General features: G+C 61.2%; 84 protein-coding genes and 9 pseudogenes (2 of these 93 cut by a window edge). 50 read left to right on the top strand and 43 right to left on the bottom strand.

From position 1 onward, the window contains the following. On the bottom strand, nt 1-2075 hold the 5' portion of the coding sequence (locus NED97_RS20470) for a family 16 glycoside hydrolase (RefSeq protein ID WP_256493433.1). It extends 223 nt beyond the left edge of the window; the window shows 2075 of its 2298 coding nt (coding positions 1-2075); the start codon lies at nt 2073-2075; its stop codon lies beyond the left edge, outside the window. A gap of 302 nt (nt 2076-2377) precedes the next feature. Between NED97_RS20470 and NED97_RS20465 the strand changes: the two genes are divergently transcribed. The 3 genes and pseudogenes from NED97_RS20465 (at nt 2378) to NED97_RS20455 (ending at nt 4292) form a co-directional block, all read left to right on the top strand. Next, nucleotides 2378-2968 (top strand): YqaA family protein, encoded by a 591-nt coding sequence (locus tag NED97_RS20465; protein ID WP_252490926.1) that lies wholly within the window; start codon nt 2378-2380, stop codon nt 2966-2968. A gap of 12 nt (nt 2969-2980) precedes the next feature. Continuing rightward, nucleotides 2981-3597 (top strand): annotated as a pseudogene (gene ureE / locus NED97_RS20460) (urease accessory protein UreE). Continuing rightward, nucleotides 3581-4292, top strand: a pseudogene (locus NED97_RS20455) (urease accessory protein UreF). Before ureE ends, NED97_RS20455 begins: the two co-directional pseudogenes overlap by 17 nt. A gap of 263 nt (nt 4293-4555) precedes the next feature. Here NED97_RS20455 and NED97_RS20450 read toward each other — a convergent pair. From NED97_RS20450 to NED97_RS20440, 3 genes and pseudogenes are all read right to left on the bottom strand, one after another. After that, on the bottom strand, nt 4556-7081 hold the full coding sequence (locus NED97_RS20450; RefSeq protein WP_252490925.1) for a PQQ-dependent sugar dehydrogenase: 2526 nt from the start codon (nt 7079-7081) through the stop codon (nt 4556-4558). A 244-nt stretch (nt 7082-7325) separates the two neighbouring features. Continuing rightward, a pseudogene (locus NED97_RS23495) lies at nt 7326-7813 on the bottom strand (IS6 family transposase); the annotation flags it as partial. 525 nt (nt 7814-8338) lie between these two features. Then, entirely contained in the window at nt 8339-8773 is a 435-nt protein-coding gene (locus NED97_RS20440) for a universal stress protein (RefSeq protein WP_252490923.1), read from the bottom strand. A 345-nt stretch (nt 8774-9118) separates the two neighbouring features. On the opposite strand from NED97_RS20440, the gene NED97_RS20435 reads away from it, so the two are divergent. From NED97_RS20435 to NED97_RS20425, 3 genes are all read left to right on the top strand, one after another. Beyond that, a complete protein-coding gene (locus NED97_RS20435; RefSeq protein ID WP_252490922.1) occupies nt 9119-9730 on the top strand; it encodes a hypothetical protein in 612 nt (203 codons plus the stop codon). 177 nt (nt 9731-9907) lie between these two features. Then, nucleotides 9908-10375: a DUF6789 family protein gene (locus NED97_RS20430; protein ID WP_345781250.1), complete on the top strand. Its 468-nt coding sequence runs from the start codon at nt 9908-9910 to the stop codon at nt 10373-10375. Between the two features lie 56 nt (nt 10376-10431). After that, entirely contained in the window at nt 10432-11508 is a 1077-nt protein-coding gene (locus NED97_RS20425) for a lysylphosphatidylglycerol synthase transmembrane domain-containing protein (protein WP_252490920.1), read from the top strand. Here NED97_RS20425 and NED97_RS20420 read toward each other — a convergent pair. Next, nucleotides 11468-11905: an ArsR family transcriptional regulator gene (locus NED97_RS20420; protein WP_252490919.1), complete on the bottom strand. Its 438-nt coding sequence runs from the start codon at nt 11903-11905 to the stop codon at nt 11468-11470. The genes NED97_RS20425 and NED97_RS20420 overlap by 41 nt on opposite strands. Before the next feature lie 126 nt (nt 11906-12031). Between NED97_RS20420 and NED97_RS20415 the strand changes: the two genes are divergently transcribed. Further along, nucleotides 12032-12631, top strand: a complete 600-nt coding sequence (locus NED97_RS20415; RefSeq protein WP_252490918.1) for an aminopeptidase — start codon at nt 12032-12034, stop codon at nt 12629-12631. A 114-nt stretch (nt 12632-12745) separates the two neighbouring features. Here the strand turns inward: NED97_RS20415 and NED97_RS20410 are convergent, their stop codons facing one another. Further along, complete coding sequence (locus tag NED97_RS20410) at nt 12746-12958, bottom strand: hypothetical protein (RefSeq protein ID WP_252490917.1); 213 nt, start codon at nt 12956-12958, stop codon at nt 12746-12748. A 741-nt stretch (nt 12959-13699) separates the two neighbouring features. Between NED97_RS20410 and NED97_RS20405 the strand changes: the two genes are divergently transcribed. Next, nucleotides 13700-14470 carry a CHRD domain-containing protein gene (locus tag NED97_RS20405; protein ID WP_252490916.1) on the top strand — a complete coding sequence of 257 codons (771 nt, stop codon included), beginning with the start codon at nt 13700-13702 and terminating at the stop codon, nt 14468-14470. Nucleotides 14471-14615: 145 nt separating this feature from the next. On the opposite strand, the gene NED97_RS20400 is transcribed toward NED97_RS20405, so the two are convergent. Then, nucleotides 14616-15482, bottom strand: coding sequence for a DMT family transporter (locus tag NED97_RS20400; RefSeq protein WP_252490915.1), 867 nt, complete (start codon nt 15480-15482; stop codon nt 14616-14618). 190 nt (nt 15483-15672) lie between these two features. Here NED97_RS20400 and pdhA point away from each other — a divergent pair, with 190 nt between their 5' ends. Both pdhA and NED97_RS20390 read left to right on the top strand, forming a co-directional pair. Further along, nucleotides 15673-16746: a pyruvate dehydrogenase (acetyl-transferring) E1 component subunit alpha gene (gene pdhA / locus NED97_RS20395; RefSeq protein ID WP_252490914.1), complete on the top strand. Its 1074-nt coding sequence runs from the start codon at nt 15673-15675 to the stop codon at nt 16744-16746. Then, the gene (locus NED97_RS20390; RefSeq protein WP_252490913.1) at nt 16739-17707 is read left to right on the top strand and encodes an alpha-ketoacid dehydrogenase subunit beta; all 969 of its coding nucleotides are present in this window, start codon (nt 16739-16741) and stop codon (nt 17705-17707) included. Before pdhA ends, NED97_RS20390 begins: the two co-directional genes overlap by 8 nt. A 177-nt stretch (nt 17708-17884) precedes the next feature. Here the strand turns inward: NED97_RS20390 and NED97_RS20385 are convergent. Next, nucleotides 17885-18205: pseudogene (locus tag NED97_RS20385) on the bottom strand (PD-(D/E)XK nuclease family protein); the annotation flags it as partial. Nucleotides 18206-18776: 571 nt separating this feature from the next. Between NED97_RS20385 and NED97_RS20380 the strand changes: the two are divergent. Beyond that, entirely contained in the window at nt 18777-19247 is a 471-nt protein-coding gene (locus tag NED97_RS20380) for a nucleoside deaminase (protein WP_252490912.1), read from the top strand. 172 nt (nt 19248-19419) lie between these two features. On the opposite strand, the gene NED97_RS20375 is transcribed toward NED97_RS20380, so the two are convergent. Continuing rightward, nucleotides 19420-20199, bottom strand: coding sequence for an HpcH/HpaI aldolase family protein (locus tag NED97_RS20375; RefSeq protein ID WP_252490911.1), 780 nt, complete (start codon nt 20197-20199; stop codon nt 19420-19422). Between the two features lie 117 nt (nt 20200-20316). On the opposite strand from NED97_RS20375, the gene NED97_RS20370 reads away from it, so the two are divergent. Both NED97_RS20370 and NED97_RS20365 read left to right on the top strand, forming a co-directional pair. Continuing rightward, nucleotides 20317-20658 (top strand): hypothetical protein, encoded by a 342-nt coding sequence (locus tag NED97_RS20370; protein WP_252490910.1) that lies wholly within the window; start codon nt 20317-20319, stop codon nt 20656-20658. A gap of 867 nt (nt 20659-21525) precedes the next feature. Then, nucleotides 21526-22526, top strand: a protein-coding gene (locus tag NED97_RS20365; protein WP_252490909.1) for an IS630 family transposase whose coding sequence is annotated in 2 segments (ribosomal slippage) — nt 21526-22015 and nt 22015-22526 — 1002 coding nt in all. Because the reading frame shifts where the segments join, the coding sequence is not laid out codon by codon here. A gap of 8 nt (nt 22527-22534) precedes the next feature. Here the strand turns inward: NED97_RS20365 and NED97_RS20360 are convergent. Both NED97_RS20360 and NED97_RS20355 read right to left on the bottom strand, forming a co-directional pair. Further along, nucleotides 22535-22660: pseudogene (locus NED97_RS20360) on the bottom strand (IS1595 family transposase); the annotation flags it as partial. Between the two features lie 289 nt (nt 22661-22949). Next, a complete protein-coding gene (locus NED97_RS20355; protein ID WP_252490908.1) occupies nt 22950-26150 on the bottom strand; it encodes a hypothetical protein in 3201 nt (1066 codons plus the stop codon). A 698-nt stretch (nt 26151-26848) separates the two neighbouring features. Here NED97_RS20355 and NED97_RS20350 point away from each other — a divergent pair. Continuing rightward, complete coding sequence (locus NED97_RS20350) at nt 26849-27622, top strand: hypothetical protein (RefSeq protein ID WP_252490907.1); 774 nt, start codon at nt 26849-26851, stop codon at nt 27620-27622. A 380-nt stretch (nt 27623-28002) separates the two neighbouring features. Continuing rightward, the gene (locus NED97_RS20345) at nt 28003-29247 is read left to right on the top strand and encodes an outer membrane protein assembly factor BamB family protein (protein ID WP_252490906.1); all 1245 of its coding nucleotides are present in this window, start codon (nt 28003-28005) and stop codon (nt 29245-29247) included. Nucleotides 29248-29467: 220 nt separating this feature from the next. Here the strand turns inward: NED97_RS20345 and NED97_RS23370 are convergent. After that, a pseudogene (locus NED97_RS23370) lies at nt 29468-29904 on the bottom strand (IS6 family transposase); the annotation flags it as partial. Between the two features lie 140 nt (nt 29905-30044). Between NED97_RS23370 and NED97_RS20340 the strand changes: the two are divergent. Then, the gene (locus NED97_RS20340) at nt 30045-31211 is read left to right on the top strand and encodes a PQQ-dependent sugar dehydrogenase (RefSeq protein WP_252490905.1); all 1167 of its coding nucleotides are present in this window, start codon (nt 30045-30047) and stop codon (nt 31209-31211) included. A gap of 15 nt (nt 31212-31226) precedes the next feature. On the opposite strand, the gene NED97_RS20335 is transcribed toward NED97_RS20340, so the two are convergent. Both NED97_RS20335 and NED97_RS20330 read right to left on the bottom strand, forming a co-directional pair. Next, nucleotides 31227-31886 carry a helix-turn-helix domain-containing protein gene (locus tag NED97_RS20335; RefSeq protein WP_252490904.1) on the bottom strand — a complete coding sequence of 220 codons (660 nt, stop codon included), beginning with the start codon at nt 31884-31886 and terminating at the stop codon, nt 31227-31229. Nucleotides 31887-32116: 230 nt separating this feature from the next. Then, nucleotides 32117-32719: an ABC transporter permease gene (locus tag NED97_RS20330; protein WP_382207790.1), complete on the bottom strand. Its 603-nt coding sequence runs from the start codon at nt 32717-32719 to the stop codon at nt 32117-32119. Between the two features lie 189 nt (nt 32720-32908). Between NED97_RS20330 and NED97_RS20325 the strand changes: the two genes are divergently transcribed. The 3 genes and pseudogenes from NED97_RS20325 (at nt 32909) to NED97_RS20315 (ending at nt 35209) form a co-directional block, all read left to right on the top strand. After that, complete coding sequence (locus NED97_RS20325) at nt 32909-34138, top strand: glycosyltransferase (RefSeq protein WP_252490903.1); 1230 nt, start codon at nt 32909-32911, stop codon at nt 34136-34138. A gap of 47 nt (nt 34139-34185) precedes the next feature. Continuing rightward, nucleotides 34186-34865: pseudogene (locus tag NED97_RS20320) on the top strand (IS1595 family transposase). A gap of 44 nt (nt 34866-34909) precedes the next feature. Further along, nucleotides 34910-35209, top strand: coding sequence for a hypothetical protein (locus NED97_RS20315; protein ID WP_252490902.1), 300 nt, complete (start codon nt 34910-34912; stop codon nt 35207-35209). Nucleotides 35210-35788: 579 nt separating this feature from the next. Here the strand turns inward: NED97_RS20315 and NED97_RS20310 are convergent. From NED97_RS20310 to NED97_RS20295, 4 genes are all read right to left on the bottom strand, one after another. After that, on the bottom strand, nt 35789-36490 hold the full coding sequence (locus NED97_RS20310; protein ID WP_252490901.1) for a class I SAM-dependent methyltransferase: 702 nt from the start codon (nt 36488-36490) through the stop codon (nt 35789-35791). Nucleotides 36491-36679: 189 nt separating this feature from the next. Beyond that, nucleotides 36680-37189: a metal-dependent hydrolase gene (locus NED97_RS20305; RefSeq protein WP_252490900.1), complete on the bottom strand. Its 510-nt coding sequence runs from the start codon at nt 37187-37189 to the stop codon at nt 36680-36682. After that, complete coding sequence (locus tag NED97_RS20300) at nt 37182-37529, bottom strand: hypothetical protein (RefSeq protein WP_252490899.1); 348 nt, start codon at nt 37527-37529, stop codon at nt 37182-37184. The genes NED97_RS20305 and NED97_RS20300 overlap by 8 nt, the downstream gene beginning before the upstream one ends. Nucleotides 37530-37541: 12 nt before the next feature. After that, nucleotides 37542-38513 (bottom strand): NAD-dependent epimerase/dehydratase family protein, encoded by a 972-nt coding sequence (locus NED97_RS20295; RefSeq protein WP_252490944.1) that lies wholly within the window; start codon nt 38511-38513, stop codon nt 37542-37544. A 251-nt stretch (nt 38514-38764) separates the two neighbouring features. Between NED97_RS20295 and NED97_RS20290 the strand changes: the two genes are divergently transcribed. Beyond that, entirely contained in the window at nt 38765-39694 is a 930-nt protein-coding gene (locus tag NED97_RS20290) for a polysaccharide deacetylase family protein (protein WP_252490898.1), read from the top strand. A 10-nt stretch (nt 39695-39704) separates the two neighbouring features. Here the strand turns inward: NED97_RS20290 and NED97_RS20285 are convergent, their stop codons facing one another. Then, nucleotides 39705-41120 carry an oligosaccharide flippase family protein gene (locus NED97_RS20285; protein ID WP_252490897.1) on the bottom strand — a complete coding sequence of 472 codons (1416 nt, stop codon included), beginning with the start codon at nt 41118-41120 and terminating at the stop codon, nt 39705-39707. A 109-nt stretch (nt 41121-41229) separates the two neighbouring features. Here NED97_RS20285 and NED97_RS20280 point away from each other — a divergent pair, with 109 nt between their 5' ends. Together NED97_RS20280 and NED97_RS20275 are read left to right on the top strand one after the other, a co-directional pair. Beyond that, nucleotides 41230-43110: an asparagine synthase-related protein gene (locus tag NED97_RS20280; RefSeq protein WP_252490896.1), complete on the top strand. Its 1881-nt coding sequence runs from the start codon at nt 41230-41232 to the stop codon at nt 43108-43110. A 45-nt stretch (nt 43111-43155) separates the two neighbouring features. Next, a complete protein-coding gene (locus NED97_RS20275; RefSeq protein WP_252490895.1) occupies nt 43156-44241 on the top strand; it encodes a Gfo/Idh/MocA family protein in 1086 nt (361 codons plus the stop codon). A gap of 14 nt (nt 44242-44255) precedes the next feature. On the opposite strand, the gene NED97_RS20270 is transcribed toward NED97_RS20275, so the two are convergent. The 3 genes from NED97_RS20270 to NED97_RS20260 all read right to left on the bottom strand — a co-directional run bounded on the left by NED97_RS20270 (nt 44256) and on the right by NED97_RS20260 (nt 48969). Then, nucleotides 44256-45092 (bottom strand): formyltransferase family protein, encoded by an 837-nt coding sequence (locus tag NED97_RS20270; protein ID WP_252490894.1) that lies wholly within the window; start codon nt 45090-45092, stop codon nt 44256-44258. Nucleotides 45093-45253: 161 nt separating this feature from the next. Then, nucleotides 45254-46753 carry a right-handed parallel beta-helix repeat-containing protein gene (locus NED97_RS20265; RefSeq protein WP_252490893.1) on the bottom strand — a complete coding sequence of 500 codons (1500 nt, stop codon included), beginning with the start codon at nt 46751-46753 and terminating at the stop codon, nt 45254-45256. A gap of 512 nt (nt 46754-47265) precedes the next feature. Further along, nucleotides 47266-48969, bottom strand: a complete 1704-nt coding sequence (locus tag NED97_RS20260; RefSeq protein WP_252490892.1) for a DUF2206 domain-containing protein — start codon at nt 48967-48969, stop codon at nt 47266-47268. 750 nt (nt 48970-49719) lie between these two features. Between NED97_RS20260 and NED97_RS20255 the strand changes: the two genes are divergently transcribed. Beyond that, complete coding sequence (locus tag NED97_RS20255) at nt 49720-50760, top strand: lipid II:glycine glycyltransferase FemX (protein WP_252490891.1); 1041 nt, start codon at nt 49720-49722, stop codon at nt 50758-50760. 311 nt (nt 50761-51071) lie between these two features. Here the strand turns inward: NED97_RS20255 and NED97_RS20250 are convergent, their stop codons facing one another. Further along, nucleotides 51072-51896 (bottom strand): glycosyltransferase family 2 protein, encoded by an 825-nt coding sequence (locus tag NED97_RS20250; RefSeq protein ID WP_252490890.1) that lies wholly within the window; start codon nt 51894-51896, stop codon nt 51072-51074. A gap of 359 nt (nt 51897-52255) precedes the next feature. Here NED97_RS20250 and NED97_RS20245 point away from each other — a divergent pair, with 359 nt between their 5' ends. Together NED97_RS20245 and NED97_RS20240 are read left to right on the top strand one after the other, a co-directional pair. Beyond that, nucleotides 52256-53047, top strand: a complete 792-nt coding sequence (locus NED97_RS20245; RefSeq protein ID WP_252490889.1) for a polysaccharide deacetylase family protein — start codon at nt 52256-52258, stop codon at nt 53045-53047. A gap of 339 nt (nt 53048-53386) precedes the next feature. Next, nucleotides 53387-54292: a glycosyltransferase family 2 protein gene (locus NED97_RS20240; protein WP_252490888.1), complete on the top strand. Its 906-nt coding sequence runs from the start codon at nt 53387-53389 to the stop codon at nt 54290-54292. Between the two features lie 252 nt (nt 54293-54544). Here NED97_RS20240 and NED97_RS20235 read toward each other — a convergent pair whose 3' ends face one another. From NED97_RS20235 to NED97_RS20205, 7 genes and pseudogenes are all read right to left on the bottom strand, one after another. Next, nucleotides 54545-55870 (bottom strand): glycosyltransferase family 2 protein, encoded by a 1326-nt coding sequence (locus NED97_RS20235; protein WP_252490887.1) that lies wholly within the window; start codon nt 55868-55870, stop codon nt 54545-54547. A 316-nt stretch (nt 55871-56186) separates the two neighbouring features. Then, nucleotides 56187-56925, bottom strand: a pseudogene (locus NED97_RS20230) (NAD-dependent epimerase/dehydratase family protein). 299 nt (nt 56926-57224) lie between these two features. Further along, complete coding sequence (locus NED97_RS20225; RefSeq protein WP_252490886.1) at nt 57225-57698, bottom strand: hypothetical protein; 474 nt, start codon at nt 57696-57698, stop codon at nt 57225-57227. Beyond that, nucleotides 57695-58582 (bottom strand): ParA family protein, encoded by an 888-nt coding sequence (locus tag NED97_RS20220; RefSeq protein WP_252490885.1) that lies wholly within the window; start codon nt 58580-58582, stop codon nt 57695-57697. Before NED97_RS20220 ends, NED97_RS20225 begins: the two co-directional genes overlap by 4 nt. A gap of 474 nt (nt 58583-59056) precedes the next feature. Next, nucleotides 59057-59461: a S8 family serine peptidase gene (locus NED97_RS20215; protein WP_455429879.1), complete on the bottom strand. Its 405-nt coding sequence runs from the start codon at nt 59459-59461 to the stop codon at nt 59057-59059. 135 nt (nt 59462-59596) lie between these two features. After that, entirely contained in the window at nt 59597-60154 is a 558-nt protein-coding gene (locus tag NED97_RS20210) for a S8 family serine peptidase (RefSeq protein WP_252490884.1), read from the bottom strand. A gap of 640 nt (nt 60155-60794) precedes the next feature. Further along, a complete protein-coding gene (locus NED97_RS20205; RefSeq protein ID WP_252490883.1) occupies nt 60795-62009 on the bottom strand; it encodes a Cdc6/Cdc18 family protein in 1215 nt (404 codons plus the stop codon). Between the two features lie 1076 nt (nt 62010-63085). Here NED97_RS20205 and NED97_RS20200 point away from each other — a divergent pair. Then, nucleotides 63086-63784, top strand: coding sequence for a PIG-L deacetylase family protein (locus NED97_RS20200; protein ID WP_252490882.1), 699 nt, complete (start codon nt 63086-63088; stop codon nt 63782-63784). Between the two features lie 63 nt (nt 63785-63847). Here NED97_RS20200 and NED97_RS20195 read toward each other — a convergent pair whose 3' ends face one another. Together NED97_RS20195 and NED97_RS20190 are read right to left on the bottom strand one after the other, a co-directional pair. Then, nucleotides 63848-64609, bottom strand: coding sequence for an IclR family transcriptional regulator (locus NED97_RS20195; protein WP_252490881.1), 762 nt, complete (start codon nt 64607-64609; stop codon nt 63848-63850). A 257-nt stretch (nt 64610-64866) separates the two neighbouring features. Further along, nucleotides 64867-66312 (bottom strand): enolase-like domain-containing protein, encoded by a 1446-nt coding sequence (locus NED97_RS20190; RefSeq protein ID WP_252490880.1) that lies wholly within the window; start codon nt 66310-66312, stop codon nt 64867-64869. Nucleotides 66313-66437: 125 nt separating this feature from the next. On the opposite strand from NED97_RS20190, the pseudogene ilvA reads away from it, so the two are divergent. The 6 genes and pseudogenes from ilvA to NED97_RS20160 all read left to right on the top strand — a co-directional run bounded on the left by ilvA (nt 66438) and on the right by NED97_RS20160 (nt 72126). Next, nucleotides 66438-67656 (top strand): annotated as a pseudogene (gene ilvA, locus NED97_RS20185) (threonine ammonia-lyase). A 130-nt stretch (nt 67657-67786) separates the two neighbouring features. Beyond that, nucleotides 67787-68749, top strand: a complete 963-nt coding sequence (locus NED97_RS20180; protein ID WP_252490879.1) for a Gfo/Idh/MocA family protein — start codon at nt 67787-67789, stop codon at nt 68747-68749. Continuing rightward, nucleotides 68746-69759 carry a Gfo/Idh/MocA family protein gene (locus NED97_RS20175; RefSeq protein WP_252490878.1) on the top strand — a complete coding sequence of 338 codons (1014 nt, stop codon included), beginning with the start codon at nt 68746-68748 and terminating at the stop codon, nt 69757-69759. The genes NED97_RS20180 and NED97_RS20175 overlap by 4 nt, the downstream gene beginning before the upstream one ends. Further along, nucleotides 69756-70769: a Gfo/Idh/MocA family protein gene (locus tag NED97_RS20170; protein WP_252490877.1), complete on the top strand. Its 1014-nt coding sequence runs from the start codon at nt 69756-69758 to the stop codon at nt 70767-70769. Before NED97_RS20175 ends, NED97_RS20170 begins: the two co-directional genes overlap by 4 nt. 49 nt (nt 70770-70818) lie before the next feature. After that, the gene (locus tag NED97_RS20165) at nt 70819-71298 is read left to right on the top strand and encodes an S-layer protein (RefSeq protein WP_252490876.1); all 480 of its coding nucleotides are present in this window, start codon (nt 70819-70821) and stop codon (nt 71296-71298) included. Nucleotides 71299-71391: 93 nt separating this feature from the next. Further along, nucleotides 71392-72126, top strand: coding sequence for a fumarylacetoacetate hydrolase family protein (locus NED97_RS20160; protein ID WP_252490875.1), 735 nt, complete (start codon nt 71392-71394; stop codon nt 72124-72126). A gap of 406 nt (nt 72127-72532) precedes the next feature. Here the strand turns inward: NED97_RS20160 and NED97_RS20155 are convergent, their stop codons facing one another. Further along, nucleotides 72533-73639 (bottom strand): Gfo/Idh/MocA family protein, encoded by a 1107-nt coding sequence (locus NED97_RS20155; protein WP_252490874.1) that lies wholly within the window; start codon nt 73637-73639, stop codon nt 72533-72535. A 2-nt stretch (nt 73640-73641) separates the two neighbouring features. After that, nucleotides 73642-74622 (bottom strand): LLM class flavin-dependent oxidoreductase, encoded by a 981-nt coding sequence (locus NED97_RS20150; RefSeq protein WP_252490873.1) that lies wholly within the window; start codon nt 74620-74622, stop codon nt 73642-73644. A 323-nt stretch (nt 74623-74945) separates the two neighbouring features. Here NED97_RS20150 and NED97_RS20145 point away from each other — a divergent pair, with 323 nt between their 5' ends. Further along, entirely contained in the window at nt 74946-76196 is a 1251-nt protein-coding gene (locus NED97_RS20145) for an Nramp family divalent metal transporter (RefSeq protein WP_252490872.1), read from the top strand. 82 nt (nt 76197-76278) lie between these two features. Here NED97_RS20145 and NED97_RS20140 read toward each other — a convergent pair whose 3' ends face one another. Beyond that, the gene (locus NED97_RS20140; protein WP_252490871.1) at nt 76279-76653 is read right to left on the bottom strand and encodes a RidA family protein; all 375 of its coding nucleotides are present in this window, start codon (nt 76651-76653) and stop codon (nt 76279-76281) included. Nucleotides 76654-76789: 136 nt separating this feature from the next. On the opposite strand from NED97_RS20140, the gene NED97_RS20135 reads away from it, so the two are divergent. From NED97_RS20135 to NED97_RS20120, 4 genes are all read left to right on the top strand, one after another. Beyond that, nucleotides 76790-77809 carry a zinc-dependent alcohol dehydrogenase gene (locus NED97_RS20135; RefSeq protein WP_252490870.1) on the top strand — a complete coding sequence of 340 codons (1020 nt, stop codon included), beginning with the start codon at nt 76790-76792 and terminating at the stop codon, nt 77807-77809. A gap of 90 nt (nt 77810-77899) precedes the next feature. After that, on the top strand, nt 77900-79129 hold the full coding sequence (locus NED97_RS20130) for a DegT/DnrJ/EryC1/StrS family aminotransferase (protein ID WP_252490869.1): 1230 nt from the start codon (nt 77900-77902) through the stop codon (nt 79127-79129). Further along, nucleotides 79126-80433 (top strand): hypothetical protein, encoded by a 1308-nt coding sequence (locus NED97_RS20125; RefSeq protein ID WP_252490868.1) that lies wholly within the window; start codon nt 79126-79128, stop codon nt 80431-80433. The genes NED97_RS20130 and NED97_RS20125 overlap by 4 nt, the downstream gene beginning before the upstream one ends. Before the next feature lie 54 nt (nt 80434-80487). Then, complete coding sequence (locus NED97_RS20120; RefSeq protein WP_252490867.1) at nt 80488-81351, top strand: sugar phosphate isomerase/epimerase family protein; 864 nt, start codon at nt 80488-80490, stop codon at nt 81349-81351. Between the two features lie 18 nt (nt 81352-81369). Here the strand turns inward: NED97_RS20120 and NED97_RS20115 are convergent, their stop codons facing one another. Next, nucleotides 81370-82848 (bottom strand): sulfatase family protein, encoded by a 1479-nt coding sequence (locus NED97_RS20115; RefSeq protein ID WP_252490866.1) that lies wholly within the window; start codon nt 82846-82848, stop codon nt 81370-81372. Between the two features lie 155 nt (nt 82849-83003). Here NED97_RS20115 and NED97_RS20110 point away from each other — a divergent pair, with 155 nt between their 5' ends. The 3 genes from NED97_RS20110 (at nt 83004) to NED97_RS20100 (ending at nt 87178) form a co-directional block, all read left to right on the top strand. Continuing rightward, nucleotides 83004-84152 carry a GNAT family N-acetyltransferase gene (locus tag NED97_RS20110; RefSeq protein WP_252490865.1) on the top strand — a complete coding sequence of 383 codons (1149 nt, stop codon included), beginning with the start codon at nt 83004-83006 and terminating at the stop codon, nt 84150-84152. A gap of 149 nt (nt 84153-84301) precedes the next feature. Continuing rightward, on the top strand, nt 84302-86185 hold the full coding sequence (gene ggt / locus NED97_RS20105; RefSeq protein WP_252490864.1) for a gamma-glutamyltransferase: 1884 nt from the start codon (nt 84302-84304) through the stop codon (nt 86183-86185). Between the two features lie 102 nt (nt 86186-86287). Beyond that, nucleotides 86288-87178, top strand: coding sequence for a Gfo/Idh/MocA family protein (locus NED97_RS20100; protein ID WP_252490863.1), 891 nt, complete (start codon nt 86288-86290; stop codon nt 87176-87178). A gap of 49 nt (nt 87179-87227) precedes the next feature. Here NED97_RS20100 and NED97_RS20095 read toward each other — a convergent pair whose 3' ends face one another. After that, complete coding sequence (locus tag NED97_RS20095) at nt 87228-88244, bottom strand: Gfo/Idh/MocA family protein (protein ID WP_252490862.1); 1017 nt, start codon at nt 88242-88244, stop codon at nt 87228-87230. A gap of 196 nt (nt 88245-88440) precedes the next feature. On the opposite strand from NED97_RS20095, the gene NED97_RS20090 reads away from it, so the two are divergent. The 5 genes from NED97_RS20090 (at nt 88441) to NED97_RS20070 (ending at nt 96190) form a co-directional block, all read left to right on the top strand. Continuing rightward, nucleotides 88441-89604 carry a HEAT repeat domain-containing protein gene (locus NED97_RS20090; RefSeq protein WP_252490861.1) on the top strand — a complete coding sequence of 388 codons (1164 nt, stop codon included), beginning with the start codon at nt 88441-88443 and terminating at the stop codon, nt 89602-89604. A gap of 20 nt (nt 89605-89624) precedes the next feature. Then, nucleotides 89625-91487, top strand: coding sequence for a BNR-4 repeat-containing protein (locus NED97_RS20085; protein ID WP_252490860.1), 1863 nt, complete (start codon nt 89625-89627; stop codon nt 91485-91487). Nucleotides 91488-91587: 100 nt separating this feature from the next. Further along, the gene (locus NED97_RS20080) at nt 91588-93300 is read left to right on the top strand and encodes a family 20 glycosylhydrolase (RefSeq protein WP_252490859.1); all 1713 of its coding nucleotides are present in this window, start codon (nt 91588-91590) and stop codon (nt 93298-93300) included. A gap of 46 nt (nt 93301-93346) precedes the next feature. Next, entirely contained in the window at nt 93347-95371 is a 2025-nt protein-coding gene (locus NED97_RS20075) for an alpha/beta hydrolase family protein (protein WP_252490858.1), read from the top strand. Nucleotides 95372-95425: 54 nt separating this feature from the next. Then, entirely contained in the window at nt 95426-96190 is a 765-nt protein-coding gene (locus NED97_RS20070; protein WP_252490857.1) for a sugar phosphate isomerase/epimerase family protein, read from the top strand. A 222-nt stretch (nt 96191-96412) separates the two neighbouring features. Here the strand turns inward: NED97_RS20070 and NED97_RS20065 are convergent, their stop codons facing one another. Both NED97_RS20065 and NED97_RS20060 read right to left on the bottom strand, forming a co-directional pair. Then, entirely contained in the window at nt 96413-100105 is a 3693-nt protein-coding gene (locus tag NED97_RS20065) for a heparinase II/III domain-containing protein (RefSeq protein ID WP_252490856.1), read from the bottom strand. Nucleotides 100106-100313: 208 nt separating this feature from the next. Further along, nucleotides 100314-104021 carry a heparinase II/III domain-containing protein gene (locus tag NED97_RS20060; protein WP_252490855.1) on the bottom strand — a complete coding sequence of 1236 codons (3708 nt, stop codon included), beginning with the start codon at nt 104019-104021 and terminating at the stop codon, nt 100314-100316. 225 nt (nt 104022-104246) lie between these two features. Between NED97_RS20060 and NED97_RS20055 the strand changes: the two genes are divergently transcribed. After that, complete coding sequence (locus NED97_RS20055) at nt 104247-105458, top strand: aminotransferase class V-fold PLP-dependent enzyme (RefSeq protein WP_252490854.1); 1212 nt, start codon at nt 104247-104249, stop codon at nt 105456-105458. 396 nt (nt 105459-105854) lie between these two features. Here NED97_RS20055 and NED97_RS20050 read toward each other — a convergent pair whose 3' ends face one another. The 4 genes from NED97_RS20050 to NED97_RS20035 form a co-directional block, all read right to left on the bottom strand. Then, nucleotides 105855-106970, bottom strand: coding sequence for an ABC transporter permease (locus NED97_RS20050; protein ID WP_252490853.1), 1116 nt, complete (start codon nt 106968-106970; stop codon nt 105855-105857). Next, nucleotides 106957-107979 (bottom strand): ABC transporter permease, encoded by a 1023-nt coding sequence (locus NED97_RS20045; RefSeq protein WP_252490852.1) that lies wholly within the window; start codon nt 107977-107979, stop codon nt 106957-106959. Before NED97_RS20045 ends, NED97_RS20050 begins: the two co-directional genes overlap by 14 nt. A 70-nt stretch (nt 107980-108049) precedes the next feature. Next, nucleotides 108050-108274 carry a hypothetical protein gene (locus NED97_RS20040; protein ID WP_252490851.1) on the bottom strand — a complete coding sequence of 75 codons (225 nt, stop codon included), beginning with the start codon at nt 108272-108274 and terminating at the stop codon, nt 108050-108052. Between the two features lie 45 nt (nt 108275-108319). Continuing rightward, nucleotides 108320-110506, bottom strand: a complete 2187-nt coding sequence (locus tag NED97_RS20035) for a dipeptide ABC transporter ATP-binding protein (protein WP_252490850.1) — start codon at nt 110504-110506, stop codon at nt 108320-108322. A gap of 195 nt (nt 110507-110701) precedes the next feature. Between NED97_RS20035 and NED97_RS20030 the strand changes: the two genes are divergently transcribed. The 4 genes from NED97_RS20030 to NED97_RS20015 form a co-directional block, all read left to right on the top strand. Beyond that, nucleotides 110702-110962 carry a hypothetical protein gene (locus NED97_RS20030; protein ID WP_252490849.1) on the top strand — a complete coding sequence of 87 codons (261 nt, stop codon included), beginning with the start codon at nt 110702-110704 and terminating at the stop codon, nt 110960-110962. A gap of 110 nt (nt 110963-111072) precedes the next feature. Beyond that, nucleotides 111073-112860, top strand: coding sequence for an ABC transporter substrate-binding protein (locus NED97_RS20025; protein WP_252490848.1), 1788 nt, complete (start codon nt 111073-111075; stop codon nt 112858-112860). Nucleotides 112861-112932: 72 nt separating this feature from the next. Next, entirely contained in the window at nt 112933-114780 is a 1848-nt protein-coding gene (locus NED97_RS20020) for an ABC transporter substrate-binding protein (RefSeq protein ID WP_252490847.1), read from the top strand. Nucleotides 114781-114970: 190 nt separating this feature from the next. Next, nucleotides 114971-115343, top strand: the 5' end (the start) of a protein-coding gene (locus NED97_RS20015; RefSeq protein WP_252490846.1) for a Gfo/Idh/MocA family protein. It continues 587 nt past the right edge of the window; the window shows 373 of its 960 coding nt (coding positions 1-373); it begins with the start codon at nt 114971-114973; its stop codon lies beyond the right edge, outside the window.

Genomic DNA, 115343 nt, shown 5'->3' with positions numbered 1-115343 from the left:
ATGTCGAGTTGTTGCCACTCGCCGGGTTCGCGGACGGCGTCGTGGTGGGGTTCGGCTTGGTCCGTGTAGGCGCCGGCCCACTCGTCGGCGTCGACGTCGTTGTAATAGGTATCGACGATCTGGATTTCGTACTCGCCCATCATCAAGACGCCGCTGTTGCCCCGATCTACGCCGCACTCCTCGACGTCTTCGGGGACACGGTACTCGACGTGGAACTGCGCGTCGCCGTACTCGTCGTCGCTCTCCCAGTCGCCGTCGCCCGGTTCGAGCGTTAGCTCGTTATCGATCAACACGTCGGCGTCTTCGGGTGCGTCGCCGGTCGTTCCCGCTCCACCGGGCTCGATCTGCTCGGGCTCCTCGTAGGCGCCGCCCGAACTGTCGTACTGAGGCATCGCATCGGGCTCGTCTATCTCGACGGGATCTTCGGGCAGGTCGCGGTACCAGATATTCCGGAAGTGGACCTCGTCCTGGTCGCCGCCGTGGTCCTGCAGGTTGAAGGGGACCCGCTCGAGGAATCGTCCGTCGTCGTCCCGCGGATGGCCGAACTCCTCGTGATCGAAGTCGTACAGCGTGTCCCACCAGACGGGGCCCGGGACGTCGAAGTGAGTTTGGACGGCCACACCGTTGAAAAAGAGCGTCGCCTGGGGGTAACGCACGAGTTCGCCGTCCTCGAAGCGCGGACCGCGCCAGATGAGGTCGTACTCCTGCCACTCGCCCGGCGGTCGGATCGGGAGGACTAGCGGCGCGCTGCCACCTCCCTCCTGGAACTTGTAGAACGATCCGGCGTAACCGCTCGGGTACGTGGGGTTGTCGTAACTCTGGAGGATCTGGAACTCGTAGGTCTCCATCATGAAGACGCCGCTGTTCCCGGGGCCTTGACCTTCTCCCTCTAAGCCTTCGGGGACTCGCCACTCGAGGTGGAGGTGACAGTCACCCATCGACTCCTCGGGTTGGATATCGCCGGTTCCGAGATTGACTTCGAAGTAATCGTCGTGCTCGATCCACTCAGCGTCACCTCCATCGGGATAGTGTTGCCAGCCGTCGAGGGTGGCCTCCTCACCGTCCCACAGGATCGTCGCGTCCGACGGCGGGTCTGCGCTGAGCCCTTCGGCACCGGGCACTACGCGGGGCGGCCACTCTTCGGAGGGGGCTCCGCTTCGATGTTGCGGTCCGTTCCATCTTTCGAGGTATTGGGCGCCGGTGTAGAGGGATTCGATGGGGTTCGGCGCCGCGTCGTACTCGTAGACGAGATAATCTACATCCCCGGCCTCTCGAGCGACGTTCGCGATCGCCTCCATATCGACGTCGCCCTCGCCGATCTCCGTAAACTCTCCATCGGTAGTCATATCCTTCATGTGGAGTGACTTGATGGATTCGCTGTGCCTGTTGAGGACCGAGACCGGATTCGCTCCACCGACGAGGGCCCATCCAACGTCGAGTTGGAGGTGGACGTTCTCGTTGATGTGCTCGGCGAAGATATCGAACGCGTACGTCCCGTCGATCTCTACGAACTCGTGAGCGTGGTTGTGATAGCCGAACTCGAGTCCCTCGTCGGCGACGCGATCCGCCATCTCGTTGACTCGCTCAGCCCACGCGATAACGGACTCCTCGCTCTCCCACGTCCCGCCGCCCTCGTAGGCGTGGATAAGCGCGTCAGCGCCGAACTCCGAGTAGGTCTCGACCGTCTCTTCGAAGTCCGCTTCGAGCTCATCGATGCCGACGTGTGCAGTGGACAGTTCCAGGCCCGTCTCCTCGAGTGCGGCAGCGATCTCCTCCTCATCGTCCAGCATGAAGGGTTCGACCGCGTCGTACCCGGCGTTGGCACTCTCCCGGATGAGTTCCGCGACCGAAAAATCCGAATTCTCGGCGTACGAGTAGAATTGGGTGGAAATCGGAATTTCGTTCGCCCCGCGCTCGGAGTGCCCTTTACCGGATCTGTTCCCCGTCGCCTGTCCGACTCCGACGAACGAACTTCCGAGGCCGATGGTACCGAGCCCTTGGAGAACTTTCCGACGGTTCGTCGAGCGGCCACTAGCACTGGATCCTCCCGTATCTGCCTGATTTGAATCGCTCATGTATTATCTCTAGCTCTCGATAGCACTCCGTCTCGCTGACGAGTGCCATTTGGTGTCATTTACCATTTCAGTAATAAATGTTTCTATGATGCTGCCCATAATATTTGTCGCTACGCGCGGACCATCAGTTACGCAGTGTGCAATGATCTATGTTAGTCTGTACTGCTCAACTAGTACAATAATCTAGTTGATAGAACGGTACTAGAGACATAAATACGATTAGCAGTAATCGAGAACTATCGAGGCCGATCCGTGTACTGACGACCAGCAGTGATCAGGCGAGTACTGTGTGATTCAGTAGTATGTTCCAATCCAAACTTGCAGAACCCTTCGAGCTATCCCGCGAGTTCTTCGTGTCGCTGGGAGTACCGGGACTGTTTGCCGTCGCATTCTTGGAATTCTTTCTCCTTCCCGTACCCCCGGATCTCGTACTCATTCCTCTTGCGGTTGCTACCCCGGAACTCGCTTTGGTCTACGCTGCGGTAATGACCGGAGGATCGGTCAGCGCTGGTCTCGTCGGATATACTATCGGCCGAAAAGGGGGTCGTCCCGCCGTCGAATCGCGGTTCGCCGGTAAATGGGTCAAACGCACAGAAACCTACTTCGAGAAATACGGCTCGGTGACCCTGGCCGTTGGAGCGTTTGCCCCGATCCCCGAAGGATACGAACTGCTCTCGATCAGCTCGGGCGCGTTGGGGGTTGATCTCCGGTCGTACCTCATCGCATCACTAATCGGTCGCGGGGGGAGGTATTTCTTAGAAGCGTTGCTGGTGCTGGCGCTCGGCGAGGCTGTCCAGACGCTGTCTGAGGTCCAGCTCTACGCGCTCCTCGGGGCGGTTGCGGTCACTGTAATTACGGCGTATCTCACCCGACGATGGTGGTACCCGAAATAATAGACTGTAATACTGACAGAGCGCATCGACGGCGTCGGCAACGTCCACGCCGACGACGAGCTCGCGGCGCTGCGGGACGAACACGCCGCGAACGGAACGCTCGAGCGGATCGTGATCGACGCCGACAACCGACGTCGGTCGCGGTTCCGGGCGACGACCGACGCGGGGACTGACGTCGGTGTCGTCCTGGATCGGCCCGCGGTTTCGGCGGGCGATGTCCTACTCGCCGACGAAGAGCGGCTGATCGTCGTCGCCTTCGAGCCCCGCGAGGCGCTGGCGGTCGAGCTCCCCGAGGCGGATCCCGTGGCGCTCGATGCGGCGGTCGAGCTCGGCCACCGGATCGGCAACCAGCACTGGGACCCGGCCGTCGAAGACGGCATCGTCTACGCCCCCCTCTCGAGGCCGACCGTCACATCGTCGAACGGGTAGTCGCGGACGTCGTTCCGGGCTCGGCGATTCGGCAGACAACCGTCGAAGCCGACCTGTTCGTCACGGAACTCGAGGACGGGCCGGACCACGAGCACGCTCACGGTAGCGATCACGGTCACGGACACACCCGCGGAGACGGTCACGACCACAGTGGCGATCACGACCATCTGCACGGACGCCACCATGCCCACGACCGCTGACGCCGTCGCCTTCCTCTCGGCGCTGCGGCTCTCGGACTCGTTTCTCCCGGTCGGGAGCTACACCGCCTCCTACGGTCTCGAGCAGTACATAAACGAGGATCGGATCGCGGACGGTGACGATCTCCGGGAGCTGATCGCGGCGTACCTCCGGCAGCTCGTCGGTCCCCGCGAGACCGTCGCGGTCGCGAACGCCCACGCCGCGAGCGCCGGCGTCGATCGCGAGCAGTTGTTCGCGGTCGACGAGCAGCTCCACGCGGTGACGATGCCCGCGGAGTTCCGCGAGAGCTCGACCAAGGCGGGCGCGAAGCTCTGCGAGCTGCTGCTGGCGGGAGACGAGGAAACGGACGGCGAGGGAGTTGCAGCGACCGTCGCCGACGTAATAGAGAACGGCTCGACCCCGGTCACTACCCCGTCGTCTTCGGCGTCGTCGCTCAGCGTCACGGCCTCTCGCGGCCCGAGGCCTGCCTCGCGCATGCGTACTCGTTCGTTGCTGGGTTACCGGCGCGGCACAGCGGCTCGGTCGATTCGGCCACACTGAGATTCAGTCGGTGCTGGAGCAGCTAAAACCGGTGATCGCCGCGGTTTGTGAACGCCACGTTGATGACAGTATCACGGTGATGGCCTCGTTCGCACTACTGGCCGAAATCATGGGAATGCGCCACGAACGTGCTGACAGACGGTCGTTCATGAGCTGATCTCGGCGTCTGAACTCGACGGAGACACTTCTCGAGATTTCGTACCGACGAAACATTGGCTCGCGAAGTCCGCAATATGCCTTCTCAATCGGTCTGACGACGATCGAGAAGATCGGCCGCCAGCGACTCGAGACGCACTCTGATCTGGGTTAGTAAATATATCAATAGATTGGGGGGATTGTATAGGTATCCGTCTTCGAATACACTGAAGGACGGATCTTCCTTCAGAGCTTTCTACCCAAATAGATACAAGATATCATATATTATGGATTTATGTTTGTCTGGCCTCGGACTGGCGTTCCGTCTGCTGTCTCAGCGACGAGCTTCATTGTTTCACTGTCTCTCGTGACTCCCGTTTCCTGCGTTCTGAAGTGGAGCATAACGGAGCCATCTGCGGACGTATGTCCGCCGTGCGCTGGCGATGCTCCCCCGCCCGTTTCAACTTCATCTGGCGTTCCGAATCGGATAATCTCGGTATCTATCTCGGTCGGGTCAAATTCCGATTCACCAGCGATCTCGACGGGGATCACACCTCTGCTCTTCGGATTGATCTTATTCTTCACATCGATCGAAACCGTGTAGACCTCCTCGTCCGCATCATCTTCGGTCTCACCGCCCGTGATTTTGTAGATGCCTGAGTGTTCGGTCCCTTCGGTCTCGTATCCGAGACCCCACTCGAGGAGATACAGTGCCCCCTCTGGTCCGATCATCATATCCATCGGAGACAGGAACGTCTCGTTTGGCATAAACGGCTCAATATCAACTACGTCACCGTTTTCATCGTAAGAGACGCACCGTATCCAGTCTTCACCCCATTCTGCGATGAATTGTTTGTTATCGAAGTACTCGGGCAGCGCTTGATCCCCCGAGTAGTTATCGGAGTGATACACCGGCCCTCCCATCGGGGCCCCACCTTCCAGTTGCGGGAACGGTGGTTCGTCGGGAAGATATTCCGTCGCGTAGTCTGGCGGGGAACTCGAGAGGGCATCCCACAAATACGTGTACCAGAGATTCGATTCTTTGGGCGTCGGAAGCTGCGTAAGTCCATCGTTGTTCGGAGAGTCGTTAACCAAATTCTGCGGATCGAACGGCTCACCCGACGACTCAAAGGTGTGACCTCGTGCGTTATCTGCATCGACGAACTCTCCGTCAACGTACGGGATATTCGGCCCGACGACGTACGGCCATCCGTAGTAACCGGGTTCACCGGTCCGGTTGAACTCTACGATCCCGGGTGGCCCACGCTGGACGTCCCACTGACGTGCGTCGGGACCGTAGTCAGCCCAGTACAGGATACCGGTCTCGTGATCGACGCTCATCCGGAAGGGATTGCGACAGCCCATCACGTAGATCTCTTCGCGGACCGTTCCGTCGGCGAGTTCCTCACCGTAGCCCCGAGTTTCGGTGAACAAATTGTCGTCAGGCACCGTGTATGAGCCGTCGTCCTGTGGCGTAATCCGGAGGATACTTCCGCGGAGATCTGCCGTATTGGCCGACGTACGCTGAGCGTCGAACAGCACTCGTCCGTCGCGCTCGTCGATCGGCGTATACCCGCTCGATTCGAACGGACTGGTATCATCACCGACCGAGATGTAGAGGTTCCCTTCTGGACCGAACTCGAGGTCGCCACCGACGTGACAGCACGGGTCGGGCGCGGCCGGCACTCGGAGAATATTGACTTCGGAAGCGGGGTCGATCGTGTCTCCGTCGACCGTGAATCGCGACAACTTCTTGTGAGGATCCTCGCCGGTTCCGGTGGTCGAGACGGAGTAATACAGATAGACCCAGCCGTTTTGCTCGAAGTCCGGGTCGAGAACGATACCCTGCAGTCCGTCTTCTCCACTGAGGTAGACCTCGAGTTCGAGGGCCGTCGTAATCTCGGAGGTTTCGGGGTCGATCACGCGGACCCTCCCCGTTCCAACGTTCTCATCGTCCTCGACAGGGGGACCGCGAGTGGTGAAGAAGACGCGTCCGTCGGAGGCGACATCGATCGCCATCGGTCGTTCTAGGCCGGACGCTAGTTCCGTCTTCGTGTACGTACTCCAGTCGGGGCCAGGGGCAGTCGGATCGCCGTCCCCGATGGGTGAATTCGGGTCGAGTTCCTTCAGCTCGATCGAGCGGAACTCGGTCGGGTGACTTTCGGATTGGATGGAGATCGTACCAGCTTCGAGCGGAGTACCGTCTTCCAGTTGCGGCTCCGTATAACTCATGACGACTCCGTCGTCCTCGACTATGTGACGGATTGCTTGATCGCCACGAACGACGACGGTTACGGTCACCCACTGGTCGCCCCGGTAGGTGTCAGAACTCGAGTTGGTACAATGTTGTTCGTGCAAGTCTCCGTCCATGACAATGTGAGTACCCGGAGTACAGACGTTTGCAGTCGGGCGTTCAGTGTCGGTGTCGTCTGCCTCGCCGAGCAATTGGACCTCGATGGAATCGGGATAGTCCTGACTAACATCCATTTCCTCCGGCGTTTGGCCGTGGAGCATCAGCCCGTTGTTTCTGTAAGCCCAATCGGGAGCACCGGGTACTTGTTTCCCGACGAAACGATACTCCGCCCGTAGAACGTAATGGGAGAACTCGTCGTCGTAGATGAGGTGGCCGAAGGTGCCATCCCACTCATCGTATTCGTCGTACTTGACCTTAAGCAGCCTATCTTCGACGACGAACGTATTCTTGTGCCCTTCTCCAGCGGACTTCCCCGTGAATTTAGGAGTCCAGTTATCCAGATCTTCTCTGTTGAAGAGCTGAATCCACTCGTCTTGATCACCCTCGGCGTTCCCCATCACAGAATTAGCGGCTAAGCCCGTTACACCGAAGCCGCCTATTGCCTGTAGAACCTGCCGTCTGTTTATTCGATCAGGTAGTGAATTACTACTTTTCTTTGAATTCTGCATGTACACCAACTCACGTTTATCTGTATATATAAATACATTATTGGTTATATATTTATATAAAATAAGTTCTATTAAATTATCACCAGATATCTGATCGTGGGTGAGAGGAAACTCAATAGATTACTCGGCACTGCTAGATTGAGCCCTCCAGTTCGAGTGCTTTGGGAGGCGTCTGATTCTCCAGTGCTTGGTGGCTGCGGTGGTGGTTGTAGTAGGCGGTGTAGGCAGTCAGCCAGCGCTCGGCGCTGGCTGACTGCCGTTCCAGGTTTCGTGAAACCGTTCGATCCGCATGGTGTACGTCTGGAACAGCTTCTCGACGATGTTGCGCTCAGAATAATCAAGGTGGTCGGTGAGATCGGTCCGAGTGAGGGCCGTGAGATATCCCATGCCATCGACGAGAAACTCCGCGTGAGAGACGCGGTGTTTCTCTTTGAGTTCCTCTAAGAGCGTTTCAGCGGGATCTCGTCCACGATGCTCAGAAAGTCGTGCGTGGAGCACGACTTTCGAGTCAACATCGATCGCTGCGTACAACCGTACCGTCCGTTTTTCTCCGAACTGAATCTGTTTCTCGTCGACAGCGACTCGATCAGGGTCGGCGGTGAACTCTTGATCGTAGTCTGGGTGATATTTGCGTGGGGGTAGCTATAGTAGCCACTGAAAGTCAGTGCACACCCGATCGCACGACGGATGCGCGGTTCGGAGCGAGCGAAGCGAGCGAGAACCGCGGACAGTGCGATCGGTGTGTAAATCGTTTCAGTTGGTACTATAGTAAGTGGCGGCTTCCGTGGGAGAGACCCGTGTTCAGTGTACATGCACACTGAACACTCCAACCGATTATCTTTGATGTGCCTGACTTCTACTAACCAAGTATTTCAACCGATAGACTGTGTAAATAGGTCGTGCACAGATTTTGACGTTCGGAGGTTCTGAGGCAGGTTGTATACACCACAACGCCATTTATGTCGGATGACTCTCGCTGAATCGGCCAGTATAGAAACTTCGAGCCGATCGCTGAAATTGCACCATGTACCGGTGATGTTCACAGAGACGAGACAGAGCCCTTGCTACACCGCAAATAGCAGCACGTACGATCGCATTCTGGATTGTCGTCAGACGGCAACTACCTGCACAACGGTGTGCTGATTGCTACGGAACGATCGTCACGGGAACGGACGATCGTTTCACAACATCCTTCGCCACACTACCGAGTAATTTTTCCTCGAGACCGGATCTGCCACGACTACCCATCACGATGTGATCCACGCCCCTGTCCTCGGTATACTCGAGGATTCTTTCCGCAGGATTTCCCGCCTCGATGACCGTTTTGATTTCGCGGTCACGTGCTGCATCCTTGCTGCGGTACCCATCAAAGATCTGTTCGACGGCTTCGCGTCGCTCCCGCTCTTTTTGTTGAGACTTCTCGTAGTCGAATCCCTCAGCGCGCACGTAGTTGAACACGGTGAGTGGATTGATTACGTGCAAGAGGGTTATTGTCGGCCGTGGAATCTCTTCCAAGACGTATTCGAAGGCGCTCTCGGAACTGGACGAGGTGTCCACCGGAACGAGGATATGCTGTTCCATATCCGCTATTCGCTCCGAACAGTCACCAATCTTCCCCACGAGTACTTTTATATAAACGAGATTCGCGCGGTATGAATACGGTCGTGGATTTTGGTACGGATTACTGTGCAAGATACGCAGTTCAAGCGAGACCAGAGAACAGTACGTTTCCTGTACTGACCGATCCTACCACCGGTTTGATCGGACGATGGTGCGCGCTGTATACGCGGCTCGTATGGACCACCGACAAGTGAAAGCGTGGTTGTCGCGTAGTAATAACGAGGAACGCAGTGCCGCGACGGGAAGGGACGAACTGGAAGGAAGATCCCCCCAGCGCGAGAGACAGCGCCTCTGTAGGGACGACAAATGGCTGAAGACAAATACAACCGGACTACGGTAACGCAAGACATCGAGGGAGTCGAAGCTATCGTCAACACGGAACCCGGAGAGATCTACATCGATATTCCGGCGACCAACCCGCGTTACATCCACGTCAGGGAGGGAGATCTCGTCGTAGAGGGGGACATTCGGAGTCGAACGCGAGAAGAACTAGAATCGGCGGCGCTCACCAAGTGGCGCATCGAGTCGATTTCGGAGGATACCGTGACGGGAAGCGATATCGATACCGGAGAAATCGACGAGTGGAATCGCGAGTGGTTAGTCAAACACCTCAGCATCGGCGAGTACAGCGTCGACTTACGAGACTTCGGGCGCGTGAGCGTGGTTGCAACCGGAGGTTGGGAGAATGCGGACAGCGACGAACAGGACGACGAAGCCGATCCGGGAGTGATCGTTATGGCCTACGCGAATAACGGCCAGCGCTTTCGGCGGGAGTACACCGCCGACCGGGCAGGTGACTGGGAGTCGTTGACACCCGGGAATCACGATCCCCGCATCGACAAGTTCGGCGAGGAATTGCGCGAGCGGTTCGACGAAGCCGTCGCCACCGCGCTCGAAATCGAGCAGCGGTACTCCTGACCGCCCACGATGTAGACGAACAGCGGCTAACACGATCAGCACAGCTCCTGAGATGCTGACCGAAACACTGTGAGAGTTCCAGCACTATGGCTAACTTCTCCGCCGCGGAAACAGAGAGTAATGGCATCCTCCGATCGTATCGAACATCGAGTCCTCACTCGGGGACGGGCACAACGAATCCCTCGCGCTCCGATATTATATCGTGCTGTGATTCGCGGTGTGAAAGGAGGATTCATCGCGACGGCCGTCATGACGCTGTATCGGTTGCCGATTTTCCGCGCGCTTCCACCGACTGCCGAGTTTTGGGCGCGATTCGTTGGCGATGAGGAAGCCGAACAGTATCCGCTTCACGGGTTGGTCCTCCACTTTCTTTACGGGGCCGGTGCCGGAGGAGTTTTCGGCCCCGTCTTCGCTGTTATCGACCGGCAAACGAGCCTCGACCGAGAGCGGTTAGGACTCATCACCGGGCTCGCGTACGGATTTGTCCTTTCGGTTTTCGGCCATCGTGTCATCTTCGTGTACGTCCTCGATCGAGAGTTAGAGGAGGACGAAGCGCTTGTCTTTCACGTTGGGCATGCGATTTACGGATTGACTCTCGGAACGTGGTTTGGGTCACACGAGCGGTTCGGCGAGGTTTACAATTGATGTCGAACTCACGACGGGTACAAACTAACTGAACTGTTCAACCAGTCTTGCAACTGATGACTTCCGCTCGTCGTCTGCAAGCAGCCAGCGGTTGGCTGATTATCACTAGGCACCCACATACTCGTTTCACGCGTACCGCTACCCGCCGAAATCGCGTTGAATACAACGCACCGATCCAGAGGAGATCTATTAGCCGTCATGGAAACCTGCTGTTTGGAGACCTGCTCTTCGCGAACAGCGTCGCTCCATCGACGTATCTCGGTGGCGAACCGCTCGCAGCGTACTTACTGACACGCCACACCGGAAGCGACTACGAAACGAGTTTCGCGACGGTCTCGAGCGTCGACCTGCTCAACTACGCCCCGATGTTGCCGCTGGCGGGGGTCGGGCTGGTGTACTTCGCGGTGACGGCCACCCTCGGTCGACCGACCGAACTCGTACTGCTGGCCGTGCTCGCCGTCTTCGGAGCGCTCGTGGTGAGCGTCTTTCACGGGTGGCGATACCGGCGGCAACTCGTGGACGGTGCGGCCGGGGTCCTCGGCGGCATCTCGGTGCGGATAAGCGCCATCGTACCCGGAGTTCGTGCGGTTTCACCGATAACGTTACACCGTCGCTTCGAACTGTTCGTCGACGAGGTCGAACGAGTAACCGAGGATCAACGCAACCTGAGACGCGCACTACTCTACTCGACGAGCGGCTGGCTGTGTCTCTCGCTCGCGCTCTGGCTCGCCGCGTACGCCGTCGGCTACGGGATTCCGCCGGAAGCCGCCCTGTTCATCGTTCCACTCGGTGCGATAACGAATATTCTGCCGCTTCCGGGAGGGCTGGGAAACGTCGAATCCGTATTCATCCTGTTGCTCATCGCGACGGCGGGCGTTCCCGCCGTCGAGGCGACGGCCGTAACCCTTCTCTACCGCGCGGCGACCTACTGGCTCCCGTTGCTGTTCGGCGCCGGATCGGCCACGGTTTCGCACTTCGCTCGAGGAGACCGTCGACGCCGTCCGAACTTTCGAGCAAGAGAGTGGCCATCGAGTTCCTGCGAGAGGGCCGTCAGAAGGGGAAACGAGAGTGGAGGGAAAGTCTTCGAGAAACTCAGTCGGCAGTCGGGCGGGGCATCTCCTCGACGTCCTTGATTTCGCCGGTCCGCTGGACGCGGGCGTACTGACGCCGCCACGCCTCCCGGGGGAACAGGTCGTTCCGATCGAACAACTCGCGGGCTGCATCGCTCAGCCGATAGAACTTGTACGGGTAGCCTCGAATCCGATTCCCTGTCTCTACCACGAGTTCCTCGACGACGGCGACCTCCCGCAGGATGGTGAGGTGACGGCGGATCGCGTCCGCCTCGAGGCTCGGATTCATGTAGTCCAGTTCCGTCACGCTGGGCGCGCCTTTCGGGTGACCCACGATGTCGGCGATCAGGTTCGCTCGAGTCCTGTCGGTCGACTTCTGGAGCGCCGTCCACGAATCGAACGCGTCGGGGTCACCCTGCCCCCCGCCGCCGGCGTTCGTCGACTGCGTCTTCGGGTGCATACGAGGGGATACGCGGGCAATCACCATAAACACTCGGTCGATAGAATCAATCGATGGCACGACTATTTCGTTGAATGATTCCACAATCAATACCTCTATTAGTGGTGGGACTTATCAGATACGGGTATGAAAGGCGGCGACGACGGAGTCGACGAAGGGTCGTATATCGACGGTGTCGATCCGGAACGGTTGAACGAGGAGGAGCGGCTCAATCCGACTCCCGAACAGCACGAGCGGCTGAAGAACGGGCTACACGGCGAGCTATTTACTGATATTCGGCGGGCTGATCGGCGGTACCTGGTCATCGGCCGCGGCTCGGGTGCGCCGGGGGAACGGCGTCAGAAGGTCTGTGATCTCCTCGACGAGCGCAGGGCGGCGATCGCGTTTCGACTCGAGGATTTCGGCTTCACCGGCGACGAACTGGATCTGTGGGCCCCCGCGTTCGACATCCTCTCCGAGATGTCGTCGTCCATCGTGGGCGTCCTCGAGGACTACGACGGCGGCCACGTCTGGGAACTCGGCTATCTCTACCACTACCAGACGGCCGTTCGGAACGCGTTCTGGATGCTGAAGCGCATCTACGAGAGCGACGAAGAGATGCGCGAGCGCTACGACAACGGGATGGCAGCCTCTCACCTGGCTGCGCTCGAGGCGGCGGTCAGCGAACGGGTCATCACGTGGAAACAGCCCGACGATCTCCCGGAAGCGGTGGAGTCGGTCCCGTGAAGAATCCCTTTCGTCAAACGGAACGCGTTGTTCGATCGTGGTTCTAGATCCGAGTGGACAATTCGATACGTAGAGATACAAACGTAACGCCGTCACGTTTATCAGCTATCGACATCACTCGGGGGGCTGGAGCCAATCGGTTGCGGGGGCCCATAAAACGACGACATTGATGGCCATCGGAATCACCTTCGTGGCTCCGAAAAATCCCGCCATCAAGACGAGCGACAGGATGACCCCGCCCCCAGCCAGTATCCTCCACCAGCCGAACGGAACCCAGATCTCTACTACCGCGAGGGCAGCACAGAAAAAGAGGGTTGCCGCGATCATTGCGAGAAATAATCCGATAAACGGCAAGTCTGACGACACCGTAAGCTGGCCCAACAGCCCACTGTCGCCATCGCTCCAGGGCCAGACCCACCTCAAGAGGCCGCCAAACTCTTGTTGGGCTTCTCTGTCCAGCGGAACAAGATACGAAGCCGCAAAGTGAGCCTGTAGTATTAGAAGAGCTGAAAACAACCATTTCGCTATCGTCGTAACGTCTGTAGGCCATTCTCCGATAAAATCCTACCTGCGCGGTACAGCAGTATCGCCGTATAAACAGATCACACAACCCCTGGTTCACGTTGATGAAGAAATGACAGCGTTAGGTTCGCAGGTTTCCCAAATACTCGCTTAGCATGGGTCACCCGGAACGAACGAAGTCAGGCTGCTGCACTCATCCTCTGTATTCAGCGGGCCACTTTGGACAGTAGTTCTATAATTCAATCGAGATATGCTGAATAGAAGGCGCGGACGCAGCACGGTCTGTCCTCCCACCGAAAACGCGCCAGACCGTTCAGTGCAGGATATACAAACGATGGTTTCCAGCTGTCAGCGATCAGGGTGGCCGATTCAGAACGACACGGATCGAGAATCATAATCAATACTGATTGTTGGGTTGGTGTTCGCCAACTTATTGCTATTCGCGACTGGTCATGATACGTTATTGTTCCACGATCCTCCTACGAAGACTAACCCGTTCTCCGGCCAAATACGGGTAGAACACGGATCACCGTGTTCTGATTAACGATGAAACGACGTGAGTTACTCCAATTGGGGGCGGGCGCGCTGGCGCTCACACAAGTACCGGTAGCGTTCGCACAGGACGACGAGAATTTCGACGCAGCCGCGCTGTTCAGCGCAGGCGCGATGACCGGTGACCAACAGGAACCGCCGCTCGAAAGTGACGGTGTCGGCACCGCTGTTTTCAGCCTTTCACAGGACGAAACCAAACTTCACTACGTACTGCTCGTTACGGAACTCGAGGAGATTACCCAGGCCCACATCCACGCCGGTAAACGTGAAGGGTCCGGCGATGTCGTCGCGTTTCTGTTTGGGCAGCGAGACGAGAGCGGAGAATTCACTGGGGAAATCGAAGGTGGAGTTACCTTCAACGGAGTTCTCGCGAACGGCACGATCACAGAAGATGCCCTTCTCGGCCCGTTCAAGGATGAATCGTTCCAGACACTCGTGGACGCCATTCGAGACGAGGAGACGTACGCGAACGTACACACTGTCGAACATCCTGATGGCGAAATCCGGGGCCAACTGCTCGAAGTCCAAGATATCGAAGTCCAGTTCGACGGGATGGGTGATGTCTGGCATGAGGATGGACAGCTTCACACGAGACCCGACTCCGGTCTGATGATCCGCGAGAACGACGAGATTATTCACCACCACTATCCAGGAATCGACGAGAACGATGATCGTGGTCGTGGACCGAATGATGCACGGGGGCGTGGACGAGACGATCACCACAGACGCCGAAGAAGCGACGACAGTGCTGATGAAGAAGAGTAAGACGAGGGAACCATCCGCGTGGTGAGAATCCGTGCGAAAGCATATCGAGGAGTGCGTCCAGGTCGCCTGGGACGACGAAGTGATCGATCGGGAATGGGAGAGTTGCTACGTCGACTCCTCGTAGACGAGCGTCAGAAAGCGCCCGTCAGGCGTCTTCACGCTGAATGAGGATAACACCAGTGACGACGAGGGTGCCGCCGACGATCGTCACGATCGTAACCGGCTCTCCGAGTACGAGCGCGCCCAGTGCGACCGTGACACCGGGTTCGGCGGTGCTGATGATGCTCGCTCGACTCGCCCCGATCTTCGCGATGCCGGCGAAAAAGGTGAGCACCGGGACCACCGTCGCGAAAATCGCGATGGCGAGCGCGACCCCCCAGGCGGTTGCACTGCCGGGCATCGCGAGCGCGTTCGTTCCGGCGCCGAACCCGACGAAGGTCACGGCCGCAGCGGGCAGCACGAACGCCGTCAGTATCTCGGCGTCGACCGTCGTGAGCGCCCGCTGGCTCACGACGATGTACAGCGAGTAGGCGAGTGCCGCACCGAGAACGATCGCAACGCCTCGAGGGTCGACACCCGCCGGATCCGCGCCGGTGATGAGCGCGACGCCGCCGATCGACAGGCCGAGCGCGAGCAACACGACCGTCGTCACCCGGTCCGGGTTCGTGATCGCGACGATGCAGACGACGAACGCCGGATAGGTGTAGAGGACGATCGCAACCATTCCGGCGGTCATGAACTCGAGTCCCAGGAAGTAGAGGCCGCTCTGCGTGGCGTAGCCGATCCCGCCGAGCGCGAGTGCGATCGCGAGCGGCCGGCCGAGGAGAACGCGAAACCGTCCTCGCAGCCAGAGGAACGTCCAGACGACGACCGTCGCGAGGCTGAATCGCAGCGCGAGAACCGTCGGGATCGAGAGTCCCTCCTCGGCGGCGAGAATGCCGAAGATACCGAGCGTGCCGAACCCGATCGCGGAGGTCAGCACGAGCGCGATCCCGACCGTTTCGTCGTCCATAGTGTGTGGCTGTCACAAACCCTGAAAAGTTCTCTGTCTCGACGTACCGGCTGCACCGAACGTATCAGTCACGGTGTCCGGGCTGCTCGATCGGCGGGAGGTCGCCGGAACAGTCGCGTTCACAGCGGTGGCGTGTATCACCGTCGCATACTGGGCGACGCATTAAGCCTCCTCGACAAGTACCAACGGTATGCCCGAAGAGGAGCGCGCTCAGTTCACTATCAGATCGGTACAGGTACTATCCGAGGACGAGTCGGTCGACGAGGAGTTGGTCCCCTCGCTGAGCGACGAGCAGTTACTGGAACTGTACGAGCAGATGAAGCGGTCGCGCCGACTCGACGAACGCGCCGTTTCGCTGCAGCGTCGCGGTGAACTCGGGACGTACGCACCCGCGATCGGTCAGGAGGCGGCACAGATCGGAAGCGCGTTCGCCATGGCCGAGGACGACTGGATCGTCCCCTCGTTCCGCGAACAGCCCGCGCTCCTGACCCGCGGGACGCCGCCCCACAGGATTCTCCAGTACGCGTTGGGAATGGAGGAGGGGGCCGAGATTCCGGGCGGCGAGGGGGCGCTGCCGCCGGCGATTCCCGTCGGGAGCCAGCCGTTGCACGCCGTCGGCGTCGGCTGGGGTGAAGCGCTGCAGGGCCGATCGAACGTCGCGGTCACCTACTTCGGCGACGGTGCGACTAGCGAGGGGGACGTATACGAGGCGCTCAACATCGCCGGCGTCTACGACGCCCAGACGGTGTTCGTCTGTCAGAACAACCGGTACGCCATCTCCACGCGACTCGAGAAACAGACCGACGCCGAGACCCTCGCCCAGAAGGCAATCGCAGCGGGTATCGAGGGGATTCAGGTTGACGGCAACGACGTACTGGGCGTCTACCGGGTCGTCCAAGACGCCATCGAGAGCGCTCGGAACGGGAACCCGGTGATGGTCGAGGCGCTCACCTACCGGCGCTCGATGCACACGACCTCCGACGACCCCTCCGTCTACCGCGAGTCCGAGGAAGAAACGGAGTGGGAGGCCCGCGATCCGATCGTCCGCTTCCAGGTGTACCTCGAGAATCGGGGACTCCTCGACGAGGAGACGAAGGCGACTATCGATGATCGAGTCGAATCCGAGATCGCCGAGGCGATCGACCTGGCGAAGGAGGGCCGCGAGGAGATCGATCCGGCGGACATGTTCCGGCACGTGTACGCGGAGATGCCGCCCGAACTCGAGCGCCAGTACGAGGCCTTCGGAGGTGAGGTCGATGGGTGAACGCCTCCGAATGATCGAGGCCGTTCGGGAGACGCTCCGCGAGGAACTCGAGCGCGACGACGGCGTCGTCGTCTACGGAGAGGACGTCGCCCGCGCCGGCGGGGTGTTCCGGGCGACCGAGGGGCTGGCCGACGACTATCCGGACCGAGTGTTCGACGCGCCCGTCGCGGAAGCGGGCATCGTCGGCGTCGGCGTCGGACTCGCGGCCACCGGAATGCGACCCGTCCCGGAGATCCAGTTCCAGAGCTTCCTCTACCAGGGGTTCCACCAGCTCGCCCAGCACGTCGCGCGGATCCGGAGTCGCACTCGAGGAACGATCAGCTGTCCCATGACGATCCGAATGCCGTACGGCGGCGGCATCCACGCCCTGGAGCTTCACTCCGAGAGCTTCGAGGCCGGGTTCGCGCACATTCCCGGCCTGCAGGTCGTCTTCCCCTCCTCGCCGGCCGAGACGAAGGGGCTGCTCACGTCGGCCATCCGCAGCCCGGATCCGGTCGTCTTCATGGAGCCGACGCGGCTGTACCGCTCGTTCCGCGAGGAGGTTCCCGACGACCACGAGATCCCGCTCGGCGAGGCGCGCGTGGCCGAAGCCGGCGACGACGTCACGGTGATCGCCTGGGGGTCGATGCTCCGCGAGACGCTCGACGCCGTCGAGGAGATCGACGCGAGCGTCGAGGTGGTCGATCCGCGAACGCTCTACCCGCTAGATACGGAGACGATCACCGACTCGGTGAAGAAGACGGGTCGGTGCGTCGTCGTCCACGAGGCGCCCCAAACCGGCGGCATGGCCGGCGAGATCACGTCTCGAGTCAACGAGGAAGCGTTCCTCTACCTCGAGGCCCCCGTCGAGCGGGTGACCGGCTACGACGTGCCCGTTCCGCTGTTCGCCCGCGAGGACGCCTACGTGCCCGACGCGGACCGCATCGAAACGGGGATTCGCAACGCCCTCGAGTTCAGCTGAGCCCGCCCTCTCCGATCTCGATTCGATCGATGATCACTCGAGTGCTGTGAGCATCGACCGGAGTTCGGCTTCGATCTCACTGATCCGTTCAGCACTCCACTCGACGGACTCTTCGACGACGGCGGCGGTAAACCGGAGCGACGCGCGGACGCCACGACCGGAATCGTGCCGCAGGAGGGCACGCGCGTTCTCGTTGTTTTCTGTCGTCTCATCGAGAGCGTATTCTGCGAGTCGCCGATTCACTGTTCCAGGGAGTGATTCTACCGGGCCAGCAAGCTTCTCGTACCACTCTCGAACAACGGCATCGAGCGTCTCGGCGCGGAATCGAAGTGGCTCGTTCGATTCAGCCTACGCGTTTGCAACGTGGCTGCGCCGACCGTCGTTACGCGTCAGGTAGAGAACGCTTCCGATGGAATCCTCGGCGATCCGATCGGCCGTCTGGAAGGCCCGCGTTTCCAAGCGTTGATGTCGAGGACCAATGAGAAGCGTCGTGTCCATCGAACATTCGCTACAATGAGAGGGACGTTACTTCAGTTTAGTCACTGGCAGGGCGTAGGCGAGCTCGGGTTTGGGTTGGTGTGCAACCGTAGAACGAAGCGAAAGTGTGCGGAAGTTCGTACCCCCGCATCGTTCGGGTCCGTTGCACGTGAGAGTAGCTACTGGCTCAGCGGTCCGTCGGTGGGATCCGAATCGAGTTCGTCCACTATCTCAACGATAGTAGCCACCGACAGTCAGTGCACACTCGATCGCACTGTCCGCGGTTCTCGCTTGCTTCGCTCGCTCCGACCCGCGCTCCCGTCTGCGATCGGTGTGGAAACCGTTCCAGTTGTTACTATAGCCCGTGGGTGTCTACGGACACCTACGATCGGCAGTGCCGGTGCAATTTCTTCTAACAGACAGTCATAGCGGAAAACAGCCCGCTGGGCTGACGTCGCTGCTCGTCCGACGAACCGAAGCAATCGAGACTCGAAAAGCGTTCGCGACTCGGACGAACCGCGATCCGTAACTCGCTGAGAATCCACCGGGGCAACTTATCTCGCTTCTCGCCGCTCGTACAGACACGATCAACATGAATCCCGACGATTTCGATCACGATTCGCACATGCGAAGGGCCTTCGAACTCGCTCGCGAGGCCGCTGACCGGGGTGATCGACCGTTCGGCAGCGTGCTCGTTCGCGACGACGCAGTCGTTCTGGCTGACTCGAACCGCGTCGTCACGGAGAACGATATCCGTCGACACCCAGAACTCCACCTCGCGTACCGTGCGTGTCGAAAACTCGATCCCGACGACCGTTCGGAAACGATCATGTACACGAGTACGGAGCCGTGTCCGATGTGTGCTGGCGGTATGGTACGGGCCGGATTCGACCGGGTCGTGTACAGCGTCGGCGGAGACGAGATTACAGAGTTCACGGGTAGTGGCCCGTCCGTCCGATCAGCGACGATCCTCGATGGGATTACCGCTGTCGTCGGCCCCGTCCTGAACGAGGAAGGACGGCGGATCCACGAAGAGTTTGACTGGTCAGGTACTCCCGATTGAGCTGATCGCCGTTCTGTTTCACGTCGATCCGCGCCGGTAAACTTCCGGGTGCCGTCGCTGTACCGGATACGCTCGCCCTCGAGTTCTGGGAGGTGTGCCTCGACCATGCAAGAACGACGCCGTCGGCGACTGTAGTCGTTCGATGGCTCCGTTGCACTCCTAACACCGCGGTTCAGCTTGAATCGGAGCTCCCTGTCAGTTCCTCGAACTCCGTTCGTGCGGCATCGCTGCCGTCGGCGAGGTAGAACATGTCCGCACCGACGATCACGAAATCGACGCCGGCGTCGACCCAGCGCCGAATTCCCTCACGGTCGGTTGCGAGCATTCCGACGGGCTTGCCAGCACCACGAGCCGATTCCAGCACCGACTGCAGTGTCGACCGGAATCGCTCGTGTTCCCACTCGCCGAAGACGTCCATCGACGCCGAGAGATCTCCGTGGCCGACGATGATCGCGTCCACGCCGTCGACGGAGACGATCTCCTCGGCGTTCTCGGCGCCGCGTTCGGTCTCTATCTGTACGACGGTCGTTAGCTCCTCGTTCGCGCGATCGAAGTACTCGTCGAACGTCCGCCCGTAGTCGGAGGCTCGGGCCGGAGCGGCTCCGCGGACACCTTCGGGCGGGTATCGCATCGCTTCGACGGCCCGCTCTGCCTGTTCGGGGGTTTCGATCATCGGAATCATCAGCCCCGCTACCCCCAGATCGAGAACGCGCTTTATCCGAGTGCGGTCGTTCCAGGGGACACGAACGAGCGGTGCAACGTCCTCGTCGAGCGCGTCGACCGCTCGAAGGACGTTTTCCAGAGACTCGAGACCCGTGGCCGTGTGTTCGGTGTCGATGATCACGAAATCGAACCCACGAGCGCAGATCTCCGCGACTGTCGGGTGCCCGATAGAGATCCAGTTACCGACCGCGTGTTCTCCCGGTTTCAGTTGCCGTAGTCCGTCTTCCATACCTCACACTCGCACGTTTCGCATATCAACCTTGAGCGTCTCCGCGGAGATTCGACCGCACCGTCAGCGAGCGGACCGGGCAGTACAGCCAAGTCACCGGCCCGTCAACCTCCGGGTATGCCCCCGGATTCAAACCGTTCCGAGGAACCCGACCTGATCGAGACGAATCCGACGGACACGCTCGACCTCGAGTATCCGGAGGAGATCCAGTTCGGCGTCACGCGCGGCGAGAGCGATCTCGAGATCGGCCCGCCGCGGGACTATCCCGATAGAGCGGACGTTTCGGTCCGCCCAGCGGACGAGCGCGTGGTGCTGAGCGTCGACGCGATGGCGGGTGACCACGGGACGGGCCACGTCGATGCGACGCTGACGCCCGAAGAGGCCCGCCAGCTGTCGGAGCGGCTCGCCGAGACAGCCCGCTGGATGACCGAGATCGGCACCGAGGAGGACACCGGCTGACGCCAGTCCGGTCCGAAAACCACGGCTGATTCGCCGGCAGCCAACACGCCGCGGCTCGGTACACCCGCCGACCGCGATCGTCGACGACGAAACAGCAAGCCCAACATCTACGCAGAAAACTCGCATGTATATGGTATGGTTAGAATTTCCACAGTCGTTATCGTTCTCGCTGTAATCCTTGCAATCGGTCTCATACCTATCCCGATTGTCCCAGGTATTGGGCTGCTCGTTGGTATCACGGGCATCGTAATCGGGATCGTCCTCCGATTGCTCGGTCTGTAGACCCCCTTCAACGAACGAGAAGCGAGTAGCCAAGGCGTGTTTCGGGCGGCGCCCACCACGACTCGAGGCCGTGTTCGTGCAGTGGGGCGCTGGATAGCGACAGGGTAACCGGAACTCGAGATGCGAACTGGTGTTGTTCCCACTCCAGATGAGACGTTCTGTCTCCGAGGAGAGATTCTGGCCACTTAATTCTCGAACGACTCTGTTCCCGTCTCGAGACGCTAGCTGCGATCGTTGACGAGACACTCGAGTTCGCCGTTGGCCCGATTTAGAGGAGTCGTGACTACGACGCGTCTAAGAACATCGGAAGCGACTCTCAGCTTTACCAGCGGGCAAACGTCCCGCTGGGTCGGACGACGGTCATCTCGTCCTGGAGAACGGGACCCTGAACCGGAACGACGATTACCTCTACGAGGCACTGTCTAGTTTAGCACCTCCTCAGCTGGCGTCTTTCCGTCGAGCGATTGATGCGGTCTCTGACGGTTGTAGTAATCGGCCCTGTCGGAAGGTGCGTCCACAATCCTTACAGCGAGACTCGTATAGTAACCGTTAGAACTTTCTACTCAGGTATTGTTGTTGAACGCAGTGGACCATCTCGACGAAATATCTGTCGAGGAATTACAAGATGCCCTCGGCAACGTGGAAGGAAAAAAGCCCACACAACGGCTCTTAGCTGCAATAGCGTACAAAAACGGCGTCACGCAGACTGAACTAGCCGAGTGGTACGGCGTTCAGCGACGGACGATCTATAGTTGGCTCAAGCGACTCGACACCGACGAGTCGCTTGAGCAGGCCGTTACTGATGCTCATCGGTCCGGAAGAAAGCGAAAGCTCTCAGAAAAGGAGCAACAAGAGTTCGAAGAAACTGTCCACGAATCTCCTGAGAAAGTTGGGGTTGACGCGCCGGCGTGGACGACGGCGCTCGTCCAGCGGTATCTTGACGAGACATACGATGTCGAATACTCGGTCCCGAGTTGCCGGCGGTTGTTGAAAGAAGCGGGATTGAGCTATCAAAAGCCACGCCGTACAGCCGCCGAGTCTGATGCTGACGAGCGAGAAACGTTCCGCGAGGAACCCAAAAAAAGCGGCGGGAAATGGACGCCACAATAGTGTGTGTCGATCAAACCAAGAAATCCGTGCAAGTCGAGCCGCGTGCCGCGTGGTTTCCTCGCGGCACGCGCCCATCTGTCGACTTATCCGGGCAACGCGACCGGACGTGTCTGTTGGGCGCGATCACCGAGGACGGTGATCGCACTTTCGCTCGGTTCGAAGAGTACGTTACCGCCGATCACGCCAAGCAATTCGTTCTATCATTATGTAGTAAATTCGAAGAGGACTTGATCGTGATTCCGGACGGAGCGCCGTACTTTCAGGCGTCGGCCGTCACGGATCTAGCGGCCCGTGACGACCTTGAGTTCATCACGTTACCAGCAAATTCTCCAGAACTGAATCCGGTCGAAGAGTGCTGGAGACAGCTTCGAACGGCTCTTAACAACCGGTTCTTCGACTCACTTGCCGAGTTAACAACGGCGATCGATACCGCTCTTGAACAACTCTCAGTTCCAAAAGTGAGCAATTATTTCTAGCATCCACTATAGCTGCCGGACTTGGTCACTGATTCAGACCGGCAGCGCGGGCACTGGAGGCCATCGCGCCAGCGAACCTGCCCCGGCAGGTTCGCGGCGCTCGTCTCTGAGCGAAACACTTCGAATGGGAATATAGTCGGGTGACGCTCATGCGACACCCTGCCCGCTACGCTTACAGCGACAGCTCTCCCTGACCATCAATCTACTTCCGAAAGGCGAAACTCGACAAATCCAGTCGCTACAACCGGCGAGACGGTCGATTTTTGGCATAGGCCAAAGCGTCTTGCAAAATTCACGTCGTAGCTCGAACCAGCTGAAACTATCGTCAGCCGGACGCAAAACGAAGCAATTCGAGACGAAAGCATCCGCAGTGCATCGGGTAGCCACCTGAAGAAAGAAACAGCGCAGTAGAGCTACTCGTGCCTATTGGAAGTTGACGTCCTCGAGCACTGGCTCTTCGGTACCGCCTAACGCCGGGCGATTCTCGACGGAGATCACGCCGGACCGGAGCGTTACATCCGGTCGTCGCACAACAACGCTCGGACCGATGCTGGCCGTAGTGATATCGTCGATTACGAAGTCTTCGATTAGAAGACCTTGGAGATCTGTGAAAGATGCCCGTGTACATCGCACCGTGGTGGCGGCAGCAGTAGGACCACAAAATACGCTGAGGTTCCTAATGTGGCCTCCATCGGCTTCGCTATTGACCCTCACCAGGTCGTTTTGAGCATCAGTCCCGTCGATCTCGATTCGCTCGGCTACTGGCTGGCCGCCGTTGAACCAAAGTCCGCATCCAGCATATTTCCGGTTCGACATGTCATCGAAGATTATTTTACAATCGCGAGCCTCGTCTGCCACTCCGAGCCGGATGCCGCTGCTTCCATTGTTGATCGCTGTCGACCGATCCAAAATGTTTTCGCCGGGACTGTTTTTCAGGTAGTACGCGCTAACGACGAAATCTTCGACGTGGCACTGTTGCCAGACGTTAATCCCCTCGTGTGGTGGATCGGCGCTGAATCCGATCGTGTGGTTCCCGAGCATTGGTACATTGGGATTCTCGATCTCGCCGTCTGTGGCGGTTACGTTGCGAATCACCGAGGTCGCATTTTCGTCCCGAGTATTGATCAAGAACGTATATCGGTTGCCGGAATACGGTCCGTGGAGAGTGCGCTGACCGACGAGATTGACGTTGTCTATCAGACAGCGACCGGCGTGAACAATCATCAGCCCGGCGTCCCGCTCGAGCTCGTCGCTGATATCGACGTCGAGATTCTGGATGACGACGTGCTGGGGCGGAGTGTTACTCCCCCACCTGCCGAACTGAAACGCGAGGCTCACGTCGTGATTCCGAATCTCGAGCGTCGCCCGTGGATCGCCCCTGATTGCGAGGAATTCGATCGGATCAGTGAGTACGAAGTTTGTATTCCATTTGTACGACCCTCTCGGGAGGACGATCTCGTGGTTGACCTCCTCCTGGCTCTCGAGGTAGTCGAGCAACTCCGCAGACAGGTCTCCGTTCTCGTCGATCGATGGATGTTCAGCGACGTCGACGGTGGTGACATCGAGCGAACGATTCCTGAGTGACGCCAGTAATCCACGGTTCGTAGAAGCCGTCCTGATACGGTCGATACAGTAGCGGTAGTTACTGGACTGGAGGTCTCCGCCGTAAATACCGTGAGTGGCCTCCAAGGAATCACCTTCGAGCGGATAGTCGACCGCGGCTCGACCCCGAGTGTAGCTCTGCTCGTCCGCATCACAGAGAACCCGGTAGACCTCGCCGCCCTCGAGTGCGATATCGAACTCGAACGTCTCGCCGGCCTCGACGGAATCGATCGCCTGCTGGTCGAGGACGGTTCCCGAGTCGTCGGTTAGATACGCCATCGTGACCCCGTCGGTCATTGCAGAGAGACGGCATTCTATATCGGTTATATCTTCGGTCGCACGAATGCGGATGCCGGATCGACCGGTCAGTCCGCTCCAGGATTGGGCTAACTCGTCGCTCTCGAGATCGAGTGTACCGACCCTGCTTTCCACGTTGTTAGCGGGTCTCATCCGATCGAAACAGTACCGGTAGCTGCTCGACTGACTATCATCACTGTAGACGCCGTGGGTAGCCACCAGGGAGTCGCTCTCGAGCGGGTAGTCGACCGCGGCTCGACCACGGACGTAATCGCGACCGCGGGCATCGCACAGAACCCGGTAGGCGGTGTCGGCTTCGAGCTCGCTTTCGAACGCGAACGTCTCGCCGGCTTCGAGCGCTGCGATCGTTTGGCGTTCTATGACGACTCCCGCATCGGTGGTCAGATAGGCCGTTGCGACTCTTTCCGTCTGCGCCGAGAGGCGACACTCAAGGCCGTCAACGTCCTCAGTCGTCTCGATTCGAACCCCGGATTGACCGGTCAGCCCGGCCCAGGATTGGCCCTGGTCGTCGGTCCCGAGCACGAGCGTCGTGCCGATCTCGAGAGTCGCGTCGGCCGGCTGAATCCGATCGATACAGTACCGGTAGTCGTTTGACCGTGCCCCGCTGCCAGTGTAGATGCCGTGAGTGGCTACCAAAACGTCGCTCTCGATCGGGTAGTCGACCGCGGCTCGGCCCCGCCTGTAACTTTGGCCATCGGCGTCACACAGGACCCAGTACGTCTCGTCAGCTTCGAGTGCAGTGTCGAACGTGAACGTCTGGCCAGATTCGAGACCGCCGATCGCCTGTTGCTCGAGGACGGATCCCGAGTCGTCGGTCAGGTGTGCCGTCGTGACTCCGTCGGTCTCCGCCGAGAGGCGGCACTCCAGGCCAGTGATCTCGTCGGTTGCCTGGATCCGAACTCCAGATCGATTTCGCTGACCGAACTGCGCCTGGTCGTCGTTCTCGAGATCGAGCGAGACACCGATCTCGTTTCGTATACCGCCCGGCGTGATTTGATCGATGCAGTACCGGTAGCTGTTCGATCGCGCACCATTGCCAGTGTAGATGCCGCGGGTCGCCACCAGCGACTCCCCTTCGATCGGGTAGTCGACCGCAGCTCGTCCCCGGGTGTACGTACGCCCGCTGGCATCACAGAGAATCCAGTAGGCGGTGTCGGCTTCGAGCTCGCTTTCGAACGCGAACCTCTCGCCGGGTGCGAGCGTTGCGGTCGTTTGGCGTTCCAAAACCGTTCCCGCATCGGTGACCAGATACGCCGTTATAATACCGACTGTCTCTCTCGAAATACGACATGCCAGGCCGTCGATAGTCTCGGTCGTCTCGATACGAATTCCGGAGCGATTCCGCTGGCCAGGCTGAGCGAGGTCGTCATCCCCAAGATCGAGCGTACCACCAATTTCACTGCGCGTGCCGACTGGTGTGATACGATCGATACAGTACCGGTAGCTGTTCGATCGCGTACCATTGCCGGTGTAGACGCCGTGGGTGGCGATTAGGGAGTCGCCCTCGATCGGGTAGTCGACCGCGGCTCGTCCCCGGGTGTAGCTTTGGCCATCGGCATCGCACAAGACCAGGTAGGTTTCGTTGGCACTGAGCTCGGTGTCAAACGAGAACGTCTGGCCAGATTCGAGACCGCCGATCGCCTGTTGCTCGAGGACGGTTCCCGAATCGTCGGTCAGGTGTGCCGTCGTGACCCCGTCGGTCATTGCAGAGAGACGGCACTTCAGGCCAGCAACGTCGGTGGTTACCCGGATGCGAATCCCGGACCGATTCCGCTGATTGAGTTGAGCCTGGTCATCGCTCCCGAGATCGAGCGTCTCTTCGCGTGGACTGTTCAAATTGAGTATTCTATTCGCCGTACTGTCGTTGGTCCCGAAGACCCTCGTTTCTGGGCTAGGCGTCATGGTTGTGAGTGTATTGCTGGATTACCGCCGGATCGGATGGTATGACCGCGCGGCTGCCAGTTTGACACGTTAATTTCAATGTATAATGGCAGTATTTCATTAGTATTGATATACTAGAACATAATAGGGTGTAATTGAATGAATTTAGAAGTCGTCCCATTATTGTCATCGATCAAATTTTCCGTTGAAGCTAAGAAATTGTGTAGTAGGCACCCTTTATTTGGCGAGATCCCGTTCCCGGAGGCAGGATTCTGGCTCGACTTTCGTATCACCGACACCGGACAAAAACGGATCCTCGCTCGGGCGGGTAATCGGTATTCGATCGATCAGAGTCTATATCTTCTCAATATCCACCAGTGAACGCGTTTCCGCCACCTCAGATTCCGATGAGTCAATCCGTTAGAACAGATCCGATCACAGATGAATCCCCAATCGACGATTGTCTATGGCCGTTGGTGATATTGTATAAGTTTATTAATAGAGGTAGCTTACTGTGAGTAATGAATAGAAGATATTTCACGAAATTAACTGGTTCCTCGCTGATCGCTATCTTTGTAGGATGTACTTCGTTCGGCACCGACTCTGATAGCCAAGATTCAGAGACGAGTGACGAAGACAACGAGGACTCTCTCACCGATGGAGAGACGACAGACGAGGACGAAACCGACGACGAGGAGGCGAACAACGAATCCGACGACTGGGACGATCCAGACGAAGAGGAGGCGGACAACGAATCCGGAAACGAGACGGACGACGCTGAGGAGACGAGTGATGAGCCTAACGAAGGAGCCGCGGATGACGAGGAGGCCGGTGATGAGACTGACGACGAAGAGACGGACAACGACGAGACGAGAGATGACACCGACGACTCGGCCGACGCGGACCAAGAGGAAGAGGACGGCGAAACCGACGATGAGGACCAGGATGAGCACGAAAACAATGAGGCTAACGACCCACCGGAGAACGACGAGATGGAGGCAACGGTTACTATGGACGATGAGCTAGAAGGAGTGCTCGAAATCATCGATCACGAGTTCATCTGGGAGTCCTATCCCGGCTCGCACCTCTGTAACATTCGGGTCGAGTTGCGGAACACGTCGGATACTGAGATCTGGTTTGAGGGAATCGGAATGACAACCGACGACGATGGGAATTCCCTCGGTGGCGACATCGCCCAGTTCGGACTCGACCCGGAAGAGACGATGTCCTACATCTTCTCCATGGACAGGTGCGCCGACGCGACCGGCTACCAACTCGAGTTCGAGGCGCACTAGCCTTCCGAGGCGTCTTGAATCTCTACGTGACGGTGACTCCCGAGTGGGCCCGTCCGAACGTCCTTCGATCGTCCGCGACCGTAGAATCGACATTTTCGAGACCACCGTCGCAATGCCCGCAGTTCGACGATTTCTCGCCGATCGTCCCCTTCTGATTTCCCCAGGTACGGAGTCCGACGGCCGTTTTTCTGTCCACCACCGGCGATCAGCCTATACGGAACCCTCCCGAAACGTTTTCTTGGCTGAAAATGACGGAATGTCAACTATAGTTAGTCATATCAATTTTGATTTTTATATTTCCTCTACATCAATTGTTCTAAGAATGTAACTATTACGTTAGATGCTGAATGAATATATGTGATTCGATCCTCGAAGGGAGTATGGCAGATTGGCAACGGCGGTCGGTACTGAGAACAGGTACAGCGCTTCTGGCTGGTGGATTGCTTTCGTCGAGCGGAACTGCAGACGACTTGATCAACGAGGATCAGGCATCGCTCGAAGAACCCACCGGCTGGTCATCGTACGGAGGAAACGCAGGAAACACACGATACGTTCCGTCCGCGGACGATCTTGAGGAACCGGAGACGATCGCCTGGCAGTACGACGAGACCGGAGCAGCCGCGGTCGTCGACGGAACGGTGTACCTCCAGACGGACGGCGAGATCCTCCAGAATGACGGCGAGATCCACGCCCTCGATGCAGACGATGGATGCTTGCTGTGGACGACTGGCAATATTCAGGGCCTGACGACGCCAGCGGTTGCCGATGAGGCGGTCTTTGTGACCGGCGATCAACTGACGGCGATCGAGGCTGACAGCGGTGACATCCGTTGGTGCAACACGTTCGGTGACAACGCGGTGAGTTCGGCACCAGTCGTCGCTTTTGAGACCGTCTACGTCGTCGTCAACGGGACGCTCTACGCGTTCGATACCGCCGACGGTTCGTGCTGCTGGAAGCGCGACTCGGTCAGCGTAACGTACGAACTACCTCATAATGACAGTCCGAGTCAGACCTCCTACATTTTCAACACGCGATATGACTCGATCGCTGCGACGGATGGAGCGGTCTGGGCGCTGCTCGATGATCGAGCAAGTGAAGGGTCCATCAACACGGACGCGGTAGCCGCGTTCGATCCGAGAACCGGTGAGACGCAGTGGTCGGCTCACCTGAAGCCGGGGTACTACGCTAGAGGGCTGACCGTAACCGAAGACACGCTGTTCATCGAAAACGAGACCGAAAGGGGGGTGATGATTTTCGACCGTGCCGAAGAGGAACACGGCGACTTCATTCCGGATGCGTTGGCGACCGCCACCGCCAACGGACGGACGGTAACCCGCGGACGGGATGGCCTCGCGATGTACAACTCTCGTTCCAGCTGGTCGAAAGACGGGATGCATCGGTATGGACGGCCGACGATCGCTGACGAGACCGTTGTCGTCGCTCACAGCGTAAACGGATCGCGGGTCACCGACGAAATTATCGGATTCGACCTCGAGAGTGGATCCGAGCGATGGCGGTTTACGTTCGACGATGCGCAATGGAGCGACGGGTTCAGCGTTGATTGTTTCGTTGCTGGCGAGACGGTGTACATCAACAGGAACGACGGTCTGACTGCTCTCCGGTGAGGGGTGCCTGTCTTGACGAGCGAGCCCAAGCCGAGCAAGCAGGGCGAGGTAATTCACTCACCCATCCGTCTTTAGATAAGCGAAGAACCGTATGGATCTGCTCGTCCGTCGAACGGCACGCCGGGTCTGACTTTTCGGGAGCCATTCGTCTGCTAATTCAGCGATATCCATTCGCCGTTCGAATGCGCGGTATTTCTCTTACAACTGATTCTCCAAATGGTCTGAAATGGAGCCCAGTTCGGTGCAGTACAGCCGTTAGATACTGTCCATGATCGACGAGGATACGGTGTCTCCGATGTCATTTCTCATAAATCTCCCGGAGAAACGTCTGTATCAATGCTATTGTAGTCGTCGAGAGCAGCAGGATATGCGGCAGTGTGTTTGTTTCGGGATCGATCGCATCCTACAGTCACTACTGCTGGTCGTCGATCCGAATCACGGTCTCGTCGAGCGCAGCGTGATGCGACGAAGCCCCGTCGGCGGGCTGTAGATCGTATTTGTGAACTCAACCGTGGACTGCTTTTCGTGAGCGTTCGATACCGAAATTCTATATTTTTCGAACGGTATTCGAAAGCGATAGTCCAGCAAGAGGAAGTCGAATACCGAGCTCCACCAGCCGACGTGGTGTCCGCTCGCGCTCCACAAATTCAAGTCGATCCAGCCGCTTCAACCACTGAAGGAGTCAATTTCTGCTATAGGCAACCAGAAATCGTGCCGTCCCGCTTTTCGCGCTTAACTAAACACGACCGATTAGTGTCGGAGAAAGCTTTTACTCGTGTATATCCCCATATCGTTCCGTGAAGCGACGCACGGTTCTCTCGAGTTCCGGGGGTATCCTCTCGACAGTCGTCGCCGGCTGCACCGGTGTCCTCGACGGAAGAGCGAGTCCCGACGGTTTCGAAATCGAAACGGTAATCGAGGGTCTCGAGCACCCCTGGGGGATGGCGTTTCTCCCGGACGACGGTCGGCTGCTCGTCACCGAGCGTGCGGGTCAGCTTCGCCTCATCGACCCGAACGACGGGACCGACGAAGAACTCGAGGGGGCGCCGGACGTGTACGCGGAAGGCCAGGGTGGCCTGCTCGACGTCGCGCTCCATCCCGACTTCCCGGACGAGCCGTGGCTCTACCTGACGTACTCGACGGCGAACGGTGACGGGGAGTCGACCACGGTTCTCGGCCGGGGCCGATTCGATACCGAGGAGGCACGGCTCGAAGACGTCGAAGCGCTGTACGCGGCCGAACCGTTCGTCGACTCGGACGCCCACTACGGTTCCCGAGTCGTCTTCGGAGACGACGGCATGGTCTACGTCACCGTCGGCGACCGTGCGTCCAAGGATTTCGGCCCCGACCACGTCTCTCAGGACGTGACCAACGATCTCGGCACGACGCTGCGGCTCGAGCCGGACGGCTCGATCCCCGCGGACAACCCGTTCGTCGACGAGGACGATGCGAGGGACGCTATCTTCAGCTACGGCCACCGGAACGTCCAGAGCGTGACGGTCCACCCCGAAACGGGCGAGCTCTGGCAGGGCGAACACGGCGAGGAGGACGGCGACGAGATCAACGTCGTCGAGTCGGGCGGTAACTACGGCTGGCCCGTCGCGGGCTACGGCTGCGAGTACGGAACGGACGAGCCGATCGGCGACGAACCGCACGAACGCGAGGACGTCGTCGATCCGGTCTACCACTGGGAGTGCAACTCCGGCGGCTTTCCGCCCGCCGGGGCGACCTTCTACGACGGCGACGCCGTTCCGGAGTGGGAGGGCGACCTGTTCGTCGGTACCCTGGCCGGAGAGTACCTCGGCCGATTCACCGTCGACGGAACTGACGTCGAGGAAGCCGACTCGCTGCTGGACGACCGGGGATGGCGAATCCGCGACGTCGAGGTCGAACCCGAGACAGGGAATCTGTACGTCGTCGTGGACGACGAAGACGCCCCCGTCGTCCGTCTGACACCCGAGTGAACACCGCCGATACAATCAGTTTTCGAACAGTGATTCCGCCTGGACGGTAGCGAGGCCGTCGACGAACTGTTTGACGATCACCTCTTCCGCGCGGTGAAGCGTCTCGCTACACGTCGACTTCGCGATACCGAGGTGGTCCGCGAGTTCGGTCAACGAACACCGCCGCGGCGTGTCGTAGTACCCCTGGTCGACGGCGGCAACGACGAGTTCCTGCTGGCGCTTGGAGAGGAGTTGATTATCGTGAAGCCGTTCCCGCAGGGACTCGATACGGTACTGGAGTCCGAACTGGGAGAGCTGTTCGACGAACTGGGAGAGGTGTTTACGAGAGCCCGTCGCCTCGATCGTCGCCTCCCCGTCCCGGATTTCGACCGGGTGTTCGATCGGCGTGCTCGAGTCTCGCGACGAAAAGAGCAGCAGCGGCATCGTCGTCTCGAAGTGGACCGTCGCCTCCTCGTCGCTTCGCTGAACGAGCGACAGGTCGACGATCTGTGAGTGATCGTCCATCTCCTCGAGGACGGCCGAGACGTCCGGATCGGTGATGCGAACCAGCGCGAATCCGGACTCGGTGCCGGGAACGGCGGCGATGACGTGAAACGTCGCCTCGGGATGAGCGGTCGATACCTGTTGGATCCACACGTCCTCGGGAAGCGCGACCGCGAGCGTTGCCTGCGCCATACGAACACGTTCGCCCGGAACGCATTAACTGATCAGCTCGAGCGCTCCCCGATAGGAATCAGCGAAAGCGTTTCAACGATTGAGAGCACCGCTCGGGTTTCCTCGGTAGTTCCGGGCCGCTATACTGGAGAAAGGAGGGTGGGAGCGCAACTCCTGAGTGCTTCGCCTTCGAACGGATCAACGACGGTGTAGCCGAGGAACGCTCGAAAGAGAGGTATTTCGCGGTCGGATCACGTCTCGATCGCGTCGAGGACGCCATCGTCCAACCGCTTCGCGCCGGTAAACACGCGGCGACTGATCAGGATCGTGTTCACTACGACCGTCAGCCCGCCGGCGGCGAAGATCATCAGCATGATCACGAACTGATACTGGGCCGCGTAGATCGGATTCGCTCCGGCGATGATCATCCCCGCCATCAGTCCGGGAATCTGGACGATACCCGGACTCTTGATGCTGTCGCGGACGCGGGCGCCGAGCGCGACGTTTCCTGCGACTGTGCCGCGACTGAGAGCGGCGTCCTGCGGGATCGGTCCGATCCGCCGGCGCAGGTTCTGCGGATCGATCTCCCGATAATCGGTGCCGTCGAGGAACACGGTGCCGTCGGCGGGTTCGTCCAGCCGATTGAGGTGTCGGAGGAACGCGGACTTCCCCGCACCTGACGGGCCGATGACGGCGACGACGTCGGACGTCCGGACGCGCAGAGAGACCGAATCGACGATCGACTCGCCGTCGACGACTCGGGTAAGAGAATCCGTCGATTTTCGATTCCATTCTGTCGTAGGTATGTCGTCGCGCGGCGAAGAGCGGTCGTGTTCGATCGGGGACCGAGCCAACTACCGACGGTAATCGTGACGCTGCGATGCTCGGAAACGAGTAGTGTAAAGTCATCGAAGGATGAAGATTCGGGAATCAGATTACTCGATTCGTGATTCCGCCCCGGGTGTTTATCTCCTTGAGTGTTCCAACATGGACGTAGGCGTACTCACTTCCGTCCCGTCACTGGAGATGGATTCGCCACCACTATGCGCTCACCAGTTCTCGAAGACCGATCGATAGCGGCGTACGACTCCGCAACGAGTCCCGGTCAGACTCAGCAACTCCGCACGCTCGCAGACGGCCTTGCGGACAGTCGAATACTCCACGTGAACTCGACGGCGACCGGCGGCGGTGTCGCCGAACTCCTCCAGTCGATCGTTCCGCTGTGTTCCGACCTCGGCGTCGACACTGATTGGCTCGTCATGGACGCCAACGAGGGCTTCTTCGAGATAACCAAGTCCCTTCACAACGGCCTCCAGGGGAAGGAGACGCCGCTGACGGACGAAATGAAGGCTACCTATCGCGACGTCGTCGAACGGAACGCGGGCGCGATCGACGACCAGTACGACGTCGTCGTATTGCACGATCCCCAAGCTCTCGGGATGGTCGAGACGCTCGCGGAAACGATGCCGAACGCTGCCGTCGTCTGGCGCTGTCACATCGACCTGAGCGACCCGTCTCACGAGCATCTCGCGTTCGTCTCCGACTACACCGAGCGCGTCGATCACGCGGTATTCAGCCGCTCGGCCTACGAGAGCGAGGTTTCCGTTCGCGATTCGAGCGTCGTCTATCCGTCGATCGATCCGCTCGCTCCGAAGAACCGCGACCTCGACGACGAGACGATCACGGCCGAGTGCGAGCAACTGCCGATCTCGTTCGACGCACCGCTCGTGGCCCACGTGTCCCGGTTCGATCCGTGGAAGGACCAGTTCGGCACGCTCGAGGCCTACCGACGGATCTCCGAGCGGATACCGGACCTCCAGCTAGCGCTGGTCGGCGGCATGGCCGCCGACGATCCGGAAGGGAGAGAGATCTACGACCGAGTCGCAGTCGAGGCGGCCGACGATCCGGACGTACACCTCCTGGCGGATCTCCCGAATACCACGATGAACGTTCTGCAGCGTCGATCGGACGTCGTCGTCCAGAAGTCGCTGCGAGAGGGGTTCGGCCTCGTCGTCGCCGAGGCGCTCTGGAAGCGGACGCCGGTCGTCGGTTCGAACGTCGGCGGCATTCCACTGCAGATCGTCGACGGAGAGAACGGCTACCTCGTGGAACCGGACAGCATCGAAGCGCTGGCGGAACGAACCGAAGCGCTGCTCGAGGACGAAGAACAACGGAAGTCGTTCGGCCAAAACGGGCGGGAACACGTTCGCGAGGGATTTCTACTTCCTCGGCAGGTTGCGGACTGGCTCGAGGTCTTCGTCGAGTTCGCCTGACTCGAGAGTCCATCGAATCGGGGTCCAAATCGGCGACACGCTCGTCGATGAGCGCGGTATACAACGGTGGCAATAAGTCAGCCCAGATCTTTCTCCCTCCGCGTAGGCGATGCTTCGAGCGTCTCCATCTCGCCGAAGCGGGCGGGACGGTAACGTGTTGTGTCCACTACGAGAGTGACGACGTGGAACCGTGGAGCGACCGACAAAGGTTCCCAGCAGTACGTGCTATAGCAACGGGACGTGAGCGGCAATATCGACGAATGCGACCGCTACGACGTGTGAAGCCGACGAGGTCTACGTCACGGCTGGTGAGAAAGGCGAGGGAAAGAGGATGAGGGTTCGGGCCCGCGCGGACTCAAAAAGGCGAGAAAGTAGAGACGGAGACAAACCGCCAGTCCTGTCGCTCATCCGTCGGGATGGCGGACGAGTTCGATTTCTTGTGTGAGATGACCTTGAAGACGCCGCCGAGGATATCGTTGCGTACGGCGACGGGAGTGTCAGCCTCGGTACCCCCGAATACACCATCGACGACGGAAGCGACCGAGAGAGGTGGCGGCCATCCGCCGTCACCCGTTCCGACACCGACGTGACCGATGACGCTCTCGTGAACACCTGCGAGAACCGCCACAGATTCCTTCGTCAGTGATCGGTGGCGTCCCGTGGCATCTCGAAGCACACGGCATATCCGAACTACCTCGTTCTGAAGCTCAACTCACCGCAAGATTGATTCGAGGAACTCCTTCGTCACAGCTTACCAGGATGCGACTCTGTTTGTACTTCGACGGCTCCTCGCCGTTCATTTGGTGCCAGATTGATATGGATGTACTCATCCTCACCGATTTTGACCGTCAGCAGATCGGGATCGTCCCCGGAGAGCACGTAGATGTCGTTGATTATCCCTCTCCTGTAATCGAGTTCGTACGAGGCAGACGAACGATCGACGCACGGGACCACGACGCGCTCACCGAGAAGGTCGTGGTCATCGTCGCGTTGAGCGGCTCGGTATCGGAGTGGAGACGTCGTCGAGGAGAGGGCAATGCGCCCCATGCAAAGGAAACAACAGTCGGTTAACCGTCCATGATAACAGCCATTCCGGTATGCCGGGGCATGGAGTTTCCCTTGAGGGCCGCGTTCGAATACCATGGCAAATTTACAGCACAAGGACGTATAAATATATTTCCCCCGTACAGTATCAACCAATCTAGAAAATATCTATGTATTATAGGGCGTTTCGGAGTCATGTTTGCGCGCTTACTAAAAGAGATATTTTCAGACATAACGCGTATCGAGGATTCCAGTAGAGGTGATTGACCGGATTTTGCTACCCGAATTTTCAGAATTATAGCGCAGTATCCCCTCTAAACCAACGAGTTCAGATAGCTAACCCACCGTTTCTGCTGGGTGTGAATTTATACAATTTGAATAAACAATATGGGGTGTGTAAACGGTACTAGAGGACTCTTACCACCGACAAACGATCTCGACCGGATCGTGATGGTCGCTGTCCATTTCCGTTTACCATCCGGGTGTTTCTCGGTTCGGTCCGACTATTCAACTGTTGGTACTCGTTCGAAGAGAGGTCCGAAAATAGCCCGTTCGGGTCACCGGAGTCCGCATATATAGCCCGTACGGGTTTTCTATCTTACCGTCTCAGTACGTTAATTCGTCGTCTATTTTCTCACAAACTAGTATGTTTCGATAACTTACTGGAGGATACCGAGCACAAAGGTTGTCGAAGAGTTGTTTAGGGAACGACAGGTTGGTATCCACCCCACACCCGACAACACGGCGGACTGCAAAGCCGTGTCTCCTCACAGTCTCTTGCAACAGTCCGTGGGTAAGTACGTTCACTCGTTCCGCCGTCGTTTCGGATCCCAATCCGTGCTCGGAATAGCAACAATCGAACTGGGGTCGTAACGGGAATGGCATCTCCCCTACCAATAATGCGAGTCGGTTGTGGAGCGATGCCAGGTTCGGAATGGAAATAATAAATATTCCGCCGGGTTTCAAGACGCGGTGGATTTCTCGAAAGTAACTACTATCGTTTTTGATGTAATCGAACACCTCTCCGGAGTGAACGCCGTCGAAGGTCTCGTTCTCGAACGGTAACCCCTCGCGATCGACGTCGAGTAGTACTGCGTTCACACCCCGGTTTTGCGCCGATTTTACGTCGGTTCTGGAGATATCGATCCCGAAGACATCGGCAACGTTACACGCTTCTCCGATTCGCATCGTGAGTTCTCCGTCTCCGCACCCGACGTCCAAGATACGGTCAAAGGTATAGTCGGAACACACAGCAAGAAGTTTGGATTCACGAGTCGTTTGGTTCGGATATTTAAACGTATTGCTCATGGCTAACGCGCTTCACACGATCTATACCCTGACCTCTTCCTTAAATATGTATCCAATGTAGCCACTTTCCTTCCAATCCGATGTGAATTATAGTAAAATTCAGCCGTATACAAAACATTCGAATAAATTTGGAATGTGAACTACTGAATGCGTCGTTGGCAAGTGCGATAAATAACTATCCGCGCGTACTCAACGGGTCCGTGTGGGGTCGAGTGCGTTCCGACGTCGCGTCTCGAGCGTCACGACACCGGCGGCGACGAGTGCGATTACGGCCGGCCACTGATCGGTGCTTCGATACAGTCCGACCGTCGGCGGCCGATACTCAGTCAGTGGCCACAGGACTGCATAGGACTGAGAGGTTGGCTGAATCAACAGGAGGTCGAGCGTGAGGTGTGAGAGAACACCGAGGAGAGACAGGACGGCTACCCGACGGCGGTGTGCAGCAGGGACGAGGAGTACCCCGATCAGCACGACGAGCAGTGAACCGCCAAAGGTGTGGAACGCGTTCCAGTCGAACGGTAGCCCGAACGCCGCTTCGAACGTCGCCCCGGGAACGAGGAGTTCGGTGCGGTTGAGGTCGGGAACGATTGCACCCGCCATCGCCACCGTGACGTACGGCGGAGTGAGCCACTCCAGCCGCCAGGAGAGGACAGTTCCCAGGATGTACGCCGCGAGAACGTGAGTGAGGAGGTCAGCCATCGTCTTCACCCGTCGGTCCCGATCGATCTCCGGTCGTGGTCCGGTCGAATCGACTGCGCGGGACCAGCGCGAGGCGGCGACGGTCGAGTCGCCAGTGAACGAGTGCGCGGCCGATCACCCACACTGCGGCGAGAGCGGAGACCGCGTACATGTACGTAACCTCCCAGCCGGCAGGCTCGTCGTCCAGAACGTCGTGGGAGTCTGGGGGTGATTGCTGAGGGTCGATTCCGAGGCCCGTCGTTCCGTACCAGACGAACAGTCCGAACAGGGCGGCGAGTACGATTGCGAGCAGGACGATCCGAACGAGAACGTCACGAACGAGTGAACGGCGAGCAGTCACGGTTTGTGATCGTCAACGACCGGAGAAATCGTCCATTTCTTGCTGGATAGCGATCCGACCGCGAGGCCGGTTGATCGTTTGTTCGAGCCCCTGCCGGAGTGAGACGGTCGGTTCGTAGCCGATCTCCGTTCGACTCTTCTCGAGGTCCGCCTCGCTGTGACGAACGTCGCCCCGTCGCGCGTCGGTGAAGGTAAGATCGGAGTCCGCATCGGCCACCGAGATGGCCGTCTCGGCGAGTTCTCGAATCGCGACGCTCCGGCCGCTGCCGACGTTGTAGGCCTCCCCGACGCGGTCCGTATCGGCGGCAAGCAGGTTCGCACGGACGACGTCGTCGACGAAGACGAAATCTCGAGTCTGTGTTCCGCCGCCGTGGATCGTGAGCGGGTCGTCGTTCGCAGCCTGTTCGATGAACGTCGAGACGGCGCCACTGTAATCGCTCGCAGCCTGTCGGGGACCGTAGACGTTGAAGTATCGAAGCGCAACCGTCTCGAGGCCGTACAGTTCGTGATACTGGCGCGCGTAGTGGTCGATCGTGAGTTTCTCGAGTCCGTACGGTGAACGAGGCTCTTTCGGGTCGTCCTCGGTGATCGGGACCTCTTCTGGATGGCCGTAGATTGCCGCACTCGAGGCGAGAACGATCCGAACGTCGAGTTCGCGGGCGCGCTCGAGGAGTGCCAGCGTCGCATGGACGTTAATTTCGTGGCTCCGCGACGGTTCCTCGATCGATCGCTGGACGCTTACGAGTCCCGCCTGGTGGTAGATAAGGTCGACTCCGTCGGTCGCCCGCTCGAGTATCCCTTCGTTGCGGATGTCGCCGCGGATACAGTTCGCCTCGTCGGGGACGTTCGACGTCTCGCCAGTTGTGAACGAATCGAGCACTCTGACGTCGTTGTTCTCGACGAGGCTGTCTGCGAGGTGACTCCCGATAAAGCCCGCTCCACCCGTTACCAGTATCCTTTGATCGACCGGTCCGTACGCCCCCATGTCGGAGAAGAACGCTACGTCGCTCTTGGTCAATCTACCGTCTGTTACGGCCGAATTGAAGACCTTACTCGTTGAAACGTCGGGGAATATCGGGATTAGTTCTCGAGCACTCGGTACGCTGGTCCGGCCTTTTCGAGCTGGATGTGTGGTACCTGCAGGATCTGTCGTCTCACGAGCACGGTAATCCGCAGTGTCAGACTGCTACGGTAAAGCTAACAAAGCACGCTCCTGGCGCGTCTCCGGCGAGTGTCATGACCAACCACGAGAGTCTGAGCGCGGACGCGCGATCGTCACCAGGGGCGAACGCCGGCAGAACTGCGTCGAACGACCCGTCGCTCATCACCAACATCCTCTCGTTCGATCTGGAACACTGGTATACCGCGACTCTGGTTCGAGACGAGGTCAGCGCACCGACGGATCGACTCGAGGAATCCGTCCGCGCGGTTCGCGAGCTGCTGTCCGCTCACGACACACGGGCGACCTTTTTCGTCGTTGGCGAGGTTGCGGCCGAATATCCGGAGGTCGTTCAGGCACTCGCCGACGACGGTCACGAAATCGCGACGCACGGTCACACTCACACTCCGCTGTTCGACCTCACACCCGGCGAGTTCGAATCCGAACTCGTCGACAGTGCTGACGCAATTGCCGATGCGATTGGGACCCGCCCAGTAGGATTTCGTGCTCCGAACTTCTCGATCACGCCGAAGACCCAGTGGGCGTTCGACGTTCTCGCGGAGTCGGAGCTCCGGTACGACTCGAGCGTCTTTCCGGTTCGAACGCCGATGTACGGCGTCTCGAGCGCGCCTGTTCAACCGTACCGCGTCGATATCGACGAGCCGTTTTCGACGGGGAGACACGGCGGGTCCGAGCTGCTCGAGTTTCCCCTGGCGACGTTTCACCCGACACTTCGACTTCCGACAGCGGGCGGGTTTTATGCGCGTCTCCAGCCGACGTGGCTGCTGAAACGTGGAATCCGGAACCTCAACCGACGGGGGGTCCCGTCGACGCTGTACTTTCATCCGTGGGAGTTCAACCCGGCCGTCGCGACGCCCGAAGTTCCCGCTCACAAGCGGTTCGTCAGCTTTTACGGGATCGAGACGTTAGAACGAAAACTCGAGGCGTTGTTGGCGGCACTCGAGTTCGGTACGGTCGAACAGTCGTTGGATAGTCACGGATGGTGAGACGACTCGCTTACGAAATAACGGCTCGAGTCTGTCGAACGATCTGGGTGCGAAGCGGTTTGTAGACCACGAGCAATGCGCAGTACAGGACTGCACCGAACCCGATGGCTGCCAGCAGCCCCGGCAGCGTTTCGATCTCGACGATCGTTCGGAGCCCGAAGAGCACGAGGAACATGATAACCGAGCACAGAAGACACCAGCCGAGGTCGCGATACGGAATACGGAGGGTGAAAAAGCGCGAGAGATAGTGAGCGCGAAGGACGGTTCCGATCGTGAGTGCGAGCGTCGTTCCGATAGCCGCGCCCACGAGACCGAACTGCGTGATGAGTACGATATTGAACGCGAGATTCAACACGATATCGAGGGACGCAGCACGGGTAACGAGATCCGGGCGGTCGATGCCGAGAAGGGCCTTACCGATGACTGACTGAACGGCTTCAGGTGCTTTTCCCGCGAGCAGTATGACGAGTGCTCCGGACGCGATAGTAAACTCGAGACCGAAGATGAATCCCAGGATCTCCGGTGCGAACAGCAGTCCGCCAAAGAAGGCGGGGAATACGAGTGCGAGCGCGGGCGTGAGTGCTGCTGGAATCACGTTTTCGATCGACGCGGTTGATTCATCGGCGTTCCAGGCGCTTATCTGGGGAAATATCGCGAGCGAGATCGCCCCCGTCGTCAAGAGTACGGGCATCGAGATGCGCCAGGCTACTTCGTACGCGCCAACCGCGGCCTGCGTCAGTAGATAGCCGATAATCAGGACGTCCATCCAGCTGTGAATTTCTCCGTCGATCTCGGGAATGATGCTATATTTCGCGTACTCGACGATCGATTGCGCACACGATAGACTCGGTCGATGAAATGGCGTCTCGCGCTTGAGGAAGCCGTAGCCGAACTGAACGGCGTACCCTGCAATGACCGCATAAACCAGTCCGACGACGCCAAAGCCGATGGACGTGAGGACAACGCCGACTCCCACCCAGACGACGATGTACGAGAGTTCGATCACGGCAGTCTCGCCGACGCGCAACTCTCCTCTGACGACGTTGTTCATCGTCATCGCAGCTTCTTGAAGCGGTATCGCGATCGCCAGATAGATCGCCAGTTCCATACCCAGGTACCCGTCGATGGCGTCGCTGAGAGCGAGGACGACGAGGACAACGGGAACGAGCAGACCGAACTTGAGGAACGCTCCGGTCGTGAGCATCTGGCCCGGTCGATCGGCTTCGCTGATTCGCTTCTCGAGTGCGATTCGCGTTCCCAGATTAGCGGGCAGAACGAGCACGCTCAGCAGCGCCTGAAACAAAAAGAAGACGCCGATCTGTGCGGCGCCGAGTTCGCGAGCAAAGTACATGATCCCCAGAAATGTGAGTACGACGAATCCTACGTGTCCGCCGAACAGCTTGACAGTCGAACGTGTCAGGTCCATTTATATTATCCAACCACAAATACATCGGCTCGCGTATAACCCGCGTACGGGACGTCTGTGAATCCGTTCGCCTGGAAAGTATATACTTGTTGGCGTGGTATGAGGTTCGATGGTTGGACTCGGTGGTCACCTCGGCGCTGCCCGTCTCGACACGAAGCCACTGACCGACGAACTGTGCTGGAACGGACACGAGCAGTTGCGCGGGTACAGTGACGACGACGTTGCCGTCAGTGCTGCGTTTCACGACGAACACGACCAGCCTGCGGTGGCGGCAGACGGTGAGGTCTTACTCTGGGCCTGGGGTGAACTCTACGGCTTCGAAGGACCGAATGGCTATCTTCCACGGTCGGAGACGATGCCGAATAGCTCGGACGCCGAGTACTGCGCCGCCCTGTACGATCAGTACGGCCTCGAGTTCGTCCACGGGTTGAACGGCGAGTTCGCGGGCGTCGTCTACGAGAGGACCGAGCGTACCGTCTCGCTGTTTACCGATCGCCTCAGCTCGCGTCCGCTGTCTTACGCGCGATCCGACGACGGATCGTTGGTTTTCTCCACCTTCGTTCAGTCGATCGTCGATCATCCGGCCGTCGAAACGGACCTCGACCTCGAGTACCTCTGCGAGTTTTTCGGATTCGAGCGAGTGCTGGGCGTCAAGACGCCGTTCGAGGGGATCGAGAACGTCCATCCCGGCTCGATTCTCACGTACGATCTTTCCGATCAGGAAGTTACCAGCGAGGTCTACTGGCGGCCGAAATACGAACCGAACGAGAGACCGTATTCTCGAGCGGTCGACGAACTCGTCGACCTCTTCCGGCAGGTGATGGCCGAGCGAGTCGACGCCGACGAGAAGTGCGGGCTGCTGTTGAGCGGCGGCAGCGATTCGCGGCTGATGCTTGCCGCGCTCGATCACGACGTCGTTGCCTACCACATGAACGAGTACATGAACGCGGAGGCGACGATCGCTCGCCGCGTTGCCGACATCGCCGGTGTCGACTTCGAGTTTCTCGAGCGCGACGCGGAGTATCAAGAACGGATACTCGAGCAGGGTCCGTCACGATGGAACTTCGCCAGCTGGTTCGATCAGGCGCACACGGCCGGCTTCTCGGATCGACTCCGCGACGAGCAAGATATCGTCTTTACCGGCCTCTACGCGGACACGTTTCTCAGCGGGTTTTTCTACCCGCAACGGTCGATCCGCGTTCCGATTCTCGACTGGACGATGGACCTACCGTACACCGCCGACAAGCGTACCGTTCGCGAACTCGCCGAGTTGTTCACCGCGTTTGAGCGGGGAGAAGGAGTGCCGGAGTTCGTAACGGCGAAGACGACGCTCGAAGACTGCGTGAGAAATAACGTCGATACCGACGGCGAGTTCGTCACCTTTCACGGCGTCGAGTATCCCTCGCTGACCGAGATGGTGTGCTACCAGAACTACCCGCTCTCGAGCGACGGTTCGTTCCTGATGTACGAGACGCTCTACCAGACGCTGCCGACGCGCGACCCGTTTCTCGACAACCGACTCGTCGATTTCTCGCTTCGACTCCCTGTCAGGTATCTCATCCGCCGGGATATCGTGGACGATGCGCTGACGAAATTGGATCCGGACCTCGCAGCGGTTCCGCACCCCGAAACGGGGATCGGACTCCAGTACCCCTGGACGTTGCAGTATCTCTTGACCTACGCCAAAGCCGTGAAAGACGAACTGTTTGCGTCAGAAGCTCATCCGGGTCCGTGGACGGACCGAGCCGTGGCGATCAGAGAGACGGATTTCGTCATCGAGACGATTCGGCGCCACGAGTCGACCATCCGCGAGTGTCCGTTCCTGGATTACGACGCCGTCCTCGAGTGTTACCGGGACCACCTCGCGGGCGCCGACAGGATGCCGGATCTGTACCCGCTGCTGACGATCCTCGAGGCGCCGGCGTCCAGACGGCTGCTCGCACGTTCGTCTGGTACCGACGTGTCACGCGAGCCCCACCTAAATAACTGATCGGTACCCCCTCGATTTTATACTCGGTCCTGTGGTTCGTGCTCTATGCCCGTTAGAACGGCTGTTATCGGCTGTGGTATCGCGGGGGAGATCCACGTAGATCTTCTCGACCTCCATCCGTCGGTCGATCTCGTCGCGCTCTGTGATACGGACGTCGACCGAGTGCGATCGATCGAAGTCGATTCCCCGGTCACGAGGTACGCGGACCTCGAGCGGATGCTCGAGGATGAGACGCTCGACTCGGTCCACGTCTGTACTCCGGCCCAAACTCACGCCCCGATAGCGACCCAAACGCTCGACGAGGGTATCGCGACGCTCGTCGAAAAGCCAGCAGCACCGAGCACGGAAGCGGTCGAAGAGATGGTCGACGCCGCAAAGCGTAACGAGACGCCGGTCTCCGTCGTTCACGATCGGAAGTTCTCTCCGGAGATACAAAACGCCCGACGGAAGGTCGAGCGAGGCGATATCGGGGACGTCGTCTCGGTCACGATGCTGTACTCCGAACCGCTAGATCTCTACGAACCGACCCGCGGTGATTGGGTGTTCGATCTTCCCGGCGCGGAGATCGGCGAGGGACTCGTCCACCAGGTGTACCTGCCGCTGGCGTTCGTCGATGGTCTCGGCGACATCGCCTGCGTCTCAAAGCAGAACTTCGTCGGATACGACGAGCCGATCGATTTCGACGGCGTCGCCATCGAGATGACGGACTCTACCGGCGATCGTCTCGTAACGACGAAAATTAGCACGAACGCCGTTCCGAAACACACGCTGGAGATCCACGGGACGAACGGAGAGCTGGTCGTCGACTTCCGTCGGTACGGCGTCTTCGTCAACAGAGACCATCCGTTCGATCCGACACCCAGTACGGTGCTCCTCGGGAACGTGGACCTGGCCGCTCAGCTCCTCGGAAACGTCGTGCGAAACGTCCTCACGTACGGAAATCTGCTTCGACTTCGTCGGAAGGGAGACGTTAGAGGGTGGGCCAACACCGGTCACTACCACCAGCTCGACGCCTACGTCAGGGCACTCGAGGCCGGCGTGCAACCGCCAGTCCCCCTGCAGGATGCCCGTGATACGATACGGGTGCTCGAGGCCGTCGAGTCACAGACCGGACGTCCGCTCAACGTGTAGTGTCGGATGTCAGCTCAGCCGCCGAGGATCTGTCTCGCGATCAACGTCGCTCGGCCGACGTTGTTTTTGTACTGGTACCGGACGTATTCCCGCCAGTCGGGGGCGGTGTAGATCGGGCCGAGCGGATCGATCGGTTCCGGTTCGAACGACTCGTTTTGCAGTCGTTCGACCGCGGTCGTCAGGAATCCGATCGAGTGGATACAGAGCCGCCGGTGCACCTCGCGCCACGTTTTCGCGTCGCTCACGTCGATCTCGTCGTAGACGACGATCCGTCCCCCGTCCAGATCCTCGGTCAACTGTTGTAACATCAGCCCGGCCGTCTCCCGCCCGTGCATGTACTCCCAGAACCCCGGAGGACCACCGCGATACTCGGTCGGATCGTCGTGGTGGTAGCTCAGCACGCCGTACTTCGTCGCAGTGAGAACGTCACCCTTGATGATTCCGAACCCGCGCCGGAAGACGAGATCGGACTGCTCGCCGATCCGCTCGACGACGTCGTCCGGCAACGTGACGCCGAACGCGTCGACCGGTTCAGGGACGCAGTAGATCCGAGGAACGTTTTCCAGTCCTTCGATCTCGTCTATCGGTCGGTCGCGTCGGTACGCCGGCGCTCCCAGGACTGCGTCGAGGACCGCGCGTCCGCCGATAATGCGAGCCCAGTGTGGCTTCTCGGGAACGCGTCGAAGGAGGTCGATCGCTGAACTGTCGGACCGGTCGTCGACGACCGCGAGCACGATTTCCGCGTTCGTCTCGGCGACCATTCGCTCGATAGCCCGGGCAGCCCACTCGGTCGTCGTCTCGCCGTCGAACAGGACACAAACGCGTACCGGATCTTCCGTGTCGAGCGTCATGGTTTCGGTGCCTGGTACGTGTTTAGCGTTCGGACGTCGATCTCGTCGTTTTGGCCGGCTTCCCCGACGGGATACAATTACACCCCGCTGCCCGACCGTCTCGTTTCGTCACGGTATCCGCCTCGACGGCCAGATACCCATCTGTCGTATTATGGTCGCGTTCATCCGAGTTCGTGGACGGTTCCGTTGGGATCTTTGTACTCGACCTGTTCGTCTGTCTCGTCGAAGTACAGCGTGTCGTCCGGGGCCTCGCCGTCGTCGGCGTACTTTGCGAGGTTCCTGAGATCGGTCCCCTCGAGATCGGTCCGTCCCTCGCCAATCGTCAGGGCGGGGTTCTCGCTCGCATCGAAAAACCGAATGGGACCTCCAGTTCGAACGACAAATCGTTCGCGATCCTCGAAGTCGACGTGGGCGATCTCGGTCTCGTTATCGTGTCGAACTGACTGTCCCTCGGCGAACGGGAGCTCCACGTCGCTCGTCAGCGTCTCGATCGCGTTTTGACCCCAATCGAGTCGCTCACCGTTGACGATCCGGACGTCGTCGCCGCCGAAGTCCTGAATCGTGTTGCCTTCGAATCGAACGTTTACACCGTTACTGATGTGAAGCCCGTCCTCTGAACCGCCGGCGCCCCGAAGCCAACACGCGGCGATGACGCCGCCGTCGTATTGCAGTCCTTCGGATTGATCACCGAGTTCGAACCCGTGGCTGCGTGCGTTTTCGACGCCACAGTTGAGTACCAGGTTATTGAACCCGTCTCGAATGCGAAACGCTGCGTCGGCCGTTTCGTCGGCGGTACAGTTGATGAGCGTCGAGAGGTGGAGCGCGTCAGCATCGAGAACGCCGTCCCCGCGTTCGTCGTCGACCCCGGTGACGCGACAGTTCATCATCGTTCCCCACGACGGGTTGATATTCCCCGTCTGCTCGATGCGAACGAGATAGCCGCCGAGATCCCGCGCTGTGAGGTGAAACAACCGAAAGTTGTGGATCATGTCACCGGTGATTACGTGTCCGTCGACGTCTTGACAGGAGACATTCTCGAATCGAGCGTACGGCGCGTAGGTGCCGAGATCGAACACGTTCCCGCCGTCCGTTTCGTCACCGTTCCCGTCGACGTGGAAGTCGAGGAACGCGACGCTTTTGACGGCAGAACCGGTGAGGGCGACGACGGCGTCGTCGATCTCTCGGCGGATAGTCGTCCCCGGCTCTTCGACAGCTCCGGTCAGCGCTTCGGGCGATTTGTGTCCGCCCCCCCGAATCGTCACGTTGTCGTACGGAATCTCGAGTTGCTCGTTCGCCTCGTAGACGCCGTGGCGGAGGTGAACTGTGACTCCCGGTTCGTCGATCGCATCGTTGATCCCCGCGACACCATCTTCCGGCGCTGGCGTCCGTACCGTGTTGACCTCGTTACTTTCGAGTGACGAGAACCTCGGTTCGTGTCCCGACGTAGACGCGGGACGCCACCGGGTCTCGTTCCCGAAAAACACGTTCTCCGTGTCAGTCGCGAAAAATTTCGAACCGGGCTTCGGCTCGTACTCCTCGAGGTTCGCTTCGGTATCACGAATTTCAACGTCAGTGTCGATCGTACGGAAGTTGTCGTTTAACAACGTATGCCAGTCGATCGTTCCCTTGTCGGGAGTATAGTAGTCGTGATTATCGGTCATAGAATTTCGTCGTTGTTAGCGTCAGTTTCATTCGCGGCTGACAACTGCTCTGTTCACGAGAGTACACGGAATCAATACCCCCGATACTTCAAGGGGGTCAATGGGCCGTTTCCGGCCGACGGCCGATTACTACCGATCGCTGCCCCGTTCGATCTTCGTTCCACCGTACCCGTACTCGCCGTAGTTCTGTACGCGATCACGCTCCCCAGAATCCGGCAGTGTGGATCCCGAATCGGTCGTGATCAATTTACCGCCGTACCCGAACCGAATCAGTTCGTGGCGTTTCAAAGCGGTCAGGTCGCCAGCACCGATCAGGATCGTAAGCGATGCACCGCCACGCAGAACCGATCTGCGAGAAACCGTCTCTGACGAAGGGCAGTCTTCGTTCGACTCTCGATCGAACATACCCGAGTCACGCCGACCAGTGGCTTGCCGCTTTGGGTGGTGTGGCGCCGCTTCGGTCGTCGTCGCCACCGTTTTCACCCGAAGAACACCGAAATTTGCCATCAGGATCACCTATCTGGTGGCGGGTCGGACCGATACTCGTAGATCTGCATCTCTCCGTTGTCGAAGACCTTCTCCGTCGACTCGTCCTCTGCAATCCGTTCCCGCTCTCGCTCAGTGAGTTCTCCGATAGTGCCGTCGTCGTTGACCGCGCGTTCTCTGATGACGATGTATCCGTCGTCGAGCGAGTGGTCGGAGTTAGTCGAGGTCGGGAGCGGGTGTATCTCTATCTCGTAATAATCAGGCGGAACGACCGCCCTGAACAGCTGATTTGTGCGTGTGTCGGTGTAGACGTCGATTGAGTCGTCTCCCGCTCCATCGGTCCGATCGATCGATTCTCGCTGTTCGAGCCACTCGATTCCTTCAATCTCGTCGTCCGTGTACGCGAAGTCGGAAACCTCGTCGTCGAACGTGAAATCGGTGGGTTCTCCGACGAGTTGTGGAGCGGCTCCGACGTTAATGACGAATACGGTTAGCAGCAGTGCCACGAGCGGCAACCATTCGACGGTTTGTTGGATTCCACTGGTCCTCGAGTAGAGATCCCTGTATCCGATGACGGCGAAAGGAGCCAAAGCGAGCATCGTGATCTGGAGCACCCGATCGGCGTCCAGATCGTGGATTGCGACGGCCGAGATTCCGAGGATACCGTACAGGGGGATTGCAAGACCGACGAGCGAACTGGCCGCAACCGAGGACGATTCGGCCCACAACTCCGCATAGGCTCGAGTCGCCAGTCCGACTCCGGCAAGAGCGACTATGCTGGCATAGAGGTACGTCATCAGTCGCTGGAGGGTGGTCTGTTGCTGTTGAACCATGCCAGCGCCGGTGCCCCCGGAGAGATATTCGAACTCGAGCGCGATGAGATGCGAGAGTTGTTCAGCCATCGATCCCGGTAGCATTGCCAGCGTATCTATCAGTGCAGGGGAGATAACCCAGTACCACCCGATCGTGATCGCGAACAGCGTCCCCACGAACGGGAGGGTGATCGTCCTGCCGACCGCACGATGATCGATGCCCGGTGCCAGTCGAATCAGTACCGCACAGCTGGCCAATGCGACGATGAAAATAAATGACGTCGCATAGTGTGACATGACCATCCCGAGGCCGAACAGGAGCGCGAAAAGCGTCGCTCGAGGCCCCGAACGATCGCTCAGTAGCGCGAGTAGCATGAGAACGACGAACAGTTCGGAGACGTGCTCCTTGCCGGGAGTGAAATAAAACGTACCGTGATAAAACAGAAAGAAGAGACTGCCGAAGTACGCCGGGGCCGCTCCGAGGGGGTCGCGGACGAGATAGTAGATCGCCACGGGTAGCAACGCGACGAAGAACGAATAGACGACCGTGAACGCAAACGTGAGGTCGACCCCCATGACGGTCGAAAAGACAGCCGGCGCCACGGTGACGAGCGGGACCGACGCGTTCTCTCTCGCCAGTTCGATGTTCCAGTAGCCCGTCTCATGATAATTCGCTGCGAGATAATAGTGTAACTGGACGTCGGCCCCGACCAGCGACGAGGAGGCCAGATTTCGGTGAAGAAACGTCGAGAGGGCGATCGATCCGATTACGAGAGGATAGCGGCGACGCGGAAGGAACCGGTAAGAAACGACGGTAATCCCGATCGCGATCACGAGCACGTACATGAGCACGTTCCGCTGATAGACGGTCCACACGTGAGCGGCGACGACGGCAAGTGTCGGGAGTGTGCCGAGCAAAACGGCGGTCGAGATAGCCCCACGGGTAACGGGTATACGCGGGAGACGAACCGATCGACGACCGCGAGTCGACAAGACGGTCAGTACGATCACCGATACGGTCACTGCGACCGGTAAGACGGGCGCAGACAGTGGTCGAACGAACTGACCAACCGTCCACTGGAGAATCACGATCAGGACGGAGACGAACACGAGACCGAGCCCGATCGAATACAGAACGAACTCGCCGAATCTATCAGTCCGGTTGAACAGTCCGTAGAGCAATGTGCCGGGTACGACTGTCAGAAGTATTCCACCAGTGATCTCCTGTACGACGGGGATGTGTACGTCGAAGGCCGTTCCTAGAACGCTCGCCCAGTAAACGATCAACAGGGCGAAAACCGCGGTTGTGACGGTTTGCCGCGTGAGTACGGTCGCTTCATCGGACCCGATGTCGTCGACGACACGGATCGCTCGTGACGCAAACGCTCTCGAGTCGTCAGTTTCGGTACCGTCCGTCATGGGTGAATCGGACTCCAGAACGCTCGCTCTCTCATTTCTACGTCCTATCGATTGCCCCCGTGATGAATCTGATTTCACCGAGAACGGTACTACAGCTTACCGTGAACGATCCGCTCTCCCGAATACCGTACCAACTAACGATTTACTAGATACCGTCAAATCGTGCAATCTGACTGGCGTCGAATTGGCCGCGTTTACTCGATAAACTACCTGCCGTCTATATCACCGGTACTGTCGGAAACCATCGCCATGAAGGTCGAACACATCGAACAGCCGGATCGGTGGAACCAATTTGTTACCCGTCACTCGGGCCCGGTATTCGATCTGTGGGAGTGGGGCCAGTTATGTGAGCACTACGGTCACGAAACCGCGTATCTCGGTGCGACTGAGAGTAGCGAACTCTTCGGTGTAATTCCACTCGTCTACATGAAAAGTCAAATATTTGGAGATAAACTCGTCTCGATGCCGTACAGCGAGTACGGATCAATTGTACTGGCCGCTGAGGCGCCAGCGGAGACGACGACCCACTTGCTCGAAAGTGTGCGGGAGATGTCGGATGAATTGAGCGTGGAGTTCGTCAGTCTCCGTGGCCGAGATCTAGATACTGCTACTACGCCCGAATTCACACGAAAGCACCGGTTCGTCACGTTTGAAATCCCGCTCGAAGACGATGATCCCGACAGTGCTTGGAGTGCACTGGACAGTTCTCGTCGAGGACATATCCGGACCGCAAGGGAGAACGACCTTACCGTACGTACAGCGACGTCGGTCGACGATCTACGTCGGTACTACGACCTCTATCTGGACAATATGCAGCAGTTCGGAACGCCGCCGCACTCGTTCGGCTTTTTTGAGCGGCTGTGGGAGGATTTGGGAGACACTATCGACGTTGATCTCGTCGAATACAACGGGTCGCTCATCAACGGGCAGATCGTGCTCTTTTCCGAAGATACCTGTTTCCACTGGAGTTCTGTTTCCGATCACGAGTTCCGTGATCTCCAGGGAGGGAGCCTACTCCTGTGGAATTCGATCGAGCAGGCCACTCTTGAGGGATACTCGAGCTATTCACTCGGTCGAACACGAGAGGGGACCGGGGTTTATTCTTTCAAGAAAAGTTGGGGGGGTGAGAAGGTCTGGTTTGACGATTACCACTACTTCCCAAACGGTACGGTTACTCTGCCGAATCCAGACGACGAGAAGTACGATTATCTCTCGAACGCGTGGCAGAGACTGCCAAAACGAGCAACGAAATGGGTTGGTCCGTCAATTCGGAAGAATATTAGTCTCTAGGCGTCTCTTGGGACTCGCTCGTATACGACCAGCCGGCCCTCCGGAAACGTACTGTTCGCGGTCTCGATAACTATCCCACTTCTTCCGTAGAAGATTGTTGGTAACAAGAGTACAGTCCCTCCTGGATCAATCAAACACCGGTCTCAACTGAGGACACCAGTCTCGTCGTTCTCCGTTAGTCACCTCAGCGTAACCACGAGATCGCCAGCGGACCTTCCATCAACGAAGTGAGAAGAGTGAACAAGCGAAGTCGCCAATCAAATAGTAGGGAACTAAGATAATCAAGGAACATATAACTCACTTGGATTGAATCACCTACGGTGTCGAATCTGCGTAATGGGCTCCCTGAGTACGTTAGATACGACTGACCCCAGTAGAAACATCGTACTTCCGACCAACCCGACTATTGGATACGGAGAGATCCCGATCTGGAGCGATCGCCAAAAGTACGTGATCGCCCTGCGGTAATCACCACGCTGGTGATGATAAAACCCTGTAAGAAAGTACATGTGTTTATAAAATATGTACAGAAACGGTTTCGCTTCAGGGATACGCTCGAAGACGAAAGAAACATAGAGCTTTCCGTTTCGAAGATAAGCAGACGGATCGTTATTTCTCGTGGACAGACTAGTATCGTGGTATCTCACTCTAAACGTATCCTGCGTGAAACAGACTCCGGCAGACGACGCCTCAAGCGCGAAGAGGTGATCTTCCCACCGATCGAGTCGTTCTTCGAACCTCGTATCGACTTGTTCGGTGTCGATAACAACGGAGGACATAATCTCGTTGAGTCCGCCGACGAAGAGTTCGTAGACGAAATCGTCCCGCGTCATCTGGGGGGCGTCGAGACAGAGTCCTGCGCCGGTTGCTTGCATCCGGGTTAACTGGCGCGACAACTTGTCTTCGGCCCAGAGATCGTCCGCGTCGAGAAACGCAACGTACCGGTTTTTCGTTCGCTCGAGTCCGATGTTTCGGGCTGCTCCGGGACCCTGCTGTTCTCGATCGTTCACCACGATAATCTCTGTCGAAACTGACTGATTGGATGCGGATCGTTTTGCGTCTGCTAACATCTCGGTCGGCGTATATTCTGGACTGAACGGGATAACGACGGAGACCGCTGGTTCCGAGTAACTCATTGATATGAAACTGCTCCCTAGATACTGTTGCCACTATTTCGTTAATCTGCTTGATATCCGTTCATAACCGGACATATATGATACAGCAGGTAAATCAACACTCCATTCCCAAATTCTTCTTCCTCGTGCTCTTCTCGCTGATCTCGGTCGAGTATCGAAATTCAGTACTGAGTACTGCTATCAGATGGCGCACTCGAATCTACGGCTTCACGTAGTCGTTGAGTATCGTCACGACGTACTCTCCGGCCCTCGTTCGTCGGTCGCCGTTAATATTTGTTAATTTATATAGTGATTGCGGTCGACCGGAGGTGCCAAATGGAGTCGATTAACTAAGAGACGTAGGACAGAACCCTAGATGGATGAAACGAGTCGAGGAGCACCGTATCGCTATTCGAGAGGGGGGTCGCAGGGTACTCGACCGTATATTTCGCTGGACGGGTCTGAAACGCCAGTACCGTCCAGCGGGGGTACGCTGTCCGATCGTACTGTATCACGGCGTCAGTGAAGATCCCAGACCGTGGGACGTCACTCCGACTCAGTTTCGTCGTCACGTCGAATGGCTGTCCCAAACGTTCGATTTACTCTCGGTTTCGCAGGCAATAGAGCGCTGGAGAAACGGTACCCTTCCACCACGGCCCGCCGTTATCACCTTTGATGATGGGCTCTTGTCGACGGTCGAATACGCGCTTCCGGTGCTAGAGGATTACGAAGTGACCGCAACCCATTATATCATACCGGGATTACTCGGTGAGCACTTCGAGGGTGAGCACGTTATGACAAGAGATGATGTCGTCGACCTTCAGAGGCGAGACCAGGAAATCGGCGCCCACTCGATGACTCACCCCGATTTGACGACCGTCTCACATTCGCGGGCCCGGACAGAACTCGACGAGTCACGTAGAATCCTCGCAGAGATCACCGGTGACCCACCACACAGTTTTGCGTACCCTTCTGGCGCCTTCGACCGTAATCTCACAACCGTTGCGGCTAGAGCGGGATTCGAGACGGCGACTACAGTCGTCGCCTCAGATATTGTTAATTTCAGACAACCATTTTCGATACCGCGGATATCGATCATGCGCACACACGATCTCAAGGCGCTCAAATCGTTAGTTGACGGGGACAGACGATGGCAAAAAGTATTGACGTAGTTCACTTCTCGGATCGTTATCTGGATACGTGACCGTTGATAAGCGACCCAGAAAATTGTACAAATCTATCTGGTACTACGATCGAACGACTCACCAGTCGTCTACTATACAGTCAGTAGCCGACGGGGAGCCCTGAAGTCGTTTTACTACGATCTATCGTATTTCTCTAATTCGTACTGGTCATGTGATGATAAACTCCTTTCATTAGCCTTCCAGTTGAGAGGTGGTCCTATGGCTTGTCGAAGAATCCAAAATCGAACTGTTCGGTCAAAGTACCGACCGGAGCATTCCGCTGAATTCCGTTCGGGAAGATAGTACCACACTGAAGATAATCGAGCCATGAAAGACGCTCATAAATACGTATTAGACTACCTCTCAGATGAACTCTCAAAGAAAGCGAGACCGGCTCCGTCGTTCACAACCCTCCAGAATATAGAACCGTTGCCGATCTCCGTCTGTATTACGACAAAAAACAACGCAGAAACGATTCGGCGATGTGTAGAAAGTGTTCACGAGTGGACAGACGAGATTATTGTCATCGATAGCAACAGCCAGGATGGGACAAGAGACATCTGCGAAGAGTACGGAGCAACCGTCTATCAACGGGAGTTTCAGAGCTTTGCGCAGATCAAGATGGAGGCAGTGTCCAGTGCCACGAACGACTGGGTGTTCATTCTCGACGCTGATGAGGAAGTTCCTCCCGAGCTCAGAGACGAGATCATCGATTCGTTCGGAACGCCGGGCGTAGTCGCATTTTATATGGAAAAACAGGAGTACATGCTGGGTGCTCGAACTCATCAGTATCACGTCAAGCGACCGTATCTCGCGAGGAAAGGCGTGTTGTATTACAAACAGGAATATATTTGGGAACGGCTATCGGTTAAAAACGACTACGCGGATCAAACGAGAGTGCTTCGAAATCGTATCGATCACTACCGGTTTGAGCGGGCGTCCGAGATGGAAGAGAAAATTCAACAGTACAGCGCTCTCGAGGCGCTTCAGACCGTAGAAAACGGAACGCGTAACGGGTTCGGTTGGTTCTTCGTGCGAGGGATCGCAGTCGCCATGGACCGGCTTGTTCTCAGTAAGGCCGCTCTCGACGGATATCGGGGGTTCTTCATTGCATTTTTAGAGTTTTACCAATTGATAGTAGCGTATGTGAAAATGAAGGATATTTATCGACTCCAAGAGCAGTATCCCGATCGATGGAAAGAAATTTGGACGATAGAAGAGTGTCAACGGTAGCACGTATTATGCAGATTTAATTTCCTTATTTGAAACGTGAAGCGTAGGTGTGTAGCGCACGGCGAATCCGTCGTCGGGAAGTAAAGGCCCCACTCTGTTAGCGGGCCTTTTCAATTCGGGGGATAATATCGGGGGATGGTCGGTACTGAATGAGTTACCGAGTAGTCACTACCCGAGGGATATTATCGAAGTCGTTTCGTTAGTTCATTCACTCGATGGACGGATCGCACCAGATATGCGGTCTCTCGAGATTCATTCTACCGGATCACCGTGTATCTTGAGCACGACGATGAGCGCGGCCGTGAGAGCGGCAACAAGACCGAACCAACTACAGACCGCCGCGAAAAGCAGCACCGTCGTCCACGTCGTCTCCATCTCGAGATAATTCGATACGAGCAAGATCCCGAACCAGAGTCCGACCAGCACACTCACGAACCCCGGTGCACCGAGGCTAAGAAGTGGGTGCTGGTACATCGCCGTTTTCGCAATGTTCGCGACGAGTGTCGTGCCGTGGGTAAACGCGTTCTGGCTGCTCGGGTTCTCCACATTGTAGGAGATAGTGGTGGCGACCTCTTCGATATCGTAGCCGAACTTCCGTGCGTGATAAAGAATATCGGTACTCGCGCCCATCTGGGTCTCGAGGTTATGATCCTCACTGAGCGAACGGATCGCTCGGCCGCTGTAAGCTCGAAATCCGCTCTGTGTGTCCGTGATGCGATCGCGCGGTCGAACGTAGCCGAGACTCACGTTCGTCAAGAGGTTAACCGCCCAGACACCGAACCGACGAACCAGTGAGATGTCCGTGTTCGCTCCATAGACAAACCGACTACCGATTACGACGTCTACGTTACGGGTTTCAAGTACCTCCCGCAACGCCGGAATATCCGACGGATCGTGCTGTCCGTCGCCGTCGATCGTAACGAGAGAGGTCGCTCCGCGACGAGCCGCCTCGCCGAATGCCGTCTTGATCGCTGCCCCGTATCCCTGGTTGTAATCGTGTTCGATGACCGTTGCGCCGACCTCGCGTGCTCGAGACGCCGTTTCGTCGTCGCTTCCGTCGTCGATCACGAGTACACGGTCGGCGTAGGCGCTTGCCTCTTCGACGACTGTTGCGATCTCTCCTGCTTCGTTGTAAGCAGGGATGGCGATGATTTCTTCCGACGACTCCTCAACCGATCGGTTTTGTTCGATCGTCGTGGCGTTCGGCAAGGTAATCGCGTCGGTACAATCGATCGACTCGCTGAGCGTGCCATCGTAATCGGGAAATACGATTTGTGAGTATCCTTTCTGTCCGGCAACGAACGCGAGCAACTCCCGGAGCGCGTCATCGGCGAGTCGAATATCGCAATCCAGGTCGACCACCTGTGCACCGATAGTTCGAGCGACTCTCGCCAGTTCTGGAGATCGATCGATCGAGAGCGCGACGAGAACGTCGTATCCCTGCCCTTTCGCGCGGTGTATACGATTGATCTCTTCGAGCGACTCGTCCGTTGCCGTCATGACGACACCAGCTACCGTCTCGCCGTGGCGTTCATGTCGGCGTTCCGTTTTCCACGCGTTCCGGCGTTGGTCACTCATGGTATTTCCCCGAGATCGCCCGTTGTCGGTTCGACTGCCGAGTTCCGCTGCTCTGTTACCGTGAACGTCCGCGCCCAGTCTGAGTGGGAGTCAGCATATTTAGGCCTAACACCGACCCAGACGACGGTAGCCCCTAAAAGAGATAATATCGTTCCAATCGCCTACGCGACCGTTATATCAGGTAAAATACGTTATACCCTATACTACAACATTTCAATTAGTGTGTGTATACCGAATCGTTCCTCGTGGAGAACCCGTATCGACGACCAATTTTCCTGCACCGGTTAACAATCAAACCAGGCGTTAAACGGAAACGTCAGTCGATGTACGGCGCACAAACCCGTCGTATCCCGTCGCGGATCTCGATTTCGGGTTCCCAGTCCGTCGCCTCTCGAATCCTCGAGGTGTCCGCACAGGCGTCCTCGACGCAGACGTCTTCCGAAATCGAATTCGCGGCAGGTTGTAGATGCCGCCGAAACCGTAGTCCGCGGTCATCTCGAAGCCGCGAACGATATCCGTGACGCGGGTGAAGTCGCGCGTCTGTGTGCCGTCGCCAGACAGTTCCGGAGATCGATCACGATCCCTCGACGAACTGTGAAACGATGTTCGCGTACTCACCGTAGCGTTCACGTGCGAGTTCCGACGCTTCGTCCCCGTCTTCACCTCCACGGGCATCTCTTCCGACGGCGGTTCGGTCTCACCCCCGGAAGTCGAGGAGGTCGATGGCCCACACGACTGTATCGCAGTCGCTGTTTCGGACCGTCTCGACGACGTTAGCCAATCCCTCGACGTTGACCCGCACGCCCCGCCGTACATTCGCTTCGTGCGTAGCGTACAACGAAAGCGCGGCAATGTGGAAGACAACGTCAACGTCCGATGGAAAATCCGAATCGAGCACGCTGGATTCGACGAATTCGCCGGCCGACGAGAGGCGCTCTGGGGTACCTAGATAGCAGTTGTCGACCGTAAACCTGATTGCCGTTTACCAGTTCGTTTGGAAGATTTGAACCGATGAATCCAGCACCGCCTATCACGAGGACGCGTTGATTGTGCATACGCTCCCGTTTCCCAGTCACGTCTAACGTGGCCACCCCTGTTGCATATGGTAATCGGCATATGATACCGGTTTACAGGAGCTTTCCTCCGTAAACGATCCGGTCACCCCTCTCACAAAAGCCGGATAGCTGTCTCGGCTCCTTCGTACGGCTCTGTCGTGCTGTTCGCGAGCGAGAACGTCCGTGAAAGTGCGGTCTGCGAACCGCACAGTTTGCCCAACTGTTCGCTCGATCGAATTTCCTTCGGGTTACGACAAAGAGTCGCGTGCCGTAACGAGAGTTATCGCAGCCCCGTCGAATCACTCCGGCTGACGGCGAGCCTCGAGCACCAGTTCCGCAACTCGTTCCGGTTCGGAGGCTGCGAGTCGAAGCACTGCGTCGTGTATCTCGCGGGTTTCCTCGTCGACGACATCCTCTTCGGCCAGCGTCGGAGTGATCGACGTTCGAAGCGTTTTTTCGAAATCGTCCCACGTTTCGGAACGGGCGTACAGCGGGCGCTGACGCACCGTCGAGTACTCGAAGGCCGGACCAGAATCCGCCGGCGGCGTCGACTCGCGCGACTCCTGTTCGACAGCGGCCCCCGATTTCGACTTCGAATCCGGGCTCGAGGTCGGCGCTTCCTGCGTTACGTCGGGTTCGAGCGCATCCGAACTGGAACTGGGCTCCGCTTCGTCGGTCTCGGCCTCGACCCCGACCGTTCTATCCTCTCCGTCTACCTCACCCTCTCCGTCCTCGCCGCTCTCGGCTTTCAGGTCGTCGAACGGATTGCTCATCGTTCGACTCCTCCGTTCGCGACGATCGCCGCGAGTTCCTCGTAGTACTCGATCTGATCGCACTCCGGATCGTAGTCCTGGAGTGGCTGTTCTGCGCTGAGCGACCGAGAGAGCGCTGCACGGTGCCGAATGCCGGGCTTCGGCGGTCTGATTTCACCCTCGTCGATCTGCTCGAACTCCTCGGCCGTAATGCGAGCGAACGCCGGTACGACCTCGGGAAGCGGTTGGCCGGGGTTCACCTCGTAACTCGCCGTGTTCAGGTTCTCGAGCAGTTCCCGATCTTCGGTCCGTTGATCGATTCGATCCTCGAGTTTGTTGGGTACGATGGCGAGGACGTCGACGTCGATGTACTCACGGGCCGGTTCGATCAACCGCTCCATCGTTCGCTTGTACCCACCGATCGCGCTCGACCCGGGTTCGATCGGGATCATCACGTTGCCCGTCGCGACCAGGGCGTTGTTGTTGAGCATCCCTGGATAGGCCGGGCAGTCGAAGACCATGTACTCGTACGCGGAGCCGAGCAGCGGGTCGACGATGTTGGACTTGACGCGGGCCGATCCCTGCATCGCGCCGGCGAGGTCCTTTTCGACGTCCTCGAGCGTGTTCGACGACGGCAGCAGATCGAAGCCGTACTCGGTCTGCCGAATGATGTCCTTCGGTGTCGCGTTTCCGTCGAGGATGACGTCACCGAGATTCGTCTCACTCCGGTATGCGTCCGTGAATCCGAGGCCGTTCGTCGCGTGACCGTTCGGATCCAGGTCCGCGAACAGCGTCGGACCACGCTCGGCGAGCTGGCGCGCGAGATTCATCGAGGTCGTTGACTTGCCGACACCACCTTTCAGGATGACCACGCTCACGGCGCGGGGCTCGTCTGTTGTTGTCATGTTGTGTGACTCCACCCGCTTCAAATTTCGATAGGTACCTATTGTACCACGAACGTCTGTTTCAGCGGACAGTACACACATCCAACGAGAGGCATATAATTCTACCGCAGGCAGCTACAGTAGCTGGTATAGCTCCGAAAGGTGCAATAGGGATAATAGGTGCAATAGGGATAATATATTGGATAGATAGGGTAGACGGATTAGGCGAGGTAACTATTGCACCTATTGTAGGTTACGAACACACCTCACCGAGACGTTCCACTCTGAGTAACCCAGATAGTAGACGAACTGTCCGATAGGTAGCTTCGGCGCGTAGCGCAGTCACTCGAGGCAGGGAGAAATCAAAGCGAACTTACTGGGGTTACAAGTACCGAGTGAGAAGCCGGTTCGTGTCGACGCTCGAAGTCGCGACGTCGGTGACGAAACGACGACCGGCAGCGGCGGCGAGCAATTAGTAGGTTCCTCGAGAAGGAGCTAATCGAGGGATTCGACAACATCCAGCGCGTTCGTGCGCCCCGCGCCGAGTTCGTCGTCGCTCTGTCCATCTCCCCCCTCCGCCCCCCGTTTAATCGCGTTCTCAACGTACCGGGCGCTGAAATCCGGCTCGAGTTCCCGGACGAGTGCAGCGAGACCCGCTACCTGCGGGGCCGCCATCGAGGTACCCATCAGCCACCCGTACGCGTCCCCATCGATCGTCGTATTCACGTAGGGGTCGGAGAGAGAATCTTCCCCGGGAACGGTCGAGAAAATCGCGTTGAGCGGCCAGGGACGTGCGACTTCGTCGAAGTCCTCGGTGAACGTCTTCTCCTGTGTTTCGTAGTCGCCGCCAGGCGCACCAACATCGATGTCGCTGGTACCGTAGTTGGAGTAGTAGGACAGTTCGCCCCGTGCGTCAGAGCACTTACGCCCATTACGCCGTCGAGACCGTTCCAGAGACGCAGCCAGCCGCCATTGAGATCGGTTTCGTCGTTGCCACCCGATCCAACCAGTACCGTTCCGTCGCGCGCTACGCTGTTAGCAACTGGTTCGAACAGTCGGCGGTACGCCCCAACGTCGGCATCCCGTGGCAATTGCATGTACGTGCGTCCCGTGATATCCGGAATCGCCGATGTGCTCGTCCGGTTGACCGTCGATGATCGTCGTGCTGCGTTCGATATCGACATCGATATCGGGGTGCGTGTCGTCGACACCGGTGTCGATAACGGCGACCGTCTGTCCCGCACCGGTCGCGTACTCGTGGGCCTCACGGCCCTGCTGGACCTGTTCGTTCCGGAGATACCCGTCGTATACCCCGTCATCGACGACATCGTCGATTTCGGTGTCGACAGCTTTCGAGGAGACGTTCGGGCCCTCGAGTTCGACCACAAAGTCGGAAACTACCGTAGATACGCCGCGCACGTTGCTGAGTTCGTCGGCCGCACCCTCGGGTCCCTTCACGAGAACGACAGTACCATCGACGACCGGTGAGAGGATCTCGAATCCGGCTGATTCGATCTCGCTGCTCGCGCCTCCGTCCGTTTCTGCGATATAGTGTGTCTGTCCGTCGCTATAATACCAACTAACGGTTTCCACACCGACCGCACGACAGGAGCGCGGTTCGGAGCGAGCCAAGCAAGCGAGAACCGCGGACAGTGCGATCGGGTGTGCACTGACTGTCAGTGGCTACTATTTACGATTGCCACGTAATCACTGCTCACGAATCCGAGCGCTCATTTCCCCGACCCCAATTCCGCGAGTATTGTCGCTCGTCTGGCGGTTACGTGAAGAAGTACGATCGCCTGTTCACACACCGAGTTTCCGGTGAATATGAGTCTCATGCCAACGTTTATTGTTAATGGATAACAAGATTCAGAGATCCCGTTTCACCGGAAACCCGGTGTCTCCAGTTCTTCTGATTACTGTCATCCACACCGGGTTTCCGGTGAACAGCAGGATTGCAACCGCCGTCTGAAGCCGGCACAATAGGCCGACAAGCTTTCCGAACCGGATCAAACCAGGGACAAACGGATGGAGAGACGATCGGAGAGCGAGAATGAAAATTTCCGACTAACAGTTCCCGTCGTCATGGCTGCCCTTCCCCGATAGCGAACACACCGGGTTTCCGGTGAAATAAGAGTCTGTTGCGAGCACACTGGGTTTCCGGTGAAAGGGAAAGCGGTATTACAAAACACACTACGTTTCCGGTGAATTCGAGACGCCGCAGGGATAGAAATTACTCGACCGTATCTTCGAGCACGTCTTTGACAACTTCAGGGTTCTCGAGGAGCGTGTGTTCGGTATAGCTCCCTTCGGCACTCCCGCCACTGTGGCGTGTCTGTTCGAGAATGTCGAGAAAGGCGTGTTCCTTTAGCAGATCCCGAACGCGGCGGAGTGAGAGTGCATCGGTTCCTTCCTGCCGACAGATCTGTTCGTAGACGTCGTAGATTCGGGTCGTTCGGAACCCGTGGTGCTCTACGGAACCACCGTCGCGCTGGTGATCGAGAGAGAGCACGGTCAACGCCTGCAGGACGTACCGGGAGTGGGGCGTCGAACCGCGGATAAGTTCACGGAATCGGTCGACCTCCGCACGTTCGCGGGCCTGGACGACAAACTTCTCCCGGACGATGTCAACGTCCTTCGCTTGCGCGATCTCGCCGGCATACCGGAGAATATCGATCGCTTTACGGGCATCACCGTGCTCGCGAGCGGCAAGCGCTGCCGCCCGCGGAATGACTGCGTCCTCGAGAACGCCGTCCCGAAACGCGTCACTCCGTGCGACCATAATTTCGTTGAGTTGGCTCGCATTGTACGGCGGAAAGACGAACTCCCGTTCGCACAGACTGGACTTGACCCGTTCGTCCATCCGGTCTTTGTACTTGATCTTGTTACTGATCCCCATAACCCCGATCTTGCAATCCGTTACTTTCCCCGCCTCGCCAGCACGAGAGAGTTGCATCAGGATCGCGTCGTCCTCGAGTTTGTCGATCTCGTCGAGGATGATCAGTGCAACATCATACTCCTGGTTGAGCAGCCGCCAGAGTCGTTTGTAGTAGGTCGCCGTACTAATACCCTTGTCGGGAATGTAGATATCCGTCGAATCGATATTGACGGAGCTCGCGATCGTCTGGACGGCCTGCGTTTCGGTGGTATCCTGAGCGCAGTCGACGTAGGCGAAGACGGCTGTGATCCCTTCTTCTTCGGCAGTCTCGACGAGTCGTCTGGAAACGTACTTCGCGCAGAGAGATTTTCCAGTCCCGGTTTTTCCGTAAATGAGCACGTTGCTCGGACTCTGTCCGAAGATTGCGGGATTGACTGCGTTAGCAAGTTGGCTAATCTCTTCGTCTCGACCAACAATCCGCCCCTCGTCCGGGAGATGGCTGATCTCGAGAAGCTCCTTGTTGATGAAAATCGGATCCTCTCGAATAAAGAGATCGTCGGATGTGGGCATTTACTCAGGCACCGTGTTTCCGGTGAATTGACTTGAGAGTTTCGGCGGCACACACACACACACCGGATTTCCGGTGAAATAGGATGTGAGGGCGATTGTGCTGCAGGAGAAACGGGGGTTCGAAAGCGGGGAGGTGCCTGTCAATGATCGTGTTAGTGCAGTGCGCGCCCGACACAAACGAGTTCTAAAATAGAGAGACGAGAGATCTCGGGTGCGAATCACCTGGAAACACGAAAGTACTAACGTGACATTTCGTCACTCTCTAATATATGTGATTAACTCAATGGACTTTACTCTCTGGAGGGTAATAAAACTACCTATATATTTATGGGAACCGTCTATGGAGCTACTACCTATAGATCTTGGAGCTCTATGGACTCGGCCCCTATCTGTAGTGATGTCTGCTTCTGGATTCTTACTGTGATTCTTTCTATGGGTATGGGTAGGAAGCGGATAGAAAGAACGATCTTTCACCGGAAATCCGGTGTGAGTTTGATAGTGTTCGTTTCCTACGGGGCTCGTGAGATGGTGACTTGTTCTCCCGGCGGTCGGTCGTCTCGAGATCGATCGAGAACACCAGATGAACATCGACGAACCCCTCGTCCGCCCTCTACTCGTTCCGTTTCACCGGAAACCCGGTGTGTGTGTCTCATCTCAAAATTCCTTCCCCTCGAAATCAATTTGAAATCGAGTCTCTCCGGGCGAGCTCACAGTAACTCTGAAAACATCGATTTCTCACGCCTTGAACGCTTCTCGAGTCGAGAGGTCTTCGTATTGACCAATATCTGACCATTGATTGTGGTGGTTACCGATCGGGTGTGTAACACGGATCGGAGATCATTCCTCATCACATATGGTGTAATGACACTTTAGTCGATATTCAAGGATAGTAGACGGGATAACGTTCGTGTCACTGATAAAATTACGAACGTACTACCGTAATTCTTCCCACAATCGATCTTTCGACTGTTACACTGTGGTATTCGTTACCCGTTCTCGTTTTATATTATTAAATCCTTCTCTCAGGCACTACGGTCGCCGAAAGTATTTTATTAACGTAGTGATTCGCCTTCCTCATGTCCATCGTAGCGATAGTTGCACATCCGGACGACGCCGACATCTTTTGTGGTGGAACGCTCGCCAAGCACGCCGATCGTGGTGACGACGTCACGATCGTTCACATGACTCGTGGCGAACTCGGGACGGCGAACGGTGCCGAAGCGGAAATCGCTGCTGTCCGAGAGGAGGAAGCACGCCGATCGGCCGAAGAGCTCGGCGCCGCAGTCGAGTTCCTCGACTTTCGCGACGGGCGAGTCGCGTACTCGATGGAGAATCGGCTGGAACTGGTCGAGACGATTCGCAGACACGCTCCCGAACTGATTCTAACTCACTATCGGGATGACATGCACCCGGACCACCGCGCTACGTCGAGGTTGGTGACGGACGCGTACTACATGACGTCGTTGCCGCTCGTCGAAACGTCCTCGTCGCCGTGTGATCCGTCGAACGTCTACTACTTCGGCAAGCCGACATCGTCGTTCGAACCGGAGACGTTCGTGGACGTGTCCGAGCAGATCAAACGGAAACTGCGGGCTGTCGCGAAACACGAGTCGCAGGTAGCGTGGCTGGACAACCACGGCGGAATCGACGGCGAATTCGACGACCTTCTCGAGAACGTGCGCGCCAGGGCACGATCACTCGGCCAACGATCCGGAACCCCGTTCGCGGAAGGATTTACGCCGCTCCATACGACGTCGGTGGCGTATCTCGAGTGAGCGATCGAGCCACGGCGAGACGAGCCGTGGCAAAATAGACTACAGAGAGCTCCGATGAATCGACTACAGCGAGGTGATGTTCACCTCGATGATATTGACCGCTCGGCGGATCAGTTCCGGTAACTCTTCCGTGAGTCGTTCGTCCTCCATCCGACTCACCGGACCGATGAGCGAAACGGCTCCGTAGAGCGTCCCGTCCTGATCTCGAATCGGCGCGCCGATGCCGACGAGTCCCTGAATCGTCTCCTCGTGGTTGTACGCGATACCGCGCTCGCGAATTTCGGCCAGTTCCTCCCGGAGTTCGTCCGGATCCGTGATCGTGTTCGGCGTGATCTGCTCGAGGTCGGTTTGTTGAATGATCTCTTCCCGACGCTCCTCGGGCATAAACGCGAGGAGCGCTTTCCCGACGGCGGTGTGATACAGTCCGTTTCGGTAGCCCACGTACAGCTCCGTCTGGACGGCGTCTTCGCCTTCGGCCTTGTAGAGACAGACACCTTCTCCGTGTTCTTCGACGGTGAACAGCGACATCTCGCCCGATTCGGCTGCGAGGGTATCGACCTCCGCTCGCGTAATATCGTAGATGTCGACGCGGTTTTTCGCGTGGTGGGCGAGATCGATAAATCGGAGTCCGAGCGCGTATCGCTGCCCGTTTTTGACGACGTACCCGTTCTGTTCGAGCGTCGCCAGGTGGCAGTGAATCGTTCCCTTCGAGAGGCCCAGTTCGTCGGCGATATCGGTCACTCGAGCCTCCCGCTGGTCTCTGAGCACGCCGACGATCTCGAGCGTCCGTTGGACCGCTTGTATGGGATTTTTTGCTGCGTTCATTCGTTATCCAGGTATGATAAGACACACCAGATTAAGCGTTTGGGTATACCAAACAGCCAACCAGTCAGCATCTCGTCACCTCGATAGCGATCCGTCTCGCTCGGACAAACGAAGTTCGGTATCTGTCGCTCGTCGGAACCTCGTCTCCGCCTCTTCCTGTAATTTAATCTCTGTCTCTGGTCAGAAAGGCGGTCATCCACGCGAGCGCTCGCAACGAAGGCGCTGTTTTCTCCTCTAAAACAGTACCGTCTCGCGAGTCAGGGGTCCGACGGCGTGAATTCCCACTCGGATCGCGGCGCGAACTGCTCGAGGTCGAGATCGACGGCGTAGCCGAACGGTGCGTCGACGACCGTCTCGAGCGAAATCCAGCCGTCGTCGACGTCGAGCGTGGGGAATCCCCGCTGGTGCTGGCGGTACAGGTCGCCGTGAGTCGCGAGGAGTTCGTCCTGGAGCTCGTCGGGGAGCATCGCCACGCCACGGAAGTAGTGGTGGCCGTTCCGTTCGACGTGTCGGTTCCCCATCGTCGCCATCACGGCGAGGTCCTGCAACAGCGAAACCGGACCGACGGTCGAGAGATCCTCGCCGCTAATGACGTACTCGCCGCCCGGATCCTCGCGCCGGCGGTGTTCGATCAGACACGCGTTCGCGATGCCCTTGAACGCGCCCTTGCAGTTCTTGTGGCTCGTTCCGACGTAACCACACTCGAGCGCCCGCGCGAGACTCCGGAGTTCGCCGTCCGACTCGTCGATGATCATCGGCGGGCGAGCGTCCCACTCTGTAAACGTCTCCCGAGTGGCGTCGGTGAGGGCGTCGCCGCGGGCGAGCGGCTGTTCGACGTAGCGTAACCGATCGAGCAGCGCATCGGTCGCCGACGAGTCCGTCAACCGATTCCAGTCCGCTCTGAACGATTCGGCGTCACCGTACTGTTCGTTCGCGTCGAGCGTCACGGCGTACTCGTCCGTTATCTCCTCGAGTTCGTCGGCCAGTCGCGCCAACCGGTTCGCGTCGCGCTCGACGTCGCCGCTGAGTTTGATCTTGAGGAAGGAGACGCCCTGCTCCGCGACGTACTCGTCGAGCGTCTGGGGCAGTCCGTCGTCGAGCCGGCTCTCGGCGTCGAGGTCGGCCTCGGTCACGGGATCGGTGAAGCCGACGGTATGCCGAATCGCCGTCGTGCGCCGGGGTTCGGCCGGCAGGTAGTCCGCGGGTTCGGTACCCGATAACTCCGGATAGATCTCGCCGAGATCGATTCCGAAGGCGTTCCGGCGGACCGCCCGATCGAACGTCGTCCCTCTGGCTCGACAGAACGCGTCGATCACCGCGCGCTCGACGAGGCTCACGCCGAACGACCAGAGCAGCGGCGGATGTTCCGTCCCGGCGGCCCACTCGCGCTGTCGTTCGTAGAGCGTCTGCCAGAAGTCGAACACCGTGTCGGCGTCGATCTCCTCGGCGCGCGCGGTCGCCTCGTCGATGACCTCGAGCATCCGGTCGAGACCGTCCGCGAACGTGACGCCCGGCTCCTTGAGGAACCACAGCGGCGAGAGCCCTTCGGCCGCGACACCCTCCTGTCCCGCCAGCTCCCCGCCACACTCGACACGGATGAACAGGTGTGGGAGCTCGGTGAGGGTCGTATTCCCGAAGTGAAACGGCATTCGCAACTCCATGTCTAGGACGTACTGATCGACGGATCGGACGCTGATTGTCATACACGCGCACACTCTTCGACCGCTCTTAATTTCTGCGGAAATTGTAATAACCTTGATTGGAACGATGAGAGTCCGAGCGACACACCATACATTAATACTCTCTGGCGGACGTGTACTGCGAACGGATGCCGCGGATCACAGGGAGCGATATCGACGAAGCCGCCCGCCAGTTCGACGATCCGGATATCGTGCAGCAAACCCGGTCGAGTACAGCCGGACGCTCAGCGAGATGACCGGCGGACAGATTCATCTCAAGATGGAACACCTGCAACGCACCGGTTCGTTCAAAACGCGGGGTGCGTATCGAAAACTGCTCGCACTCTCCGAACGCGACGACATCAACGAGTTCGTCGCCGCGAGTGCGGGGAATCACGCGCAAGGGGTTGCTCTGGCCGCGATGAAAACGGGAATTCCGGCGACGATCGTCATGCCGACGACCGCGCCGCAGTCGAAGATCGAGGCGACCGATGGATTCGGCGCGAACGTCGTGCTCGAGGGATTAGACTTCGGTGCGGCGGTCGACCACGCGCGAACGCTCGCGGATCGCGATGGAACTGCGTTCATCCACGCGTTCGACGATCCCGATATTATCGCCGGGCAGGGGACCGTCGCGCTCGAGATCGTCGAAGACGTTTCCGACGTCGATACGATCGTCGTCCCGATCGGCGGCGGTGGACTCGTCGGCGGCATCGGTGCCGCCCTCGCGGAGCACGCGCCGGGGATCCGAATCGTCGGCGTACAGGCGGAATCCGCCGCAACGGTTCCGGAGAGTCTGGACAAGGGCGAACCGCTCGTCCTCGACGAACCGAACACGATCGCCGACGGGATCGCGACCGGGGCAACGTCGTCGCTCACGCTCGAGCTCATCGAAGCGCACGTCGACGAGGTCGTCACCGTTTCGGACGCGGAAATCGCCAGCGGCGTCGTGATCCTTCTCGAGCGCGCGAAGCAGCTCGTCGAGGGTGCCGGCGCGGCGCCGGTCGCCGGGCTACTGAGCGATCGTCTCGACGTGACGGGCGAAACCGTAGTTCCGGTCCTGTCGGGTGGAAACCTGGATATGTCGATGTTACAGACGCTGTTGACCCACGAGCTCACCTCACGAAGCCAGCTCATTCGTCTACGCGTTCGCATCGACGACGAACCCGGAAGATGGCCCACCTCTCGACCTGTATCGGCGAGCGCGGAGCGAACATCAGGACCGTCCACCACTACCGAGCGGACGATTCGTTGTCCGTCGGCGAAGCCGATCTCGTCTTTCTCGTCGAGACGAGCGGCGCCAGTCACGCGAGCGGTATCATCGAGACGATCGAAGACGAGGGATACGAGGTCGAACGCGTGAACTGAGCGGAACTCGTCCGCTCCGTAAGCGCGCTCCGTGTTCCCCTCGTCGATCGCGGACCGAAGCTGTACGGTTCGCTCGAGAGCCACCGTGGACCAAACGATTATCCGTCCCGTGGTAGTCATTTACAGCAACATGCGTGTCGGAATCGCGGGCGCGGGCTTCACGGCGCGGACGCACATCGAGGCGTACAGAGAGACGGACGTCGAGATCGCGGCACTCTCGTCTCCGAGCGGTCCCGACGAGACGATCGCGGAGTTCGATCTCGACGCCGAGGCGTACACCGACGTCGACGCGATGTGTGACCGCGCGGACCTCGACTTCGTCGACGTCTGCACGCCGACGCACACGCACCTTCCGATCGTCCGAACCGCAGTCGACTCGGGACTCGACGTCTTTCTCGAGAAACCGATCGCGGAATCGCTCGACAGCGCTCGCGAACTGGCCGCGGTCGTCGACGACGCTGACGTAACCTGCATGGTCGGCCACGTCGTTCGATTCGTGCCGGCGTACCGACGGGCGAGCGAACTGGATATCGGTTCGCCCGGCGTTGCGCGAGCGCGTCGGCTCTCCCCGTTCCCGGACTGGGGTTCGAACGAGTGGTTCGCCGATCCGGAGAAGAGCGGCGGCATCTTCGTCGACCTGGCGATTCACGATCTCGATTACCTCCGCTGGTGCTGGGGACCGGTCGACCGCGTCTTCGCCAGAACCAGCGGTAAGTCGACTTCCGCACACGGCTTCGCCACGCTCCGCTTCGAGAACGGGGCGGTGGGATACGTGGAAGCCTCGTGGGCACAACCCTCGGAAAGACCGCTGACGTACGAACTCGAACTCGCGGGTGACGACGGACTCGTCGAGTTCTCGAGCGCAACCGACGAGCCGTACGTTCGCTGGAACGAGGAGGGATCGACGGTCGAACGGCCGCTCTCGGAGGACGGATACCGCCGCGAACTCGAGCACTTCGTCTCGTCTCTCGAGTCCGATTCGAAGCCGGCGGTCGGTCCCGAGGACGCGGTCGAATCGCTGCGCCTCGCGCTCGCCGCGCGGCGCTCGGCCGAACGTGGGGAACCGGTCTCGCCGGCGGAGGTGGGTCGATGACTACCCTTGGAACCGTCTCCGTCGGAATCCTGTCGGCGGCACACGTTCACGCGGACGAGTACGCGCGATTGCTCTGCGATCGCGAGGGCGCCGAACTCGTCGGCATCGCGGACGAAGATCCGAATCGGGGTCGCGAAACCGCCGATCGCCACGGTGTCGAGTACGTTCCCGAGGGCGACGCCGACGCGCTACTCGAGCGGATCGACGGCGCGCTGGTCTGCTCGACGAACGCTCGCCACGCCGAGTGGATCGACCGGGCGGCCGACGTGGGCGTCGACGTCCTGTGCGAGAAACCGCTCGCGCCGTCCGCGGAGACGGCTCGGGAGATCGTCGACCGCTGGGAGGGTTCCGATATCGGACTCGGCGTGGCGATGCCGCTCCGATTCAGCGAACCCGCACGGCGAGCGAAGGAGGCTCTCGAGTCGGACGAAATCGGGGAGCTCCGATCGATCTCCGGCACGAACCGTGGACGGATGCCCGGCGGCTGGTTCGTCGATCCCGACGAATCCGGCGGCGGCGCGGTGATGGATCACACCGTCCACATCGTCGATCTGGTGTCACACCTCACCGGCGAGCGGGTCGACGAGGTGTACGCGGAGACCGGAACCCGGTTTCACGATATCGACGTCGAAGACGTCAACGTACTCTCGATGCGGCTGACGGACGGAACGACGTTCCTGCTCGACGGTTCCTGGAGCAAGCCGGACGCGTGGCACACGTGGGGAGACGCAACGCTCGAGTTCGTCGGGCGCGAGGGAACGATCGCCGTCGACTGCTTCGACCAGTCGCTCGTCCACACGAAGGCCTCGGGCGAGGACGAGGGGGTCCGCTCGGTCTTCTGCGGAACCGACCCGAACGCGGGGCTGCTCCGGGACTTCGTTACCAGCGTCGCCGACGGATACGACCCCGCCGTCACGCCGGTGGATGCGCTCGAGGCGGTCGCCGTCGTCGAAGCGGCGTACGAATCCGCGACGACCGACCGGCCGGTCGAGGTGAGCCGTTCGTCATGAGCGGGACGGCCCCCCGCGTCGCGATCGTCGGACTCGGAACGATCGGCCGCATTCACGCGAACCGGATTCATCGACTGGACGCGACGCTCGTCGCCGGCACGGACGTGAGCGCGGACGCGCGCGAGTCGTTCGCGGCGGAGTACGGCGTTTCGACGTACGCGGACCACGAGACGATGCTCGAGAGTACCGACACTGACGCGGTGTTCGTCTGCGTTCCGAACCGCGTTCACGAACGGGTCGCGACCGACGCCCTCGACAGCGGACGCGCGGTCCTCCTCGAAAAGCCGCTGGCCCACTCCCTCGAGAGCGCCGAGCGGATCGCAGCCGCGGCCGACGACGCCGACGCGTTCTGCGCGGTGGGGTTCACGATGCGATTCTCGAACCTCACGCGGCGGGTCGTGACGCTGCGGGAGGAGGGCCGACTCGGCTCGATCAGCCACGTCGACGTGAACTACCTTCGACGGGACGCGCTGCCCGGCGAGGGGCGAAGCTGGTTCACGGATCCGGACCTGGCCGGCGGCGGCGTCGCGATGGATCTCGGCGTCCACGTCGTCGATCTGGCGCTGTACCTGCTCGAGTACCCGACCGTCCTCGAGGTGACCGGCGTCACCCGAAGCGAGTTCGGGAAGTACGACGTGGAGGATTCGGCCCTCGCGCTGTTGCGGTGTGCCGACGACCGGTCGATTTCCGTTCAAACGTCCTGGCGAGCGACGCGGCCGCCGTCGCAGCAGTGCGTCGTTCGGGGGACCGACGCGGGCGTCGAGTTCGACGTCACGGAACCGGACGTCGACCTCTTCGACGCCCGGACGGACGGCGCCGACGAGACGCTGGCCGTCGACGTCGCTGACATGCACCTGGCGGAGGATCGCGCGTTCCTCGAGGCCCTGGACGGAGAGCGAAAGGGCTTCTCGAGGACGGTCGAGGACGCGTTGACCGTCCAGCGGGTACTCCGCGCGATTTACGACTCGAGCAATCGCGACGAGGCCGTTCGGCTAGACGAGTACCGCTGACCGAACGGTCCGGGTAAACGTTATATAATATACCGAGTACGTATCCGGTGTGAGAACGAATCGTCTCACCCGAAGACAGGTTAGTGTAACGATTGCAACCGGCCTAGGAATCGCGCTCGCGGGCTGTGCGGGGGACGACGGCGACGACGCGGACGAGAACGGCGACGATGACGACGAGGAGAAAGAACTGAACGACCAGGAACTGGAGGGCGAAGACGAGGGTCCCGGATCGCTGACGATCCGCCTGGAAAACGAAGACGGAGAGCCGATCTCGGAGGGCGTCGAGGTCACCGTCGACCTCGAGGACGATCCCCTCTCGTACACGTACAGCCAGGAGATCGAGGGCGGCGAAGTGACCGTCTCCCTCGAGGACGAAGGCGACTACACGGTGGTCGCCGAGAGCACGGACGACGAGTTCGAACCCGTCGAAGAGGAGGTCTCCGTCGGAGACGACGACGAGGAAATCACGCTGACCCTCGAGGGCGCGACGGACGACGGCGACGAGGACGACGGCGAGAACGGCGAGTAGCTCTGACCGGGACGTGCCCGGTTCAACCGACTCCGCCGACCCGTTACGACGACCGAAAGAACGTTAATCCGGTAGGTCCATGATCGCACACAGATGCGCACCGTCCGATTTAGCGATCCGTCCGGCCTCGCCCGGACCGGGACGTGGACCCACAGCGGTATCGAAACCGGCAACCGAAGCTACGACCCTGACGAGGTTACCCTCCTGCCGCCCAGCGATCCGACGAAGATCGTCTGCCAGGCCGGCGGGTACGTGGATCACCGCGAGGAGTCCGGCTTCGACGACCTGCCGGACCGACCCGAACTGTTTCTGAAGACCCCGAACTGCGTCGCCGGCCACGGCGACGCGATCGAACTGCCGCCCGGACGAGACGAAGTCGAGTTCGAGGCGGAGTTCGGCATCGTCATCGACGAGCAGTGCCGCGAGGTCAGCGAGGACGAGGCGATGGACGTCGTTCGCGGGTTCACCTGCGTCAACGACGTCTCGAATCGCGACGACCAGGCCGAGGAGCGCAACTGGGTCCGCGGGAAGGCGTTCGACGCCTCGCTCCCGATGGGACCGGTGCTCGCGACGCCCGACGAGGTTCCCGACGACGCGCGCCTCGAGCTCCGGCTCAACGGCGAGACGAAACAGGAGACGACGCGCGACATGATGATCTTCTCCGTCTCGGAACTCGTCGCCGAAGTGACGGAACTCATCACGCTCGAGCCGGGCGACGTCATCGCGAGCGGCACCCCGTTCGGACCCGGCCCGCTCGAGCCCGGCGACGTCGTCGAGGTCGAGTTCGAGGGCGTCGGAACGCTCGAGAACCACGTCGTCGAACGCTGAGAACGAATCTCACCAATAGTTGGTAATCGATTTCTTTAGTCTGGTTCTGAATCTGAGTCGGTCGAATCGTTACGTAGAGAAGCGGATGGAACGTCCGGCGTCGAATCTGCAGTTCCGGCCAACCGCCGTCGGGTGGGACTGAAAGAGGCCAGGGATTTCGCGGTAATTCTCCAGGATCAGGTCCTCCTCGCACGAACACAGGATCACCACGCCCTCCCCAGCCGACTCACTCGCTGCGCTCGTTCGCCCCTCACACAGCGTCGTCGACCGCCCTCGCTCGCGCTCGGGCAGTCGACAGCGCGCGCCACCGCAAGAAAATGGGTTGGTCCGAAGTGAGACGCAGTTCGCCTGCACGTAACGCGAGTTTCACACGGAATTCTGAATAGCGAAACCGTGCTATCTACTGTTACGTTTCGACCGCAACCCACCGATCCGTCTCGGCCGACTCGTACGCGGCGTCGAGGATCCGGAGTACGGTCAGGGCGTCCTCGAGCGTGACGGGCGGGTCCGTCCCCGTCTCGCGGGCGTCGAAGAACCCCTCGACGAACTCCCGGCCCCACGCGCCGCCGTAGCCGGCCCCCTCCTCGTACTCGTGGGTGATCGTCCGGTGGGGCGTGGCGCCCCAGTCGTCGTCCGTCGACTCCAGTTCGAGCGACGTCTCCCCCTCGAAGCCGAAGGTCCGTCCCATCGGATCCCAGCTGCTCCGGCCGCCGCTGCCGTAGAGGTTCAGCCGGGTGTCGTAGACGCCGTCGCGCAGGTAATACCCGCAGTGAAACGTCCCGAGTGCGCCGGCTTCGGTCTCCAGCTGGAGCGTCGCCCCGTCTTCGACGTCGACGCCGTCGAACTCGGCGGCCGTGCTGGCGTTCACCCGGCTGATCGGGGAGTCGACGAGCCACGCGAGGAGCTGAATCCAGTGGATGCCGAGCCACTGGAGGATGCCGCCGCGGCTCGCGTCCGCGTCGAAGATGAAGTGGTCGGCGTCGCGATGCTCGAGCTGCGAGGCGACGAACCGCGCCTCGAATCCGCGGAGGTCGCCGAAGAAGCCGCGGTCGAGATGTGACTTCAGCTGTTCGGCGATCGGATGGCCCTGCCACGGGTAGGAGACGCAGACGGTCGCGTCGGTGCGCGCCGCGAGGTCGATCAGCGACTCGAGCTCCGCGGCGGTGCGGGCCGCCGGCTTCTCCGTGTAGACGTCGACGCCGTGCTCGAGCGCCCGTTCGATGGCCGTCGGGGTGTCCCGGTTCGAGAGCGTCACGAACACCGCGTCGAGCGCGGCGTCCGCGAGCATCGTCTCCAGATCGCCGTACACCGGGACGTCTCCGAGGCTCGCGACCGATTCGACGTCGAACGCGTCGTTCGGTTCGCACGCGCAGGCCACCGTCGCCGGAAGCGTCTCGAGCGTCCGCAAGTACGGCTCGGCGTGGTGGTGATCGAGGCCGACGTAGCCGACGGTCGGCGCGTTCGTTTCGTCGCCGGTACTGACGTCCGTCGTTGGGGTATCGGATTTGGCCATGGTCACTCGAACGCGGGGATGACTTCCTCGCCGAAGCGCTCGAGCGTCTCGAGCGTCGTTTCCTGGGGCTGTCCGGGGAACTGACAGCGGACGTACACCTGATCGACGCCGAGTTCCTCGTACTCGCGAAGCTGTTCGACGCAGTCGGCGGGGGAGCCGATGACGAACTTCTCCTCGAGTTCCTCGTAGTCGACCTCGACTTCGTGTTCGTCCATGTAGGTCTGTCCCCAGCGGGCGTACATCCGGTAGAGCTCCAGGAGGTAGGGCTCGATGGTCTCTCGCGCCTCTTCGACCGAATCGGCGACGAAGCAATCCCGCATGAGGATGACCTCGTTGTCGTCGCGATCCATGTCGAACTCCTCGAGTGACGATTCGTAGACACCGATCTGCTCCTCGAGGTCGGCCGTCGTCGAGGACGCGCTCGCGATCCAGGCGTCACCGCGGTAGGCCGCTCGTTTGATCGCGATGTCCGCGTGGCCGCCGATCCAGACCGGCATCGACTCTTTCGGACGGGGACTGACGAACACGTCGTCGAACGACCACTGCGTTCCGTCGTGACTGACGCTCTCTTCGGTCCACAGCCGCTTGAGCACGTGCAGCGATTCGATCATCGCCTTCGATCGCTCCTCCATCTCGATACCGAACGGCTCGATCTCGCGCTCGCGATAGCCGACCGCTGCGCCGAAGTGCATGCGGCCGCCCGAGAGTCGGTCGATCGTCGCGACGTACTCGGCGAGGTGCAGCGGGTTGTACAGCATCGGCAGCATCGCCATCGTCGAGAGGTCGAGCGTCTCGGTTCGCGCGGCGAGCGCGGAGAGCCCCGCGATCGGTTCGACGACGCCTTCCTCGTGGACGTGTCGTTCCCCGAGCGAGACGCCGTCGAAGCCGACGCCCTCGATCAGTTCGGCTTGCTCGTACAGATCGGTAACCTCGAAGTCCCCGTCCGGCGTGTAGTACTGGTTCAGAAAGACGCCGAACTTCATGTTCGGCGCACCCCGTCTTCGGTCACGTCGGTCGCAGTGAGACGACGCCTCTCGTCGGTACTGGGGGTAGACATTGGCATCTCTACGCGTACAAAGCTAGCAGGCATTCGTTCGTCTTCGTTGACGGACTAGTTCCTAATGTAACTTGTGATGGGTGTGACCACCACCCACTCGGCGGCGAGAGCGACCGGATCCATGCTCTGCGCGCGTATTTACGGTCATACTTTGCAGTGGCTGTCGCGGCGGCCGTCGAGGGATCCTGTACCGGATTCGGACTGTATCGCCGATGGTTATTTATGGTGTGTGATAACGTAGTACCGTATATGTTCAGACGAATTTCGGGGGTCGTGTCGGGCGGTGCGGTGTGGAACCAAATTCGGACGATCGGCCCGGCGCTCGTTCTCGCGGCGGTCGTCGTCGGTCCGGGAAGCATCGCGCTCAGCACGATCGCGGGCAGCCTGTACGGCTATCAGTTGCTCTGGGTCCCGATCGTCGCGACGGTCTTCATGATCGCCTACACCTGGATGGCCGCGCGAATCGGACTGGTCACCGGCAAGACGATCCTGCAGGTTACCCGGGAGCGATACGGATCGACGGTCGCGACCGCCGGCGGATCGTTCGGGTTCCTCGCGATTCTGGCCTTTCAGGCCGGAAACAACGCCGGAATCGGATTCGCTACCAGCGCGCTCGTCGGGTACGACGTTCGCCTGTGGGCCGCCGTCTTTTCGCTCGCGGCGATCGGCTTCCTCTGGTTGCCCGACCTGTACGACAAGGTCGAACTGCTGGTGAAAGCGGTCGTCGGCGTGATGCTGCTCGCGTTCGTCGGGACGCTCGCGACCGTCGGCTTCGACGTCCATGCGAGTACCACCGGAATCGTTCCCAGCGTTCCGGACCTCGACGCCGCACTCCTCGCGCTCGGGATGGCCGCGACGACCTTTTCGATCGCCGCGGCGACGTATCAGAGCTACCTGGTGCGCGAGAAGGAGTGGGGCGTCGACCAGCTGTCGGAGAAAGGCATGGACAGCATCCTCGGCATCGCCGTGCTGGGGCTCATCGTTACGGTCATCCTCCTGACCAGTGCGAGCGTCATCTACGGCGCGGGAGAGCCGGTCTTCTCGGCGACGGGGATGGCCGCACAGCTCGAGCCCGTCGCCGGCTCGGGCGCGTTCTACCTGTTCACGCTCGGCTTTTTCTTCGCGAGCCTCTCCTCGCTCGTCGTCAACGCGCTCATCGGCGCGACGTTACTGGTCGACGGCCTCGGCCGCGATCCCTCGATGGACGGCCGCCCGGTCAAAATATGGTCGACGGTCGCCGTGCTGTTCGGACTCGTCGTGGTCCTGATCTTCGAGGGCGATCCGGTCGAACTGCTTCGCATCGCGCAGGCGGCCGCCGTCGTCGCGTTCCCGATCCTCGGCTTCCTCATCCTCGCGCTCGCCAGCAGCGACGACGTCATGGGGTCGCACTCGAACGGTCGCCTCGTCACCGCCCTCGGCGTGGTCGGCTACCTCGCGATCGTCGGGATCGTCGGCAACTACCTGTACGAGGTCGTCACCGAACTCGTGCAGTATCTCTGATCCCGCCGGCGGCTCGTCGGTTCGCCATCTCACACTTCGTTCGTCGAAAAAACGACCGCTCGCGAGACGACGCGCCGTCTCCTCACAGCGCCGCGACGACCTCGATCTCGACGCCGATGTCGATCGGCAGGTCGGAGACCTCGACGGCGCAGCGCGCCGGGTACGGCTCCGACACGTACTCGGCGTAGGACTCGTTTACGGCGTCGTAATCGTCCATATCGGTGACGTAGACGTTCGCCTTGACGACGTTCTCGAGCGACGTGCCTGCTTCCTCGAGGATCGCGCCGATGTTCTCGAGCGTCCGTGCGGTCTGCTCCTCGATGCTCTCGACGTCGACCTCGCCCGTGTCGGGATTCACCGGCCCCTGTCCGGAGACGTAGACGGTGTCGTCGTGAACGACCGCTTGCGAAAACGGTCCGATACTATCGGGTGCGTCTGCCGAGTTGATCGCGTCCATACACGCTGGTGATTTCGCGACGAGGTGATAAAGGCTCCCCTCGACGCGGATCGTTCACTCGAGGCTAGATTTAAGTGACCGGCATCCCGGACCCTCTACAGAGGACTGGCGGCGATCACAGTCCGGTCGAGATAGCATGAAGGCACTAGTCACGAACGGTGACGGCGAGATATGGGACGAAGAGCAGCCGCGGCCGGAACCCAGCGCCGACGAGGCGCTGGTTCGCGTTCGCACCGTCGGCATCTGCGGCAGCGACCTCGGGTTGATTCACGGCGAAGGGCCACCCTGGACGCGGTATCCGTTGACTCCCGGCCACGAGGTGTGTGCCGAAGTCGTCGAACTCGGATCCGACGTCGAGTCGCTCTCGGTCGGCGATCGAGTGGCCCTCCACGGATTCGTCTACTGCGGCACCTGCACCCCGTGTCGCGAGGGTCGGTACTACCAGTGCGACGACCTCGAGGAGATCGGCTTCACCGTCGCCGGCGGCTACCGGAAGTACGCCGCGTTTCCGGCGTACACCCTGACGCCGATCCCGGACGACGTCTCCGACGTCGAGGCCTGTCAGATCGACTCGGCGGCCTGTACGTTACACGGCCTCCAGCGCGTCGAGACGTCGTTCTCCGACGCCGCGGCCGTTCTCGGCCCCGGCTCGCTCGGGTTGTTCGGCGTGCAACTGCTCGAGGCTCAGGGCGTCGACGACGTCGTGCTGACGGGGACGAGAGACGAACGACTCGCCGTCGGCGAATCGCTGGGCGCGGACCTGACCGTCAACGTGCGGGAGGAGGATCCCGTCGACGCGCTTCGCTCGTACACCGACGGCGACGGCGTCGATCTCTGCGTCGAAACCGCCGGCGCCGGCGACGTCGTCGAGACCTGTCTGCAGGCGACGCGGAAGCGCGGATCGATCGTCCTCACCGGCGTCTTCGGGGAACGCAAGGAGATCGACCCGAACCAGATCGTCGCGAAGGAGCTCGAGGTCGTCGGCGGCGTCACGGCCTCGCACGCGACGGAAGACGTCGTCTCGCTGTTTCGCCGCGGCGAACTCACGACCGAGGGGATCGTCACCCACGAGTTCCCGCTCGAGGAGTACGAAACGGCGATCGAGACCGTCACCGAGCGGCGGGACGGTGTTATCAAGGCCGTTCTTCGCCCGTAATCGAGCGCGAACGCGTCGGAACCGAGATCCGCTCGTCGACCGGTTATTCGGACGAAGACTTATGCACGATCCGACACCAACGACGTTGGTATGAGTGAACTTGCCATTAACGGCGGGTCCAGGGCTGCCGAAGCGCTGTCGGTTCCCGAGTGGCCGCGGGTCACGGACGAGTGCCGAGAGAACGTGCTCGAGGCCCTCGAGAGTCGAAACTGGTGTCGCGGATCGTGGATCGACCGCCTCGAGGACGAGTTTGCGGCGTATCACGACGCCGAGCACGCGATCGCCGTGAGCAACGGCACGGTCGCGATCGAACTGGCTCTGCGGGCGGTCGGCGTCGAACCCGGGGACGAGGTGCTCGTTCCGTCGTACTCCTTCATCGCCAGCGCGAGCGCCGTCCCGACCGTCGGCGCAGTGCCGCGGTTCGTCGATACCGACCCGGAGACGTTCAATATCGATCCCGAATCGGTTCGCGAGCGGGCCACGGACGACACCGTCGGGATCGTCGGCGTTCACTTCGCCGGCTACCCGATGGACCTCGACGAACTGCTCCCGATCTGCGCGGAACACGACCTCTTCCTGATCGAGGACGCGGCCCACGCGCAGGGCAGCGAGTGGAGGGACGAGAAGGTCGGCACCTTCGGCGAGTTCGGGACGTTCTCGTTCCAGGAGTCGAAGTCGCTGCCCGCGGGCGAGGGCGGCATCGTCGTGACGGACGACGACGTGCTGGCGGAGCGGGCCCGGACCATGCAGAACATCGGCCGCGCACACGGCGAAACCGGCTACCGTCACTACACGCTGTCGTCGAATTCCCGACTGTCGGACCTCCAGGCCGCCCTCGCGGTCTCGCAACTCGAGAAACTGCCGGCGGAGAACGAGGTTCGCGAGCGAAACGAGGCGCGACTGATCGAGGAACTCGGGACGATCGACGGGATCCGCACGAAGCCGCGGGACGATCGCATCACCGCCCGCGGCTACTGCCTCGAGAACGTTCGCTACGATCCGGCGGCGTTCGATGGACTCGGCAGGGACCGGTTCATCGAGGCGATGCGGGCGGAAGGCGTCCCCGTCTACGACGGCTACGAGGTCCCGATCTACAAACAGCCCGCGTTTTTCCGGGACCAGGTCCGGCGGCTCGTTCCGCCGGGAACCGACGTCCCCGACTACCGGAATCTGCACCTTTCCGGCGCGGAACGGCTCTGTCGGGAGAACGTCGCCTACTCCCATCCGGTACTGCTGGCCGACGAAGCGGGTATCGCGACGATCCCGGAGGCGATCCGGAAGATCAAAACGCACGCCGACGAGCTGCGGGACCTGAGATGACGACGGACGCTCCGTCTCCCGGATGGCGCGCCGGAACCGCGACGACCGTCATCACGCCCGAGGAATCGCTGTGGCTCGCCGGCTTCGCCTCCCGGGAGGCGCCCGCCGACGGCGTCGAAACGGAGCTCCACGCGAAAGCGCTAGCGGTGAGCGACGCGAGTGGCGAGACGCTCGTCCTCGTCTGCGTCGAGGTGATCTCGATCCCGCCGGCGCTTCGCGAGAACCTTGAGCGGCGGTGCGCGGACCGATTCGGTCTCGGCCCGGAGTCGGTGGCGTTCACCGCCACGCACACCCACTGCGGGCCGCTCCTGCAGGAGTTTCGCGGGCGGATCTACGACGTCGACGACGACCTGATCGAGCGCTCGCTGGCGTACCGGGACCGCCTCGAGGACGACCTGATCGAACTCGTCGGCGACGCGCTCGCGGACCGCCGGCCCGCGACGCTCGCGTACTGCCGTGCTCGGTGCGGGTTCGCGATGAACCGGCGGCGTCCGACGCCCGACGGGATCGTCCACGGCCCCAATCCGGACGGGCCGGTCGATCACGACGTTCCGGTGCTCGCGGTCGAGTCGGCGGGCACCCTTCGAGCGATCGTCTTCGGCTACGCCTGTCACGCCACCACGAGGAAGGTCGACAGCTACTGCGGCGACTGGCCGGGCTACGCCATGGCGGCCGTCGAGGACCGATACCCCGACGCGACCGCGCTGTTTCTCACCGGCTGTGCCGGCGACCAGAACCCGTACCCGCGTCGGAGACCCGAGCTTCCGGAACAGCACGGGCAGTCGCTGGCGAACGCGGTGGAGGCCGCACTCGAGGCGCCCAGACGAGAGCTTCGCGGCCCGCTGGGACTCGCACACGAGGAGATTCCGCTCGCCTTCGAGGGCTACGACCGCGACGACCTCGAGTCGTTACGGGGGTCCGACGATCCGTACGAGCGTCGGCACGCGACGCTGCTGCTCGAGCGTCTCGACGCCGCGGGCGAACTGCCGACGACGTCCCCGTACCCGCTGCGAGCGGTCGGCTTCGGCGACGACCTGACGCTCCTCGCGCTCGCGGGAGAGGTCGTCGTCGACTACGCAATTCGGCTCGAGGCGGAGCTGTCGGGTCCCGTCTGGATCGCCGGCTACACGAGCGGCAGTTTCACCTACGTCCCCTCGAGACGGATGCTCGCCGAGGGCGGGTACGAGGGCGGCGGCGTCACCCGGTTTCGCCGGTATCCCGGCCGGCTCGAATCGTCGGTCGAGGACCGCGTGTTCGACGCCGCTCGAGCGCTCGCCGAACGCGTTCGCGGATCCGGCGAGTAAGCGAGGGAGAATGGACACCAGTGTTTAAGGTTCAGTAGCGGCACCGTAGTTGCAATGGCGATACGGACAGCCCTGTTTAGCAAAGTGCTACGCGACCGCTCGCTCGAGGAGGCGGCCGAACTCGCGGCGTCGATCGGATACGACGGATTCGAGCCGATGTGCCGGGAGCCCCACCTCGACGTGGACCGCTCGCTCGAGGAGGTAACCGCGTTTCGCGACCGCCTCGACGACCTCGGCCTGGCAGTGCCGTGTCTGGCGACGTACACCGGTCACTACGTCGGCAAGTCCCAGCCGGAGTGCGAGGCGGAACTCGAGGAGTTCGAAACGTTCCTCGAGTTCGCCGAGGCGCTCGACTGCGACCTCGTCCGGCACGGTCCCGGCGGCCCGCCGGTTCGAGAGGCGACCGACGACGACTACGAACGCGCCGCGGCGTGGCTCGCTCGCGCGGCCGATCGCGCCGCGGAGTACGACGTGACGATCGGCATCGAAATTCACGCCCACACGATCATCGAAACCGTGGATTCGACGAAACGACTACTCGAGGAGATCGACCGCGAGAACGTCGGCGCCATCCACGACGCCGGAAACATGTACATCACGCTCGACGACTTCGGCCCGAAGTCGATCCAGAAGCTGGGTGACGACCTCGCGCACGTCCACGTCAAGGACGAACAGCGAATCGACGATCCGGGTCGGCCGGGCGCGTTCGAACTCGAGACCGACGACGGGCTCGAGACGTTCCAGCCGCGGCTGCTCGGCGAGGGCGCAGTCGATCACGGGCCGCTGTTCGACGCGCTCGCCGAGGCGGGATACGACGGCTACGTCACCGACGAGTGTCACGTCCCGCGGGACGACCGCGACGACGAACGCGAGGTCGCCGAACACGAATTCGCGGAGCTGAACCGCCTGCTCGGCTGATCGCTCTTCCCGTCCGACTTACTCGAGTTGCTCCCTGAGTTCCGCCGCGCGTTCCTCGCGACCCGTTTCTTTCAGATGGTCGACGTAGCCGTCTAGCCGGTCCCACGTGTAGTAGGGTCCCTTCTCGCTGAGCACCTGCCACATCGGGTCGGCGACGCCGTTCGGGGCGTCCGGGTTGCCCCCGCGCTCGCCGCGGGCCGCCTCGAGCAGGCGGTCGTCGTGCCAGCGCTGAAGTCTGGCCAACCCGTCGTCGACGACGTTCGGTCTGTCCGACGAGAGATCGGTCGTCTCGTGGGGATCGCTCGCGAGGTCGAACAGCATGACGTCCTCGAGGCCGCTCCGGTAGGCGTCGTGGTAGGTCCGGAGCAACAGCCAGTCGTCCCAGCGAACGCCCCGCTGGCACGTCCACGCGCCCTGGCTGACGACCAGTTCGTCGCGTCCGCCGTCGGCGCCGTCGGTGATCGCGTCGGCGAACGACCGGCCGTCCCACCCCTCGGGCGCGTCGCCGCCGATCAGGTCGACGAGCGTCGGCGCGAGATCGAGCTGGTAGCGGAGTCCGTCGTCGGTTCCCGGCTGCACGTCGGGTCCGCGAACGACGAGGGGGACCCGACACGTCTTGTCGTCGGCCAGCTGGTGGTCGCCGTAGACGTTGAGTTCTCCGAGGTTCTCGCCGTGATCGCCGCTGATCACGACGAGCGTCTCGTCGAAGACGCCCTCACCGCGGAGGAGATCGAACAGCTCGCCGATGTAGCGGTCCATGTAGTGAACGCCGACGTCGTAGCCGTCGACCATCTCCCTGAACTCCTCCCGCGAGGAAATCTCCGGCGGCATTCGCGGCGAGTCCCACGTTCCGCCCCACCCCTTGAGATCTTGCGCACTGTGCGGACCCGACTCCTGGTAGTGTCGCTCGATCAGGTCCTCGGTCAACCACTCGGGTGCGGGCTCGTCGGCGAACGGATTCCCGTACCCCTCCGGCGTGCGATAGGGCGTGTGTGGATCCCAGAAGTTGACGTGACAGTACCAGTCGTCCTCCGTCGCGTGCTCCTCGAGCCAGTCGCGGGCGTATGGATACACCTCGTCGGCGCGCTCGCTCCCGTTGCCGCCGGTATCGTACAGCTCCCGGAACCCCTCGACGACCTGCCAGCCGTCGTGACGGGCCGGAAACGGGCTGATCATCGCCGCGTGGATCCCCTCGTCTCCCAGGGCCGACGCCAGCGTCCTGAATCGGTCCGGGTAGTTCGCGCGTCGCCGCGAGCCGTGTCGGCGGACGTCCGCGTTGCGGCCGCCGTGGTTGATCACGCCGGTGTGGATCCCGAACCGGCCCGTGTAGAACGCCGTTCGCGAGGGTAGACAGGGCGCGTCTGACGCGTACACGTTGGTGAACGTTCGGCCGGCCGACGCGAGTTCGTCGATGTTCGGTGACGTCTCGCGGTGGTAGCCGTAACAGCCGAGGTGGTCCGGCCGCAACGAGTCGCAGTCGATGTACAGTATCCGCATGCACCGTTAGCTGTCGGTACGGACAAAATAAGTTTCGCCGAGAACGTTCCGGAACGCTTCTTTTCTCGGCGGGGCCGAGTCCCGCGTTTACCCGCGCTGCCGATCACGCGGCTGACAAAGCTTTTGTGAGATGACCCCCTCTGGCTTGGTATCGCATGACGGACACCGACAGTCCGCGGCTCGCAACCGAGGACGACTTCCCCCGGATGATGGCACTGCTCGATCGTTACTTCGCCTACGAGCGCGGCGGGATGGCCGCCCGACTCCCGTTTTGCTACGATCCGGAACGCAGCGACCGCCACGCGATCATCGAGCGGGACGGGCGGATCGTCAGCCACGTCGCCGCCGTTCCGCAGACGCTCGTCGTCGGCGAGGATACCGTCGAGTGCTGGGGCATCGGGGGCGTCGCGACCGACAGACGGTACCGCGGAAACGGCTACATGAGCCAGTTGCTCGAGTTCTGGTTCGACCGGATGGACGACGCCGGCGTCCCGCTGTCGGAACTCAGCGGCAATCGGCAGCGGTACAATCACTTCGGGTACGAGAACGCCGGCGCCGAACTCCGGTATACGATCACCGACCGATCGTTCGCGAGAACGCCCGAACCGTCGGCCGAGTCCGTCGCGTGCTACGACGGTGCGGACGAGCACCTCGACGCGCTTCGGGAGATTCACGGGGCCGAACCGTACCGCGTACACCGCGACCGAGAACGGAGTCGGATCGTGTTCGGCCAGCGGGGGCTCGAGACGCTCCTGTACGAGGGCGCCGACGGCCCGGCGTACCTCAGCCTCACGCGGGAGAGTCGAAGCCGCACGATCGAGGAGTTCGGCGGCTCCGAACGCGGCGTCGAGACGCTGCTCGAGCACGTGCTCGCGATGTACGACCTGAACGAACTCGCGGCCTGTGTCCACCCGCGCCACCCGCTCGACGACGTGTTCCACCGCCACAGCCGGTTCTGGACGCAGCGCCCTCACCGAAAGCTCAATATCCGCGATCTCCCCGCCCTCCTCGAGGCGTTCGAGGACCAACTCGAGACGCGCTGGCTGGAACGCGGCCGGTCCGAGCGCGGCGACCTCACGCTGGGTCTCGAGGGAGACGACGCGTCCGTTCGGCTCTCGTACGGTCCGGACGGCGTCACGGTCGAGCGCTCCGCCGCCGACCCGGACCTCTCGCTCGACCGCCTTTCGATGACGACCCTGCTGTTCGGCTTTCAGGATCGGCTGCGCGAGGTCCGTCACCGCGATCCGCTCCTCGCGGCGACGCTCCCGCTCCAGTTCTACGTCTGGCCGACGGAACACGTCTAGCCCGGATCGGACCGTCAGTAGCTCGGCTTCGGTCCGGGCGACGTCGGTCGTCCCGCGGTCCGCGTTCGGCCGCGAACGGACGCGGTCCGCCACAGAAAGTATCAATCACCGACACTCTTAATTACAATAAAATATATTGAAAGTATCGTATGAAGGACGATCAGAGAGAATCTCGAGAGGGAGAGACGCCGTCGGACGAATCCGTTGCACCGCTGCGCCGGGAGTTCATGAAGGGGGCGGCCGCTACGGTCGCGCTCTCGGGGGCGACCACGGGTCCGGCGAGCGCCGCCGAAGACGGCGACGGCGGCTGGGAGACCACGGCGATTCGCGATCAAGATGGTATCGTCTCATCGTCCCACCCCATCGCGTCGGAGATCGGCGCGGAGGTCCTCGAAACGGGCGGAAACGCCTTCGACGCGGCAGCAGCGGTTCAGTTGGCGCTCGGCGTGGTCGATCCGTACGGCTCCGGGCTCGGCGGGAGCGGAATGATGGTGGGCTACTCCGACGACGACGAGCGAGCCTACACGCTGAACTGTCAGGTCCGCGCGCCGATCGACGCTTCGCCCGACGTTCGATACGACGAGGGCGGGACCCTCAAGCCGGCTGCCGAACGGTTCTACGGCGGAATATCTGTCGGGACGCCCGGCGTGCTTCGCGGTCTCGACGTCATGGTGAAAAACTGGGGAACGAGGTCGATCAGCGAACTCGTCGATCGGCCCGCGGAACTGGCCGAATCGGGGTTCGAGGTCGACGCTCGAGTAGCCAGGATCGCGGGCGCCGCCGCGTGGCGGATGAACGACGCCGCCCGCGAGGTGTGGGCGCCTGGAGGCGATCCGGTCGAGGCGGGCGATCTCGTCGTCCAGGAGGACCTCGCGAAGACGCTCCGCCTGATCGAGGCCGACGGTATTCGCCCGTTCTATCGCGGCGAGATCGCCGAAGCGATCGCCGAGACGGTACAGGACGCGGGCGGCGTGATGCGGGTCGAGGATCTGAAGACGTACCGGCCGACGATCGACCGACCGACGCAGATCCGGTACGAGAACCCCCACCCGACGATCGCGAACGGCGACCCGATCGACGTGATTTCGTCACCGCCACCGGTCGAAGGGGGCGTGATCGCTCCGGGCGCCATCAAGATCGCCGACGGGCTGGACCTGTCGGACGTCGACTCGCTATCGGCCGAGCGATTCCACCTCACGTGGCAGGCTCGAGCCGCAATGGAGGACCCCAAATCGCGGACGATCGGGGACGCCGAGTTCGTCGACGCGCCGGTAGAGGGGATGCTCGACGACGAATTCCTCGCGAAACGGCGCGAGCTGATCGATCGGGGCGCGCGGAATCCGGATCTCCTCGGCGCACCGAGCGATCCGTGGGCTCACCAGGCCGGCGAGCCGTGGACGACGGACCCGCCGGTCGGCGTCGACGAGGGCGACGTCCCGGGCGGACACGAACCGCCGGAGAGCGAGAACACGACCCACTTCACCGTCGCCGACGGTGCCGGAAACGTCGTCTCCTTCACCGGGACGCTCTCGTCCGCCTTCGGTACCGGAGCGGTCGTTCCGGGATACGGGTTCTTCCTCAACAACTCGGTGAGCCAGCTCCGCGATAGCGGACCGAATGCGATCGGGCCACTGCGCCGATACAACACGACCGCAGCGCCGAGTATGGTTCTCAGGGGCGGAAAACCGCTGTTCACCTGCGGTTCGCCCGGCGGGATCGTCATCTCGCAGGTGGTGACCGACGTGATCCTCAACGTCCTCGAGTACGGCATGACGCTGGAAGAAGCGGTCGAGCACCCGCGGATGTACGTCTTCACCGGGGAGTGGGAGTCGGGCGTCCCGGACGAAACGATCGACGGCCTGGAAGCCCTCGGCTACGACGTGCCGGACGCTCCCGTCACCGACGTCGGCGACGCGCAGATGGTCGCCGTCGACCGAGAGCGCGGCGAACTCGTCGGCGTCGTCGATCCCCGGCGCGGCGGTGCAGTCGTCGGCGCCGGCGACGACACGATCGAGCGCAAGCCGCGGCGATAGTTCGCGGCGAAGCGCGACGCGACTCGCACATCCGAGGTCGTTGCAAGTAGGGGATCACGGCGGTAATTAGAATTATATATCAAGCCACGAGAGTTGTTCCCGATGATCGAGCTAGGTTTACTCGGGCTAGACACCAGTCACCCGGAAACGTTCGCGAGTATTCTCGACCGCGCGGACGTGTCGATCGCAGCCGTCTGGGACGGCGGCGACGTACGCGAGCGGGGGTACACGCGCGAGTTCTGCGAGCGTTACGACGCGAGCCGGTACGACGATCCGCACGCGATGGTCGACGACGTCGACGCGGCGATGGTTCTCGCGGTCGACTGGAACGCGCACCGTCGCCTCGCCACGCCGTTTCTCGAGGCGGGCGTGCCGACGATGATCGACAAACCGCTGGCGGGATCGGTCGCCGACGTGCGCGCCATCGAGCGGGCGGCGATGCGAGGCGGCGCGCCGCTGTTCGGCGGCTCGTCACTTCCGTTTCATCCGTCCGTCTCGTCGCTCGCCGACACGACGACGGAAACCGCGTTCTCCGTCGGCTACGGCGATTCGTTTTACTACGGCGTTCACCTCGTGGACAGCGTTCGACTGCTGGCGGGGGCCGACTGGACTCGAGTCGCGCCGAACGACGGCCCGGGACGAGTTGCGACGATCGACTTTGCGGACGGCTCCGCGGCGACGCTGCGGTTCGACGGCCCGGACAGCGACGGCACGTTCGGGTTCCTGACGGTCGGCGAACGCACGCAAACCGTCCAGGTCGGGAGCTCGACCGACGAACTCGACCGGATGTACGAACCGTTCCTGGAGGAATTCCTCGCGGCGGCCCGCGGCGAGCGCGACGACCGGAATCGGGTCGTCGACTCGGGAATCCTCCTGATCGGCGTTCAGACCGCCTTCAACACCGGAGAATCAGTTACGCCCGACGACAGTGCGCTTACGACGACCGAGATCAGCAGCGATTCGTTCGTCGCCGGTTACGAACCGTATTATTAGTTCGCGAGCGGACACGCGATCGGCTCGCTTATCGCTGGCCGTCTCTCGATCAGGAGTCGGCGTCCGGCGCCACCTCGTCGGGGGCCGGCTCGGGTGATACGTCGCCCGATTCGACCATCGAGACGAGCGGATTATCGTCGATCGAGAGGGGAAAGTCGACGCGCTCGCGCCGGCGCACCGACTCGTAGCAGCCGAGGATGATCTCCATCGTCGCCAGCGCCCGCCGACCGCTCAGTTGCGGTTCCTCGCCGGTCTCGAGCCCGCGAACGATGTCGTCGACCGCCGCCGGAATGTCGGCCAGCGGCTCGTCGGTGTCGATCTCGTCCCACGCCGCGGCGTCGGCCGTCTTCGCCCGAAGCTGGGCGTCGCCGTCGGGGTTGAGCTCGAGTTCTCCCTCGGTGCCCGTCACGCGAACGTCACACGCGATGAACGGGTTCTCGTCGCCGGTCGCGATGATGGCGTCCGTCCCGTCCTCGTACTGCCAGCGTGCGAGCGCCTGGTTCTCGTTGTGGACGCCGTAGCGGACGTTCTCTTCGCGGTAATCGATCTGTCCCATCACCCACGCTGCGGGACGATCGCCGAGGATGCTGTTGCAGAGATCGATGAGATGAGTCCCGGCGTCGAAGAGGTTCTTCGTCGCGAGTTCGACTCGAGCGACGTCGCCGATCGCTCCCTCCTCGACCAGCTCTGCTGCACGCCGGCTCGGCGTCGCGACTCGCCGCTGGTGGTTGAACGTCAGCTGGACGCCCCGCTCGTCGCAGACGTCGATCATCCGCCGGCTGGCGGCCATGGTGTCGGCCATCGGCTTCTCGCAGTGGATCGCTCGCAGGCCGTCCGCGTTCGCACAGTCGATCACGATGTCGGCGTGGGTCGGAACCGGCGTACAGACGCTGACGATGTCGGGTTCGACCTCTTGGAGCATCTCCTCGTAGTCGGTGAACACGTTCGACGGGTCGATGCCGTTCCGATCGGCGAACGCGCTCGCGTTCTCCTCGACGATGTCGGCGCAGGCGACGAGCGAGCAGCGATCGTCCTCGTCGTACGCGGCCGCGTGGTGGTACGCCATCGCCGCACTTTCTCCCCATACCGGGTTGTCGGGCTCAGGCCCCGTTCCAATGAATGCTACGTCGTAGTCTGACACGGTGCCAGAGTGGTTACGAACGTATCAACAAATAAATACCGGAGGACACGGCGATCGGCCGCCGGTCGATCACTCGGCGACGTCAACTATAAGGGGCGATCGAAACTTGGTACGACATATCATGATCTCGACCGGAGAAGACGCGACCGACCGCGCGAGGACTCTTCGCGACGCAGCCGCTTCCGATCCCGCGCAGGTTCCCATCGCGGAGGTCGTCGAACTGCTCGTACTCGGCGACCCGGAGACGCGCCGAATCGCGATGGAGTGTCTCGAGGAGACGATCGACGCCCGTTCGGAGACACCCGGGGCCGCTGCGGCCGCGTTCGAGCGGTTGCTGGACGACGACGATCCGTACGTTCGTCGCAGAGCGGCGCTCTCGGCGGGGGCAGCGATTCGGACGGACGCCGAGTCGTTCGAGACGCTCGTGCCGGCGCTCCGGACGATCGGGATCGATCCCGGGGAACCGGGACGCGACGCCGCGATCCAGGCGCTGGCCGCGCTCGCTCTCGAGCGTCCGGGTTCGGCGCCGGACGCGGTCGAACCGCTGCTCGACGTCTGTCACGCGCGCGTCGTCCCGACGGGGCCACCGCGAGACGACGGCTACCCCGATGGCGACGACGTCGGGGCGGCCGTCGGCCCGGAACGCGATCGACGAGAGTCCACCCGCGTCCAGGCGACGGCCGGACTCACGCGGATCGCGGCCGAACGGCCCGAGACGGTCGTCGACTACGCGGATCGGATCGCAGAACTGCTCGAGGACGATCACCACCTCGTCCGGACGGGGACGTGCGAAGTGCTCGAGTCGCTGGCCGAGGCGTCTCCGGACGACGTGGAGCCGTTCGTTCCGGCACTGGTCGACCGTCTCGCGTCGGACACCGAACATCCCGTTCCGTGGCGCGCGGCGGACGCGCTGAACGCCGTCGGCGACGAGTACCCGATCCGCGTCGGGGAGGAACTCCGCGGCGTCCTCGATACGATCGAGACGTTCCTCGAGCGGCGCGATCCGGGAATCCGGGGCGTCGGCGTCGGTCTCCTCGCGTACGCCGCGCAGGCGGACGCCGAAGCGGTCGACGAACTGATTCCGCGAGTTCGGCCCCTTCTCGAGGACGATCACGCGCCGGTCCGGGCGAACGCGGCGCTGACGCTCGGCCTGGCCGGTCGCAAGGAAGCGGTCGACAATCTCGAGTCGCTCGCGGCGGACGATCCGGAGCCGTCGGTTCGCGACGCCGCGACGCGCGCGATCGAACTGCTCGACCGTCCCACGGCCGGGGAAACGGCCAAGTAGATTCGCCGGCCTCTTCCTGTATGCCGCCGCTTTCGCCGCCTCGAGACGGGCTGCTCGGCTACTGGCCGGCCGTCCGATCTCACCGCGGAACGGTGTGGGACGAGTCGCTGCTGGCGAACCACGGTCGGTACGGTCGCGATGCGCGATGGATCTGGTTCACGAACCCGCGCGCCGTCAGGTACGCGAACGAACGGGATCGGACGTACGTCGGCTACCTCGGCGGCCCGACGGGGACAGACATCGTGATCGGGGGCTTCGACCACGAGTCCGGCGAGTTCGAACGGGCGACGCTCGAGTCGTCGTTTTCGGCCGACGATCACACGAGTCCGTCCGTACTCGTCGGACGGGACGGCCGGCTACTCGTCTTCTGGTCGGGGCACAACGGCGGCTCGATCCACTATCGCCGCTCGACGGCGCCCGAAGACCCCTCCGAGTTCGGACCACTCCGGACGATCGAGCAGGAGTGCGTCACCTATCCGAATCCGATTCAGCTCGAGGGGGAATTGAACGCGCCGATCTACCTCTTCTACCGCGACCGGACGGTCACGACCGACGCCACCGACGATCCGTACGGGTACATGGGTGACGGTCACGTCTACTACCGTCGCTCCGTCGACGGAGGCGATTCCTGGAGCGAGCAGACGAGGCTGGTGACCGCACCGGAGGGACACTACGGGACGTACTTCGTCCACGCGGCGACCGAGGAGACGATCCACCTGTTCTTCACCGACGCCGAGCGGGGCGGGGACGCGCCGAAGCACCACGTCCTGTACGCCGCGTTCGAGGACGGAACGCTCTTCGCGGCCGACGGGGAGCCGATCGCGACCGAATCGGAACTACCTGTGACGGTTTCCGACCTCGAACGCGTCTACGACTCCGCGGCGCCCGGCGGCGAGGACGCCTGGGTCTGGGACGCGAGCGTCGGCGAGCGCGGGGAGCCGGCGGTCGTCTACGCGACGTTTCCGTCGACGCTCGCCCACGCGTATCGGTACGCCCGGTGGGACGCCGTCGAGGGCGAGTGGCGCGATCACCACCTCCGAGACGCCGGCCGATACGTCGAGGCTGCGGGCGTCGAGGGGCACTACTCGGCGGGCGTCGCGCTCGACCCCGACGATCCGACCGTCGCCTACGCCTGCGTCTCGGCGGACGGCTACCGCGCCGTCGAACGCCTCGAGACCGACACCGGCGGGCGATCGTGGTCCGTCCGCTCGGTGTGCGAGAACCCCGTCGGAACGCCGATCCGGCCTGTCGTCCCCGCGAACGCCGGCGACGACTGTCCCGTCCTCTGGCTCGAGGGTTCCTACGAGAGCATGCACGGCTCCCAGACCGTCCTGCGCGGGTTGCCGACCGACGCGGTCGACGGACGGATCGACGGAGACGGCGAGGTCGGCGTGACGCTCGGCCTGGACCTGTTCGCCGAACGGGCGGTTCGCGCCGGCGTCTCCGCGTCGGCGCTCGTCCGAACGCGGGACGTCGACCGAGACCAGACGATCCTGCAGTTCGGCGGGGGGATTCGACTCGACGTCGCACGAGAGACGACCGGGGGGCTCGAGTTCTCGCTGGCCGACGAAACGTCGACCGTTTCGACGTCGTGGAACGGTCTCGTCGAAGGCGAAGAACGGTTCGTCGAAGGCGCGTGGGACCCCGACGCCGGGACGATGCAGTTACGCGTGGACGGGACCACCGTCGACGAAGCGTCGTTCGGCGGTCCGATCGCGTTCGCCGATCCGAACGCCTCCTGGACGCTCGCGAAGGACGCCTACCTGCTGGGGAACGGACTCGTCGGCGACCTTCGGGAGGTCCGGCTTTACGGCCGGTCGACGACGATGGCTGACCACCGGAACCTCCGGGAGTACGCGAAGGAAAGCGTCGTCGACCGTTGAACGCCCCTCGATATCCGAGTTTCTCCGGAGGCGGAAGCACCGTTCTCTCGTTCGATGGAAAATCGTTAAGTTGGCCCTCTTCCTTGCCAACACGTACCACATGTGCGCACGTGAACTCGGGATCGTTCCCCGACCGCGTCGAGTCGATCTGACCGGCGAGACGGTTCGGTTCGAGCCCCCGTTTACGGTCGGGACGTCCGACGAGAACGCGGAGCCGGCCGGGACGCTGCTGGTGGACCTCCTCGAGCGAGAGACGAACGCCCGGGCGGTCCGGTCGGACGCGGATCCGGCCCTCCGCCTGACGATCGACGACGCCCCCTCGGACGCGTTCGACGATCCGGAGGGGTACGTCCTCGAGGCCGACGGAGACGGCATCGTCGTTCGATCGCCGACGGTCGACGGGTTGCGTCACGGCTGCCAGACCGTCCTCGGCGGCCTCGAGCGCCGCGACGGCTCGTGGCGGTTCCCGGCCGTCGAGATCCGCGACTGGCCCGCGACCCGGTGGCGGGGGTTCATGCTCGATCCGGCGCGCGGCTTCCTCTCGGTCGAGCGCGTCAAGCGGCGCATCGACCAGGCCGCGCGGGCGAAGCTGAACCGGCTCCACTTGCACCTGCTCGATCACGAATCGTACGCGCTCGAATCCGAGGCGTTCCCCGAACTGAACCGCGGTCCCGACGGCGAGGAGCGGCCGGCGTACTCCCCCGCGGATATCGAGGAACTCCTCGAGTACGCCGCCCGCCGCGGCATCGAGATCCTCCCCGAGATCGACGTCCCGGGTCACGCGAGCCACGTCCTCGAGACGTACCCGGAACTCCAGTGTGCCGTCGCGGACGGAGAGCCGAGCGACGGAACGCTGTGTATCGGGACGCCGGCGACCGACGAGTTCGTCGAGACGCTGCTCGAGGAGGTGATCGACCTGTTCCCCTTCGAGACGGTGCACGTCGGCGGCGACGAGTGGGCGATGGGCCACTCGTGGGACGAGTGTTCGGTCTGCGCCGAGCGGATGGCCGAGGAGGGGTCTGAGACGCTCGCCGAGCACTTCTACGGGTTCGTTCGCCGGGTCGACGAGACGCTCGAGGCGCACGACCGCCGGATGATGCTCTGGAACGACCAGATCGACATCGCCGACTCGCCGTCCCTTCCGCGGGACGCGCTGGTGCAGTTCTGGCGCGTCGCCGGCGAGGGGCGCGGTCCGGTCGAAGGGTGTAGCTTGGAACGCTTTCTCGAGGAGGAGTTCGAGGTCGTCAACTCGTACGTGTACGCGGCCTACGTCAACGGCTGGATCTCGGAGGAGTACGTGCTCGGCTGGGAGCCGCGCAGTCGCCCGTCCGTTCCGGACGCGCGAGCCGAGCGGGTGATCGGCGGCGAACTCCTGGCGTGGGAGCCCTCCAGCGAGGAGACCCGCGACTACTTCGAGCGCGCGCTGCCGTCGGCGATTCCGGTCTTCGCGGATCGACTCTGGAACCCCGATCCCGTCGCGGATCGGTCGTCGTTCTCGAGGGCGCTGACGCGACACGCGCTCGGCCCGTTCGTTCCCGGCGGGTTCGACGTCTACCGCGAACTCGGCGGCACGATCCTCCCGACGGAGGGGGAGAACGTCCCGTCGCCGCCGGCCCGCGCGCACCGATCGCTCGGCGACCGAACGCCGCGCGAGGCTCGAGACGACTACGAAGACGCGCTCGAGACGCTTCGAGCCCTGTCCGACGCGGACGAGGCGGTGTACCCCGAAACGGTAGCGGCGTACGAGGAGTGTCTCGAGTGGCTCGCGGACGTCGCCAACCTTGAGGGCCGCGGCGTGATCGACCGGCCCTGAGGACCCGAACTTATAATCCGCCGTACTGCTAGTATCGGACTATTCGATGCACCAGTTTAACGAGAACGTCGACGGCTACTACGACGTGGAGAACCAGCTTCCGCGATACCTCCGCGAGCTGGCCGACCCGCAGTTCGAACGCGAGGACGAACGGCGAGCGGCGATCGACTCGGTATCGGCGGCCGAAGCGCACCGCGAGCGCGTTCGCGAGCACTTCTTCGAGGCGATCGGCGGACTGCCCGAGGAGCGAACGGACTTGAACGCGACGTGCACCGGGCGACTCGAGTACGACGGCTACACGGTCGAAAAGGTGATTTTCGAGAGCCTGCCCGGCTTCCACGTGACGACGAACGTCTACGTCCCGGACGGGGCATCGCCCGACGAACCGCGCCCCGCCGTCCTGTTCGTCTGCGGTCACGCCGCCACCGCGAAGACCGCCGAGGGCTACCAGCAGGGCTGTATCGACCTCGTTCGCAACGGCTTCGTCGTCCTCGCGATGGATCCGATCGGCCAGGGCGAACGCCACCAGTTTTACGATCCCGAGACGGGATCGATCCCCGTCTCCGACGATTCTCGTGACTACCCGCGGACGAACACGCTCGAGCACACCTACCTCGCCCGCCAGTGCACGTTCGCCGGGGCGAACGTCGCGCGGTACTTCGTCTGGGACGGGATCCGCGCGCTCGATTACCTCGAGTCGCGGCCGGAGGTCGACCCCGATCGCCTCGGCGTCACCGGCAACTCCGGCGGCGGGATGCAGACCAGCTACCTCATGCTGGCCGACGACCGGATCGCCGCCGCCGTCCCGTGCTGTTTCATCACGTCGAAGGAGGCGTACATGAAGACCGGTCAGGGACAGGACGGAGAACAGATCGTCCACCGCGCGATCGACCGCGGCCCCCGGTACGACGATTTCCTGCTGGCGTTCGCGCCGAAACCGGCGCTGATCGGGGCCGCGCAGTCGGACTTCCTCTGCATCGAGGGCACGCACCAGTCGTACGAGCGCGCCTCGAGGGTGTACGACCTGTACGACGAGGGCGACGCGCTCGAGTTGACCGTCGCCGAGTCGACTCACGGCTTCGGCCCGGAGCTCCGCGAGGCGACGGTCAACTGGTTCAGACGCCACCTGGCGGACGAGCCGCCGACGTTCGAGACGGGCGATCCAGCGACCGAAGATCAGGACCGGCTCGAGTGTACCGCCGCCGGCGAGGTCAGGGACGCCTTCCCCGACGGGAGAACCGTCGTCGACCTGAACCGCGAGTACGTCCGCGAGACCGCGCCGGAGGCGGCGACGGCTCCGAACGTCGACGACGAGGGAGCGTACGCCCGTCAGCTCCGGGAGCGACTCGTCGATCGGTTCGATCTCGAGCGCGAGCGGCCCGAACTGCACCCGCGAACGATCGAGACGGGGACCGACGACGGCGTGACCTGGGAGAAGGTCTTCTTCCTGAGCGAACGCAATATCGTCGTCACGGCCGTCGTCGTGACCGCGGACGAGGCGAAGTCCGAGGAGCCGCTCGTCCTGTTGCTCGAGGAGGGAACCGACGAGATCGAGGAGCGATGCGACGAAATCGGATCGCTCGCGCGGGACCACGGGACCGTCGTCGTCGCCGACCCCCGCGGGGTCGGCGGGGTTCGCTCCCGAAACGTGAATACCCGACAGCAAAACGGCGGCGGGTACGACGACTACCACGGAACGGTCAACAAGCTCGCGTCCGACGCGCTGATGCTCGGCACGTCGCTGCTCGCGCTCCAGACGTTCGACGTTCTTCGTGCGGCCGACTACCTCGAGTCGCGACTCGACGGAGAGACGACGATCGCGGTCGAAGGTCACGGACTCTGGGGAATCCACGCGCTACTCGCTGCGGTCGTCGATCCGTCGATTCGGTCGCTCTCCGCCGTCGACCCGCTGCCGTCGTTCTACGAGCAGGCCACGACCGAGGAGATCCCGGTCGACCATCGGCTGAACGTCCACGGGATCGTCGGCGAGTTCGATATTCCACAGCTCCTGCCGGCGCTCGCCGACCGGGAAACCGACTGGGACGGCGCCGATCTCTCGCGGTATCGGTGACCGGTACGTTCGGACGGCGAAACAGTTTAGCCGACGCGCTCTCACGCCTCGTTCATGCAGATCGGACTGTGTACGATTTCGAACCAGGCAGCGAGCGTCGACTCCGTCATTCGCGACGCCGGCGACGCCGGCTACGACGGCGTCGAAGTATGGGGGCAAGATCACGTCGGAGACGGCGATCCGGAGACGTGTCGGTCGATCCGGGACGCCGCTCGAGCGGCGTCGGTCGAGATCCCCGTCTACGGCTCGTACCTGCGCGTCGGCGCGCCCGAGTTCGACGAGATCGTCGAGCGCGAACTCGAGATCGCCCGCCGGCTGGAGGCGGACCTGATCCGCGTCTGGGCCGGCAGCCAGGAGTACGGCGATCACGACGAGGGCCACTGGGAACAGGCGGTCGAGGATCTCTCGAGGGCGAGTCGGCTGGCGGCCGATCGAGGACTCGGCGTCACCGTCGAGAGGCACGCGAACACGCTCACGAACGACGGCGAAGGAGCGAGACGGCTCGTCGAGTCGGTCGACCGGGAGAACTGTCAGCTCAACTGGCAGCCCGCGTTCTCGATGGCACCGGACGCGCTGGTCGAGGAGGCGAGAGATCTCGCGCCGATCTCGAACAATATCCACGTGCAGGCGGTTCCGGAACGCGGCTCCCGCGACCGCTGTCCGCTCGAGGAGGCGTTCTTCGATATCGATCGACTGCTCGAAACCTTCGAGAACGTCGGCTTTTCCGGCTCCGTGAACGTCGAGTTCGTCGACGACGACCGTCCGTACCGGACGGCGATCGAGGGGGATCTCGAGTATCTCCGACGAGCATCGTCGTAGTGGAGCCGTTCGTTCTTCCGAAACAGTCCGCACACCGGCCGTCTCGACGCGGCTCGGCGGTCGAACGACGGATAACGGTGCTCGACCGGCTCCACCGGTAGAGGTCGAATCGACTTCGTTCGGCTACCGATAGTCGCGAGTCACGCTCGAGAATCGGACGCGACGCCGCTCGCCGCGGTGTCAGAAAAGCGTACCGCGTCTCGAGTTCCTCGCGGATCGCGGCTACTCCCGCGACCAGGTCGCGGTCAGCGGGATTCTGACGTCGTCGCCGACGCCGACGATGTACTCGTAGCCGCCGTCTTCGAGCTGATCGGGGTCGCTGAACTCCCGGATGAACGTCCGTTCGCCGACGTCGACGGTGACCGTATTCCCGCGGCCGACCTCGAGGTCCTCGATCGGGTACGCGCCGTTACCGCGACCCCGGGGCCCCGAGATGGCCGGGATCTGGGGCTCGGGCCGTCCGCGCCAGGGGTTGGTATCGTCGTTGTCGACGTAGACGAACCCCGTGTTGCGGTCGATCTGGCGTGAATCGTCCGGAATTCGGAGTTCGAGTTCGTTCTCGAGGCTCATCTCCCGCGTGAAGTCCTCGACGAATCCCCGGACGTAACCGGACGATTCCCGGACGAGCGGCTCGCCGTCGACGGGGCTGAGAAGCGTTCCGTCGTGGACGTACGCGTACTCGGGGTCGCCGTCCTCGAGCGAGTAGTAGCCGAAGAAGCCCCGGAACACGAACGTCTCGTCGACGGTCACCGTACTCACCTCCCCGAAGGTGCAGACGGCGTAGTCGGTCCGCCCGGAGGCGAGTTCGATCTTGACGGCGCGACCGTCGCCGCCGGTCACGTCGACCTCCTCGATCGAGTCGACGACGCGGTCGCCGTCGTAGTGCTCGATCGTCGAGACGAACGTGCTCTCGAGGTCGGAGCCGCTGCGGTGGGCCAGCGCGTACCGCAACGTTTCCGGGTTGCCGCTGTGCTGTGGCGGGTGTCCGTCCGCGAGGGCGACCTCGTCGAACTCGCCGAACGTGGTCAGTCGCATGTGGACCCCGTCCGCGTCGTCGTCGCGGTGGCCCCAGTGATCCTCGACGTCCCAGTCGACGACGACCTTTCGGTCGGGGTCGTCGTCGCGCTCGACGTCGTCGAGGTAGTTGAACCCGTTACCGATCGCCCGGTTGTACTCGGTGTCCTCGCCGTAGTCGGGCTTCGGCACGTCCGTTCCGGCGTAGGTGCCGCCGTCCTGGGCCACGAGGTCGACGCCCTCGGCGCTCGCCTCGCCCTTCGCGCCGTGGAAGCTGAAGTGGTGATCGTCGCCGCCGGCGACGCGGAAGAAGTCCACTGCGTAGGAGTGTTCCTCGTCGACAGCGACCATCGCGAGCGTCCGTCGGTAGTCGTCGGTCTGCGGATAGACGTGCGGCGCTTCGACGTCGACGAGGTTGACCCGATCGTCATCGCCGTCGAAGTGACGGGGGCGTGCCACCCACTGAGTGCCCTGTTCCGCTTCGTCGACGACGACGGTATTGTGGCTCACCGTGTTCATCGTCCAGTTGTGCCCCTTCGGCCAGTCGCTGGTGGCCTCGACGTATCCCAGATCGGGCGAGAGCTCGAGTTCGTGGGCGGCGACGCCGACGTTCAACGTATCGCTGTGGTTGTGATACGCGATGTCGTTGCGGCCGTAGTAGAGCCAGAAGGCTCGCTTCGCGTTGCCGAGTTCGGACGCGGCGTCCCTGTTCTCACGCTCGCTCTCGTCGATCAGCGTGAGGTAGTACAGCGCCATCAGGTGGTTGTCCGACTCCTCGTTCTTCCCGACGTTTTCGAAGCGCATCGTGGTGGTCCCGTCGGTCAGTTCGACGGTGTACGTGATCGTCTTCCGATCGAACGACGGACTGTAGAAGTCGACGGTGTCGATCTTCTCGTCGTCGACGTACAGGTCGTAGATCCCGTACGTCGAAACGAACAGCGCCTCGATCTCGAGGTCGTACTCGCCTTCCTCGTCGGCCTCGAACTCGAACTCCCACCACTCGCCCTCCTCGTAGGCCTGTAGCTGGATGGCCTCGTCGAAGCTGTCGTTGACGTCGGTGGACGCCTCGGCGAACAGTTCGGAGGTGTCGTAGGTGGTCCCGAACGACTCGTTGAGATAGTTCTCGCCGTCACGAAGCGCCGCGAACCCGTACCCGGCGAGGTTTCGACTCGACAGGTCGAGCGGTCCCTCGGCGTCGATCACCGCCTGGATATCGTCGGCTACTCCCTCGGGGTCGGCGTCGAAGATCGAACCGCGGATACCCGTCGTCGTGTAGCCGTTTACGAAGTGCCACAGCTGGGCGAAGACGTCCCGCTCGGTCGCCCGGTACCCCGATTCGATCGAGTTCGTGGAGAGGTAGTCCGTGTTCCGGTTCGGATGGGCGTTGCCGATCTCGGGGAGATACTGGTCGAGAAGCAGCAGGTGCGTGTTCTGTCGAAGCGTTTGCCGAAACTTCGGATGCTGATAGAGGTCGGCACCGTCGAATCCGTCGTACCCCTGGAGATGATCCGCGGCCTCTCGGAACGAGGTCTGCCGGATCTGGTTGTACATCGGGGAGCCCCTGTTGTTGTAGCCGTCCCGATCGACGACGTCGACCAGCGGCGCGAGGATGTTTCCGCCGGTGGTGATCCAGTTCTCGGGCTCTTCGTCCCACGCGTCTCCGACGAACTGCTCCTCGCCGGGCTGGAAGATCCACTCGATCGCCTCCGCCGTGTAGCCGTCGGGTTCGTCCAGCACGCGCGCGGACTGTGCGAGCGCACTGTACCCGCCGCTCTCGAGGACGATATCCGAGTTTTCCGCCGCCGGGAGTATCTCTCGGTGGATCCCGTCCTCGATGTTCTTGCGGATCTTCTCGAGGGAATCCTTCGCCTCGAGACCGGGATACTCGTCGGTCTTCGCGTCGAGGAACGCGACGAGTTCGTCGTCGCCCTCCATCCCGGGGAAGAACGCGTCGTAGGCCTGGATGATCGGACGCATCAGGTTCGACTCCCACGTCGCGCCGATCACCTTGCCAGTTCCGCGTCCGCCGGTGCTGTTCCAGTACTCCGTGAACGGATAGTCGTAGATGGTCATCTCCGGGTAGACGTCGGCGATCCGATCGAGGAGTACCGTTCCCGCCCGGGAGTACTTCCGATCGCCGGTGAGCAGGTAGGCGTCGGCGAGCGCTTCGACGATCCGGAGGATTCCGCCGGGCCGCCACACGTACCAGTGGTTGTAGTACGCGGCGAAGTTCAGCCGCTGCCCTTCGTCGCCGATGTCGCCGTCCTCGTCGATCCACCCCGTGCCGTCGTCGACGCCCCAGTCCTCGCCCATCTCGGGGTGTTCCTCGTTGACGAGGTACTGGTCGTCCGCGAGATCCGGATCGAACATCCCGCGGTCGTCGAGCCCGCTCTCGCGGTAGGCGGCGAAGTCGTTCGTCGGGACGACGTACTCCCCCGTCGCCGTCGTCATCTTCCACGGCCGGTCGAGACCGCGGTCGATCCCGACGCCGGTCCAGCTCCACCCCATCAGTTCACGGACGTGCGTCGTTCCGCCGCCGCGCGGAATCTCCTGAGAGGTGACCATGTGCCAGAGATCGTCCAGCGTGTACTCCGCGAGGTACTCGTCGGCGCTTTCGACCGCGCTATCCCGCTCGGTCGCTGCCCAGTCGTAGCGCTCGATGTTGTTGCGGGCGTTCTCGCGCATCTCCTCGGTCCAGAGCGTCGTTCGCGTCTTCGCGTTGACCGCGTCCGAATCGGCGGACACTGCTCCCGTTCCGGCGGTGAGCCCCGCGAGAATCCCGCCACCGGTCGTCGCCAGCAGGGATCGTCTCGAGACCTCGAAACCGGTCGTTCGGTCGGTTACCGCACGACGCTCGTCGTCCCAGTCACTGCGCTTCCCGCTCCGTTCATTGCGAGACATCACCACACACATGAGATTCACCGATAATAGAACTTTTCCCTGTGTTCATTATTTCAGAAAACTATGTAGACGATATGATGTTTTTGCTACCGCTGCGAAAGAAGATGCGCGGAGTCCGCGACCGTTTCCTCCTCGGCTGGCCGATCCGGGCGGAGCGTGCGCCGAACTGGATACGCTGCGACCGGTTCGACGAGTGTGAACCTCGCCCCTACGCCCGTGTCCAGGTCGCAGTCAGCGGGATTCTGACGTCGTCGCCGACGCCGACGATGTACTCGTAGCCGCCGTCCTCGAGCCGGTCGGGATCGGCGAACTGCTGGATGAACGTCCGTTCGCCGACGTCGACGGTCACTTCGTTTCCGCTGCCGACGGTCACGCCCTCGACGGGGTACGCACCGTTGCCCTGCCCCCGCTGACCTCGCTTCTCGACCGGCTGGTGCTCCTCGTAGCGGTTGCCCCGCCAGCTATCGGACGCGTCGTTGTCGACGTAGACGAAATCCGAGATGCGTTCCTCGAGCGTCCGCTGATCGTCCGGAATCCGGAGCTCGAGTTCGTTCTCGAGGCTCATCTCCCGCGTGAAGTCCTCGACGAACCCGCGGACGAACCCCTGCGATTCCTGAATCAGCGGTCGCCCGTCGACGGGCTCGAGCAGCGTGCCGTCCTGGACGTACGCGTACTCGGGGTCGCCGTCCTCGAGCGAGTAGCAGCCGAAGAAGCCCCGGAACTCGAACGTCTCGTCGACGGTGACCGTCCCTCGCTCGTCGAACGCGCAGACGACGTAGTCGGTTCGGCCGCCGGCGAGTTCGACCTTGACGGCGCGACCATCGCCGCCGGTCACGTCGACCTCCTCGATCGAGTCGACGACGCGGTCGCCGTCGTAGTGCTCGATCGTCGAGACGAACGTGCTCTCGAGGTCGGAGCCGCTGCGGCGGATCAGCGCGTATCGGAGCGATTCGGGGTTGCCGCCGCGGGCGGGTGGATGACCGTCGGCCAGCGCCACTTCGTCGAACTCGCCGAACGCGGTCAGTCGCAGGTGGACGCCGTCCGCACCGTCGTCGCGGTTGTTCCAGTGATCCTCGACGTCCCAGTCGACGGCGACTTTCCGGCCGGGATCGGCGTCGCGTTCGACGTCGTCGAGGTAGTTGAAGCCGCTGCCGACCGCCCGATTGTACTCGGTGTCCTCGCCGTAGTCGGGCTTCGGAACGTCCACTCCGGCGTAGGTGCCGCCGTCCTGGGCCACGAGGTCGACGCCCTCGGCGCTCGCCTCGCCCTTCGCGCCGTGGAAGCTGAAGTGGTGGTCGTCGCCGCCGGCGACGCGGAAGAAGTCGACCGCGTAAGAGTGTTCCTCGTCGACCGCGATCATCGCCGTCGTGCGGCGGTACTCGTCGCACTGCTCGTACGCGTGCCGCGCGTCGACGTCGATCAGGTTCACCCGGTCGTCGCTTCCCTCGAAGTGACGCGGATCGGCGACCCACTGGGGATCCTGTCGCTGTCCGTCGACCGTCACGGTATTGTGGCTGATCGTGTTGGCCGTCCAGTGTCGTCGCTTGGGCCAGTCACCGGTTTCTTCGGGATAGCCGAGGTCGGGCGAGAGCTGAAGGCCGTCAGCGGCGACGCCTAGATTCAGCGTATCGCCGTGGCTGTGAGCGCTTCCGCCGCCGTTGATGCTGTTACGACCGTAGTAGAGCCAAAACGCGCGCTTCGCGTTTCCGAACTCGACCGCTCGAGCCCTGCGCTCGCGGTCCGTCTCGTCGAAGACCTCGAGGTAGTAGACGGCCATCCGATAGCCACCCGACTCCTCGTTCTTCCCGACGTTTTCGAAGCGAATCGTGGTGGTCCCTTCCGTCAGCTCTACCCTGTACGTGATCGTCTCGCGATCGAACGACGAACTGTAGAAATCGACGGTGTCGATCTTCTCGTCGTCGACGTACAGGTCGTAGATCCCGTACGTCGAAACGAACAGCGCCTCGATCTCGAGGTCGTACTCGCCGCTCGCGTCGACGTCGAACTCGAACTCCCACCGCTCGCCGGGGTTGTCCGCGTTGAGCTGGATAGCTTCGTCGAAGCTATCGTCGACTTCCGTCGACGCCGCCGCGAACAGGTTCGAGAAGTCGGAGGTGATCCCGAACGACTCGTTCAGATAGTTCTCGCCGTCGCGCAGGGCGGCGAAGCCGTAGCCGGCCAGGTTCTGGCTCGGCAGATCGAGCGGTCCCTCGGCGTCGACGATCGCTTCGATCTCGTCGCTGATTCCTCCCGGATCGGCGTCGAAGACGTCGCCGTCGATCCCCGCCGTCGAGTACCCGTTCGCGAAGTGCCACAGCTGGGCGAAGATCTCGTCACCCGTGACTTCGTAGCCGTCCTCGATCGCGGACTGACTGAGGTAGTTGCCGTCACGGTTCGGATGGGTGTCGCCGATCTCGGGCGTGTGGCGGTCGATCAGGAGCAGGTGGGAGTTCTGGCGGAGCGCGTGTCGGAACTTCGGGTGCTGGTAGAGGTCGGCGCCGTCGAAGGCGTCGTAGCCCTTCAGCGCCTCCGCCACCTGGCGGATCGACGACATCTCGATGCGGTTGTACAGCGGTGCGGACTGGTTGGAGTAGCCGTCGCGGTCCCAGACGTCGACGATCGGCACGAGGAGATCGCCTCCGGTCGTGATCCAGTTCTCGGGCTCGCGGTTCCAGACGTCGCCGACGAACCGCTCGCCGCCCGGCTGGAAGACGAACTCGATGGCCTCTTCGGTGTAGCCGTCGGGTTCGTCCAGGACGCGCGCCGAGATCGCCACCGCGGAGAGCTGTCCGCGACCGGGAACGAGGTCGGAGCTCTTCGCCGCCGGCAGCATCTCGCGGACGAAGTTGTCCTCGATGTTCTCGCGGATCTTCCCGACGGAATCTTTCGCCTCGAGGCCGGGGAACTCCTCGGTCTTCGCGTCGAGGAACGCGACCAGTTCGCCGTCGCCGTCCATGCCGGGGAAGAACGCGTCGTACGCCCGGAGGAGGTCCCGGACGAGGTTCGGCTCCCACCCGCCGCCGATCACGCGTCCCGTCTGTCGCCCGCCGTGGTTGTTCCAGTAGTCGGGCTGCATGTACGCCGAGGCGTCCATCCCCGGGTAGACGTCGGCGATGCGATCCAGCAGGACGGTTCCCGCTCGAGAGTACGTCCGGTCGCCCGTGAGCAGGTAGGCGTCGGTGAGTGCCCGTACGATCCGGAGAATCCCGCCGGGGCGCCAGACGTGCCAGTGGTTGTAGAAGGCGACGAAGTTCATCCGTTCGCCGGGCGAGCCGACGTCGCCGTTCTCGTCGATCCACCCCGTGCCGTCGTCGACGCCCCAGTCCTCGCCCATCTCGGGGTGTTCTTCGTTGACCAGGAGGTCGTCGTCCGCGAGGTTCGGGTCGAACATCCCGCGGTCGTCGAGCCCGCTCTCGCGGTAGGCGGCGAAGTCGTTCGTCGGGACGACGTACTCCTCGAACGTGTTCGTCCGCATCTTCCACGGTCGATCCGTTCCCGGATCGTGGTAGCCGCCCATCGTGTCCTCGCGGAACGAGGCGACGCCGCCTCCGCGCGGGATCTTCTGGGACGTGACCGTGCGCCAGAGGTCGTCCAGCGTGTACTCCGCGAGGTACTCGTCGGCGCTCGCGACGGCTGCGTCGCGTTCGGCGGCCGCCCAGTCGTAGCGCTCGACGTTACGACGGGCGTTCTCGCGCATCTCCTCGGTCCAGATCGTCGGCCGCATCTTCGCGTTGACGACGTCGGAGTCGTCCTCCGCGGTGGCGCTTCCGGTGACGAGACTCCCGAGGATCCCCGCGCCCGTCGTCGCGAGTACCGACCGACGCGAGACGTCGCCGTCGACGACTCGCCCCGCTACCGAACACAGGGTTCCGTCGTACCAGCTCCCGCTAGTCGTGCCTCTCTTGTCGCCTGTCATCAATTCACACATTCGCGCCGGCGGTAATATAGTTTATCCACACCAGTCTTCACTATAAAATAGCGCCTCGAACGATCGATTTCGTTACGAGAGGCGCCGCGGCTCGAGACGGCCTCGAGGATCGTCGCCAAGGATCGAGAGCGGTTTGGCGACGGAAGCTTTTTCCCGCCCGTTTTCGAACGACACGACGACTCATGACAGTTCGATCCCCTTCGGTGATTCGACGTGTCTGACGAGCGCACGATCTACGACGAACTCGGCGTGCCGACCGTGATCAACGCGACCGGGACGAAAACACGGATCAGCGGGTCGCTGATGCGCGAGGAGGCGGCGGACGCGATGCGCGAGGCGTCCCGGGCGTTCGTCCGCATCTCGGACTTACAACAGCGCGCCTCGGAACTCGTCGCCGACGTGACCGGCGCCGACGCGGGCTACGTTACGAGCGGCGCGAGCGCCGCGTTATCGATGGCCGCCGCGGCGTGTCTCGCCGGCGACGACCTCGAGACGATGGCGCGCCTTCCCGACACCGAGGGCGTGCCGGACGAAATCGTCATGCCGCGGACCCACCGGAACGGCTACGATCACGCCCTTCGCCTTTCCGGAGCGACGATCGTCGACGTCGGGACGAACGACTACCACCTCGGCACCGGCTCGGAGAACGTCGAGCCGTGGGAGATCGAGACGGCCATCACCGACGAGACGGCCGCCGTCGCCTACATGGAAAAACCCTACACGCAGCCGCCGCTCGAGACGGTCTGCGAAATCGCCCACGACAACGGCGTTCCCGTCATCGTCGACGCGGCGGCGGAGCTACCGCCGGTCGAAAATCTCTCGCGGTTTATCGAGCAGGGTGCCGATCTCGTCGCGTTCAGCGGCGGGAAGGCGATCCGCGGCCCGCAGTCGACCGGGATCCTCGCCGGCGACGAGGAGCTGATCCGGTCGGTCGCCCGCCAGCACCTGGACATGCACGCGGCCGACGCGGTCTACGATCCGCCGTCGGATCTCGTCGCCGCCGACGAGTTGCCGGGCGTTCCGCGCCAGGGAGTCGGCCGCTCGATGAAGGTCGGCAAGGAGGAGATCGTCGGCCTGATCCGCGCGCTCGAGCTGTTTCTCGAGGAGGACCACGACGCCCGGCTCCGAGAGTGGCACGAACGCGCGGAGCGTCTCGGGTCGGCGCTCGCCGACGTTCCCGGACTCGAGACGCGACTCGAGGGTGGCGACAAGACCGACGCCGTCACCCAGGTCGCCGCGACCGTCGATCCCGATCGCGCGGCGACCGACGCGACGGCGCTCGTCGGATCGCTCAGGCGGGAGACCCCGCGCGTGTTCGTCGGCGCCGATCGGCTGGACGACGACGAGTTCACGATCAACCCGATGTGTCTCACGGACGACGAGGCCGACTACGTCGTCGACCGGATCCGGGCGACGCTCTCGTAGGACGAGAGAACAATCTGTAGCACGATCGGCACGGCCCGGTTTGGGTAGGTAGTTCTCGCGCGAAAACGTCGCTCGCTTCGCGTACGCCCTGGGGGCGGTCCTCGGCGGGATGTACCTCGAGCGCCGCGTCGACGAACTGGGCGACGTCGGCGCGCCGATCGTCGCCTCGGCCGCCGCGGTAGCGCTGGTCGCGCACTACAACTGTCGTAGCCGCTGAAAGTCAATGCACACCTGCTCGCGAATTCACGAACAGCGTGTGAACCGTTTCAGTTGGTACTATACAGCATCGTTCCGCGGCTCGAGTACTTCGACGAACGCGACGAGCGAACGACTCCGGACGACCGGAAAGCGTCCTGACGACGAACGCGCGGTAACGCCGACGAAAAGGAGAACGGACTAGTTGAGCTGCTCCTCGTCGCTGCCGACCTTCTTCGCGTGTCGCGCTCTGATCCGCGGGTTGAACACGCGATCCATTCCCTGGGCGAACAGGATCAGCCCGAACGAGAGGACGACGACCGCGGCCATCGGCCAGAAGATCTGGTAGAAGTTACTCAGGTTGACCAGCGCGTGCGCTTCCGAGTACGCGGTCTGCATCATGATGCCCCAGTTCGCGGTCGTAAACGGAAGGACGCCGAGGAAGTACAGCGCGACGGAGCCGAAGACAACCTGTCGTCCCGCGTTCGCGAAGTTGATGAGGATGTACGGCATCAGCTGCGGCGCGATATCTCGCGAGAGAATCGTTCGCGAGGGGAGCCCCATCGTCCTGGAGGCCTCGACGTACGACTCCTGGCGGAGTGTCAGAACCTGCGACCGGAGCGCACGCGCGAGTCCCGGCCAGGCGTCGATCGCGAGAATCACGCCGACGAGCCACGCCCGTCGGGGCGACCAGATCGCCGCGAGCACGATGAGCAGCGGCAGCCCGGGCATCGTCATCACGACGTCCGTGACGTACATGAGGAGCTCGTCCGTCTTGCCGCTCTTGTACCCGGCCGTAATCCCGAAGATCGCGGCGAGACCGACGGAGACGATCGCTCCGGCGACCACCATCTCGAGCATGTCCGGCGTCGCGTGGACGAGGTTCCGGGTGATGGGCGTTCCGTAGTTGTCGGCACCGAGCGGGTACCGGACGACGAACCCCGGTATCGAGATCGCGCCGAGCGAAAGCTCGTGAGAGAAGCCGAAGTCGATCCAGCCCCCCTCCTCCCAGAGGGCGGCGATGCCGCCGTGGAACGGCTGTAGGTTGTTCGGGGCCTGATTCGTCCCCGGTGCCGTCACCAGGCGCGGTCCGATCGTTCCGAAGAAGACGAACGCGGTGATGACTAGCATCCCGACCCGCGTTCGCCAGTCGTTCCAGGCGACTCGTCCCGGAGCGAGGACGTACGCGTCGACGACCCGCTCGAGACGCTCCCGTCTCGAGAGGTCGACGGTTTCGGCCTCGGATAGGTGGCCGAACAGTTGTTCGTCGGTTAGCTGTCCGTCCGCTTCCAGTCGTGATTCGTTAGTATGACTCACTTTGATCACCCGATCCGATCCGCGGGTCGACGATGCCGTACGTGAACTCGGCGATGAGGATACCGATGAGCGTGACGATCGTGAAGAAGAGGAACGATCCCATCAACAGCGGGTAATCCCGCCGCATGACCGCGTCGAACGTGTACCAGCCGACGCCCGGGTACGTGAAGATGAACTCGAGGAGGACGCTGCTCGAGAACACCGCAGCGATGCCGATCATCATCTGGGTGTACAGCGGCAGGATCGCGTTGCGCGCGACGTAGCGGGTCGCGATACGCGTCGAACTAATTCCGCGGAGCCGCGCGACGCGGAGGTAGTCTTCGCCCAGGATCCGGATGGAGTTTCCTCGCATCGAGAGAGCTCCTCCGCCGAAGCCGACGATGAAACTCGACATGATCGGCAGTACGGCGTGGTAGGAGATGCTCGCCATGAACCGGACGTTCAGACCGGTTTCCAGACTCGTGTTGTACCGTCCGCCGGTCGGGAAGAGTCCGAGCTCGTAGCCGAAAAACGCGAGAAAGAGGATCGCGCCCACGTAGTACGGAACCGAGTTCAGGAACGTCGCGAGCACGGTCGTGTAGGTGTCGAACCGCGATCCCTCCTTGTAGGCCATCGCCGCCCCGAGGAGGATGTTCGTCGTGTATCCGAGCGCCAGTCCGTAGACGCTGATGAAGACGGACCAGGGCATCGCCGCAAACAGGATATCGAACACGGGGGCGTTGTAGACGTACGAGTGACCGAAATCCTGGTAGAGGATGATGTCCTGCAGGTACTCGACGTACTGGACGTACACCGGCTGATCGGGATCGAAGCCGGTGTGTTGTTCGACCATCGCATCGAGCACCTCGGGATCGGCCGTCCCCCCACCTGCTTCCATTTGCGACTCGAATTGCGCCCGCATCGCCTGGGCCGGGTTCCCCGGCATAAGCCGAAATAGCGCGAACGTGATCGTCGTTACAGATATGAGTGTCACGACTGCGTGAAGCGTTCGTTTGACAAAGTATCTCATCTACGATGGTGTGGTATCTGATTGCACAGGTAATATATCTTGTCCCGCGAGCGGACGCCGGGTTCTGGAATCACCAGAGACATCGCCAGAGTATCCCGCCGCTCAGCAGCGCGAGCCCGGAGAGCCCCGCGACGTTCATAAGAGATATGACATACGTCTCGGAGCCGGGTTCGGCGGCGACGAGCCAGATAATCATCAGCCCGAGGAAACCGACCGAGAACGTGAACAACATCCGCCACGCGCTCTCGTAATCGCAGACGTGGTCGAGAAACGTTTTGTCGTATTTGCTGCTCATCTGTTTCCGTGATTTCCGCGTGAGAGCAAAAGCTTTCGGTCGGCCTCAGTCGTTCGCCGTCCCCGTCTCGAGCGAGACCGTCTCGTCCTCGATCGGCTCGCTCTCCCAGTACTCGTGGTTTTCGTCCTCGCGGAAGCAGGCGACGCGAGAGGCGCCCTCGGTGTCTTTCAGTTCGGGGGCCTCCCGCGTGCAGACCTCGCGAGCGTCCGGGCATCGCGTCTGGAACGGACAGCCGCTCGGCGGATCGGTCGGATCGGGGATGTCGATCTCTCGGATCGGCGGATCGGTGGCGTTCGCCTCCTCGGCCTCGTCCGGGTCGAGCGGCGGCGTCGCCCACCGAAGGACCTTGGTGTAGGGATGTTTCGGGTCGTGAATAATCTCCTGTGCCGGGCCGATCTCGACGAGGTTGCCGAGATACATGATGCCGATTCGCCCGCCGGACTTCTCGGTGAGATAGCGCGCGTTCGAGAAGTCGTGCGAGATGAACAGGTACGACGTGTCGAACATCTCCTGGAGGTCGAGCATCAGATCCATCATCTCCACTCGGAGCGAGACGTCGAGCGCGCTCACCGCCTCGTCCGCGAGGATGAGATCGGGGCTCATCAACAGCGCTCGAACGAGGACGACGCGCTGTTGTTCGCCGCCGCTGAGCTGGTGCGGGAACCGTGCCGCGTAGTCCTCGGGTGGCTTCATTCCGACGCGCTCGAGCAGGTTGTAGATCACCGTTTCCCGATCACTCGGACTGAGATCCGGCCGCCAGCGCTTCAGCGGGGCCGAGAGACTCGCGCGAACCGTTCGGGAGGAGTTCAGCGAACTGCCGGGATCCTGGTGAACGATCTGGAGGGCTCGCCGGATGTCGTCGAACGCGATGTCACCGTTTCCTGCTTTCGCCTCCTCGATGTCTTGTCCCCGGAACGTGACGGATCCGCTCGTCGGCTCCTGCAGACCGATCGCGGTTTTGCCGAGGGTCGTCTTTCCGCACCCGGACTCGCCGACGAGTGCGACGACCTCGTTTTCGCGGAGGTCGATCGAGACGTCGTTGACCGCCCGAACCACGGTCTCTTTGCCGAACAGTTCGTCGATGAACCCCGACTGTTCGAAGTGAACGTCGACGTCCGCCAGGGAGACCACGGTCTCCTCGTCTGAATCGACGGTCGAAGGCGGAACCATCGCGTCGGCCGAGTCGACGCCGAGCGCGTACTCGATTTCGTCGCTCGACCGTTCCCAGTGGAAGCAGGCCGCTCCGCGCTCGTCGCTGACGGTGTGATAGTCCGGATCGGACTGCACGCACTCCTCGCTCGCGAGCGGACAGCGGGGGTGGTACGAACAGCCGCTCGGTGCGTCGACCGGATCGGGGCTCTCACCCTCGATCGGGTTCATATCTTCCAGGGACGCGTCGACGCTCGGCACCGACTTCAACAACGCCCGCGTGTACGGGTGTGCGGCATCCCGGATGATCTGCTCGCTGGGTCCGTATTCGACGAACTCGAACGCGTACATGACGGCGAGGCGATCGGCCAATCCGGCGACGAGCGGGAGGTCGTGCGTAATGAACACGATCGTCAGGTCGTACTCCTCTTGCAGGTTCCCCAGGAGGCTCATGATCGACCGCTGCATGAGCAAATCGAGCGCCGCCGTCGGTTCGTCCATCACGAGCACCTTCGGCTCGAGGATCAGGCTCAGCGCGATGAGCGTCCGCTGTTTCATCCCGCCGGAGAGTTCGTGCGGGTACGAATCGAGGACGCGGTCCGGATCGAGGTACAGCTCCGCGAGCAGCTGGCGGCCGTGTTCCATCCGATCCGCGAGGTCTTTTCCGTGGGCTCTGATCGTCTCCTCGAAGTGCTCCCGGATTTTCATCGTCGGGTTGAACGAACTCATCGCCCCCTGGAACACCATCGAGATCTCTTCCCAGCGGAACGTCTCGAGTTGATCCTCGCTCAGGGACAGGACGTCGACGGGATTTCCATCGGGCGGGTGATAGATAATCTCGCCGGACACCCGCCCGGGATCGACGACCGCGTTGAGCAGGGCCGACGCGAACATCGACTTCCCGCTCCCGCTCTCCCCGACGATCCCGAGCATCTCGTCGCGATGCACGTCGAAACTCACGCCGTCGAGGACGCGGGAGGTGCCTCGATCCATGTCGAACGTCACGTCCACGTCGCGTACCTCGAGAATAACGTCTTGCGGGCTATCACTTCTGTGTGCGATATCGAGTTCGGTCCGGGTCATAGTTGAGATGATGGGTCCTGAGTCACTCCGCGTCTCGCATCGGTCTTCGACGGCGGAGCGAGCCGTCGATTTTCTGTACGTGGTGGTTTGGCACAACACACATATTAATCTTTGCGACGTTCCGCCGCGTCCGAACGCGTCCGCCGACCGGGGCCAACATTTATATGGAATCTTATAGAAGATAGGTCCGACACGATGGAAACTGCTACGGAGAAAGACACAGATCCGGAAGAAGAGCTGATGTACAGGCTTCTCAAGACGCTTCGAGGATCGCTCCTGTTGTCGTTCGTCGCGATCGGCGTCGTCCTGTTGCTCGTCGCCGCCGTCTTCGAGAGCGGCGTCCAGATCACCAGTCAGGACGGCGTCATCGCCGGAATGCTCGGCGTGTTCGGTATTTCGGCGATCGTCTCCGCGGGATCGTTTTACCTGTTGCTAAAGCGACTCCGTCGGGACTGAACTCTCGATTCTCCGAGCCGCTAGCGAGAGGGGCCGAACGATCGGATGGGTTGCAGGAAATGGCGTCGAAAGTTAGACATTTAATCTATAACGTCCGTGTGTAATTTATGGTGAGTGATAGCACGGGGCACAGTATCGACTCAGCTGAGGAGTTTCTGACGCGCCGTCGAATGCTCGCCGCAAGTTCGGCGACGATCGCCGGCGGCCTCGCAGGGTGTCTGGGAGGTGAGCAAACCGGTTCCGGGGACGCGATCAGGACGTTCCAGCCGATGATTCCCGACGAGATGAATTTCAACACTTGGGCGTCGGGATATCCGTGGTCGCAAACGTGGCTGCTTCTCGAGCCGGTTCAGCGATTTTTTACCGACGGTTCCGTCGAAAACCAGATGATCGAACACTGGGAGTACAATCCCGATGAACGGGCCCTGACGGTGGAGTTCGAAGACGGCTGGCACTGGTGGAACGGTGACCAGATCACCGCCGAGGACAAGTACTGGTACGAGGAGTGCGCCCGTCTCGTTCACGGCGAGGGGAGTGACCTCGAAGATCTCGTTCTCGAGGACGAGATGACGATCACCCGGGTGTACAAAGAACCGCAGAATCCCGAACTGGTCGAGTACAAACTCGGCGGTTATCTGGGCGAGATGATGCGAGTCCACCGCGACAAGTTCCGGCCGTGGGCGGAAGAACTCCGGGACGCGTCGAACCAGGAGGAGCGACTCGAAATCGAAGACCGGATGGCCGACGAGATGCCGCTCCACATCTCGACGGTCGCGGAGGAAGGACTCGGAAACGGCCCGTTCAAGATCGTCGATTACAGCACCGAGGGAATCGACCTCGAGTTTCTCCTCGCGGAGGACGATGCGGTCGCACAGCGGCTTCAGGGGGGCGATATCGACTTCGGCTACAGCCTCCTCCAGACGTGGGTCGGTGAGGAGATGGCTGCCGATCACGTAGCGGACATCCACAGGTGCGATGACACGTTCATGCGCCGAATCGAAATATTCGGACGGGGCCCGGGATCGGAGCACCTCCGCAAGCGCGAGGTCCGTCGGGCGATCGCACACGCCGTCGACAATCGTCACGTCTCGAACAACTACAGCGCGCCGAGCACCGCTCGCGAAGCGCAAACGGGGCTCACAGCGGAGGTCACTTCGAACTGGCTCGACGATGACTACGTCGCCGATTACCTCGAGTATCCCTTCGAAGCCGACGAGGACGGTGCGACCGAACTGATGGAACGAGCCGGGTACGAACTCGAGGACGACCGGTGGGTTGACGAAGACGGCGACCGCGTTTCGTTCGAAATTGTCATTCCCGACCACAACACCAACATCGGACGGACGGTTTCGGATCAACTCGCGAACTTCGGATTCGAGATCGACTTCGATGTGCTCGAAGGGGCGACCTACAGAGCGAATACTGAAGAGACGATTAATTTCGATATGACCGTTGGTGAGCACGGTGGACTGATCGCGCATCCGTTTTATTACTTCCGGCACGATCACACCCATTCTCTCGACATGGGCGATACCGGCGTCATCGAAGACGTACTGGAAGAGGGAGAAACGCGTGCTCCGTACAACGGTCGCGAGATCGTCATCGAGATTTCGTCGAACGTCGGGGACGAAGACCCGTCCGGTTCGACCGAGGAGATCAATCTCTTCGAACTCGACCAGGAGTGGCGGGTCACCGCCGAAGAAGATCGGAGCAGAGAAATCGCCGAGATCTTCTCGTGGTACTGGAACTTCCACTTGCCCGGCATCGACCTCGTCGAAGTACGGAGTGGGACCTTCGGCAACACCCGGGACTTCGAGTTCCAGACTGACACGAAAGACTGGAGTTGCTACCGCGGTGCGTACCGCGGCGTAAAACGCGGCCACGTCTCGCCAAAGTGACGGAGACACGTCAGCCCGAACGTACGAACTCGAGAAAAGTATTTAACCTATGACTTATAATACTAATTGCGTATGCCAAACAGTGACAGATACGGCACCGTGGACTCTGCGGAGGAGTTCCTGACGCGGCGTCAGATGCTTGCCGCGAGTTCGGCGATGGTTGCTGGGGGTCTCGCCGGCTGTATGGGTGGCGAGACGGATTCCGAAGACGGGACGAGTACGATTCGTTCGTGGCAGCCGACGATTCCGGAGGAGATGAACTTCAACCACTGGGCGGGAGGATACCCGTGGTCCCAGTCGTGGCTGATCCTCGAGCCGGTTCAGCGATTTTTCGCCGACGGATCGATCGCGCTCGAGCAGATCGAAGACTGGGAGTACGACCCCGACGAACAGGCCGTGACCGTGGAGTTCGCGGACGGCTGGTACTGGTGGAACGGAGACCAGATCACCGCCGAGGATAAGTACTGGTTCGAGGAGTGTGCCCGTCTCTTCCAGGGAGACGGTAGCGATCTCGAGGATCTCATTCTCGAAGACGAAATGACGCTGACCCGGGTGTACGAGGAGCCACAGAACCCCGAGTTACTCCAGTACCAACTGGGCGGGTATCTCGGCGCGATGCAACGCATTCACCGCGACAAATGTAAGCCGTGGGCGGAAAAGCTTCAGGATGCGTCCGACCACGACGAGCGCCTCCAGATCCAGGAAGAGATGGCCGACGAGATGCCGCTCCACATCTCGACGGTCACGGACGAGGAACTCGGGAACGGACCGTTCCAGATCGTCGATTACGATACGGAAGGGATCTACTTCGAACTGTTCGAGGACCACCCCTACGCGGATCAGATCGAGATCGACGAGTTCGAGTTCCTCCTCGCACAGGACGACGCCCTCGCACAGCGGATTCAGGGTGGCGACGTCGACTTCGGCTTCGGATTACTGCAGCAGTGGGTCGGCGAGGGCGCGGCTCCCGACCACCTGGAGGACGTTTCCGTGTACGAGGATTCGTTCATGCGAAAGCTCGAGTTCTACGAACAGGGCCCGGGAGCGGAACACATCCGCCAGTACGAGGTTCGACGAGCGATCGCTCACGTCCTGAACCTCGAGCACATCTCGACGAACTACAACAACGAGAGTACGCCACGCGAAGCCCAGACCGGGCTTCCGTCGGACGTCACGTCGAACTGGCTCGACGACGATTACGTCGCGGACTACATCGATTACTCGGTCGAAGACGACGAGGAGAGCGCGACGGAGCTGATGGAGCAGGCCGGATACGAACTCGATGGCGACGAGTGGGTCGGCGAAGACGGCGACGTCGTGTCGCTGGAGATCGTGATTCCGGATTACCAGACGAACCTCGCGCGTTCGATCTCGGACCAACTCATCAACTTCGGGTTCGAGATCGACCTCAACGCCCTCGAGTCGGCGACGTTCAACGATCGAACGTCGGACAACATCGATTTCGACCTGGCCATCGGTAGTCACGGCGCACAGACCGCACACCCCTTCTACTACTTCCGACACAATCACACGCACAGTAACGAACTGGGTGACGCGATCGACATCCAGCAAGCACTCGACGAGGGAGAGACGCGATCGCCGTACAACGGTCGCGAAATCGTGCTCGAACTCCCGACCGAGGTCGGACGGGAGGATCTCTCCGGCTCGACCGAGGAGATCAACATCTTCGAACTCGACCAGGAGTGGCGAACGGTCCAGGAAGAACAGCGCAACGAGGAGATCGCCGAGATCTTCTCGTGGTACTGGAACTTCCACTTGCCCGGCATCGACCTCGTCGAAGTTCAGACCGGGACCTTCGGCAACACCCGGGACTTCGAGTTCCACACGGACACGACCGACTGGGAAGCGTACCGCGGTGCGTTCCGCGGCCTGAAGCGGGGCCACGTTTCACCACGCTAGTGATGAGCTACCCCTCGTCGCTGCTCGAGCGTAATCGGGCGTTCGAACCGACGAGAGAACCGGGTTTCGGCTCGCGATACTGAACTGCGAATCGGCCACGAATTCGACCACGCGGTTTCGCCTTCTTTCCCGGTCGCGAACGTTGTACCGGACGGCACACTTATTATCATTCGAATACGTTACCACCGACATGGATGTCGCCTGTATTGGTGCTGGCACTATGGGCCAGCGATTACTCGAACAGTTCGATCGTCACGACGACGTCGCTGTCACTGCGGTCTGTGATCTCGACGGGGCAACTGCCCGCACCGTCGCGGAGCCGCGCGATGCAACGGTGTATACGGATTACGAGAAACTGTACCAAAACGAACGACTCGACGCCGTCCTCGTCGCGATCCCTTCGTTTGCCCACACTGAGCAGGCGATCATGGCCGCCGAGCGGGGGCTCGATCTCCTCGTCGAAAAGCCAGTCGCGCGAACGAACGAGAAGGCGAGAGAGATCCGGGCCGCTATCGAGAACAACGACGTCATCTCTCAGTCGGGATACCTGTCCCGCTACTCGA

The sequence above is a fragment of the Natronococcus sp. CG52 genome (genome assembly GCF_023913515.1).
GTDB lineage: Archaea > Halobacteriota > Halobacteria > Halobacteriales > Natrialbaceae > Natronococcus > Natronococcus zhouii.
This window is presented reverse-complemented; position numbering and strand designations above follow the sequence as displayed.

Bases quoted from the DNA above. Each gene is read 5' to 3' on its own strand.
- NED97_RS20465 (WP_252490926.1), top strand. From the start codon at position 2,378: ATGTTCCAATCCAAACTTGCAGAACCCTTCGAGCTATCCCGCGAGTTC.
- NED97_RS20450 (WP_252490925.1), bottom strand. From the start codon at position 7,081: ATGGGGAACGCCGAGGGTGATCAAGACGAGTGGATTCAGCTCTTCAAC.
- NED97_RS20440 (WP_252490923.1), bottom strand. From the start codon at position 8,773: ATGGAACAGCATATCCTCGTTCCGGTGGACACCTCGTCCAGTTCCGAG.
- NED97_RS20435 (WP_252490922.1), top strand. From the start codon at position 9,119: ATGGCTGAAGACAAATACAACCGGACTACGGTAACGCAAGACATCGAG.
- NED97_RS20425 (WP_252490920.1), top strand. From the start codon at position 10,432: ATGACTTCCGCTCGTCGTCTGCAAGCAGCCAGCGGTTGGCTGATTATC.
- NED97_RS20420 (WP_252490919.1), bottom strand. From the start codon at position 11,905: ATGCACCCGAAGACGCAGTCGACGAACGCCGGCGGCGGGGGGCAGGGT.
- NED97_RS20415 (WP_252490918.1), top strand. From the start codon at position 12,032: ATGAAAGGCGGCGACGACGGAGTCGACGAAGGGTCGTATATCGACGGT.
- NED97_RS20410 (WP_252490917.1), bottom strand. From the start codon at position 12,958: ATGATCGCGGCAACCCTCTTTTTCTGTGCTGCCCTCGCGGTAGTAGAG.
- NED97_RS20405 (WP_252490916.1), top strand. From the start codon at position 13,700: ATGAAACGACGTGAGTTACTCCAATTGGGGGCGGGCGCGCTGGCGCTC.
- NED97_RS20400 (WP_252490915.1), bottom strand. From the start codon at position 15,482: ATGGACGACGAAACGGTCGGGATCGCGCTCGTGCTGACCTCCGCGATC.
- pdhA (WP_252490914.1), top strand. From the start codon at position 15,673: ATGCCCGAAGAGGAGCGCGCTCAGTTCACTATCAGATCGGTACAGGTA.
- NED97_RS20390 (WP_252490913.1), top strand. From the start codon at position 16,739: ATGGGTGAACGCCTCCGAATGATCGAGGCCGTTCGGGAGACGCTCCGC.
- NED97_RS20380 (WP_252490912.1), top strand. From the start codon at position 18,777: ATGAATCCCGACGATTTCGATCACGATTCGCACATGCGAAGGGCCTTC.
- NED97_RS20375 (WP_252490911.1), bottom strand. From the start codon at position 20,199: ATGGAAGACGGACTACGGCAACTGAAACCGGGAGAACACGCGGTCGGT.
- NED97_RS20370 (WP_252490910.1), top strand. From the start codon at position 20,317: ATGCCCCCGGATTCAAACCGTTCCGAGGAACCCGACCTGATCGAGACG.
- NED97_RS20355 (WP_252490908.1), bottom strand. From the start codon at position 26,150: ATGACCGACGGGGTCACGACGGCACACCTGACCGACGATTCGGGAACC.
- NED97_RS20350 (WP_252490907.1), top strand. From the start codon at position 26,849: ATGAATAGAAGATATTTCACGAAATTAACTGGTTCCTCGCTGATCGCT.
- NED97_RS20345 (WP_252490906.1), top strand. From the start codon at position 28,003: ATGGCAGATTGGCAACGGCGGTCGGTACTGAGAACAGGTACAGCGCTT.
- NED97_RS20335 (WP_252490904.1), bottom strand. From the start codon at position 31,886: ATGGCGCAGGCAACGCTCGCGGTCGCGCTTCCCGAGGACGTGTGGATC.
- NED97_RS20325 (WP_252490903.1), top strand. From the start codon at position 32,909: ATGCGCTCACCAGTTCTCGAAGACCGATCGATAGCGGCGTACGACTCC.
- NED97_RS20310 (WP_252490901.1), bottom strand. From the start codon at position 36,490: ATGAGCAATACGTTTAAATATCCGAACCAAACGACTCGTGAATCCAAA.
- NED97_RS20305 (WP_252490900.1), bottom strand. From the start codon at position 37,189: ATGGCTGACCTCCTCACTCACGTTCTCGCGGCGTACATCCTGGGAACT.
- NED97_RS20295 (WP_252490944.1), bottom strand. From the start codon at position 38,513: ATGGGGGCGTACGGACCGGTCGATCAAAGGATACTGGTAACGGGTGGA.
- NED97_RS20290 (WP_252490898.1), top strand. From the start codon at position 38,765: ATGACCAACCACGAGAGTCTGAGCGCGGACGCGCGATCGTCACCAGGG.
- NED97_RS20285 (WP_252490897.1), bottom strand. From the start codon at position 41,120: ATGGACCTGACACGTTCGACTGTCAAGCTGTTCGGCGGACACGTAGGA.
- NED97_RS20280 (WP_252490896.1), top strand. From the start codon at position 41,230: ATGGTTGGACTCGGTGGTCACCTCGGCGCTGCCCGTCTCGACACGAAG.
- NED97_RS20275 (WP_252490895.1), top strand. From the start codon at position 43,156: ATGCCCGTTAGAACGGCTGTTATCGGCTGTGGTATCGCGGGGGAGATC.
- NED97_RS20270 (WP_252490894.1), bottom strand. From the start codon at position 45,092: ATGACGCTCGACACGGAAGATCCGGTACGCGTTTGTGTCCTGTTCGAC.
- NED97_RS20265 (WP_252490893.1), bottom strand. From the start codon at position 46,753: ATGACCGATAATCACGACTACTATACTCCCGACAAGGGAACGATCGAC.
- NED97_RS20255 (WP_252490891.1), top strand. From the start codon at position 49,720: ATGAAGGTCGAACACATCGAACAGCCGGATCGGTGGAACCAATTTGTT.
- NED97_RS20250 (WP_252490890.1), bottom strand. From the start codon at position 51,896: ATGAGTTACTCGGAACCAGCGGTCTCCGTCGTTATCCCGTTCAGTCCA.
- NED97_RS20245 (WP_252490889.1), top strand. From the start codon at position 52,256: ATGAAACGAGTCGAGGAGCACCGTATCGCTATTCGAGAGGGGGGTCGC.
- NED97_RS20240 (WP_252490888.1), top strand. From the start codon at position 53,387: ATGAAAGACGCTCATAAATACGTATTAGACTACCTCTCAGATGAACTC.
- NED97_RS20235 (WP_252490887.1), bottom strand. From the start codon at position 55,870: ATGAGTGACCAACGCCGGAACGCGTGGAAAACGGAACGCCGACATGAA.
- NED97_RS20225 (WP_252490886.1), bottom strand. From the start codon at position 57,698: ATGAGCAATCCGTTCGACGACCTGAAAGCCGAGAGCGGCGAGGACGGA.
- NED97_RS20220 (WP_252490885.1), bottom strand. From the start codon at position 58,582: ATGACAACAACAGACGAGCCCCGCGCCGTGAGCGTGGTCATCCTGAAA.
- NED97_RS20205 (WP_252490883.1), bottom strand. From the start codon at position 62,009: ATGCCCACATCCGACGATCTCTTTATTCGAGAGGATCCGATTTTCATC.
- NED97_RS20200 (WP_252490882.1), top strand. From the start codon at position 63,086: ATGTCCATCGTAGCGATAGTTGCACATCCGGACGACGCCGACATCTTT.
- NED97_RS20195 (WP_252490881.1), bottom strand. From the start codon at position 64,609: ATGAACGCAGCAAAAAATCCCATACAAGCGGTCCAACGGACGCTCGAG.
- NED97_RS20190 (WP_252490880.1), bottom strand. From the start codon at position 66,312: ATGACAATCAGCGTCCGATCCGTCGATCAGTACGTCCTAGACATGGAG.
- NED97_RS20180 (WP_252490879.1), top strand. From the start codon at position 67,787: ATGCGTGTCGGAATCGCGGGCGCGGGCTTCACGGCGCGGACGCACATC.
- NED97_RS20175 (WP_252490878.1), top strand. From the start codon at position 68,746: ATGACTACCCTTGGAACCGTCTCCGTCGGAATCCTGTCGGCGGCACAC.
- NED97_RS20170 (WP_252490877.1), top strand. From the start codon at position 69,756: ATGAGCGGGACGGCCCCCCGCGTCGCGATCGTCGGACTCGGAACGATC.
- NED97_RS20160 (WP_252490875.1), top strand. From the start codon at position 71,392: ATGCGCACCGTCCGATTTAGCGATCCGTCCGGCCTCGCCCGGACCGGG.
- NED97_RS20155 (WP_252490874.1), bottom strand. From the start codon at position 73,639: ATGGCCAAATCCGATACCCCAACGACGGACGTCAGTACCGGCGACGAA.
- NED97_RS20150 (WP_252490873.1), bottom strand. From the start codon at position 74,622: ATGAAGTTCGGCGTCTTTCTGAACCAGTACTACACGCCGGACGGGGAC.
- NED97_RS20145 (WP_252490872.1), top strand. From the start codon at position 74,946: ATGTTCAGACGAATTTCGGGGGTCGTGTCGGGCGGTGCGGTGTGGAAC.
- NED97_RS20140 (WP_252490871.1), bottom strand. From the start codon at position 76,653: ATGGACGCGATCAACTCGGCAGACGCACCCGATAGTATCGGACCGTTT.
- NED97_RS20135 (WP_252490870.1), top strand. From the start codon at position 76,790: ATGAAGGCACTAGTCACGAACGGTGACGGCGAGATATGGGACGAAGAG.
- NED97_RS20130 (WP_252490869.1), top strand. From the start codon at position 77,900: ATGAGTGAACTTGCCATTAACGGCGGGTCCAGGGCTGCCGAAGCGCTG.
- NED97_RS20125 (WP_252490868.1), top strand. From the start codon at position 79,126: ATGACGACGGACGCTCCGTCTCCCGGATGGCGCGCCGGAACCGCGACG.
- NED97_RS20120 (WP_252490867.1), top strand. From the start codon at position 80,488: ATGGCGATACGGACAGCCCTGTTTAGCAAAGTGCTACGCGACCGCTCG.
- NED97_RS20115 (WP_252490866.1), bottom strand. From the start codon at position 82,848: ATGCGGATACTGTACATCGACTGCGACTCGTTGCGGCCGGACCACCTC.
- NED97_RS20110 (WP_252490865.1), top strand. From the start codon at position 83,004: ATGACGGACACCGACAGTCCGCGGCTCGCAACCGAGGACGACTTCCCC.
- ggt (WP_252490864.1), top strand. From the start codon at position 84,302: ATGAAGGACGATCAGAGAGAATCTCGAGAGGGAGAGACGCCGTCGGAC.
- NED97_RS20100 (WP_252490863.1), top strand. From the start codon at position 86,288: ATGATCGAGCTAGGTTTACTCGGGCTAGACACCAGTCACCCGGAAACG.
- NED97_RS20095 (WP_252490862.1), bottom strand. From the start codon at position 88,244: ATGGCGTACCACCACGCGGCCGCGTACGACGAGGACGATCGCTGCTCG.
- NED97_RS20090 (WP_252490861.1), top strand. From the start codon at position 88,441: ATGATCTCGACCGGAGAAGACGCGACCGACCGCGCGAGGACTCTTCGC.
- NED97_RS20085 (WP_252490860.1), top strand. From the start codon at position 89,625: ATGCCGCCGCTTTCGCCGCCTCGAGACGGGCTGCTCGGCTACTGGCCG.
- NED97_RS20080 (WP_252490859.1), top strand. From the start codon at position 91,588: ATGTGCGCACGTGAACTCGGGATCGTTCCCCGACCGCGTCGAGTCGAT.
- NED97_RS20075 (WP_252490858.1), top strand. From the start codon at position 93,347: ATGCACCAGTTTAACGAGAACGTCGACGGCTACTACGACGTGGAGAAC.
- NED97_RS20070 (WP_252490857.1), top strand. From the start codon at position 95,426: ATGCAGATCGGACTGTGTACGATTTCGAACCAGGCAGCGAGCGTCGAC.
- NED97_RS20065 (WP_252490856.1), bottom strand. From the start codon at position 100,105: ATGTCTCGCAATGAACGGAGCGGGAAGCGCAGTGACTGGGACGACGAG.
- NED97_RS20060 (WP_252490855.1), bottom strand. From the start codon at position 104,021: ATGACAGGCGACAAGAGAGGCACGACTAGCGGGAGCTGGTACGACGGA.
- NED97_RS20045 (WP_252490852.1), bottom strand. From the start codon at position 107,979: ATGAGATACTTTGTCAAACGAACGCTTCACGCAGTCGTGACACTCATA.
- NED97_RS20040 (WP_252490851.1), bottom strand. From the start codon at position 108,274: ATGAGCAGCAAATACGACAAAACGTTTCTCGACCACGTCTGCGATTAC.
- NED97_RS20035 (WP_252490850.1), bottom strand. From the start codon at position 110,506: ATGACCCGGACCGAACTCGATATCGCACACAGAAGTGATAGCCCGCAA.
- NED97_RS20030 (WP_252490849.1), top strand. From the start codon at position 110,702: ATGGAAACTGCTACGGAGAAAGACACAGATCCGGAAGAAGAGCTGATG.
- NED97_RS20020 (WP_252490847.1), top strand. From the start codon at position 112,933: ATGCCAAACAGTGACAGATACGGCACCGTGGACTCTGCGGAGGAGTTC.